Raw genomic sequence first — 101,919 nt, 5'->3', positions numbered from 1 at the left:
GGAGGGTTCGGCGGCGTTCGCGTGCGGCGTCTAGCTCCCGGTCGAGCACGTCGGGGTCGCGGGCGGTCTTGCGCGTCGTGAAGCCCTGAGTGTGTTCTTTCAGATGCTGTATCAGTCGGTCGCGCTGTTCAGAGTCCTCGACGGTGACAAGGTTCGGGCGGATCAGTGCGTCCAGGCCTGAATGGTCTTCCACAATCGCGAGCGTGCGAGCATGGGCGAACACGTCGCCCGGAGTCTGCGACCAGTCGATCACCCACCCGGCATCGCGGGCGAGTTGGGTGAAGAAGACATGCTGGCTGCGGGTGTTCACATCGCGGAACGGGTGAATCGCGGTTGTCTCGCCCCACACCCACGCCAGCCCATCAGCGAACGCATCTACGTCGAGGCTGCGCAGCCAGTCGCGCTCAGCAAGGATGCCGAAGACGCGCTCGGCCTCGGGCAAAAGAACTGCGGGCGACAGTGCGCGATGCCCGTGCCGCCGGGGTGCGTGTCGGTGTCGCGTATCTCACCGCCCCACGAGTACATGTCTTGCGTCAGGTAGGCGTGGATCGCTTGCAGGTGCGGAAGATCGTAGGCACCGACGATGGGATGCTCGCGCAATGCACCCATGCGGGCACCGATGAAGTCGGCCTCGGCGTCTTTCCAGTCGTCGTAGTCGGTGACGCCGAACTTGTTGATGAGAACGTCGCTGCCCGGATAGGTGTACGATCAGGCATCGCGACGCCGAACGGTTCAGGCGGTGCGAGCGGCCAGACGTGCGCGGGTGCGAGCGGCGATCACTTCGACGGCTTCGTCCACGGTGATTTCGCCGCGCACCTGGCGGGCCAGAAGTTCCAGGCCCTCGGGGGTCATTTCCTCGCCTGCGGTCTGCTGCCCGGCCTGCACTTCCGCGAGGACGCGCTGAACATGTGCCTCAGATACGCGAGTCTTCGTCGCCATGCGGGGTGCCTCCTTGTGGTCGGCGTTACGGGTTCAGGCTACGTCGTGCCGCCGACCTTCCTCCGGGAACTCGGCGCGGGGGTGCCGATTCGACGCAGGCGAGGGTGACGTCGCGCCGCCGCTTCGAAGGGTGCTGCGTCAGTAGCGCGGTGAGCGGCGGGTGCGGTCCCGGCGTGCTCCCAGGGGCGCTTGGGGGTACCCGTCGTCGGTCGGTGCGAGTCCGCCTTGGCAGGGGGCGCAGTAGAAGATGGTCCGCTCGCGGGTCGGCTGGCCGACGAGGGCGACGCGCAGGGTGTCGCCGCAGCGGCGGCAGGGTCGCCCGGAGCGGGCGTGGACGGCGCCGAGCGCGTCGCGGCGGTTGAGCCCGGTGACCGATTGGATGCCGGTGCGGGCCGACCAGGCCATGCGCACCTGGGTCCAGTCGAGGAGGGCGCCGAGCGCGTCGCCGTCGACCGTGCTGGCCGCAGCCCAGGGGGAGAGGCGCTTGGCGAAGCACGCCTCGCTGGCCCAGAACGTGCCGATTCCTGCGAGTACCCGCTGATCCAGCAGCGCCTCGGCCAGCGGTCGCGCGTCGGTTGCCAATCGTTCAAGGGCCACGTGCCGCCCAGCACGCCGAGCCCCTGCGTCGTCGCTCCAGGAGGGCGCGAGGATGTCGGGCCCGAGGTGTCCGACGAGGCGGTCTTCGTCGGTGGTGGCGACGAGGTCGAGCATCCCGAGGCTGCGGCCGAGAGCGGTGGCGTGGTCGGTGCCGAGCAGCGCTCGCAGCCGATGGTCTGGCCGCACCGTCTCGGCGGCGGGCCGCACCCGCCACGTCCCCTCCATCCGCAGATGCGAATGCAACGTGAGCCGCTCGCCTCCGAGATCAAGCCGGTGCAACAAGTGCTTCCCCCGAGCAACGACGACCACCGTGACAGCGCCGGTCAGATCCACCTCGGCCAGACTCGGCCACCGCAGCTCCGCCCGTACGAGCCGCTGCCCACCCAGCGCGGCCTGCAGTCGCGCCGCAGTCCACGCAACAGTGTCACCTTCGGGCATCTCCCGAGCGTAGGCCGCAGTTACCGACACGACCAACGAACAGACGCTAGGCGCCCAGAGCCGCCAGCGGACGTACAGTTATTGCGAAGGGCCTAACACTTGCAACCATCAGCGTTTTTGCAAGTCAGCGAGGCAGCCCGTGAGACGAGCAGCAGGATCAGTCACCGAGCTTCACTTCTAGCAGGAGCGCATGCTGCGCATTGCCTTCATGACGGGTTCAGGTACGCGGTCGGCGCCCAGCAATCTAACCTACAGATTCTCAGAAGTTGAGATCTTGGATTTGAGCCTGGTGACCAGTCAGATCCCAACGCTACTTCCAGTCGCTCCCCTGATGGTTGAGACTTTCCTCTACGATGAACGGTCTCGAGTGTGCGAGCTCGGTTTGGATGATGTCTATATCTACTTCACCGCGACCGCGCTCGATGTCACCATAGGGCCGATGGGTAGGTGATCGCCTAAATATGGGGATTTAGGGCAAAGTTGGTCGGCGATCGAGTGGTGCGTCTTACTCGGCAGCCGACACCAAGGCAGCGACGAGCTATGGACCGCAACCCGTCGGCTGTGCATGTGCTCGACTCTGACCCGCCGCTGACCGACCTCGACTTCCTGCTGCCATGGGCGGAGCGCATTGAGAGCCTCACGGTTACCGACTTCAGCATCCGCGACATTCGAGCCTTGGCAGAGTTCCATCGCTTAAGGAGCCTAAACTTGTGGCCCGCGCGAGTTCGCGGGCAGGTGGTTTCGCTCGATATGTGGCCTGTGCTCGAAGAGCTAGCGTGCCCCGGGTACGTCAGTGTGCGCCTGACTAAAGGCCACCCTATTGAGAGCCTACTCATCGAGGCCCCCCAGGAGAAGCAACTTCGTTCCCTGCGAGGGCTACCCAGATTGCGAAACCTCCGATTGTCTCGGATTTCCGGCCTTCCTCGTCGCTTGAGCGGTACTGCGCTCGAGAGTCTTGACCTCGCTGCGATGACGTGGCCAGGTGTTGGTGCTCGCCTGGAAGGGTTGTCGGAGTTGCAGTCGCTGGCTCTTACGGGTATCCGAGGTCTAACGGACCTGCGACCATTCGAAGGCGCATCGAGTGTGTCCAAATTGGTCATCGAAGACTGCCCCGAACTCACGTCACTGGACGGCCCGGGGATTGCCGAGAACGCCAAGGTGCACGTCATCGGGGTGGTCCCCCTGCGGGCGCGTGGACGCCAGAATCGCGCCTGAGGGCCGCTGTCGGCTGCAAGAGAACGGCGCTCCTCCTACGCCATCGCAGCGGTGCTTCGGGCTCGCGGCCACTAGGCTGGCCAACTCTCGTCGGAAACGGCGAAGCGGCCTTCGACTTCTTGTCGTAGCCGCTCGACGGCGGCCTCGCTTCGTCGTCGCCATTCAGCCCCGGCAGGCTGTTCGCGCCAGTCCTGGTCGGCCGAGGTGGCGGCGACAAGTTCGTCGAAGCGGTTGGCGTATTCCTCGGCGAGCCACTTCAACTCGCGAGCAAGGGAGTCGGAGAGGCCGTAGTCCGCTGGCTTCATCGTGTAGGTGTCTGTGCCGGTCTCCCACAGCGGGTAGGGATGGCCCAGGTCGAAGAAGTAGCGGATGGTGCGCATCGTTCGGTGTCCCCGTATCTGAAGTCGGAATCATGCGCTTCGCGCAGTGATGCCTGTTCATGGACCCGGATCGGCGGAGCCCCCGCCCTTCGACACGCCCCGCGCGGCGGCCTTCGCCTCCGGCGTGGCGGGGCGACCGCGGTGCACGGGGAGCGCCTGAGGGACGACACCGACGCCCGCCCAGCCGGCAGCCACCGCCTCCTGCTCGTGGCTGCCCTGGCCGTAGCGGGCCTGCGCGGCGGCCAGGGTCGCTGCGGCGAAGGCGCCGAAGTCCGCGTCTTTCGGGAGCCCGCCGGTGGTCATCGTGTCGTACCAAATCTGCCCCGGCGCCCCCCATGCCTGCCCGCCGAGGGCGGTCGCGGCCAGGTAGAACGCCCGGTTGGGGATGCCCGAGTTGATGTGCACACCCCCGTTGTCGTTCTTCTCGTCGTGCGGCAGCTGCTCGTAGTCGTCCATGTGCCCCGGCTGCGGGTCCTTGCCCAGCCGCGGGTCGTCGTAGGCGGTGCCCGGCTCCTTCATCGAGCGCAACGCCACTCCCTGCACCCCTGGCATGAACAGGCCCGCGCCGATCAGCCAATCCGACTCCTGCGCCGTGTGCCCCAGCACCCGCTGGCGCGTCAGCACCCCGAACACGTCGGAGACGTGCTCGTTCAGCGCCCCCGGCTGCCCCACGTAGACAAATCCCGCCGTGTACTGCGTGAACCCGTGCGCCAGCTCGTGACCGATGACATCGGGGCAGCACGTGAACCGGCCGAAGATCTCCCCGTCGCCGTCGCCGAACACCATCTGCTCGCCATTCCAGAACGCGTTGTCGTACTCCCGCGCGAAGTGCACCGTCGCCACCAGCGCCAGGCCCGCGTCATCCAGGGAGTTGCGGCCGTACTCCTCGTGGAACAGCGACCACGTGTCACCCAGACCGTCGTACGCCTCGTTGACCGCCGAATCCGCGGCCGCCTCAGCGCCCTCCCCGCGCACCAACACACCCGGCAGCGTCGTGCCGTTCTGCGCGTCATGCACCGAGCGATTCGGCGCAGCCGGCGTCGTCGGCGCCACCCGCGGACCCGTCTCCGGCACCGGGCCGTGGTCGCGCAACCGCGGATGACGCTGCAACCGCTCCGGCACGAACCCCGGCATCCCCTCGTGCCGACCCGGCGACGGGCGCGCCGAGCGAACCTCCCGCTGCAGGCGTAGGGTGCGCTCCACCTCCAACGTCGAGCGCGCGACACGCGCGGCGTATTCGTCATCGGAACGGGCCAGCCGGCGCAGCAGGAACGGCGGCACGACCCCGCACTGAGCGGCGAGGGGCCCTGAACCGGTGGGGAATTCGCGTGGGATGCCCATGCCCAGTGATTCAAGCACCGACCACCGACAAGGCACCAGGGCCAGCCCAGTACCAGTACCGGGGGACGCGCCGACCTGGGCGTAGCGTGGACGCGGGCCGGGTCGGCGGGCTACGGTTGCCGGGTGTTCATCGACTCGCGCACGAGCCTCCTGCTTCGTCGCCGCGGCGGGGCCTCGCTCAGAAGCTGACAGGCCGCCCTCGTCGCGGAGTGAGTGCTGTCCGGCCTGGAGCACCGACCAGTAGACGAGGTAGAGACCGATGAAGAATAATCAGCAGCCGTCCGGCATGCCGATCGCCAAGTACGCCCCCTTCCAAGACCAGATCAGCGTCGATCTGCCCGACCGCACCTGGCCCGGCAAGGTCATCACCGAGGCGCCGCGCTGGTGCGCGGTCGACCTGCGCGACGGCAACCAGGCCCTCATCGACCCGATGAACCGTGAACGCAAGCTGCGCATGTTCCAGCTGCTCGTGCAGATGGGCTACAAGGAGATCGAGGTCGGGTTTCCCTCCGCGAGCCAGACCGACTTCGACTTCGTGCGCGCCCTCATCGAGGAAGACCACATCCCCGACGATGTGACGATTCAGGTGTTGACCCAGGCCCGCGACCACCTCATCGAGCGCACCTACGACTCCATCGCCGGGGCCAAGCAGGCCATCGTCCACCTGTACAACTCCACCTCGGTGCTGCAGCGCCGCGTCGTCTTCGACAAGGACCAGGACGGCATCATCGACATCGCCCTGCAGGGCGCGCGGCTGTGCCGCAAGCTCGAAGAGACCATCCCGCAGACGGCCATCACCTACGAGTACTCCCCGGAGTCCTACACCGGCACCGAGCTGGAGTTCGCGGCCCGCATCTGCAACGAGGTCGCCGCGGTCTTCGAGGCCAGCCCCGACCGTCCGATGATCGTCAACCTGCCGGCCACCGTCGAGATGTCGACGCCGAACGTGTACGCCGACTCCATCGAGTGGATGTGTCGCAACCTCGAGCGCCGCGACTCAACGATCGTCAGCCTGCACCCGCACAACGACCGCGGCACCGGCGTCGCCGCCGCCGAACTCGGCTACCTCGCCGGCGCCGACCGCATCGAGGGCTGCCTGTTCGGTAACGGCGAGCGCACCGGCAACGTCTGCCTGGTCACCCTGGGCCTCAACCTGTTCAGCCAGGGCGTCGACCCGCAGATCGACTTCTCCGACATCGACCACATCCGCCGCACCGTCGAGCACTGCAACCAGCTGCCCGTCGCCGAGCGCCACCCCTACGGCGGCGACCTCGTCTTCACCGCCTTCTCCGGCTCGCACCAAGATGCGATCAAGAAGGGCTTCGACGACATGGAACGCCAGTCGAAGGCGACCGGCAAGGAGATCAACGAGCTCGTCTGGGGCGTGCCCTACCTGCCCGTCGACCCGCACGACCTGGGCCGCAGCTACGAGGCCGTCGTGCGCGTCAACTCCCAGTCCGGCAAGGGCGGCGTCGCCTACCTCATGCGCTCCGAATACGGCTTGGACCTGCCGCGACGCCTGCAGATCGAGCTCTCCGGCGTCGTGCAGGAGCGCACCGACGCCCAGGGCGGCGAGATGAGCGCCACCGCTCTCTGGGAGGCGTTCAGCGACGAGTACCTGCCCGGCAGCAACGGCGACGGCGCGGGCTGGGGCCGATTCGTACCCGGCACCCTGCGCAGCAGCGGCGACCCCGACGGCAGCGACCACATCTGGGCCACGATCTACGACCACGGCCGCGAGCTGACGATCGAGGGCACCGGCAACGGCCCCCTCTCCGCGTTCATCGACGCGCTGTCGACCATCGGCGTCGACGTGCGGATCCTGGACTACAGCGAGCACACGATGTCGCTCGGTGAAGACGCCCAGGCGGCCGCCTACATCGAGTGCGCCATCGGAGGTCGAGTGCTGTGGGGCGTCGGCATCCACAGCTCGACGATGCGCAGCTCGACGATGGCGATCCTCTCCGCGGTCAACCGCGCCGAACGTGACAACGTCACCACCGGCTCGATCCCCGTCTCCCGCCCCGGCGGCGGCCCGTAGGGCACCGGGAAATGAGACTCCCGCCCGCGCCGAATGGGGCGCGGGCGGGAGTTCTCTTTCAGCGGGCGTAGTTGTGGAAGCCGCGGCCCGTCTTGCGGCCCATGAATCCCGCCTGCACCAAGTACTCCAGCAGGGGAGCGGGAGCGAATCCGGGCTGGCGGAACTCGGCGAACAATTCGTGCAGGATCGCCGACGACACATCGAGTCCCACGACGTCCAACAACTCGAACGGGCCCATCGGGTAGCCGCAACCGACCTTCATCGCCATGTCGATCTCCTCGATGGTCGCGTACTGCGAGGCGAGCATCTTGATGGCGTTGTTGAGGTACGGGAACAGCAGCGCGTTGACGATGAACCCCGAGACGTCGCCGCAGAACACCGCGTGCTTGCGGAGCTTGATGCACAGGTCGGCGACCGTCGCGACGACATCATCCGCGGTGGCGAGGGTGGAGACGACCTCGACGAGGCGCATCACCTGCGCCGGGTTGAAGAAGTGCATGCCGATGACGTCCTGCGGGCGGCTGGTCGCCATGGCGCACTTGATGACCGGCAGCGAGGAGGTCGTCGTCGCCAGGATCGCGCCGGGCTTACAGACGGCGTCGAGCCGGGCGAACATGTCGGTCTTGACGTCGAGGTCCTCGGCGATCGCCTCCACGACGATGTCGACGTCGGCCAGGTCGTCGACCGAGGCGCTGGGAGTGGCCAGCCCGAGGGCCGCGTCGCGGGCCTCCTGCGTCATCTTGCCGCGGGCCACCCCCTTGTCGAGGGACTTGGCGAGCTTGGCCAGCGAACCGTCGGCCTTCTCCTGCGAGCGAGCCACGAACGTCACGGGGTAGCCGGCCTTGACGAACACCTCGACGATGCCCATGGCCATCGTGCCGTTGCCGACGACCCCCACCTTGTCGATGCTGCGCAGCCCCTCGCCGCCCGCCGCCGGGGGAGTCGGGGTCAACGTGTCGGCGACGACCTTGCCCGAGTCCGGCCCGTCATACGTGTAGAAGCCGCGACCCGACTTACGGCCGAGCATCCCCGCGGTGACCATCTGCTTGAGGATCGGGCGCGGCGCCTGCATCGGGTCGCCGCTCTGGCGGTGCATCGTGTCGAGCACCGAGTACGCGGTGTCGATGCCGATGAGGTCGAGCAACTCCAGCGGACCGCGCGGCAGCCCGCAGCCGAACTTCATCGCGGCGTCGATGTCTTCGCGGGAGGCGTAGTTGGCCTCGAACATCGAGACGGCGTGGTTGAGGTAGGCCAGCACGAGGGCGTCGGCGATATAGCCGGCGCGGTCCTCGACGACGATCGGGTCCTTGTCGAGGCTGGTGACGAGCTCGATCATCTCCTCGATGACCGGCGGATCCGTCATGACGGTCCGCACGACCTCGACGAGCCGCATCACCGGCACCGGGGGGAAGAAGTGCAGGCCGATGACCCGGCCGGGCAGCTGCATCGAGGCGGCGATATCGGTCACGGAGTGGGAGGAGGTGTTCGTCGCGAGCACCGCATCGTCGCCGATGATGCCCTCGAGTTGGCCGACGACGCGGCGCTTGGCCTCGATCGTCTCGCTGACGGCCTCGACGACCAGGTCGGCGTCGGCGACATCCTCGATGGCGGTCGTGATCGTCACTCGACCCAGCAGGGCCTGCCGAGCCTCCGCCTCCATCTTTCCGCCGTCGACCGCCGCCTGGGTCGAGCGCTCGATGAGGTCCCGCCCGCGGGCGGCCTTCTCGTCGTCGAGGGCCACCGCCACGACGTCACGGCCCGATCGGGCGAAGGTTTCGACGATGCCGGCCCCGACCGTGCCGACGCCGACCACAGCTACTTTGGTGAATTCGCGCGCCATGGCTGGAGTCTTGCAGTGTGACACCCGCCGCTGCTGGCGTTTGCCGGCACCCGCCGCGCGCTGGGCCGCGATTGTGCGGGCAGACGGCGGGGCCAAGGGTCGTTGGTCCCCCGACGGCCGCATCGCGGCGATCCGCGGATTGCTCCAGCGTCGGCTCAGCGCACTCCCCGGGGCCGGAACTGCACGCTGATCCGCGGCCCCGCGGAGGCGTCGACCTTGGGCACGCAGTGCTCCCAGGTGCGCTGGCAGGAGCCGCCCATGACGAATAGATCGCCGTGACCGACCATGAACCGCAACGACTTTCCCCCGCCGGTCGGGCGCAGCAGCAGCGGACGCGGGGTGCCGACCGAGACGATCGCGACCATCGTGTCTTCGGTGCGTGAGCGGCCGATGCGGTCGCCGTGCCAGGCCACCGAGTCGCGCCCGTCGCGGTAGTAGCACAGACCCGCGGTCGTGAACGGCTCACCGAGTGCGGGCGAGTAGTGCGCCGACAGTTCGGCCCGCGCCCGCGTCAGCAGCGGATGGGGCAGGGGTTCGCGGGCGCCGTAGAACCGCACGAGCCGAGGCACGTCGAGCACCCGCTCGTACATCTGCCTCCGCTCGGCCTGCCAGCCGACCCGGTCGCGCAGCAGCCCGAACAGCTCGTCGGCCCCGCCCACCCAGCCCGGGCGCACCTCTACCCAGGCGCCGTCGCTCAGCTCCGTGCGCCGCACCGCCCCGGCGAGCGACTTCAAGCCCAGCGCATCGTCGATGTCGAGCAGCGACCCCTGGAATCCGGACACATCAGCCATGCCGTCCACCTTACCGGGCGCTCGAACATACGTGCTAGCTGCCACGCCAGGTGGGCACGCGGAGGGGAGGGCTGCGTGAGAGAGGAAGAGGTGGGTCGTCGCGATGACCGCCTGGTCAGGTGGCTCCCTCGCTAGGGTTGGTGAAAGGGCCGCGGGCGATCGACGCCCGACGTGCGCTGCCGGATCGCCTTTGTGCGGGCGCCGCGCGCGATGGGGCCCTGGACTGGAGGGGTGCCGATGGGCCGGGTCATCGTGGTCGGCGCCGGAGTGGTGGGCCTCTCCTGCGCGGTGCGGCTGCTGGAGGCGGGACACCGCGTCGACGTCATGGCCCGCGAGCTGCCGCAGGAGACGACCTCCGCCGTGGCCGCGGCGATCTGGTACCCGTACCTGGCCTCGCCGCGGGAGCGGGTCGAGGAGTGGGGGCTGGCCTCGCTGGCGGTGTTCGAGGAGCTGGCCCGCGACCCGCTGACCGGCGTCGTGCCCCGCTGGGGTGTCGAGCTGCTGCACCAGCCGACGCCCCGACCGGACTGGGCCGCCTCGGTGCCCAGCTTCGGCGTGGCCGAGCGGGTGCCCGAACGTTACGCGGCCGGCTGGAGCGTGCAGGTGCCCGTCATCGAGATGCCGATCTACCTGGAGTGGCTGCTGCGCCGCGTCGAGGCGCTCGGCGGCACGGTGACGCGCCTGGCGTTGCCGCGGCTGCCGCGCCCCGACGACCCGGAGGTGACGGTCGTCAACTGCGCCGGCCTGGGTTCCCTCGGATTGGCGCAGGACCCGACGATGTACCCGATCCGCGGGCAGATCGTGCTCGTCGAGCAGGTCGGGCTCCAGGAGTGGTGGGCCGACGACGAGGAGGTCACCTACGCCATCCCGCGCTCGACCACCATCGTGCTCGGCGGCACCGCCCAGGACAGTGTGTGGACGAATGTGCCCGATCCGGCCACCGCGCGGGCCATCGTCTCCCGCTGTGCCGCGATGGTCCCGGAGGTCGGATGGCGGCTCGAGCGCGCGAAGATCCTGGCCCACCGGGTCGGCTTGCGACCCGGGCGCCCGACCGTGCGCCTGGAGGAGGAGCGCGTCGGTGACCGGCGCGTCGTGCACTGCTACGGTCACGGCGGCTCCGGCGTCACCCTCTCCTGGGGGTGTGCCGCCGACGTCACCCGCCTCGTCGGAGCCCCGGTCTCCGCTTAGCCGGCGCGTCCCTTCTCTGCCGGGCCGGAGTGGCGGCGCTGCGCTGGTGCAGCCGACGTAGGAGAATCGCCCGGTGCCCGTGTATCGCGACGCCGCCATCGTGCTGCGCACCCACAAGCTCGCGGAGGCCGACCGCATCATCACGCTGTTGGCCCGCGACCGGGGGCTCGTGCGCGCCGTGGCCAAGGGCGTGCGACGCACGAAGAGCCGGTTCGGGGCGCGGCTGGAGCCGGGCATGGTCATCGACGCTCAGCTGTATGAGGGGCGCAACCTCGACACCGTGACTCAAGTCGAGATCCTCGCCCCCTACGGCCACGACATCTCCCGCGACTACGGGGCGTGGACCGCGGGCGCGGCCATGTTGGAGACCGCCGAGCGGCTCTGCGACGCCGGTGAACCCGCCCGCCAACAGTTCGCCCTGCTGGCCGGCGGGCTGGCCGCGTTGGCCGGCCGGGAGCACGATGCGGAGCTGGTGCTGGATGCCTACCTGTTGCGGTCGCTGGCCGTGGCCGGCTGGGCGCCCTCGTTCCGCGACTGCGCCCTGTGCGGGGCGAGCGGACCGCACAAGGCCTTCAACATCCCCTCCGGCGGGTGCCTGTGCGCCTCGTGTCGCACCCCCGGCTCCGCCGCCCCGGCCCTCGACACTCTCGCCCTCCTGGGTGCCCTGCTCGAAGGCGACTGGCGCACCGCCGACGCCAGCGACCCCAGCCACCGCCGTGAGGGCAGCGGGCTGGTCGCCGCCTTCCTGCAATGGCACCTCGAGCGAGGCCTGCGGTCCCTGCGCCTCGTGGAGCGCACCTAATGTCCTGCGCCTGACAGGCCGCGCGACGCAGGGCCGGCCGGGACTGTGCACACCTGGTCGCAACGGGACACAGCCTGACCCGACGGGACACGCCTGGTCAGGTGTGTTCGGTCGGCTCTAGATGTGTCCCGTTGCGCTGGGCCGTGCCCTGTGGCGCTGGGCTGTGCCATGTTGCGCTGGGCTGTGTCCCGTGGCGCTGCGCCATGTCCGGGGGCGCTGGTGTCTGGCCATTCGCGGCGGCGGGGCCGCGCAGAGTGACCCTGCAGGCACGCGGGCATGCCAGGAGCCGACGCGACCGCGCGGTAAAGTCCGTTCGTGCCAGACCGCCGTTACGCCGACCCGTTCCCGCACCCCAGCGGCGCCCGACCTCCGGCCATCCCCGCGCAGTTGGTGCCGCGGCATGTGGCGATCGTCATGGACGGCAACGGGCGCTGGGCCAACGAGCGGGGGCTGCCGCGCGTCGAGGGGCACAAGGCGGGGGAGGCCTCGCTGCTGGACGTCGTCGCCGGGGCCGTCGAACTCGGCATCCAGAACGTCTCGGCGTACGCCTTCTCCACGGAGAACTGGAAGCGCTCGCCCGACGAGGTGCGCTTTCTCATGGGGTTCAACCGCGACGTCATCCGCCGGCGCCGCGACGAGCTCGACTCCTGGGGAGTACGGGTGCGCTGGGTCGGGCGCCGACCGCGGCTGTGGCGCTCGGTGATCTCCGAACTGGAGGACGCCCAAGAGCGCACCCGCGACAACGACCGCATCACCCTGTGGTTCTGCGTCAACTACGGCGGCCGCGCCGAGATCGCCGATGCTGCCCAGGCGATGGCCCGGCAGGTCGCCGCGGGTCGGCTCAAGCCCGGGTCGATCGACGAGAAGACCCTGGCCCGGTATCTGCCGAACCCCGACATGCCCGACGTCGACCTCTTCGTGCGCAGCTCCGGCGAGCAGCGCACGAGCAACTTTCTGCTATGGCAGAGCGCGTACGCCGAGATGGTCTTCCTCGACACCTTGTGGCCCGATTTCGACCGCCGTGACCTCTGGCACGCCTGCGAGCTGTTCGCTCGCCGCGACCGCCGCTACGGCGGGGCGATCGACACCCCTACGAAGGCGCCCTGACCAGCACGGCGACCGACACCCACAGAGTTGTGGGCGGACGGCGCCGGGGGCGTCCACATGCGGCCCAGATCAGGTCCAAAATGCGGACCGATTGCATAGTCATACGGGTGACTGCATAGTCTACGAATCATGTCCAAGGTCCTGACCAGTCTGCCCGTCGGTGAACGTGTCGGCATCGCCTTCTCGGGCGGCCTCGACACCTCTGTCGCGGTGGCGTGGATGCGCGAGAAGGGCGCCACGCCGTTCACCTACACCGCCGACATCGGCCAGTACGACGAGACCGACATCGGCTCCATCCCCGGTCGTGCCATGGAGTACGGCGCGGAGGCGGCGCGGCTCGTCGACTGCCGAGGCCCCCTCGTCGAAGAGGGCCTGGTCGCCCTCTCGTGCGGGGCGTTTCACATCCGCAGCGCCGGGCGCAGCTACTTCAACACCACTCCGCTGGGGCGCGCCGTCACCGGCACCATGCTGATCCGCGCGATGAAGGACGACGGCGTCGAGATCTGGGGCGACGGCTCCACCTACAAGGGCAACGACATCGAGCGGTTCTACCGCTACGGCCTGCTGGCCAACCCCAACCTGCGCATCTACAAGCCGTGGCTGGATGCCGACTTCGTCGCCGAACTCGGTGGCCGCAACGAGATGAGCGTCTGGCTGCGTGCGCGCGACCTGCCGTACCGGGACTCGCAGGAGAAGGCGTACTCCACCGACGCCAACATCTGGGGCGCCACCCACGAGGCCAAGACGCTCGAGCACCTCGACGTGGGTGTCGAGACGGTCGAGCCGATCATGGGCGTGCGGTTCTGGGACCCGGAGGTGCCGATCGCGCCGGAGCAGGTGACCGTCGCCTTCGAGCAGGGTCGGCCCGTGTCGATCAACGGCGAGCGGTTCGAGGACCCAGTCGAGCTGGTGCTCAAGGCCAACGAGATCGGCGGCCGGCACGGTCTGGGCATGTCCGATCAGATCGAGAACCGGATCATCGAGGCCAAGTCCCGCGGGATCTACGAGGCGCCGGGCATGGCCCTGCTGTTCGTCTGTTACGAGCGGCTCGTCAATGCGATTCACAACGAAGACACGATCGCCAACTACCACGACCAGGGCCGCCGCCTGGGCCGGCTCATGTACGAGGGGCGCTGGCTCGACCCCCAGTCGCTCATGCTGCGCGAGTCGCTGCAGCGGTGGGTCGGGTCGGCAGTCACGGGTTCGGTCACGCTGCTGCTGCGCCGGGGTGAGGACTACTCGATCCTCGACACCCAAGGCACCGGCTTCAGCTACCACCCCGACAAGCTGTCAATGGAGCGGGTCGAGGACGCCGCCTTCGGTCCCACCGACCGCATCGGGCAGCTGACCATGCGCAACCTCGACATCGCAGACTCGCGCTCGCGACTGGAGCAGTACGTGGGCATGGGGATGCTCGGTCAGGGCGCCGGCACCGAAGCCCTGGGCCTGGCCACGACCAGCCTCGTCGGCGATCTCACTCCGGGCGGCGCCAAGGCCATTGCGGCAGCCGCCGTCGACGGCGAAGACGCCGAACTGCTCGACCGCGCCGCGATGGAGTTCGGCACCGACTGACGTTCTAGCGCCCGCTGACCTGTCGCGCGCCGGCCCCGCCGCTCCCGCTGATGTCGGGGGTCAGGCGGGGTTGTCGCGCCCGGCTCGGCTGTCGCGTTCGGCCTGCACGAAGCTCGCGTGCATCGCGTGCCCGAGCATCCCGAAGGCCAACACCAGCAGGACCACCGACACCGTGTCGAGCGCGCCCCCGTCGGGAACCGCCAGCAGACTCAGCGCGAGGGAGAACGCCAGGAGACAGGCAGCCCGAAAGGTCCGTCGCACCGGCGGGAGGTACTGCCGCCCGCGGGTGTCGGGGAGGGGGACCCGGGCCCGCAGCTGTGCTTCGAATCGTCGGATCATCTGCTCATCGCGGGGATCGAGTGCCATGTCCGCCTCCTGGGGCTTGGTGAGTCCTTACCCAGTGAGGTGTGGCCTTAACCGTCGCGACGGGCCCGGAGCCTGTGGTGGGGCTACTCGCCTCGCCTGCAGGGTGGGTCAGTTCGGTACGGTGCGAACGATCGTCAGGCCGGTGAGCAGCACAAGCACGGCCAGGCGCATGGCTCGCTCGGAGCGGGTGATGCGGGGCCAGGAGAGGGCCAGGATGCCGGCCAGGCCGAGAATGCCGAGGCCGGCCAGAAGCCCGCCGAGCGGACCGCCGATGCCGATGCCGACCCCGACGAGCGCAACGATGACCAGCGGCACCACGAAGCGGGGCAGCCGGTCCAGGCTCAACGCGATGCGATCCCGGGTCGAGTCGGGCGTCGGGGAGGGGGTCGCGGAGCCGGGGTTGTTCGTCACCCTGCCGAGCCTATCCAGGCCACCGGTCGTCCCGACGCTCCGGTCGAGCGTGCGCGTCGCCCGCCGCCGGCTGGGCGTCACGCGCAGCAGCGAGGGCACTCTCGGGCGGCTGCGACAATGGATGGGCCATGACGATCAGCACTGCATCCCCGCCCACCACGGCCGCGACCGCACCGGCTCCGCCCTTGCGGATCGGCCCGCACACCATCGGCACGCCCGTCGTGCTCGCGCCGATGGCCGGAATCACGAACCGCGCATTCCGGCGGCTGTGCCGACAGTGGGGCCCGGACTGCCTGTATGTCTCCGAGATGATCACCTCACGCGCGCTCGTCGAGCGCAGCCCGGAGACGATGCGCCTCATCGAGCACGACGCGGGGGAGTCGCCGCGCTCCATCCAGCTGTACGGTGTCGACCCCGCGACGGTGCGCCTGGCGGCGCGGCTGCTGGTCACCGAGGATCGCGCCGACCACATCGACCTGAACTTCGGCTGCCCCGTGCCCAAGGTGACCCGCAAGGGTGGCGGCGCGGCGCTGCCGTGGAAGACGGAGCTGTTTCGGGGGATCGTCTCGGCCGCAGTAGGCGAGGCCAGCGCGCGGGGGATCCCGGTGACCGTGAAGATGCGCATCGGCATCGACGAGGACCATCACACGTATCTGGAGGCCGGTCGCATCGCCCAGCAGGAGGGGGTGGCGGCCGTCGCGCTGCACGCGCGCACCGCGTCGCAGGCGTACTCGGGCCAGGCCGACTGGAGCGCGATCGCGCGGCTGCGGGAAGTCGTCACGCAGGTGCCGGTGCTGGGTAACGGCGACATCTGGTCGGCTGCGGATGCGGTGGCCATGGTGCGCGCGACCGGGTGCGACGGGGTCGTTGTGGGGCGTGGCTGCCTGGGGCGGCCGTGGCTCTTCGCGGACCTCACCGCCGCCTTCGCCGGCTCGGCGCACACGACTGCCCCGACGCTGGGGGAGGTGGCCCGGACGCTGCGCGAACACACAGAGTTCTTGGCGGAGTTCTACGGTGACGAGGGGCGCGCGTGCCGCGACATCCGCAAGCACATCGCCTGGTACCTCAAGGGATTCCGTGCCGGCTCGCAGATCCGTCACCAGCTCGCGCTGGTCGACGACCTGGCCGCCCTCGACGGGCTACTGGCGAACCTCGACCCCGACGACCCGTGGCCGGGCGACGACGCCGAAGGCCCCCGCGGCCGCGCCGGCTCCCCCCGCCGCGTCGCACTCCCCGAGCATTGGCTCGACTCCCGCGACCTGCACCCCGACCAGGCCGCCGCCGTCGCCCACGCCGAACTCAGCGTCTCCGGCGGGTGAGCGGGGTGCCGGTCGATCTGACCGGGCCGCGACTGCTCAGCCCGCACCGCCGCCGGCGGCAGGGGTGCGGACGTCGACCTCCACCGGTCGGGCAGGGTCGGTGATCCAGTCGCTCCAGGAGCCGATGTAGACGGGCACCTGGCCACCGAGGTCGGCGGCGGCGATCGCCAGAGCCACGAGCGAGGCCTGAACTCCGCTGCCGCAGTAGGTGGCGACCGGGCGCTCGCCGTCGATACCCACCGCACCCAACGCCTGGCGCAACTCCCGCTCCGGCAGGAGGCGACCGTCGCCGGCGACCAGGGAGCGCGCCGGGAGGCTGACCGCGCGCGGGATGTGGCCCGCCACCGGATCGATCGTCTCGTTCTGGCCGTGGAAGCGGTCGGCGGGGCGGGCGTCGATCAGGAGACCCTCACGGGCGTAGAGGTCGGCCTGCTCCGCCTCCAAGACGTTGATGCGCGAGCGCCGCACGGAGAAGTCGCCCTCCTCGACCATGCGGAACCCCGACGCAATCGGCAGTCGCAGCGCCCGCCAGGCCGCGATCCCACCGTCGAGCACCAAGACGTCGTACTTGCCGAAGTGCCGCAACAGCCACCAAAGACGCGCCGCGGCCAGCGATCCGAAGTCGTCGTACACGACCACCAGGCGGTCGTTGTCGACCCCGCACTCGGCCATGTTCAGCTCGAAGTCGTCCACCGTCGGCATCGGATGCCGACCGCCCGAGCCGCCATCACCTCGCCGGCCCGACAGATCCCGCTCCAGATCGACGAACACCGCCCCGGGCAGGTGCCCCTGCAGGTAGGCGTCGTAGCCGTTGTCCGACCCCAGCTCCCACCGCACGTCGAGAATGAGCGGCGCGTCGCCGGGGCTGCCCGCGAGCAGGTCCGCCAGCTGCGAAGCAGTGATGAGGGGGTGGCGATGCATGGCGGGTGACCTTACCTGTCGGCCGGTGCGGGCTCCGGACGGGGAAGAGGGGACGGTTTGGGTATGCCGTGGCTCACTCTATGGTTTGGCTGTGCCCGAACGCAGCCTTGACCTCGACAAAGACCCCGGGCAGCCGGGCGCGGGTCACCGCAGCGCCGACAGCACGGCCGAGCGCACCACGTACGGCGCGGCCGACCGGGCCCGCTGGGTCGCCGAGGATCCAGCCCATAAGCGGGCCGACCGCGACGACTTCGCCCGCGACCGCGCCCGCGTGCTGCACTCGGCCGCGCTGCGCCGACTCGCGGCCAAAACCCAAGTCATGCAACCGGACTCCGACGACTTCGTGCGTAACCGCCTCACCCATTCCCTCGAAGTCGCCCAGATCGGCCGCGAGTTCGCCCAGCTGCTGGGCTGCGCCGCCGACGTCGTCGACACAGCCTGCCTGGCCCACGACCTGGGGCACCCGCCGTTCGGGCACAACGGCGAGGCCGCCCTCGACGCCATCGCCGCCGACATCGGGGGCTTCGAGGGCAACGCTCAGACCCTGCGGTTGCTCACCCGACTCGAGGCCAAACGCACCCATGCCGACGGGCGGCCCGCGGGCCTCAACCTCACCCGCGCCAGCCTCGACGCCGCCACCAAGTACCCCTGGCCGCGCGGGCAAGCGCCGACCGGAGGTCGCAAATTCGGTGTGTACGCCGACGACCGGCCGGTCTTCGACTGGCTGCGCGAGGGAGCCCCGGCGGGGCGTCGCTGCCTTGAGGCGCAGGCCATGGACTGGGCCGACGACGTCGCCTACTCGGTGCACGACGTCGAGGACGCCGTCGCGGGCGGCCTGCTCGACCTGCGGGTGCTGACCAGCCCGAGCGACCTGCGCGGGGTGTACCCCGTGGCCCGCGACTGGTACGCCCCAGGGCTCGACGACGAGGCGCTCGTCGAGGCGGCGGCTCGGCTCGCCGCCGACGACGCCGTGCCGAGCAGCTACGACGGCAGTCGCGCGGCCCAGGCGCGGCTCAAGGACATGACGAGTCGCCTCATCGGCCGGTTCGTCGTCGCCGCCGAGCGAGCCACTCGCGCAGCCCACGGACCCCAGCCACTCGTGCGGTACACCGCCGACCTCATCGTGCCGCAGTCGGCGGTCGCCGAGGTCGTGTTGCTCAAGTCCCTCGCGGCCCACTTCGTCATGCTCTCCCCGGCCCGCGTGGCCGTGCGCCGCGCCGAACAGGATGTCGTGGCCGACCTCGTGCAGGCGTTCGTCGAGCACCCGCAGCGGCTCGACGCCGCGCTGGCGATCGATTACCAGGAGGCCGCCGACGAGGCTGCGCGGCTGCGGGTGGTCGTCGACCAGGTGGCCTCGCTCTCCGACGTGCGGGCCTGGTCGCTGCACGGGCGCTGGTGTCGCTAGCCGCGGCGCCCGGCGCGAGCGTCGACCCGGTTGTCACCGGTGGCATCTAGACTCCGGGCAAGAGAGCGTCGGGGCTGGCAGGAGGTGTGAACGTGGCGGGCCGGATCCGCGAGGAGGATGTCGAGGCGGTCAAGGAGCGCGCGGCCATCGAAGACGTCGTGCGCGACCATGTGACGTTGACTCGCGCCGGCACCGGGCGGCTCAAGGGGCTCTGCCCGTTCCACGACGAGAAGACCGCTTCGTTCACCGTGCGCCCCGCCGCGGGCCGCTGGCACTGCTTCGGCTGCAACGAGGGCGGCGACGTCATCTCCTTTCTCATGAAGGTCGACCACGTGACGTTCGTCGAGGCCGTCGAGGCGTTGGCCGGGCGGTTCGGGGTGCACCTGCAGTACGAGGAGGGGGCGGCGCCCGAGCCGGGCGCGCACGGTCGTCGGCGGCGCCTCATGGAGGCCCATCGGGTGGCCGAGGAGTTCTACCACGACGGTCTGCTGAGACTGCCCGACGCCCGCGCCGGCCGCGACTTTCTGCGCGCCCGCGGCTTCGACTCCGCGGCTGCCGCCCACTTCGGCGTCGGGTACGCGCCCCGCACGGGTACGGCCCTTGTGGCACACCTTCGCGACAAGGGTTTCACCGAAGACGACCTGGTGCTGGCCGGCCTCATCGGTCGCAGCGAGCGCGGCCCCTACGACCGGTTTCGCGGGCGACTTGTGTGGCCCATCCGCGACATCACCGGCGCCACCGTCGGCTTCGGCGCGCGGCGCCTCTTCGACGACGACCGCGTCGGCGCCAAGTACCTCAACACGGCCGAGAGTCCCATCTACAAGAAGACCACCGTGCTCTACGGGCTCGACCTGGCCAAGAAGGCCATCGCGACGAGTCGGCGCGCGGTCGTCGTCGAGGGCTACACCGACGTCATGGCAGCGCACCTGGCGGGCGTGGAGTCGGCGGTCGCCACGTGCGGCACGGCGTTCGGGCCCGATCACGTGGGCACGTTGCGGCGCATCCTGCGCGACGACTCCGGCGCCAACCCGGCCCGCACCGTCTTCACGTTCGACGGCGACGCCGCGGGGCAGAAGGCGGCGATGCGCGCCTTCGAGTTCGACCAGAAGTGGGCCTCGCAGAGTTACGTCGCGGTCGCCGACGGCGGGCAAGACCCCTGCGACCTGCGACTTTCCTCCGGGGATGCGGCGGTGCGGCTGCTCATCGAGGGCGCCGCGCCGATGTTCGAGTTCGCTGTCCGCACGACCCTCGCCGCGTTCGACCTGGGCACCGCCGAAGGGCGCGTCGCGGGCATGCGGGCCGTCGCGCCGATCATCGCCGGGATCCGCGACCAGGCGCTACGGCCGGAGTACACCCGCACGGTCGCCGGCTGGATAGGAGTCGAGGTCGACCAGTTGCACCGCATCGTCGCCCAGGTCGGGCGCGGCCCGCAGGCCGTGGATCCCCGGTCGCGGCGGCGCGAGCGCGATCAGGCTCCGGAGGCCGAGGCCGCCTCGACGCTGCTGCCCCGCCCCGACCTCCGCGACCCCGATGTCGACCGGGAACACCAGTTGTTGCAGATGCTCGTGCAGTACCCGCAGTCGTTTTCCGACGACGATGCCGCGGTGCTGGCCGGCACGCCGTTCACGGACGCGGCGCACCGGCGCGTGCAGCACGCGGTGCTCGGCGCGTGGGACGACCGCGGATCGGTGTCCGCGCGCGGCTGGCTGGAGACGGTCGAAGCGGGCGCGGGGGAGGAGGTCGGCTCGTTGGTCTCGGAGTTGGCGATGGCCCCGCTGCAGGCGCTGCCCGACCCGCGCACCGGTGGCCCCGATCAGCGCTACGTCGCCGACCTGCTGACCCGAACCCGGGAGGTGGCGTTGAGTCGGCGGATCGCCGAGACGACCGGGGCGATGCAACGCGCCGAGGCCGACGATCCGGGGCGCGTGCACACCCTGGCGGTCGAACTGACCGGCCTGCAAAGCGAACTCGCGCGGTTGCGGATGGGGGTGGCGTGATGGGCCTGTTCGGGGGGCCAAAGCTGCCCGCCGACGTCGACGCCGCCTTGGGCCGCGCGCGCGGCGAGCGGCTGCTTGCCGTCGGCCGCGACGAGCGCACCGGCGGCTATGTCGCCGCCACGACCCACCGGGTGGCGGCCCTGCCTGCCGTGCAGTCAGGCGTTGCGGCGGGCGATCCGGCAGCGGGCGTCGAACCGGGCCCCCGCCTGGAGTCGGTGGCGCGCCCCTGGCACGAGGTGTCCGGCGGGGCCTGGGAGCCGATGACCCGCACGATTTCGGTCACGTGGGTCGACGGTGGGCGCGCCGCCCAGTGGAGCCTGCGCGAGGGCGGCGAGAGGTTCGCGGCGGTCTTCTACGAGCGGGTGGCCGCCAGCGTCGTCATCGACGCCCCGGTCGAACTCGACGGGCGCGCCGTTGGCCGCGTGGCCATCCGCCGGGACCTGGCCACGGGGCAGCCGATGCGTCAGATCGCCTGGACCCGCGGCGCGCGCCCCACCGACCCGCACGCCGTCGCCTACGCCGACCTCCTGTTAGAAGACCTCGCCGAACAGGCCGGCCTCACCTGAGCCCGCCCGGGCCGAGCGTCTGCTGCTCCGGGTTCGCTCCGGGTGCCGCGGGCGGCCGGTGCTCGACACCGCCCAGGGACCTCGGATTTCGTTGCAGGTGGGACCGTTTGCTACCCTCACTGAGGCGCCATTCCCCTGTAGCTCAACTGGCAGAGCATTCGGCTGTTAACCGAAGGGTTGTTGGTTCGAGTCCAACCGGGGGAGCCACCCGAACCCCGCACCACGGTCCGCTGACCAGGTGCGGGGTTCATTTCGTCGGGTGCCAACCTGGTTCTGGTCCCTATCGGTTGCGCGGTGACCGCCTGCTTTGTGACTCGGTGGCCCGCGGGTGCCCCATCGATGCGAGCGTCAGCCACACGATCCGAGCATCGGGGGTCGACGCCAGACCAGCGTCGCGCCGGACGCGACGAAACCGGGCCGACTCTGACAGCGACCCGGTTACCCGAGCACGTCAGCGACGTCGACGCTGACCTCGACCAGCTGCTCACCCACCGGCACGCTCACCACAGCTACGACGTGCTCGTCAAAGACCTGCGACTCGGGATACGTGCTCGTCTGCTCGTCGAGCGTGAACACGAGCAGGGCACGTCGCTCACGATCAAGCACCCAGTACATCGAGATGCCCATGGCCGCGTACGCGTGCCGCTTAGGGCCGAGGTCGGTGGCGCGGTTCGTCGACGTCACCTCGATGACGAGCGTGGGCGGTGTGTCGCTGCCGTCGTCGGGGACCAGCATCGCATCAGGGCACACGACCGACTCTGGACCGCGCAGCTCGCTACCCGGTTGCGCACGCCAGCCGTAGCTGCGGACCACCTGTTGCAGAGCGTCACTCAAACAGCCGACGGCACGCTGGTGATGACGGTTCGGCGACGGCGACACAGACAGGTCCCCTTGAATCAGTTCGTACCGGCGATGGTCACCGGCCTTCTCAGCAGCCTCGGACAGGGCGTCGAACGCCGGCACAGGGATCTGCATACGACCAGCAGTGCCCCCCGAGAGCTGTGCGTGCCGGTCCGTGGAGATGACAGCGCCGACGGGTCGCCCGTGGCGCTCGACGATGACATCGCCCTCGATGGAATCGCGCAGCAGTGCCGACAAGCCGCGCGAATTCGCCTCGGTCACGCTGACAGTCGTCACGTGTCAAGTCTACCTAGATTTCTATCTAGAAACTAGGGCCACGCAGTCCTCGCGGGTTGTCCATTTGTGCCGGTCAACCAATGTTCTTCGAGTAGGGCGTGTGGGGCTTGAACCCACGACCGACGGATTATGAGTCCGCTGCTCTGACCGGCTGAGCTAACGCCCCGAGGTGACCCCGCTGCTGCTGGCGCCGGCCTGGCACCCTGTCGCGCCGGGGTTCCCCGTCACGGTAGCTGACGACGCAGGTCGCGGACGGCGGCGGCCATTCGGCGGCAGATCTGTCTGGCGCGCGCACGCAAAGGGCCGCAACCGGAATCCCGGTCGCGGCCCAGAGGCGCGGACGTCAGTTGAGGTCGGCGGTCTCCCGGTTGACGGCGCTGCGCAGCAGGGCCAGGTTGGTCGACTGCCGGTCGGCGGCGAGGTACATGAACGTCGAGGGCGAGAGCATCTTGATGAGGTGCAGTTGGTCGCTGAGGGTCAGCAGCATGTCCTCCAGTTGGGAGTTGATGCCCAGGGCCTTGATGGTCTTGTTCTTCGCCTTGACCATCTCGCTGTTGTAGGCGCTGGCAACCTCGAGGTCGAAGTCGCCCCGGTTGCTCTTGGACGCCAGCGGCATGCCCGTCTCCATGTCGACGATGCAAGCGCCCAGGAAGCCGCTGATGTCGTTCGAGAGTCGATTGATAACGTCCGTCATCTGGTCCTGCGTGGCCATTGATCCCTACCTTCTCAAGGTGTCCAAGCGACCCGCGGGCCCCTCGTCGTCGTTCGCGTCGGTGTGCGTCGGTGTCCAAAGTACCGAGTGCTGGGCGACCGTCCCGGACGCTCGTTCACAAGTGTCGCTCATCAGTTCGCGCCACCGGGTCTGAGCGGCCCCGTGATATACATGACGGGCCTCCTGAACCCGGCCGTCGCACGTGCGGTCCACGACCAGGGCGGCGCGCGCACGCACCGCCCGCCCTTCGCGCGGGAGTGCTCCGCTGGCCGGAGAGGCCTTGGCCCGCAACGTCATTCGCAGGAAGGGGCTACCCGTGCACAGCGTGCTTGGCTCCACCACGCAACGTCAGGTCGCTTTCGTCGGCCCGCTGGGTGTGGGCAAGACAACAGCGGTGCGCGCGATCAGCGACGTGCCGGTGGTCAGCACGGAGGTGATCCGCTCGTCCGTGGCCGTCGGCCCCAAGCGGGCAGCGGAGAAACCGACGACGACGGTCGGCATCGACTACGGCGAGTGGGTCACGCCCGACGGCACCCGCGTCGGGGTGCTCGGCACGCCGGGCCAGCTCCGCTTCGCCTCCGCCCGCAGCTCGGTCGTCGCACGCCGCGCCTCCATCGTGTTGTGGGGTTTCGGTGACCGCCCGGAGACGGTCGAGGAGATGGCCGAGTGGCTCACCCGCATCGGCGACGAGACGGTATGGGCCCGCACGATCGTCGCCCTGACCCGCCGCGAGGCGCGCGAGGACGAGGCGATGCCCAACCTCGGCGACTTTCGCGCCCGCCTGGCACCGTTCCGGCCCGACATGCCTCTGCTGGAGGCCGACCCCCGCGACCGCGACCAGGTCGTGCGGGTCGTGTTGACGGCACTCGATCTGAACGACGACGCGAAGGAGTCGGCATGAGCGACGAGCGGGGGACGCTCCTCGGTTCGAGCATCGGAACCGACGAGCACGAGGTGGCGGCCCTGGTCATGCACGACGGCATCGCCCAGGAGTGGGAGCTGTGGTCGATGATCATCGGCCGCACCGCCCTGCCTCGGCTGGAGCGCATCCGCGACGCGTTGCCGACGATGACCTCGGCGATGCTCAGCACGGCCGACGGGCTCAACCTGTGCTGCCTCGGCGTGGCGCAGGAGGACGTGGGCCGGCTCGCCGCCCTTAACAGCTCGCTGTTCGCCGTCTCCTCCGCGCAGGCCGAGATCGTCAGCGAGGCCGGTGTTCACCCGGGCCAGGCCATGGTCAGCATCTCCACCGGTCACGGCCACCTGGTGCTGGTCAGCTTCGTCCAGCCGCCCCTGGGTCACCTGCTGCTGGCCGTCTCCGCGCAGGAGGCGCAGTTGGGCACGATGGTCGTCATCGTCCGGCGCTCCGCCGAAGAGATCCGCACCTGGCTCAGCGCCAACTGAGCCGGCACACGCCGACGGGCCCGGACCGCCCCTCTGGTGGTCCGGGCCCGTCGTTCGTGCGGGCGTGCCGGTCAGGCCTCGGCGAGCGTCAGGCCGATGGTCGACAGGAGCTCGTACGGCGGGATCTTGGTGCCGCCGGAGGCGATGGCAAGCAGGGCCGAGGCGAGGCTGGCCATCGCGGAGGTGAGGATGAGCGGGTCCTGGCCCTCCATCTCGTCGCGCAGCACGTCGACGTACTCGTTGACGGTGCAGCCGCCATCCATGCTCTGCATCCGTGCCGTCAAAATGGCCATGGCGCTCTGCATTCCCGGTGCCGGTGTGCCGTTGACGTTCATCATGTCCCTGATCCCCCCGTAGGTCGATGAGTGCAACCCCTGCGCCGCTTCCCCAAGCGGTGGCGACGATGTCGCCGGGTGCTGCCTTGATTCGAAGTGAATCGCATGTCTTGATCGGTTGTCCAGTTTCTGCCGGCCCACACGGGCCGCTGTTGTCGACAACCGGCCAGAGGTGATGTGAAGTGCGCTGCGGCACAAGACATCCCAGGTGGGGGCGGGTTTGCCCGCCAGTCGTTGCGCCGGCCCGGACGGCGGCGGCGACGCGCCGAAATGACACTCCAGGACACTTGGTCAAGAGCGTGTTCGTGATGCAGAATGGGCGCACGACGCAACAGTTCGGGCACTGGCCTTGGGAAGGGCGAGTGCGCGCATCGGTCGCGTCGACAATCGAATCGCTCATCGTTTCGAGCACGCACTACCGGAAATCCCGCCCGTGAGGTCGTTGGGGAAGACGTCCCTCACGCACCAGAGGAGGTCCGGATGTCTGTTGTTGCCTCGACCCTGATGACCCGTGGAGTGGTGTTCGTGCACTCCACACCCGCCGCGCTGTGCCCACACGTCTGCTGGGCGCTGGAGAGCGTGCTCGGGGAGCATGTGCGCCTTGGTTGGGCGCAGCAGCCCCTGGGCCGCTCGCTCGTGCGCGGGGAGTACTCCTGGGCCGGTGAACCCGGCACGGGAGCCCGCATCGCCAGCGCGCTGCGGGGTTTCGACGACCTCCGATACGAGGTCACCGAGGAGCCGAGCCCCGGCATCGACGGGTCTCGTTGGGTACACACCCCCAGCCTCGGCATCCACCACTCCTGGCTGGCCGCCAACGGCGACGCCGTCGTCAACGAGGATCGCCTGCGCGCCGCGATGCGCTCCGGCGACCACACCGCGCTGCGCCGCGAGATCGACTCGGCCCTGGGCACCGCCTGGGATCTCGAGCTCGACCCGTTCCGCCACGCCGGTGAGGGCCACCCGACCCGCTGGCTCTACCGCGTCAGCTGAGTAGACGACCGCCCCCTGCGATCCCGGACCGATCGGCCGGGGTGCGGTAACCACCGTCGTACCCTCGGGGGAGTGCGACGCAACGAGGGACCGACCCAGTGTGGGCCGGTCCCTCGTTCAGGTCTGGGGGATGGCCGCACGGCCGCGGCACGGCACTGGCAGGATCGCCTGCAAGACCAGAGACGCAGGGCTGAACCAGACGCAGGGCTGAAGAAGGGACGGACCGTGGACCAGCGGAGAGCGACCGTAGGGACCTACGTGATCGAGGGCGCGTGGGTCGTCGTGGGGCTGGTGCTGCTGGTGGCGGCGCTCCTGAGCACCGTCGCGATCGCGATCACCGTTGCCGCGGTCCTCGTCATCTCCCTCTTGATCGCCCGGCTGGTCTGGATGCGGGTGCTGCGCACGCAACGCGCCGGTGACCTGGGCGCGCCCACCGCGTACGCGCAGCGCGGCGGCACACCACGGACCGAGCTGATGCTGGCCGCGCTGGCGGCCGTGGCCTTCCTGGCCATCCTCTTCTTGCGTCAGGACGGCGCCATCACGACTCAGGGGCTCCTCATCGGGGCCATCCTGTTGATCGTCGTCGGGGCCGTGCGGGTCATGGCCTTCCGGCAGGCGGTGCAGATCATCTCCGGAATGCAGCCCGGGACCGGTCCCTGACGGACCGGCCCCGGGGCACACCAGATGTGGCGCTCAGTCGGCGTTGGCGAACGCGAGGGCCACGTTGCAGCCGCCGAAGCCGAAGGAGTTGTCCATCGCGACGATGTCGCCGTCGGGCAGCTTGCGCGGCTGCCCGTGCACGATGTCGAGGTCGATCGCCGGGTCGCGGTCGAAGAGGTTGATCTGGGCCGGGGCCAGGCGCTCCTGAATGGCCTTGATCGTGAAGATGGCCTCCAGCGAGCCCGCGGCGCCGAGCAGGTGCCCGGTCATCGACTTCGTCGCGCTGATCGCGAGCTGGTCGACGTTGTCGTCGAAGGCACGGTGGATCGCTTTGCACTCGGCGATGTCGCCGACCGGGGTGGACGTGGCGTGCGCGTTGAGGTGCACGACATCCTTGGGGTCGATATCGCCGAAGGCCAGCGCCTCCTTCATGGCCGCTGCCGCGCCGATGCCCTCGGGCTCCGGGGCGGCGGCGTGGTGCGCGTCGTTGCTGACACCGAAGCTCAACAGCTCGGCGTGGATCGTCGCGCCACGGGCCTTGGCGTGCTCGTAGGACTCCAGCACGAGCAGCGCCGCGCCCTCCCCGATGACGAAGCCGTCGCGGCCCGTGTCGTAGGGGCGTGAAGCGGTGGTCGGGTCGTCGTTGCGCTTGGACAACGCCTGCATGGCTGCGAAGCCGCCGATCGGGAGCGGGTGGATCGCGGCCTCGGTGCCGCCGGCGACGACCATGTCGGCACGCCCCTCGCGGATCATGCCCATGGCCGCGCCGATCGCCTCCGCGCCGGAGGCGCATGCGCTGACCGGAGTGTGCCCCCAGGCCTGCGCGCCCAGCTCGATCGCGACGGCGCCGGTCGGGCCGTTGACCAGCAGCATCGGCACCGCGAGCGGGAAGATGCGTCGAGGACCCTTGGTGCGCAGGTTCTCCCAGGAGTCGACGACGGTGGTGATGCCACCGACGCCCGAACCGATGGACACGGCCAGGCGCTCGGGCTCGATCTCCGGCGAGCCGGCGTCGGCCCAGGCCTCGCGCGCCGCCACGAGGGCGTACTGCGAACACGGGTCCTGGCGCCGGATCTCGACCCGGGAGAGTACCTGGTCGACCGGCTGCGCCAGCATGGAGGCGAAAGTCACGGGCAGGTCGTAGGTCTGCACCCACTCATACGGCATGGGACGGGCGCCGGAGGTGCCGGCCAGCAGGGCCTGCCAGGTGTCGGCGACGTTGCCGCCGAGCGGGCTCGTGGTGCCCATGCCGGTGACGACGATCCGCTTGGGGCTGGATGTGGACATGTCAGCAATCCTTCCGCCGCACGTACCGACGCTCGATGTCATCGGACCGGTACTCGCAGCCTTGCTCTGTGTGCTCTGGCGGCGTGGCCGGCGCGCTGACGCTGCACCGGCCACGCTCAACGGGGGAGGCTCAGGCCTGGGCCTTGGCGATGAAGTCGACGGCGTCCTGAACCGTGGTCAGGTTCTTGACCTCCTCGTCGGGGATGCGCACACCGAACTTTTCCTCGGCGTTGACGACGATCGTCATCATCGACAGCGAGTCGATGTCGAGGTCCTCGGTGAAGGACTTGTCGAGCTGGACGGCGTCCTGCTCGACACCCGTCTCCTCGTTGATGATGTCGGCGAGGCCCGCCAGAATCTCCTGGGTGTCAGCCATGGTGTCTCCTTGTGTCGTGGTTGTTCGTTGGTTGTGTCGTGTTCGATTGACCCGTCGAACCGGCGGGAGTCTCGTGGTGGTCGCCTAGGGCAGCACGACCACCTGGGCCGCCCAGGTGAGGCCGGCGCCGAAGCCGAACTGCAGGCACAGGTCGCCGCTGCGGGCGCGGCCTTCGCGCAGCAGCCGGGCCGTAGCCAGCGGCACGGAGGCGCCGGAGGTGTTGGCCATGTCGGCGATGTCCTCCCGCGCCACGACGACGCGGTCGGGCAGCTTGAGCTGCTTGACCATCGTGTCGATGATGCGGATGTTGGCCTGGTGCGGCACGAAGACGTCGATGTCGTCGATCGTCAGCCCGGCTGCCGCGACGGCCTCCTTGGCCACGGCGGCCATCTTGAAGGCCGCCCAGCGGAAGACCGACGGGCCGACCATGTCGATGAACGGCCAGGCGCGCTGCTCCGGCGTGGAGTCGGGGCTCTCGACGGCGGCCCGCCACTGCACCCAGTCGGTGGACTGGCGGATGAGCTCGTAGCCGGAGCCGTCTGCGCCCCAGACCGTGGGGCCCACACCGGGAAACTCGCTCGGGCCGACGAGGGCGGCGCCGGCGCCATCGCCGAAGATGAACGCCGTGCCGCGGTCGTGCCAGTCGCGGAAGTCCGACATCTTCTCCGAGCCGACGACGAGCACGAACTCGCTGCTGCCGCCGCGAATGAGATCGTCGGCCACGCCGATCCCGTAGCAGTAGCCGGAGCACGCCGCGCCGAGGTCGAACGCCGCGGCGTTGCTCGCCCCCAGGGCGTGGGCCACGAGGGTGGCGGCGGCCGGGGTCTGCAGCGGGTGGGAGAGGGTGGCCACGATGACGGCGCCGATCCGGGTCGGGTCGACGCCGGCGGCCTCGATGGCCGCGCGGCCGGCGGAGATCGCCATGTCGGCGACCGACTCGGTGGGCGCGGCCTGTCGGCGGGTTGCGATGCCGGAGCGCTCGCGGATCCACTCGTCGGTGGAGTCGATGTACTCGCAGATCTCGTCGTTGGTCACGATCCGCTCGGGGCGGTGGTCGCCCACGCCCCAGATGCGCGAGTACTGCGCGCCCGTGCGGGTCGACAGGGTGGGCCGCTGTGCCCGGTCGGCGGGTGCGGGCACCTCAGGCATGCTGCTCAATGAGGTCACGCGCGGCCTCCAGGTCGTCGGGGGTGCGCAAAGCGAGCGTCTGCACGCCCTTCATTCCGCGCTTGGCCAGGCCGACGAGCGTGCCGGACGGCGGCAGTTCGATCATCGCGGTGACACCGAGCTCGACGAGCCGGTCCATGCACAGGTCCCAGCGCACGGGGCGGCCGACCTGCGCGACGAGCCGGTCGAGCACCTCCTGGCCGCCGGTGACGACCTCGCCGTCGCGGTTGGAGATCAGCGGGATCGAGCTGTCGTGCGGCTCAAGGCCGACGGCGAAGGTCGTGAGCTCGGTGATCGCCGGCTCCATGTGGTGGGTGTGGAAGGCGCCCGCGACCGAGAGCGGGATGACCCGGGTCTTGGCGGGCGGGTCGTCGGTGAGGGCGGCGAGCTGCTCCATGGTGCCGGCGGCGACGACCTGCCCGGCCCCGTTCATGTTGGCCGGGGTGAGGCCGTGGCGCGCCAGCGTGTCGGCGACCTGCTGCGGATCGCCGCCCATCACCGCGCTCATGCCCGTCGGCGTGACCGCGCTGGCCTGCGCCATCCCAGCGCCGCGCACCCGCACGAAGCCCATGGCGTCGGGCGTGGAGAGCACTCCGGCGGCCGCGGCGGCAGCGATCTCACCGACCGAGTGTCCGGCGGCGACGCCGACACCGTCGAGCGCCGGCGTGAGCGTGGGGTGGGTCTGCGTGTCTGCGCCGAACAGTGCGGGCAGCACGAGCAGCGCCGCGCCGACGATGAGCGGCTGAGCCACGGCGGTGTCTTTGATCGTCGCCTCGTCGGAGACGGTGCCGTGGGTCAGCAGATCGACGTCGGCGGCCTGCGACAGCCACTCGAGGCGGTCGCGCAGGCCGGGCAATTCCAGCCAAGGGGAGAGGAAACCGGGCTTCTGCGAACCCTGGCCGGGACACACGATGGCAAGCACGTGTTCCACTGTCCAGCAGGTCGAGCGTCCATGGCGCTCTGCGAGTCGACAAAGAAGCGTGGCACTTTTGGAGGGTTCCTACAACGAGAACCGGGAATGTTCCGCCGTTGCGTGCGCTAATTGCCCGCGTCGCGACGGCGGGGCCGGGGCGCTGCCGAGTCGAGGATGCCCAGGGTGATGGCGGTCTGCACGACGTGCGCCTCGCGGGCGTCGGAAAGGTCGTAACCGATGGTCTCGATGATGCGGCCGAGCCGGTAGCGCACGGTGTTGGCGTGCACGTAGAGGCCCCGCGCGGTGGCCTCGATGCCCCGCCCGCACTGCAGGTACACCGACGCGGTCTCCAGCAGCGAACCACCGGCGCGACGCAGCGGCTGGTAGACGCGCTCGACCAGGTGGTGCCGGGCCGGCACGTCGCCGAGCAGCACCCGCTCGGGCAGCAGGTCGTCGGCCAGCACGGGGCGGGGCGCGTCCGGCCAGCCTGGTGCGGCACGCAGCCCGGAGAGAGCGGCGCGGGCCGAGCGACCGGCGGCGAACAGCCGCGGCACGCTGGGGCCGATGACGACCGGACCCGCGGCGAAGTGCGGCAAGAGTTGCGTGACGGCCTGCGTGAGGTCGGCCTGCGCCCAGGTCGTCCGGTCGCGGGCGCCGAGGATGACCACGAGCCGACGGCCCTGCACGGCGATGAGGGCCTCGAGCTGCTCGCGGGCGGCGACGCCGCGGATCTTCTCGAGCGCCGAGTCACGTTCTCCCGCGGGCCGGTCGCCGACGACGACGGTGACCGGTCCCAGCTCGCCCCAGCCGAGGGCGGTGGCGCGGGACGTCATCTCGTCGTCGGCCTCCCCGCGCAGCACGGCGTCGACGACGAGGGACTCCAGACGGGCGTCCCAGGCGCCGCGAGCCTCCGCCGCCGTCGCGTAGACCTGAGCGGTCGCGAAGGCGACCTCGCGGGAGTAGCGCAGCACGGCCACGCCCAACACGGCCTCGTCGCCGGGGGCGGCCAGCTCGACGACGTGGTCCTCGACGACCTCGACGATGCTGCGCACGAGGTCGACCGTCTGCGCCAGGGTGATCGAGCGGGTCAGTTCGCGCGGGGCCTCGCCGAAGATGTCGGCGGTCAGCCGGGCGGGTCGGGAGGCATCGCGGCACCATGCGACGAAGGTCGCGATGCCGCTCTGGGCGACCAACCCGACCCACGACCGCTCCTGCGCCGGCAGCGCCTTGTACCAGTCGAGCCGGGCGTCGAGGTGCCGCAGAGCCGCGGTCATGAGGTCGCCGGCGGCGCGCTCGATGTTGCGCACGGTCTCTTCGCGCAACGGTGCGGACGCAGTGGCCATCCCGGCAGCCTACGAGTGTGAACGAGGGTCGAGCTATCCGTCGCCACCTCGCCATGTGCTGGCTACTGTGCCCTCACGCCGAATTCGCCTGCAGTAGATGGGATCACGCGCATGACATCTCGTTCACGGATCACCCCGTTCGCGCTGGTCGGCACCGTCGCCCTGACGCTCTCTACGCTGGCCGCCGCGCCCGTGGTCAACGCGGCGCCCCCGCCGACCGGCTCGCCCTTGGCCGCGCAGGCGCCTGCCGACACGGCCGCCAAGCCCCCGCACCCGCACCAGAAGCGCCCGGGCGAGCCGCTCATCGTGGCGCACCGCGGCGCCTCCGGCTACCGCCCGGAGCACACCATCGCCGCCTACGAGCTGGCCGCCGCGATGGGAGCCGACTACATCGAACCCGACCTGGTGCTGACCAAGGACGGCATGCTCGTCGACCGCCACGAGCCCGAGATCGGCGGCACCACGAACGTCGCCGACCACCCGGAGTTCGCGGATCGCAAGACGACGAAGAACCTCGACGGCACCGACGTCACGGGCTGGTTCACCGAGGACTTCACGCTTGCCGAGCTCAAGAGCCTGCGGGCGGTCGAGCGGCTGCCGAAGCAGCGCCAACACAACACGATCTATGACGGGCTGTACGACGTGCCGACCTTCGAGGAGGTGCTGACACTGCGGGAGGAGCTCTCCAAGAAGCACGGCCGCACGATCGGCATCATCCCCGAGATCAAGCACTCCACGTACTTTCATGAGAAGGGGTTGAACCCCGAGCAGGCGTTCCTGGAGGCAGTCCGCAAGCACGGCCTGAACAGCAAGAAGGCGCCCCTGTGGCTGCAGTCGTTCGAGATCACGAACCTGCGGGCCGTGCGCGACATGGGCTACCGGGCGAACTCGACGTTCCTGGCGTGGACCGGCGACGGGCAGTGGGACGGGCCGTACGACCTGCTGAGCAAGGGCGACGCGCGCAAGTACTCCGACTGGATGAAACCCGCGGGCCTGAAGGAGATCGCCACCTTCGCCGACGGCATCGGCCCGGAGAAGTTCTTCGTCATCCCCAAGAAGGCCGACGGCACGCTGGATGCGCCGACGAGCCTCGTCGCCGACGCCCACGCGGCCGGCCTGAAGGTGGTGCCGTGGACCTTCCGCAACGAGAACTCCTTCATGGCCAAGGACTTCCAGACCAGCGACGACGCCACCCAGTACGGCCGCGCCATCGACGAGATGGTCACCTACCTGCGCACCGGCATCGACGGGCTCTTCACCGACAACCCCGACACCGGCGTCATTGCCCGCCAGCACTTCCTCGCCGAGAAGGGCAAGTAGGCGGACGTCGAGGCCTGGGCGTCGCAGTGTCGGTTGACGTAGCGACCTTTCGACGCACTCGGGGCACCTTCGGCAACTAGGCCAGGTCGCTGACCTGCGGCTTCGTGATCAGGCTCGTTCGCGAGTGCGTCGAGAAGTCGCTACGAGTGCTGTGCCGGCGGCCTGCTGATGCGGCGCAGGGTGTCGAGGACCACTGCGCTATCGGCGTCACCCTCGCCGTCGGTCACGAGGGTGTCGAAGAGGTCGCGGAGGACCTCGAGCTGAGGCAGGGAGGTTCCGCTCGCGGCGGCGGCGTCGCGGGCGAAGGTCAGGTCCTTGAGCAGGTAACGGGTGGGGCCCGACGGGGTGAAGTCGTCGGTGGCCAACGCGTCGGCCTTCTGCCGGAGGACTTCGGAGGCCGCCAGGCCGCCGCCGAGGATGTCGAGGACCGCGGCGCGGTCGAGACCACTGCGCTCGGCGAGCACCATCGCCTCGGCCAGCGCGGTGAGGGTGCCGGCCACGACCATCTGGTTGCACGCCTTGGCGAGCGAGCCGGCGCCGACGTCGCCGAGGCGGACAACCGTTGTACCGACGCAGTGGAACAACGGGTCGAGGTCGGTGACGGCGCCGGTGGGGCCGCCGATCATGATCGACAGCGTCCCCGCCTGCGCCCCAGCGACCCCGCCGCTCATCGGGGCGTCGACGACGGTGACGCCCCGGGCGGCGAGTTCGCGCGCGATCTCGGCGACCCGCACCGGCGACACGGTGCTCATGACGACAAGGGTGCGCACGCGGCTGCCCTCGCCGAGCAGCTCGGGCAGGAGCGCCTCGAGCGGCGGCAGGTCGGGGAGCAGGCTGAGGACGACGGGGCAGTCACGGCCCAGGTCGGCGAGGTCGTCGACGACGCGGATCGAGCCGCCGCCGACAGGGTGGGCCTCGGCGTCGGTCAACCCGACGTCGCGGCGGTTCCAGGCGCGGACGTCGTGGCCGGCCGCAGCGAGATTCGCCGCCACGGGCTGGCCCATGAGCCCGAGCCCGATGACGCCGACGGCCTCGCTCACGACGAGCTCCCGGCGCGCAGATCGAGGAGCACCTTGCTGCTGCTCGCGCGGTCGGCGGCCATCTCGAAGGCGCGGCTCGCCTCGTGCAGCGGCACGACACCGGTGATGACGGCGTCGACGTCGAGCCCGTCGGCGAGCAGCCGCACGGCGTCGTGGATCTCGTCGTGGAAGCGGAACGCGCCGACGACCTCGAGCTCGCGGGTGACGACGAGATTCCCGGGGAACGGCGTCTGCCCCGGCGGGAGGATGCCGAGCAGCACGAGCCGACCGCCACGCACGAGCCTGGCCGCACCGGCGGCGACGCCGTGCGGCGAGCCGGAGGCGTCGATCGCGATGTCGACCTCGTCGGGCCAGTTCGGGTCGGCCGGGTCGTCGGCCCGCACGGTCGCGGTCGCACCGACGGCCCGGCTGATCGCCAGCGCGCCGTCGACGAGGTCGCTCACGACGATCTGCGCGGCACCCTCATGGGCCAGGACGGCGACGACGAGCGCCCCGATCGGCCCCGCGCCGGTGACGAGCACCCGCTTGCCGCGCACGTCCCCGGCCCGCCGCACGGCGTGCAGCGCGACCGAGAGCGGCTCGGCGAGCGCCCCGCGGCGCAGGTCGAGTCCGTCGGGGAGGGCCACGACCTGGTCGGGCCGCACGACGATCCGCTGCGCGAAGCCGCCCTGCGTGTGCGGGAAGCGCATCGAGCTGCCGAGGTAGCGGGTGTCGCGGCAGACATTGGCCCGCCCGTCGAGGCACTCGGGGCAGACACCGCACGGGCTCGCCGGGTACACGGTGACCGGCGTGCCGACGGCCGGCGCCTGCGCCCCGTCGCCGAGCGCCGCGACCGTGCCGGAGACCTCGTGCCCGAGGACCATGGGCTCCTGCAGCGGGAAGTCGCCGATGCCGCCATGGTTGACGTAGTGCATGTCGGAGCCGCACACCCCGCCGTAGGCGACGTCGATGGCGACGAGGCCGGGCCCGGGCTCGGGGGCGGGGATGGTGTCGATCCGCAGGTCGTGCGCCCCGTGAACGACGCACGCCAGCATCCCGGAGGACGTGGGCGCAGAAGAGAGCACAGAAGAGTGTGACATCAGAGCACGCTCGTCATTCCGCCGTCGACGAAGACGACCTGCCCGTTGACGAAGTTCGACGCGGGGCTGGAGAGATAGACCAGGGTGCCGACGAGGTCCTTGACGTCGCCCCAGCGCCCGGCGGGGGTCCGCTTCTCGACCCAGGCGGTGAAGTCCTTGTCGGCCACGAGGGCCGAGGTCAGCTCGGTGGCGAAGTAGCCCGGCGCCAGCCCGTTGACCTGGATGCCGTGGACGGCGAGGTCGGCGCACAGGCCGCGGGTCAGCATCTTCAGCGCGCCCTTCGTGGCCGAGTAGGCGGCGATGCCGGGGCGGGCGAGCTCGGTCTGGACCGAGCAGATGTTGACGATCTTGCCGCGGCCCCGCTCGATCATCCCCGGTGCGACGGCGCGGGACATGACGAAGGCGCTCGTGATGTTCGTCTGCAGGAGCGCCTGCCACGCCTCGTCGGTGAACTCGGTGATCGGCGCGCGGTGCTGCATCCCGGCGTTGTTGACGAGGATGTCGACGGGCCCGGCGAGCTCGGCGACGCGCTCGAGCCCGGCGGCCGCGGCCGCGCCGTCGGTGACGTCGAAGGCGACGGCGTGCACGGTGCCGCCGGTCAGCTCGGCGAGCTCGTCGCGGGTGCGCTCGAGCGCCTCCTGCCCGCGGGCGTTGAGGACGACGACCGCGCCGGCCTCGAGCAGGCCCTGGGCATGGGCGCGGCCGATCCCTTTGGAGGAGCCCGTCACGAGCGCGACGCGCCCGGTGATGTCGAACAGGGGGTGGTTCACGAGATTCCTTTCCACACGACAGCGTGTGATGGGTGGATCGAGGTCAGTAGCCGGCGGCCGGGTCGACGACGTTGGCGAGCGGCCGACCGGCGAGGAAGGCGCGCAGGTTGTCGCAGAACTGGTCGCAGATCCGCTCCTCCTCGCGCACGTCGAGCGCGGCGGTGTGCGGGCTGATGAGCACGTGGGGTAGGTCCCACAGGGGGGAGTCGGCCGGGAGCGGTTCGACGGCGGTGACGTCGAGGGCCGCGAACCCGACCCGTCCGTCCTGCAGCGCCGCGATCAGGGCCGGCTCGTCGATGACCGTGCCGCGTCCGACGTTGACGACGGTGACTCCGGGCTTGACGCGGGCGAGCAGTTCGTCGCCGAGCAGGCCTTCGGTCTGTGCGGTGCCGGGCAGGGTGACGACGATGTGGTCGGCCTCCCCGATGATGTCGGGCAGGTCGGCGACCGTGTGCACCTGCACGCCCTCGACCGGGGTCGCCGAGCGGCTCGCGCCGAGCACCCCAGGGCGCGGGACAGGCGCGCGACCTGCTCACCGATGCCGCCGAGGCCGAGGACGAGCACGGTGCTGCCCTCGATCGGGCGGGAGACGACCCGCTCGGGCCAGTGGTGGGCCGCCTGGTCGGCGAGCAGTCGCGGGAGCTCCTTCGCGCCGGCCATGATGCCGAACAAAGCCCATTCAGCGAGCGGCACGCCGTGCACGCCGGCCGACGTCGTGAAGGTGACCCGCTCCAACTCCTCGGGGGTGAGCCCGGCGGCGGCGACCGCGGCCCCACCGCCGGCAGCCATCGTCGTGAGCCACTTCAGGCCCGGGTTGGCGCGCACGGTCGGGGCAATCTGAGCCGGGTCCACGCCAGGGATCCCGTAGATGACGTCGGCGGCGGCGAGCATCTTCTCGAAGCGCTGCTGCTGCTCCGGCGTGCGGCGAAAGCTCGGGTCGCCCGCGTGATCGGCGGGGCAGCGCATCGGTGGCAGCAGGTCGTGGTCGACGACGACCTCGACGCGCGGGTCGACGGCGACGATGCGCTGCACGAGTTCAGGGCGCAGCGGGGTGGCAATCACGACGCGCACCCGGGTCGCGGCGGACGGGGACGTGGTTGCCGAGGCGTGTCCGGCTTCGGTGCGGTTGGGCTGGGTCGTCATGAGGCGTCCTCGATGAGGTTGAGGTCACGCCCCGCGGTCTCGGGCGTGACGAAGGTGGTGGCAAAGGTGATGAGGCTCAGCACGAAAGAGTAGAGACCGATGACCCACCAGGCGTTGCCGGAGGCGACGAGGAAGACGGCGCCGAGCAGCGGGGCGATGCCGCCGGCGATGACGGCGGAGAACTCCCGAGCGGTGGCGACCCCGGTGTAGCGGTGGGTGTTGCCGAAGAGTTCGGGCAGCAGCGCGCACTGTGGGCCGAGCATCGCCTGGACGCCGATGCCGATGCCGATCGCCATGACGAGCAGCACGAGCCACAACTGGCCGAGGGTCAGCAGATAGAAGGCGGGGAAGGCGATGATCGCCTGGAACAGCGCGCCGTAGCGGTAGATCGCCACCCGTCCGTACCGGTCGGACAGGTGCCCGAAGAGGACGACCGTGAAGATCGACACGAAGGCGGCGACGACGGCGCCCTGTGTGCCGATCGTGGCCCGGTGGCCCGCGAAGACCTCCAGGGATCCGACGAACGCGAGCAGCAGGGCCGAGTAGATCGAGGAGTTGCCGTTCTCGGCCATGCGCAGGCCGATGCCGATGAGGATGTTCTTCTTCGACGAGGCGATGGCCTGACCCACGGACTGCTTGTGGGTCTCGGCTTGGTGCTCCGCGAACTCCTGGAAGGTCGGCGACTCCTTGAGCTTGAGCCGGATGAGCACCGCCACGATGATCAAGACGAAGCCGAGCAGGAAGGGCACGCGCCACCACCACGTCTGGGTCAGGTCGGGGTGCGCGACCTGCAGGAGAGCGAACGTGCCGGCGCCGAGCAGGGTGCCGACCTGGATGCCGACGAAGGGCAGCGCGGCGAAGAAGCCGCGGCGGCGCGGGGGCGCGAATTCGCTGATGAGGACGGTCGCGCCGGCTTGTTCGGCGCCGGCCCCGAGGCCCTGGAGAATGCGCAGGAGCACCAGGAGGATGGGGGCGATGATGCCCGCCGTGGCGTAGGTGGGGAGCAGGCCGATGAGCATGCTGGCTCCGCCCATGAGCGCGATCGTCGCGATGAGCACGAACTTGCGGCCGACCCGGTCGCCGAGGGCACCGAAGAAGATGCCGCCGATGGGGCGGGCGGCGAAGCCGACGGCGTAGGTGCCGAAAGCGGCGATGGTGCCGCCCGCCGGACCGAGCGGCTCGAAGAACAGCTTGCCGAAGATCAGCGCGCTGGCCAGACCGTAAATGTAGAAGTCGTAGTACTCCAGTGCCGATCCCACCGAGCCGGCCAGGGTGGCACGGCGCAACTGGACGGGGTCTACCTGGTGCTCGGTTGTCGTTCGGGTCGGGGCGCTCACGGCGTCTCCTCGGGGGCTCGGGCGCACCCCACTGTGCGCCTCATGAGTCCCAGTGTGTCCGATAGGGCGAACAGAGTTCAATAGGTCGGCCAGAAGAATCGTCGCGGAACGCCTTCCGGATTGGCTGACCGGCCACTTCCTGGAGCCGCGAGCTAGCCGGCCGCGCGACCGTGACGCCGTGATAGGACGAGTCGAGAGGGCCACGCACTCGGAGAGGACGCATCGATGACCGAACGCACGCTCGCCTCGGTCCACGCCGGCGACGGATTCCATTGGGTGGGTGACGGCTTCTACGTCACGCAGTTGCTGCCCGGCACGCCGCAGTTGCAGCAGGCTGCGGACCCGTTCCTGCTGATGGACTACAACCCGGTGCGCGAGTATCCGCCGACGACGCGGCAGCGCGGCGTCGGGCCGCACCCGCACCGGGGGTTCGAGACGGTCACCCTCGCGTTCGAAGGGGCCGTGGCCCATCACGACTCGACCGGTGGCGGCGGCGTCATCTACCCCGGCGACGCGCAGTGGATGACGGCCGCGCGGGGCATCCTGCACAAGGAGTTCCACGAGCAGGAGTGGGCGGCCAAGGGCGGCCGCTTCCACATGCTGCAGCTGTGGGTCAATCTGCCCGGCAAGGACAAGATGAGCGAGCCCGGCTACCAGGCGCTCACGGCCGAGTCGATGGGCACCGTTAAGCTGCCCGGCGGTGGCACCGTGATCCTCTATGCCGGTGAGCTCGACGGCGAACGCGGCCCGGCCCGCACGCACACCCCGATCGAGCTGTGGGACGTGCATCTCGGAGTCGACGAGACCGCCGAGCTGGCCGTGCCCGACGGGCACACGATCATGGTCTTCGTGCTCGACGGGCAGGTCAGCACCGACGGCGGCACCATCGGGCGCGAGCGGCTGGGTCTGTTCGAGCGCTCCGGCGACGTGCTGCGCCTGACGGCCCCGGAGGCCGGGGCCCGCGTCATCGTGCTCGGCGGCGAGCCGATCGGTGAGCCGGTCATCTTCTATGGCCCGTTCGCGATGAACACCCAAGCCGAGATCGTCCAGGCCATCGAGGACTTCAACGCCGGCACGTTCGGGCAGCTGGCATGAGCGCCGACGACACGCCCCGCACGCCCGTCATCGGCATCCTCGTCGGCAGCACGCGTCCGGTGCGCGCCGGGCGTCAGCTCGCCGACCAGATCGCCGAGCTCGCGCGGCTGCGCTCCGAGGCCGACATCACCGTCATCGACCTCGCAGAGGTCAACTTGCCGTGGCTCGACGAGCCGAAGATGCCCGCGCTGGGTGACTACCAGCACGAGCACACGCGTGCCTGGGCGCGGGTGATCGACGGGCTCGACGCCGTCATCGTCGTGTCGCCGCAGTACAACGGGGGTTACCCGGCGCCACTGAAGAACGCCATCGACACGGTGTACGCGGAGTGGCGCGACAAGCCCGTGCTGCTCGTCACCTACGGCTTCCACGGCGGCTCGATGGCGGCGCAGCAGCTCACCCAGGTCTTCGGCGTCGTCAAAGCGAACCTGCTGGAGCCGCCGATCGCCATCAGCGCGACGAACGACGATCGTGACGCCTCCGGGCACCTGGCCAACCCCTGCGAGCTCGTCGAACGGCATCGCGCTCAGCTGGAGGTCGGCTTCGCCGCGATCCACACCGCGCTGGGGTGCTGAGCGGCGCCCTGAACGACGGGTCGCTCAGGTGGCGACCTGCATCGGGTTACCCAAGGCTGCGGCGACCCGGCGCAGGGCGCTGACCAGCGGCGCGGCGTGCTCCGGGGTGTAGGTCACGGTGTGCTGGGTGACGCCGATCGCCATCGTCGCGGTGCGGGTCCCGCGGGACGGCACGACGACCGCCAGCTCGACGACCGACTCGAACGCCTCCTCGACGCTGACGCAGTAGCCGTCTTCGCGGGCCGTGTGCAGGTCGGCGACGAGGGCGTCGATCGAGCTGAGGGAGGCGGCCGTGAGCCGGGGGAGCGTCGTTCCGGCGTAGAGGTCGCGCACCTCGTGGTCGTCGAACTGGGCGAGCATCACCTTGCCTGCGGCCGTCACCGACGCGGGCAGGCGGTCGCCGATGTTGACCGTGAGTCGCACCGGGGGGTGCCCGTCGTAGCGGCCGAGGCAGATGCCGTCGCGACCCCCGAGGGCCCAGAGGCGCACGGTCTCGCCCACGAGGAGCGGCTCGGCGACGCAGGCCGCGTAGAACTCGCGGACCCGATCGCTGCGGGACAGGTAGGCGCCGCCGAGCTCGACGAGGCGGCGGCCCAGCGCGAACTCGCCGTTGTCGCGCACGAGGAGGCCGCCCAGCTCGAGGGCCGCGCAGATCGAGGCCGTCGAGGACTTCGGCACCCCGATCGCCCGGGCGATGTCGCTCAGGCTCATCGAGGCGGCGTCATCGGCGGCCAGCGCGTCGAGCACGGCGATAGCACGGACGACGGCGGGCGCGCTGCCTGGTGGGGTGGCCTCCCGGCCGGTGCGTGCGGGCATGGCGTCAGGGTACGTGCGCAGCGTTCCCAGCCCGCGGACCCCGGCGCCTCAGGCGTCGCCGCCCTCGTTGCCGGAGGCTCCGGCGGTCGGGTCGTCGATGCGGTACTGCTTGGCGGCGCGGGCGGCCAGGGCGCGGTCGACCTCGTCTCGCTCACCGAGGGCGATGAGCGTGGCGACGGCCATGGAGGGGCCGTCGATCCGGAAGAAGCGGCGGCCCGCGGGGCGGGTGTCGGAGAAGCCGAATCCGTCGGCGCCCAGGGCGTGGTAGTCACCGGGCACCCACGGGGCGATCTGGTCCTGCACCTGCTTCATGTAGTCGCTCGTCGCGATGACCGGCCCGGGCACATCCGCCAACATTTCTGTGACATAGGGGATGCGGCGCGGCTCGTCGGGATTGAGCAGGTGCTCGTCGTCGGCCCACATCGCGTCGCGACGCAGCTGGGTCCACGAGGTCACCGACCACACGTCGGCCACCACACCCCAGTCGTCGCGCAGCAACTGCTGGGCCTCCAAGGCCCACGGCACCCCCACGCCGGAGGCGAGCAGCTGCGCCCGCGGGCAGTCCGCGACCTCCGCACCCTCGGGCGCAGTGCCCGCCTTGAGCAGGTACATGCCCTTGGCGATGCCCGCCTCGTCGATGCCCTCGGGCTGAGCGGGCTGCACGAGCGGCTCGTTGTAGACCGTCAGGTAGTAGATCTCGTCGTGCGGGTCGTCGCCGTACATGCGCTCCAGGCCGTGCTTGACGATGTGCGCGATCTCGTAGCCGTAGGCGGGGTCGAAATGAATGACGGCCGGATTGGTGGCGGCCAGGATCGGGGAATGCCCGTCCATGTGTTGCAGGCCCTCACCGGCCAGCGTCGTCTTTCCGGCCGTCGCCCCGATGAGGAAGCCCCGGGTGAGCTGGTCGGCCGCCGCCCACAATCCATCTCCGGTGCGCTGGAAGCCGAACATCGAATAGAAGACGTACACCGGCAACATCGGCTCGCCGTGCGTCGAATAGCTCGACCCGGCCGCCGTGAACGCCGCGACCGAGCCGGCCTCGTTGATGCCCAGGTGCAGCATCTGCCCCTGCTCGGACTCCTTGTAGGCGAGCATGAGTTCGGCGTCGACCGCGGTGTAGTTCTGCCCGTGCGGGTTGTAGATCTTGGACGTCGGGAAGAAGCTGTCCATACCGAACGTGCGGGCCTCGTCCGGAATGATCGGCACGACACGCTTGCCGAACTCCTTGTCGCGCATGAGCTCACGAAGGAGCCGCACGAACGCCATCGTCGTCGCCACCTGCTGCTTGCCCGAGCCCTTCTTCAGGGTGTCGTAGGCGCTGGCGTCGGGCAGGTGGATCTTCTCCTTGGGCACCCGCCGCTCCGGCACGTGGCCGCCCAGCTTCTTGCGGCGCTCCATCATGTACTGAATGCGCTCGTCGTCCATGCCGGGGTTGTAGAACGGCGGCAGGTAGGGGTTCTCCTCCAACTGCTCGTCACTGATCGGAATGTGCAACGTGTCGCGCAACAGCTTGAGATCGTCGACCGCCAGCTTCTTCATCTGGTGCGTCGCATTGCGGCCGGCGAAGTGCTGGCCGAGCGTGTACCCCTTGATCGTCTTGGCCAGAATGACCGTCGGCTGACCGGTGTGACGCACCGCCCGGTCGTAGGCGGCATACACCTTGCCGTAATCGTGCCCGCCGCGCTTGAGCCGCCACCAAATGTCGCCATCCGACCACTGCGAGACCAGTTTGCGGGTGCGCGGGTCACGCCCGAAGAAGTGTTCGCGGATGTAGTTGCCGTCGTTGGCGCGGAACGTCTGGTAATCCCCGTCGGGCGTCGAGTTCATGAGGTGCACGAGCGCGCCCTGGCTGTCGGCCGCCAGCAGGTCGTCCCAACCCCGACCCCAGATGCACTTGATGACGTTCCAGCCGGCGCCGCGGAAGAACGCCTCCAACTCCTGAATGATCTTGCCGTTACCGCGCACCGGGCCGTCGAGCCGCTGCAGATTGCAGTTGACGACGAACGTCAGGTTGTCCAGCTCTTCGAAAGCCGCCAACTGCAGCGCCCCGCGCGACTCGACCTCATCCATCTCGCCGTCGCCCAGGAAGGCCCACACGTGCTGGTCGCTGGTGTCCTTGAGGCCGCGATTGTGCAGATAGCGGTTGAATTGCGCCTGATAGATGGCGTTGATCGGCCCCAAGCCCATGGAGACCGTCGGGAACTGCCAGAACGTCGGCATGAGCCGCGGGTGCGGATAACTGGGCAGCGCCTGCGGAAAGCCGTCGACGACGTGACTCTTCTCCTGGCGGAAGCCGTCGAGTTGCGTCTCGTCGAGACGCCCTTCGAGGTAGGCGCGGGCGTACATGCCCGGGGAGGCGTGCCCCTGGAAGAAGACCTGGTCGCCGCCACCGGGATGGTCTTGCCCCCGGAAGAAGTGGTTCATCCCGACCTCGTACAGAGTCGCCGCCGAGGCGTACGTCGAGATGTGCCCGCCGACGCCCACGCCGGGGCGCTGGGCCCGGTGCACGAGCACGGCGGCGTTCCAGCGCACCAGGCGACGGAAGGCCTTCTCCATGTCCTCGTCGCCGGGGAACCACGGTTCCTGCTCCAACGGGATGGTGTTGATGTAGTCGGTCGTCATCAGCGAGGGGACGCCGATCTGGCGGACGCGGGCGTGCTCGAGCATCCGCAACATGAGGTAGCGGGCGCGTTGCGCGCCGGACTCGTCGAGCACCGTGTCCATGGACTCCAGCCACTCGGCCGTCTCCTGCGGATCGATGTCCGGCAGCCTGCTCGGGAGGCCATTGATGATGGGAGCCGATCCTTCGCTGCGCACGATGCAGTCCTTTCTGCCGGCGTGTGCAGAGCGGCCCGCGGATGGTCCGGCCGCCCTGTCGTCGCTGGCCCAATCCTCGCACCGCCTGCCGGTATCGCGCAGGTCGGCATCCGGCGGGTCGCTCGTGCGCCCCCTGCGCGAGCGCCTAGTCGATGTCCCGATGTGGCGCCGTGACGCGGTCGGGGTCGCTGTAGAGGGTGAGCCGGTCGTCGCGCACGAACGAGGCGAGCGTCAATCCCGCCTCCCTCGCCAACTCGACGGCCAGGCTGCTCGTCGCGGAGACCGACACCATCGCGGGCGCGCCCGCCAACACGGTTTTCTGCACGAGTTCGTAACCGGCGCGTCCACTGACGACCATGACGTGACCGAACAACGGGAGGGCGTCCTGTCGCAGCGCCCAGCCGACGACCTTGTCGACCGCATTGTGCCGACCGACATCCTCTCGAACGGCCCGCACGATCGGCTCCGGGGCGCGCACGTCGATGATTGCCGCGGCGTGCATGCCGCCCGTGCGGTCGAAGCCGGTCTGGCGTTCGCGCAGCAGGTGCGGCAACTGCACGAGCACCGCCGGGTCGAGGGGAGTGCGATCGAGCGTGAGGTCGTAGCGCGAGCGGGCGCGGGTGTCGGCGATCGTGCGTGCCCCGCACATCCCGCACGCGCTGGTCGCAGTCGTCGCTCGTGGCGTGACCTGCAGGTTTACCCCGGGGGAGCCGGTGACGTCGACGGCGTTGAAGGTCGGCCGGCCGTCCTCGTCGAGGTCTTGGCAGTGCTGCAGGGTGCGCACGTCGCTCGCGGCGCGGATGTGCCCCTCGGCGTGCAACCACCCCAGGGTCAGATCGAAGTCGTCGCCCGGGGTACGCATGGTGACGACGACCGGTTCGCCGGACACTCGAATTTCCAAGGGCTCCTCGACCGCCAGGGTGTCGGGGCGTGTGTCGACGAGCACCCCATCAGGGCGGACCTGAAGGCGCCGCGCGGGGGTGCGGCGGGTGATTCGACCCATCGTCCCTCCCTCCGGTTCGACCCTCGTGGCAGTGTCCGGCGCGGCGTCATGCTTGCACAATGCGTGTCGAACCGCTGGACTAGGCCTAATGCATGGCGGCCCGGGTGGTCGCCGTTCCCGCACATCCCCCCAGGGATTTCACAGGAGGTACAGACGCGTGTCCGGATCCGCGCCCACCGCGGCCGTGACCAAACTGGGCTTCGGCCCAGGTCAGGTCATTCTCGAAGTCGGCTATGACGACGATGTCGACGACACCCTGCGTGAGCACATCGAGGACGCCGTCGAAGGTGATCTGGAGGACGAAACCTACGACGACGTCGTCGACGGGGTGCTGCTGTGGTGGCGCGAGGAGGACGGTGATCTCACCGACGCGCTGGTCGACGCCTTGACGACGATGGAAGATCAGGGCTTCATCGTGTTGCTCACGCCCAAGGTGGGCCGGCCCGGCGAGGTCGATCCCAGCGACGTCGCCGAGGCGGCCGAGACCGCGGGGCTGCAGGCCAGCGCAAGCGTCAATCTCACGCCGGAGTGGTCGGGCACCCGCTTGGTGACCCCGAAATCCGGCGCGCGGCGCTGAGACCAACCGTCGGTAGGTCGCGTGGCCAGGCACACTGGGGCCATGGCACCGCAGATCAACGTCGGCGACAAGGCACCGGACTTCACGCTCAGTGACCAGTACGGCACGAAGATCTCGACGGCCGAGTTGCGCCAGGGGCGCGGGGTGCTCGTCGTGTTCTTTCCGTTCGCGTTCTCCGGCATCTGCACGGGCGAGTTGACCGAGATCCGCGACGACCTCGGCGCCTTCCAGAACGAGCACGTGGTCGTCGTCGCCGTCTCCTGCGATCCGGTGTTCTCGCTGCGCGCCTGGGACGACCGGGAGGGCTACTTCTTTCCGCTGCTCTCGGACTTCTGGCCGCACGGCGGGGTGGCCCGGCAGTACGGCGTGTTCGACGAAGCGGGCGGTTTCGCGCACCGCGGCACGTTCTTTCTCGACCCCGACGGCATCGTTCGCTGGTGCCTGACCAATGCCCCCGGCGAGCGGCGTGACTTCAGCGGCTTTCACGAGACGCTGAACAAGATCATCGGCGCCTGAGACACCCGCGGATCCGTTCCGCGGCAGCCCGCCTGACACAATGGCGGTGTTGGGGCCTGTAGCTCAGTTGGTAGAGCACCGCGTTTACACCGCGGGTGTCGTCGGTTCGAGCCCGGCCGGGCCCACCCACCCTTGAACCCAGTACGACTGGGGCGTGTCCGGCGTCCGGCTGGTCGAGTGCACCTGGGACGACGGACTGGAGGCGTGTGATGGGTGATCGGGCAGCGGCCGACGGCGGCGAGGCAGTGCTGCTGCGCGATGTCGTGGCGGCGTTGGAGCAACTCTTCCCGCCCGAGCTGGCGCAGTCCTGGGATCAGGTGGGCCTCGTCTCCGGTGATCCCGAGCAGCCGGTGCGGCGCGTGCATTTCGCCGTCGACCCGACCCTGGCCGTCGTGCAGGAGGCCGTCGCGGCCGGGGCCGACCTGCTCGTCACCCACCACCCGCTGCTGCTGCGCGGCATCCACTCCGTGGCCACCACCAGCGCCAAAGGGGCCACCGTCACCGCCCTGGTCGTCGCCGACCTGGCGCTCTACGTGGCCCACACCAACGCCGACAGCGCCGCCGTCGGGGTCAACTCCGCACTCGCCCGGGCGTGCGGGCTCAGTGACACGACGCCGCTGAGCGAGCCCGAAGGGACTCCCATGGGGCTCGTCGGCGACCTGTCCGAATCCGTCTCGCTGCAGGACTTCGCGCTCGGACTGGCCTCCCGGCTGCCGGCCGCCCCTGGTGGGCTGCGTGTCGCCGGGCCGCCACAGGCGCCCGTCACCCGCGTCGCGCTGCTCGGCGGCGCCGGCGACTCCCTGTTCCAGGAGGTACGCGCCAGCGGCGCCGACGTCTACGTCACCGCCGACCTGCGCCATCACCCCGCGCTCGAGGCCCGCGAAGAGGCCCGCGGCGGGCCGCCCTATCTGGTCGACGCCGGGCACTGGGCCAGCGAGTCCCTGTGGCTTCGGCACGCCGCGGACGACCTCGCGGCCGCCCTGTCGGCACGCGGCGCTAGCGTGGACACCCACGTCAGCGACCTGTGCACCGACCCGTGGACCTTCACGATCGGCGCGCGGGACGTCCGCGACCTAGAAGGAGACGATGCGTGAACGCCGACCCCAGCAGGCAATGGCGGTTGCTCGACCTCGCCGGACTCGACACCCGCACCGGACAGCTGGCCCACCGGCGCAAGAACCTTCCGCAGGCGCAGCGGCACGCCGAACTCGACCAGCGGCTTTCCGCGCTCGACGACGACGTCGTCCGCGCCCAGACCGCGGTGCAGGACGTGCAGCGCGAAGTCGACCGGGCCGAATCCGCCGTGCAACTCGTGCGCGACCGATCCGCCCGCAACCAGGCCCGCCTCGACGCCGGCCAAGGCACACCCAAGGACCTGCAGGCCCTGCAACACGAGCTGGCCTCCCTCGACCGGCGCCAAGCCGAGCTGGAGGACGAGCAGCTCGAGGTCATGGAACGCGCCGAAGGGCTCGACGCCGACGTGACCCGACTCGAGGCACAGCGGGAGCAGCTGGCGCACGAGACCGCCGAGGCCGCGCAGGACAAGGACGACGCGCTGGCGCAGATCACCGCCGAGGAGGAGGCGATCGCCCGGGACCGGGCCGACGTCGCCGCCGGTGTCGGGCAAGACCTGCTCGACCTCTACGAGAAGATCCGCGCCCAGACCGGCATCGGCGCCGCCGCCCTCGTGCAACGCCGCTGCGGCGGCTGCCAACTCGAACTCATGGGCGCCGACCTGCGCCGCATCGCCGCCGCCCCCGACGACGAGGTCGTGCGGTGTGAGGAGTGCCGCCGGATCCTCGTGCGGACCGCCGAGTCCGGCCTGTGACGGCCCGCCGACTCATCGTCGAAGCCGACGGCGGCTCCCGCGGCAACCCCGGAGTCGCCGGCTTCGGCGCCCTCGTGCGCGACGCCGCCAACGGCGCGGTGCTCGCCGAACGCGCCGAACCGCTCGGCAAAGCCAGCAACAACGTCGCCGAATACACCGGCCTGGTCGCCGGGCTCGAGGAGGTCGAGCTCATCGACCCGTCCGCCGCGGTCGAGGTGCGCATGGACTCCAAGCTCGTCGTCGAGCAGATGAGCGGGCGCTGGAAGATCAAACACGAGGACATGAAGCGGCTCGCCGCGGACGCCCGCGCCATCACCACTCGCCTGCGGCAGTCCGGGGGAGTGGTCGTCTACACGTGGATCCCCCGCGAACGCAACAAGGCCGCCGACGCCCTGAGCAACGACGGCATGGACGGCAAGAGCATCACCCGGCGCCCGTGGCAGGAGGGCGCCACCGCGCCTGCCACCTCAGCCGGCGACGATGCGGACGGTGCCGACGATGCGGCCGGAGCCGACGATGCAGGCGACCCGGTTGATGCCGGCGATCCGGGCGAGCTGCCCGACGACTCCGCCGCTGCGCCCGCCGCGGAGGCCGTTGCCTCCGTCGCGGGCCCGGTCGTAGGCCCGGTCGTGGGCCCGGTCGTGGGCCCGGTCGTGGGCCCGGTCGTGGGCCCGGTCGGTGGCGCGGCGCGGGTGGTGCTGGTGCGGCACGGGGTGACGGCGGCCAACCGCGAGGGGCGTCTGTGCGGCCGCGGCGGCCCCGACCTTGAACTCGAGGGCGAGGGGCAGGCCCAGGCGCGTCGGGTCGCCGGCGCGCTGCGCGGCTTTCTCGGCGACGGGTGCGCGGGCGACGGGCCGACTCCGCTGCGCGTCGTCTCCTCGACTCTGACCCGCGCCCACCGCACGGGCCAGCTGGTGGCCGCCCGCTTCGAGGTGCCGTGCAGCACCGATCCGGCGTGGGACGAGCAGGACTACGGCGACTTCGAGGGCCGCACGATCGTCGACCTGAGCGTCGCCGATCCGCAGGCGCTGCAGCGGCTGCGGACCGACCCGGGGGCCGCGGTGCCCGGCGGCGAAAGTCACCGCGAGCTGACGAACCGCGTCGTCCAGGCCTACGACCACCTCGTCATCGACGGCGGAACGGTGGTCGTCGCGACCCACCGAATGGCGATCCTCGCGGTGCTGGGACACGTGCTGGGCGCCGACCTGGAGCACGTGTGGCGCATCGCCATCGCGCCCGCCTCCATGACCTCCATCCGCACGTGGCCCGACGGCGCCGTCGCGGTCGAGTTCGTCAACGACACCTCGCACCTGCGCTGATCGACACCTGCACTCATCGAAGGCGGCGCCCTCACCACACCTTGTGCGTCACCCGCAGTTGCCACGGCGCCCCGGCCCGCGCGGGCTCGTCGAGGTCGACCCCCAGGCGCCCCTGCGTGACCTGCGCGAGATCGCGGGCCAGCGCCACCGGGGTGCGGGCGTCCAGCCCGTGTTCGCAGATCGCCCGCGCCACCAGCCCCCGGGTGTGCTTGGCACCGTGCGTCGCGCCCGGCACCGCGATGTGCACCCAGCGCGTCGCCTGCTCACCCGCGGGCTTCCAGGCGGCGACGTAGTCGGAGGAGCGTCCGTCGACGATGAGCCCCCGTCCGGCTGCCGCGCCGAGGGCCTGCGCCAGCGCGGGGCGCCACAGCCGCGCCAGCGGTGGCAGACCGGGCACGGTGGTGCTCATCGACAGCCGGTACGGCCCCACCGCGTCGCGCATCCGCAGCCCCCCGTACAGCGCGGAGACGACGACCAGCCAACGCGTGGCCCGCGCCTTGGCGGGCCCGGTCAGCGAGGCGACCTCCAGCGCGTCGTAGAGCACCCCGGTGTACAGCGCGGACACGGGGACGGCCGGGGAACGCTGCAGCCGGGTGTTGAGATCGACCTGGTCGGCCAATGTGTGCGGCAGCCCGAGCAGCCGGGCGCCCTCGACTCCTCCGCCGACCTGGCCGAGGGCGTGGGCCACGCGGTCGCGGGTGGCCGCGAGCTGGGGGAAGGACAATCGGTCGGGGCGCATCGGCGCGCCGCGGCGACGCACGGACTTGGACTGCGAGGGCGGAAGAAGGACCAGCACCGTCCCTAAGGTAGTCACCATGACCCACCCGCTGGTCCGGCTCCGCACCGATGCCGCTGCCGACGCCGCTCACGAACTCGTCGACGCCTTCGCGGCGATCCGCAGCGAGTTCGACATCCCCGCCGATTTCGGCGAGTCGGTGTCGGCGGCCGCCCGCGCAGCCGCGGACCGGCGCCCGACCGCCGAGCACGAGGCGCACGACGAGCGCGACGTGGAGTTCGTAACGATCGACCCTCCGGGCAGCCGCGACCTTGACCAGGCGCTGGCCCTGGAGCGGGCCGGCTCCGGCTACCGGCTGCGGTACGCCATCGCCGACGTGCCCGCGTTCGTCGACCTCGACGGTCCCATCGACCTCGAGGCGCGGGCGCGCACGCAGACGCTGTACCTCCCCGACGGGCGTTGCCCGCTGCACCCCCCGGTGCTCAGCGAGGCGGCGGCGAGCCTGCTACCGAACGTCGACCGGCCCGCGTTCGTCTGGGACATCCACCTGGACTCCGACGCCCAACCCACGCAGGTCGCCGTCCGCCGTGGTTTGGTGCGCAGCCGGGCTCAACTGGACTACGCGGGCGTGCAGGCCGACCTCGACGCCGGCCGGGCCGCGCCCGTGCTGGCCCTCTTGGCCGAGGTCGGGGCCAAGCGGATCGCCGCGGAGATCGAGCGGGGCGGCGCCAGCCTGCCGATGCCCGAGCAGGAGATTCACGAGCAGAACGGGCACTACCGCCTCCGGTTCCGGCCGCCCCTGCCCGCCGAGGACTGCAACGCGCAAATCTCCCTGCTGACGGGGATGTGTGCCGCCGACCTCATGCTCGCCGGCGGCGTCGGGATCCTGCGCACCATGCCCGCCCCCGACGACAAGACGCTGGCCGCCTTCCGCCGGGTGGCCCGGGCGCGCGGCGCCGACTGGCCCGAAGATCGCAGCTACGGCGCGTTCCTGCGCAGCCTGGACCGCGACGATCCGGGGCACCTCGCGCTGATCCACGAGGCGACGAGCCTCTTTCGCGGAGCCGGGTACACGGCCTTCGACGGGCAGCGCCCGGAGCAGGTCGAGCACGCCGCCGTCGCCGCGCCCTACGCCCACGTCACGGCGCCGCTGCGGCGGCTCGTCGACCGGTTCGGGCTGCTCGTGTGCGCGGCGCTCAGTGCCGGCGCACAGGTGCCCGACGAGGTGCGCGCGGTGCTACCGCAGCTTCCCGATCTCATGCGGGGCGGTGACCAGCGAGCTTCCGCCGTCAACCGCGCCGCCACCGACGCGGTGGAGGCCGCTCAGCTGCACGACCGCATCGGCGAGGAGTTCGACGCGGTCGTCGTCGACGACCGCGGGGAGCGGGGGTTGATCGTCGCGATCCGCGACGAGGCGATCATCGGTCCCTGTGACCACCGCGACCACCGCGACCACGGCGGCAACGGCGGCAACGGCGGCAACGGCAGCGGGCCCTCCGTGGGAGCCGGCGACGAGGTGCGAGTGCGGGTGACGCAGGCCGACATCGCGCGCCGAAAAGTGCGCTTCGAGGTGGTCTAGCGCGCCGCTGTGGGCTCGTTCGTGGGCTTGTTCGTGGGCTTGCTCGTGGGCTCGTGAGCCGGCTCGGGGGGCGGATCGAGCCCCGGTGTCAGGGAGCCGGAGGACAGGGGGCGGGTGAGTGCGCCGAGCACCACGGGCAGGGCGCGGCGGGCCAGGGCGTCGGCGTCGGGATCGCCGTCGATGAGGGCGCGGGCGTTGCTGCGCTCGAACAGTCCGTAGAGCACCTCGATGAGGTCGGCCGGGTTCAGGATCGGCTCCAATCCGGCCCGGCGCAGCGACTCCGTGATCGCCTCCGTCGTCTTCTCGGTGGCTCGGGCCGAGGCCTGCCGGAAGGGTTGCTGGCCCTCGGGGTCGCGCGCGGCCGCGAGGGTGAGTTCGGTGTGCAGCAGGTAGTGCGAGCGGCCGATGAGTCGGGCCGTCAGGAAGCGATGAACGAGGTGGGTCAGATCGACCTGACCGCTGCCATCGGGACTCAGGTGCGGCAACTCCGACTCCGTCAACGCAGCCAAGGACGTCAACACGTCGGCGTGTTCGCGGGCGAGCAGCTCCTCGATCAGTTCGTCCTTGTCGGCGAAGTTCGAGTAGAACGCGCCCCGGGTGAAACCGGCCGCTTCGCAGATCTCCTCGACGGTGGCGGCCACCACACCGCGCTCGACGAAGACGATCGTCGCCGCCGTGAGAAGCCGCTCGCGGGTCGCCCGGCGGCGCGCGGAAAGCTGCTGTGCCATGCCTCCACTGTATTCGATACATCCTTGTATTCGATACATCGGTGTATGCGCTACGATCGCACCAGGCTCAGCAGTCCCGCGGGCCTCCGCACGCCTGGCCTCCCTTTGGGAGGTGCCGGACCGCTTCGTCTCATGGGGAGAGACCCGGTGTCACCTGCACTCTTCGCCCTAGGCCGCGCCTGCTACCACCGGCGCGGCCGGGTCGCGCTCGTCTGGGTGTTGCTCATCGTGATCCTGGGCGCACTTGCCGGGCTGCTGGCCAAGGGGCCTTCGGAGGTCTACTCCGTGCCCGGCAGCGAATCCCAGCAGACCCTCGACGATCTCTCCGCCCGTTTTCCCGAACTCGCCGGCACCAGCGCGCAGATCGTGCTCGTCAGCGAGCCCGGCAGCCGCATCGACACTCCCGGCACCAAGGCGGCGGTGGCCGCCGCCGTGCAGCGGATCGACGCCGTCGGTGGGGTGACCACCGCGGTCGATCCGTTCGTGCCCATCGAGGGTGCTGAGAACTCCGAGCCCCCGATCAGCAGCGACGGCCGGGCCGCGATCATCACCGTGCAACTCGAGGGCGATACGCACGAGGTCACCGCCGCCACCCGCGACGCGCTGCGAGCCCAGGCCCAGGCACTGGACCGAGATCTGCCGACCGCCACCGTCGACCTCGGCGGCGCCGCGTTCGGCAACGCTCCACCCGAGCTGAGCATTGTCGAGGGGCTCGGCCTGATCCTGGCGCTCATCGTGCTGCTCGCGTTCTTCCGCAGCGTGCGCGGGGCCGCCGCGCCCCTGATCACCGCCGTGGCCGCCGCCGTCGTCAGCATCCTGCTGCTCCTGCTGGCGACCGCCTTCGTGGCCCTCACCGGCACCGCCCCCATGCTGGCCCTCATGCTCGGCATCGCCGTCGGCATCGACTACTCCCTTTTTCTGCTGTCGCGCTTCCGAGAGAACCTGCGCGACGGCATCGCCGGCGACGAGGCGGCGGCGCGGGCCACCGCCACCGCCGGCTCCGCGGTCGTCTTCGCGGGAGTCACGGTCGTCACCGCTCTCGTGGGGCTCGTCATCGTCGGCCTGCCGTTCCTGTCGGCCATGGGCGTCTCGGCCGCCGTCGCGGTCGCCATCGCGGTGGCCGCCGCCATCACCATCGGCCCGGCCCTCATGCGCTGGGTCGAGCCCGTCCTGCGGCCTCGCCCGACGCGGGGCAGCGACGACGATGACGACGAGGACGACGACGACGAGGACAACGACGAGGACGCCGAAGCGAGCGACGCCGCGCCGTCGCGACGTCGGACCGGCGCCCGCCTGCTCGGCCTGCGCCGCCGCACCGACAGTGGCCGCGCGACCGGAGATCTGCCCGGCGGTCCTCGTTGGGCGGACCGGTGGATCCGCGTCGTCACGTGGCAGCCGCTAGCCACGGTCGTGCTGCTCACGGGCGCCTTGGTGCTCGTCGCGCTCCCGGCCAAAGACCTGAGCCTCGCGCTGCCCGACAACGGCACCGCACCCATCAGCCACAGCGAACGACGCGCCTACGACGCGGTCACCGAGCATTTCGGCCCGGGCGAGAACGGCCCGCTGCTCATCGTCGCCGACATCATCGGCAGCAACGACCCGCTGGGGTACATGGAGCAGCTGCGCCACGACGTGGCGGCCGTACCCGGCATCGCCAAGGTCACCCTCGCCACCCCGAACCGCACCGCCGACACCGGGGTGGTCGTGGCGATCCCCACCACCGGGCCCAGCGACCCGGCCACCGCCGACCTCGTGCAACGCCTGCGCGATCAGGCGCCCGAACTGGGCGGCACCGACCACCTGCGGGTCCGCGTCGCCGGCCAGACGGCCGCGCAGATCGACGTCTCCGCTCGGCTGGCCGATGCCCTCGTGCCGTTCGGGCTGGTGGTCATCGGCCTGAGCCTGGTGCTGCTGCTCGTCGTCTTCCGCTCGTTCGCGGTGCCGATCACGGCCGCCCTCGGCTTCCTACTCTCGACCGGGGCCGCGTTCGGGGTGGTGACGGCCGTCTTCGAGTGGGGCTGGCTGGCCGACCTGCTGAACGTGGCCCGCACCGGCCCCGTCATCAGCTTCATGCCGATCATCCTCATGGGCGTGCTCTTCGGGCTGGCCATGGACTACCAGATGTTCATCGTCTCCCGCATGCACGAGCACTACGCGATGCGCGGCGACCCCAAAGCCGCTGTTCGGGAGGGGTTCGTCGCCTCCGCGCCGGTCGTCGCCGCAGCGGCGGTCATCATGGTCGGCGTCTTCGCCGCGTTCGTCCCCGAGGGCGACGCCTCCCTCAAACCCATCGCGCTCGGGCTGGCGGTGGGCGTGGCCGTCGACGCCTTCATCGTGCGGATGATGCTCGTGCCCGCCGCCCTCATGCTGCTCGGACACTCCGCCTGGGCCATGCCCGCCGGGCTGGCTCGGCGGCTGCCGCACCTGGACGTCGAGGGCCACGGAGTGGCCCACCAGATCGCCGCCGAGGGCACCATCGCCGCCCACCCCGAACGGGTCGTGCACGCCCGCGGCGTCGCCGTCGACGGGCCGCGCGGGCGGGTTTTCGAGGGCTTGGATCTGGATGCCCGCCGCGGCGACGTGTGCGTCCTCAGCGCCCCGGAGGGGGGTGGCAAGACCGCGGCGCTGCTCGCTCTCGCCGGGCGGCTGCCGATCGCCGGGGGAGACCTCGACGTGGCCGGGGCGGTCGTGCCGGAGCAGTCCGCCCTCGTGCAGCGGCGCGCGGCGCTCGCCGAGTTCGGCGGCGTCAACGAGCTGGACGGCGACCTGTCGGTGCGCGACCACATCGCCGAGCGGCTGGCCCCGCACACGATGCTGCCGTGGGTGCGCTCCCGCGACGTCGCCACCATCGCGGCGCGTCTCGACGAGGCGTGCGCTGTCGCCGGGCTCGAGACGATCACGCCGACGATGCTGGTGCGCGACCTCGGGCGGCTGCCACGCCTCATCCTGTCCATCGTGTTGGCCGGCATCGGTGACCCCGACGTCATCGTCGTCGACGACCTCGACGCCCTGCCCACCCCCGCCGAGCGGGCCGGGCTGTGGGCCGTGCTCGGCGTCACCGCCGACCCGGCGGTCGACGGGGCTGTCGACCCGGCTGTCGACCCGGCTGTCGACCCGGCTGTCGACCCGGCTGTCGACCCGGCTGATCCCGCCTCCGACTCTGCCGCCGGCCCAGCGGTTCTCGTCGCCTGCCACGACCGACCCGACGAGCACGAGGTGGCCGCCTGGACCGGGCTGCCCATCGACCGGGTGCGCGTCGTCCTCCTCGACTCCTGCTACCCCGCCCTCGCGCCGGGAAGGTGACCCTCATGCCCCTCCTGCCCACCCTCTCGAGCTCGGAGCTGACCCGGCTTTCCCGCGGCCTCTTCGGCAAGCTCGTCGTGCTCGCGCTCATCGCCGTGCCCTCGATCTACGGGGGGCTGCTGATCTGGTCCAACCTCGACGTCACCTCGAACCTCGACAAGGTGCCCGCGGCCGTCGTCAACCTCGACGAGCCGGCCACCGTCACCGACGCGAACGGCAAGAAGCAGACGGTGCCGCTGGGCCGGGTCGTGGCCGGCAACCTCGTCGACTCCGAGGCCGCCAACAATCTCGACTGGCAACTCACCGACGCCGCCACGGCCTCGGCCGGGCTCGAGGACGGCACCTACTACGCCGTCTTGACGATCCCCAAGACCTTCTCCAGTGCTGCCACGTCGACGGCCACGCCCGACGAGGCCCGCCAGGCCACGATGCGCCTGGAGACCAACGACGCCACGAGCTACCTGGCCGGCAATATCGCCCAGGCGATCAGTACGACGATGACGACCGCCACGGCCTCCGAGCTGACCCAGCAGTACCTGGACCGCATCTACCTGGGCTTCAACTCGCTGCACACCAACATGGTCAAAGCGGCCGACGGGAGCCAGAAGCTCGCCGACGGCACGAAGTCGCTGCGGTCCGGCGCCGGCCAGCTCGACGAGGGCGCCCACCAACTGACGGTCGGTCTGCGCCAGCTCGCCTCCGGCTCCGCGCAACTGGCCTCCGGCACGGCGCAGCTCGCAACCGGTGCCCAGCAACTGTCCACGGGCGCCGGGAAGGTCGCCGACGGCAACCAGCAGCTCGCCACGGGTCTGGGGACGCTCGCCGAGCGCACCGCCCAGTTCCCTGCGCAGACCAAGCAACTCGCCGACGGCGCGGCGAAGCTGCAGACCGGCGCGACGGCCCTCTCCGACGGGGCCGGGCAGCTGGCGGCGGGCCTGGACGAGGCGCGCCGCCTGACCGCTGCGCTGCCGGACCAGGCCGGGGCGCTCGCGACCGGCTCCGACGGCCTGCTGAGCGCCGTCGAACAACTCGGCAGCTCGGCCTCCGGGCTTGCCGATGGGGCTCAAGGGGTGGCCGACGGCGGCACGGCCCTGGCCACCGGCGCCACCCAGCTCGCCGACGGCGCGCAGCAGCTGACCGACGGCACCGCGCGGCAGTCCCAGGCCGCGCAGGCGCTGTCGACCGGCGCTTCGCGGGCCTCGGCCGGGGTGACTGAGTACACCCAAGGCATCTCGGCGCTTGCGGGGCAGTGCTCGGCCTCCGGAGCCGCCGAGCAGTTCTGCTCTCAGCTCGACGCGCTGGCCCAGCAGGGCTCGTCGGTACGTTCGGGGACGGCCGAGGTCGCCTCCGGGGCCGAGCAGCTCGCCTCGGGTTCGCAGCAGTTGGCCACCGGCGCCGCGGGATTGGCGCAGGGGGCGGCGCCGCTGCGCTCGGGCGCCCAAGAGTTGGCGACGGGTGCGCAGCGCCTCGGCTCCGGCGCCGCGCAATTCTCGACCGGCGCCACCGGGCTGACCTCCGGCGGCAGCCAGCTCGGCGACGGTCTACGCCAACTCGCGCAGGGCGCACCGCAACTCGTCGCCGGAGTGGGCCAGGCGGCGGACGCCGCCGATCAGGTCGCCGCCGGTGCCACCGCGCTCTCCACTGGGGCGCAGCAGCTCTCCGGGGGGCTGGCGCAGCTCGCCGACGGGGCCCCGCAGCTGACCTCCGGGATCGGTTCGGCCGCCACCGCGGCCGGCCAGTTGGCCACCGGCGCGACCCAACTGCAGACCGGTGCCTCTCGACTGGCCACCGGCGCCGGGCAGGCCGCCAGCGGCGCGGCCCAGCTCAACACCGGCCTCCAGTCGGCCACCACCGGCGCCGCCAAGCTCGAGGAGGGCACCGGCTCCCTGCGTTCCGGGGCCGCCGAACTCGACAACGGCGCTCAAGAGCTGGCCAAGGGGCTCGCCGACGGCGCCAAGCAGATCCCCACCTACGACGACTCCCAGCGCAACCGCCTGGCCACCGTCGTCGCCGAGCCCGTCGGCACCGACGGCGTGCGCCTGCACCGGGTCGCCGCCTACGGGTACGGCCTGGCGCCCTACTTCATCGCCCTCGGCTTGTGGGTCGGCGGCATGGGGCTGTTCTTCATGCTGCGCCCGCTGCCGCAGCGGGCCATCGCCTCCACGGCCCCGTCGTGGCGGGTGGCGCTCGCCGGGTTCGCCCCGGCCGCGCTCTTCGGGCTGCTGCAGGCGAGCGTGCTCACCGCGCTGCTGCTGTGGGGCCTCGACCTGGAGATCGCCAGCCCCGTGCGCTTCTGGCTGTTCGCGATCCTGGCGTCCATGACGTTCGTGGCGATCAACCACGCGCTGGTGGCGGCGCTCGGGGCGCCCGGGCGCTTCCTCGGGCTGATCCTCATCGTGCTGCAGCTCTCCGCCGCCGGCGCCACCTATCCGATCGAGACGTCGCCCGGCTTCTTCCAGTGGTTGCATCCGCTGCTGCCACTGACGTACGCCGTGCGCGCGTTCCGTTCCCTCATCGCCGGAGGCGACCTGCACCTGGCTCCGGCGGCCGCGGTCCTGGTCTGTTGGCTCGTGGCGGCGCTCGTCGTCACGATCATCACCGCCCGGCGTCAGCGGACGTGGAGCATCGCGCGGCTGCGGCCGGCGCGGGCGGCCTGAGAGTCCCCCGAGTGTCCCCAGCCGCCTGAGTGCCGCCGGCGGGCGCGGCGTGAGGGCGCTGCCGGCTACGCGAGCTTGGCGCTGATGAGCGCGGCCAGCTCGCGGCAGCCCTGCGGGGAGGGGTGGGCGCCGTCGGGCATGAGCCGCTTCTGGCCGGCGGCGGGCAACGCGAGCACGTGCTCGGCCCAGTCGACGACGTGCAGGTTGGGGTGCTTGGCGGCGGCGGCGAGCAGGTCGTCGCGTAGCCGCCGGGTGTTGTGCTCGTCGGCGTCGGCGTGCCGCGGGCGCTTGACGTACGGGGTCACCCACACCACGGTGCGGTCGGGGCCGGCGATCGTCATGAGCCGCTCGATCTGCGGGGCCAGCCCGGCGGGAAAGAAGACGTCGTTGGAGCCCGACAGCAGCACGAGCGTGTTCGGCAGACGTTTGGCGCCGTCGAGGGCGGCGACGACGTCCACCGTGCCGTGCGTGGGGCGACCGTTCCAGTGGTCGTAGGCCACGGGTCGGCCGTCGAGCGCCTTGACGAGGTCGGGGCGGGCGCGGGTCAGCGATGAGTCGCCGAGCAGGCTCACCCCGCGCGCCGAGGTGCCGGCGCGCTGCTCGGCCTGCTCCGGCGAATGCTCGTGCCCCATCCGTTGCCAGTGCCCGATGCGACCGGAGTCGTACAACGGCGGGGATACCCAGGGATCCACCGCACCGTTGTTGCTGCCGTTGTTGCTGCCGTCGCTGTCGCCGGTCGCGGAGGTGGGTGCGGCCTGCCCCGGAGAAGGTGCGGCCACGGCCGCCGGCGGGTTGCCGGGGTTTTGCTCCGGGGCCTCGACCGGGCGCATCGCGGCGAGGGCGGTGCCGCCGATGGTCACCGCCAGCAGCGCGGCGAGCGCCCCCAGGCCGACAGCCGGCCGCCGCCAGAGGCTGATCACCGTAGCGGCGTCAGTGCCGTCGGTGCCGTCCGTGCCGGGCGCCTCCTGGGCCTGCGTCGCATTGGTCGGCCGGCGCGCGGGGCTGTCCACGGCGGGCTCCAGGCGCGCCGCAGTGACGACCGGGGTCGATGGCGAGGCCGGCGTGGGCGTCGTGGCCGGCGTGCGGGCAGGGGAGTCCATGACGATCTCCCATCGGCCGACCGCCCCGCGTGACTTAGCCGAACCCCCTGCACTGCCTCACCAATTTCCCTGATCCGTGCGGCACTTGGCGGGCGCGAGGCTGCAGGCGCACGCTCGCGCGGGCGGCGGCCGTAGACTGGGAGCGGATGAGTCGGCCAGGCGGTCGCGTCGACCGCGCTCGATCCGGGGGTCACCCCGATCGGGCGGGTCGCCGAGGAACGTCCGGGCTCCACAGGGCAGGGTGGTGGCTAACGGCCACCCGGGGCGACCCGCGGGACAGTGCCACAGAAAAGAAACCGCCCGTGTACCACCGGCCCAGGCCGGCAGGCGCGGGTAAGGGTGAAACGGTGCGTGTAAGAGACCACCAGCGCCCCAGGTGACTGGGGCGGCTCGGTAAACCCCACCCGGAGCAAGACCAGACAGTGCGCGTTCGAGGGCTGCCCGCCCGAGCGCACGGGTAGGTCGCTAGAGATGTACGGCAACGTGCATCCGAGATGGATGATCGCCCACGACAGAACCCGGCGTACCGGCCGACTCATCCGCCTCCCGCCAGAAAGCTCACCTCCCCGGCCCACTGCCGATGAGAAGAGGGACGCCAGCGGTGCCGCGACCTCGACCACCGAGATCGACCTGGCGAGACGCGAAAGGGATGGGCCCACATGGACCAGGAACTCAAGACGCTGCTGGGGCAGATCCTGGCGAGGCTCGACCGCATCGACGGCGCGATCATGCTCATGCACACCGACCTGCTGCCCTGTGACCAGCAGCCGAGCCTGCCCAAGGGGGCGCTGGAGCCCGACGAGGCGCAGACCAGCGTCTGACGACGCGCCCCGGACCGCACCTGCGTCACGTTGCCCGGTGCGCGCCTGGGTGACCTTGCCGGCGAATGCATGGCTGGCCGGTCCGCTGCATCACGGCACCACATCTGGCACTTTTTCGTTGACCGAGGATTCGCGTCAGATCTGCGCCGAGGACGCCGCCGCGAGCCCGTTCCATTGCTGCTGCGCGGGCTTTGGCTGGGTCGGGCGCCGAATCGGTCCATCCGTGTGCCATAGCTGCCGCGAGTTCGTCCTGGGAGAGCACTTCGGCGGTTTCTTGGTCGAGAACGCCGGCAGCGACCGCCGCGCGCACCATGCCGAGTGGCGCAGGGTTGGGCTTGAAGTCCCAGCCGTCCATGCCGACTTCTTCACTGACGACCTCAAGGAAGGCCAGCGCCTCCCAGATCTCCTGCATCTCCTCGGCGCTGAAGCGTCCGCTTCTGCGCAGGGCCTCGGCGGTGTCGTAGACGGCGTCATTTCGACGGGGACCGCAGACCAGAACCCGAATGTGACCGACCTCCTGCCCGCCGACGTGTTCGACGACGCTGACGAAGACGACCCGATACGCCTTGCCGAGTACATCGACCGTGTTGAAGCCCGCGAGTCGCTGGGCTCCACGATTACTGAGCGTGTGGCTGCCGGCCGGGCCATCGCACAGCGCGACTATCTCCGCGAGGACCTCGACCTTCTGCCTTTGGGTGAGATCGATGATCGATTCGATGAAGGCATCAGTGAACTCGATATAAGCCTGGTCGTGAGGAAATACCTCACCTGGGCGCACCATTGCCTCCGCGAGACAGTTCGTCGGCTCGGGCCAGCACCTTGTCCAAGGAGACGCCGAGGCGCTCGCACGCGGCGGCAAGGTCGAGGCGCTCGCTGCGACGGTCCAATTGAGCCAACGCGGAGTCGAGGACGGCGGCGGCGGCCTCGCGCATTTTGCGAGCGTCCTCGTCCAGCCTCTCGGCCGAATCGACGACCGCGACCGGGCGGCCGTGGCTGGTGAGGATGATGCGCGACCTATCGGCCTCGGCGGCGAGTCGAGACACCCCTTGGCGGGAGGCAAGGGTGATGGGCACACGCTTCGTCATGCCTGCAAGAGTATCTAGATATATGTAGTGTTGCAACGGATTGCTTCCCGGGTCGCCCACTGTTGCATCGCATCGCTCGCCACGCTAACCTCTGACCTCAGATGAATGTGCCAGGTCCGAAGGAGGTCCGCATGAGTGCGACTCGAGTCGACGAAGCCGTCGAGCGGCTCGTGGTGCGCGTCGTGGCGGGGGAGTTCGCGGACCGTCCGCTGCCGCGGGAGCAGGACCTGGCCGACGAGTTGGAGGTCAGTCGGCTCACGCTGCGCGAAGCCGTCAAGGTGCTCAAGACGCAGGGTGTGTTGCGCGTCGAACAGGGGCGGGGGACCTTCGTCAATCCGGTGCGCGACTGGGAGTCCGTCGACCTCGTGGCCCGCGCGTCGCGCGACGAGCGCCGCACCCACGAGCAGCTGATTGAGGTGCGCCGCTTCATGGAGACAGGCGCCACGGCACTGTTCGCGCAGTGCGCCACGCCCGAGTTGCTGGCCCGGATGGGCGAGCGCCTGGAGGCGATGCGCCGCGCCGACGCGACCGGGGACGTCGACGGCTTCGTCGAGGCCGACCTCGCCTTTCATGACGTCATTCTGGAGAACTGCGGCAACCCGTTCGTCGCCATGCTCTACCGGCCGATCAGCGACCTGCTGCGGGCCAACCGCTATGTCACCGGCTCGCGCGCCCACGTGCGCAGCCGGGCCATCGAGAAGCACGCGGCGATCCTCGCGGCTCTGCGCGAGGGCACCGCCGCCCAGGCCGAACGGGCCATGCTCGACCACATCGAACAGACGCGGGAGGACCTGTGAGTCCAGCCCGACGGCGACCGCCAGGTCGCTGAGTACCTCGAATCCCCCCGCTCTCGGGCACCGTCCACCGGCATCGCAAACAGAACATCTGACCTCTGACCTCAGAGAATCAGGCCATCACCAAAGGAGCTGACATGGCCACCCTGGAAGAGCTCACCCGTCACATCCCCTCCGGTCCCCGGGTCGACCCGGCGGCGGTCGCGCGCTCGGTCGCCGACTCCGGCCGTGTGCTCGTGGTGCTCGACGACGATCCCACCGGCACCCAGTCCGTCGCCGACCTCCCGGTGCTCACCGGCTGGTCCGTCGAGGACCTCACGTGGGCCCTGCATCAGGGCGAGCCCGCCGTCTACGTCATGACGAACAGCCGGTCGCTGGACCCTGCCGACGCGCGGCGCGTCAACGAAGAGGTCGCCGTAGCCGCCCTCGAAGCCTCCGAGGCGACCGGGGTGCCGGTCGCCTTCGTCTCCCGCGGCGACTCCACCCTGCGGGGCCACTTTCCGCTGGAGCCCAACACGCTCGCGCACGTGGCGGAGCAGGCCGGGAGCCCGATCGACGGCATCGTCCTCGTGCCCGCCTTCGCCGACGCGGGCCGCATCACCGTGGGCGGCGTGCACTACGCCGGCTCGGCCGCCGACGGCTTCACCCCCGTCGGAGAGAGCGAGTTCGCCAAGGACGCGACCTTCGGCTACGAGTCCTCCCACCTGCGGGACTGGGTCGTGGAGAAGTCCGGCGGGGCTATCGCGGGCGAGGACGTGGTGCTCATCGACCTCGCCACCCTGCGCTCCGGCGAGCCCGGCCAGGAGGCGGCCCGCATCCTGACCGAGGTGACCGGCGGCCAGGTCGTGGCCCCCGACATCGTCGACGAGAACGACCTGCTGCTCCTCGCCCTCGCGCTGGAGCAGGCCGAGCGCGCGGGCAAGCGGTTCGTCTACCGTGTCGGGCCGCCGTTCGGTCGGGCGCGTATCGGCCAGTCTCCGCGGACGCCGCTGAGCGCTGAGGATGTTGAGCGCATCAGCGGCGCGGGCGAGCGCGCCCCCGGCGGCCTCATCATGGTCGGCTCGCACGTCGGCCTCACCACCCGCCAGCTCGACGCGCTCCGTGAGCGCCGCGCCCCCACCGAGATCGAGATCGACGTCGCCGCAGTGCTCGATGACCGCCGCCAGCAGCATCTGGCCGACATCGTCGACGAGGTGGTCGCAGGGCTTGGCCAGGGCAATGTCGTCGTGCGCACCAGTCGCGTGCTCGTGCGCGGCGACGACGCCGACGCGTCGCTGGACATCGCCCGTCAGGTCTCCGCGGCCGTCGTGCAGGTCGTGCGGGAGGCGCTCGCCCGGCGGGCGCCGCGGTTCGTCGTCGCCAAGGGCGGCATCACGTCGTCCGACGTCGCCACCCTCGGCCTGCAGATCCGCCGCGCGTTCGTCCGCGGCCCGATGCTGCCCGGCATCGTCTCGCTGTGGGAGCCCGTCGACGGCCCGGCGCTCGGCATCCCCTACATCGTCTTCGCCGGCAATGTCGGCGGAGATCAGTCCCTCGCCGACGTCGTCGACACCCTCTCCGCCTGACCATCCCTGATCCCACACAAGTCTGTAGAGAAAGTAGAGCGAACCATGTCAACACTGAGTGACGTCACCGTCGCCGTCCTCGGCCTCGGCGCCATGGGGCTGCCCATGGCGACCAACCTGGTCACCCACGGAGCCGCCGTCCGCGGCTTCGACATCGCCCAACCCCGGCTCGACCTGGCCGCCGCAGCCGGAGTCACCGGCTGCGGCAGCGCCCGCGAGGCCGCGACCGGCGCCGACGTCGTGCTGCTCGCCGTCCGCAACGCCGCCCAACTCGAAGACGCGCTCTACGGACCGGACGGCGTCGTGGCGACGCTGCCCGCCGGCGCCACCGTGCTGCTCACCTCGACGGTCGGCGTCGAGGCGGTCCGTGAGGTCGCCGACCGGCTCGCCGCCAGCGGGCACCGCATCGTCGACGCCCCGATCTCCGGCGGCCCGGTGCGCGCCGGCGAGGGCGACCTGCTTGTCACCGTCGGCGCCGACGACGACGCCTGGACCGCCACCCAGCCCGTGCTGGACGCCATGGCCGGCACCCTCGTGCGCGTCGGCGACAAGGCCGGCGACGGCCAGGCCATGAAGACCGTCAACCAACTGTTGTGTGGGGTGCACATCGCCGCCGCCGGTGAGGCGCTGGCCCTCGCGCGGGCGCTCGGGCTCGACCCGGCGCTGGCGCTGCAGGCCCTCATGGCCGGCGCCGCCGCCTCTTTCATGCTCGGCGACCGCGGCCAGCGGATGCTGCAGGCCTACGACGAGGGTGGCGCGGAGGTGAAGAGCCGCCTCGACATCTTCGTCAAGGACATGGGCATCGTGACCACCGCGGCCAAGTCGGTGCACCTGGCTACGCCCGTCGCCGCCGCCGCCGAGCAGCTCTACCTGCTCGGCGAGGCGCAGGGCAAAGAGGCCGTGGACGACTCCGCGGTCATCACCGTGCTCGCCCCCAGCATCGCCGTGACCGGCAAGGAGAACTGACATGGGAGTCGGTGCGCTGCTCGCGATCGCGCTCGTCGCGATCCTCGTTCTGCTCGTCTTCGTCATCAAGTTCGAGTTCTCCGCCTACGTCTCCCTGCTGCTCGTGGCGATGGGGACGGCGATCGTCGCCGGCGTGCCCATCGGCGAGGTCGTGCCGACGATGGTCGAGGGCATGGGCAAGGTGCTCGGCTCGGTCGCGATCATCGTCGGACTCGGCTCGATGCTGGGTCGGCTCGTCGAGGTCTCCGGCGGCGCGCAAACGCTGGCGACAACCTTCACCGAGAAGCTCGGCCAGAAGCGCGTCGTCGCGGCCGTGACGATCGCCGCGTTCATCCTCGGCATCCCGGTGTTCTTCGACGTCGGCTTCATCATCCTGGCGCCGCTGGTCTTCGCGTTTGCCAAGACCGCGGGCCTGCACCCGGTGCGCCTCGGCCTGCCGGTGGCCGGTGTCCTCATCGTCGTGCACGTCGCTTTGCCGCCGCACCCGGGCCCGGTCGCCGCGGCCGCCACGATCGGCGCCGACGTCGGCCTCATGACCCTCATCGGCCTGGTCATCTGCGCGCTAGTCGGCGTCGCGGGCTTCTACGCCGCCAAGCTGTTCAAGGTCGAGCAGATCGAACTTCAGGAGTCGCCCGCCACCGCGGCGATGTCCGACGACACCGACGGTGCCGGCTCGGCTGGTTCGGCTGGTGGCACCGACCTGGCCGTGCGGACCCGCCCCGGAGCGGGTCTGGTCACCTTCCTCATCGTGCTGCCCATCGCGATGATCATGATCGGCTCGGTCACCGCGACGCTGCTGCCCGAGGGCGAGCTGGTCCGCGACATCGCGGCCTACATCGGGGCGCCGACCACCGCGCTCTTGGTGGCCGTCATCGTCGCCTACTTCGCCATCGGCTCGAAGGCCGGCTGGAACAAGACGCAGCGCACCAGCGTGCTCGACTCGGCGCTGCCGATGGTCGCGATCATCATCTTCGTCACCGGCGCCGGCGGCGTCTTCGGCAACGTGCTCGTCAAGACCGGCATCGGCGCTGCGCTCTCGGAGTGGCTGGCCGACCTGGGCCTACCGATCATCGTCGCGGGCTACCTCATCGCCCTGGCCCTGCGGGCCGCGCAGGGTTCGGCGACCGTCGCGATCCTCACCGCGGCGGGCCTCATCCAGCCCGGCATCGCGGCCGGCGGGTTCACCAGCGTGCAGGTCGTCGTCATCACGCTCGCCATGTGTTTCGGCGCGGTCGGCCTGAGCCACATCAACGACTCCGGCTTCTGGATCGTCACCAAATACCAGGGCCTGTCCGTCGCCGACGGCCTGAAGACCTGGACCGTGCTCTCGACGTTCCTGTCCGTCGTCGGCTTCGCCGTCACGATGGGCGTCTGGGCCCTGGTCTAGGGCCGCGGTCGGGGCCCCGAGCCCCGGGACGCCTCTCCGAGCGACAGGGCACAGCTCCTCGCGACGGGGCACAGCTCCTCGCGACGGGGCACAGCCCCTCGCGACGGGGCACAGCCCCTCGCGACGGGACACAGTAGAACCCGACGAGACACACCTGAGCAGGCATGTCCCGTCGGGCTTTGCTGTGTCCCGTCCCGGTGAGCTGTGTCCCGTCGGCGTCAATACGCCGCTGACGTCAGACTTCCGGGCGTTGACGAGGAGGGATGACGGTCAGGCGTAGATGTCCCGACCTGTCAGGCGTGCGAGTTGGCTGAAGGCGGCGGGGGAGTCGGCAGAGCGTTGCGCGACGTAAGTCATGAACTCGTCAGTGAAGATGCCGCTGCCGTTCATCCGCTGGTACACACTCTGGAGGCGGCTCATCGCAGACATCAGGTCACCGCTGCCCAAGCGGGCTCCGTCTTGCAATTGGCCCTTGCGGATCAAGGCAATGCCGACGGCATCGCCAGGAAACGCCCCGCCAGAAACTGGCGGCCAATCGAACTCCATGCCCGAGAATTCTTCGAGCATTCGCTTGTCGCTCTCCAAGAGCGGTCCGTACGAAGCAGATTCGTAGATTGCCTTGCGTACACCGCTGGGTGGCGTCAGAGCCATCGGTTCAGTCTGGCGGATTCTGGCCACGGAGAAGTCTGAGGTCATCGTTCTTCCTTACTCGCTCAGTCCCACCAGGCGGCGGCAGAGGCAGTGACGAAGGGCTTTGCGCCGGCCCCGACCCAGGGGTCATAGATGCGGCCGTTGTCAGGTCGTGAGGCGTTGTACCAGCGGTATCGGAAGAGGAACTTTGTGGTGGCGGCATCCAGGTCGTTGTAGGCGGTAAACCACGCCTCAGGGTGGTTGCTGACGTCGTAGCAGCGACGTGGCACGTCCGAGCAGAGCTGAATTTCCAAGCGTCCTGGGTAGCTGGTGTTGTAGGTGTAGGTCTTGTGCTCCCACGCGACGCCGGCCAGCGGCGCGGAGGCAGTCCCGGCGGGGGCGCCGAACTTGGGCGATTCGTTCCAGAAGTTGTAGATGTGCATGTTCGTCGACACGACGTTCATGTGCTCGTAGTAGCCAGCTGTGCTGGCCGTGGCGTTCTTGGCACCTTCGAGCTCGGCCAGCGGGGCGGGAGTGGGGCGCGCCGGGGCGGGTGCGGTCGACACCTCAGGCGCTGGGGGCGCTGGCTCGGCGTGGGCCGCGGGAGCTAGGAGACCCCCCCGGCGAGGACGGCGGTAGCGACGACGGCGGACAGTCTGGAACGAGCGACCACGATGGTCCTTTCTGCGACGGGATCGGACACCTGAAGTGATCGGCGACACTTCCGCTGACCTGAGCGCGGTGGCGTAATCGGGCCATTCGTCCCCCTGGATGCCTCGCGCGGGCCCGCTCTACCGTTACCAGGAGGTGTGGCGGGGGCGGCCTTCGTCGTAGCCGGCGCTGGACTGGAGGCCGACGACGGCGCGGGAGCCGAACTCGCCGATGGTCTTGGCGCCGGCATAGGTGAAGGCGCTGCGGACCCCGGAGACGATCTGGTCGAGCAGGTCCTCGACACCGGGGCGCTCGGGGTCCAGGTACATGCGGGCGCTGGAGATGCCCTCCTCGAACAGGGCTGAGCGGGCCCGGTCGAAGGCTCCGGCGTCGCGGGTGCGGTTGCGCACGGCCCGGGCTGAGGCCATCCCAAAGGACTCTTTGAATAGCCGGCCGTCGCTGCCGCGTTGCAGGTCGCCGGGGGACTCGTAGCTGCCCGCGAACCACGAGCCGATCATGACGCTCGCCGCCCCCGCGGCCAGGGCCAACGCAACGTCGCGGGGGTACTTCACGCCACCGTCGGCCCACGCGCTGGCGCCCGACTCCTTGGCCGCAGCAGCGCACTCCAGTACCGCAGAGAACTGCGGGCGACCCACGCCGGTCATCATCCGGGTCGTGCACATCGCGCCTGGGCCGACCCCGACCTTGACGATGTCCGCGCCGGCCTCGGCCAGATCGCGCGCCCCGTCGGCGGCGACCACGTTGCCCGCCGCGATGGGCACCCGCCGGCCGTGCTGGGCCGCGAACTCGTCGCGCGCCGCGCGCACGACCCCCAGCGCGTCGATCATCTTCTCTTGATGCCCGTGCGCCGTGTCGACGACCAGCACGTCCGCGCCCGCCTCCAACAGTGCCGCGGCCTTAGCGCGCACGTCGCCGTTGATGCCCACCGCGGCACCGACCATGAGCTTGCCGTCGGCGTCCAGCGACGGCCGGTAGATCGTCGAGCGCAGGATGCCGCGCCGCGTCAACAGGCCGGCCAGTGCGCCATCCTCGACGACCGGCACCGTGTCGAGGTGGTGCGAGGCCATCCGGTCGAACACCGCCCGCAGGTCGGCGTCCCGGTTGACGGTCAGCACCTCGCTGACCATCACCTCGCCCACGGTCGCGTACCGGTCTACCTCCTGGCAGTCCTTCTCGGAGATGACACCGACCGGTCGGCCGTCCTCGACCACCACGGCCACCCCGTGGGAGCGCTTGCCGACGAGGGACAGAAACTCGGCGACCGGTGCCGTCGGCGCGATGACGATCGGCGTCTCGAACACCGGATCGGCCGCTTTGACCTCCCGGATCGACGTGGCGATCGCGGGCAGCGGAATGTCCTGCGGGAGGATCGCCAGCGCTCCCCGCCGGGCCATCGTCTCGGCCATCCGGCGCCCCGAGACCGCCGTCATGTTGGCGGCGATGAGCGGCACGCTCGTGCCCACCTTGTCCGGCGTGGTCAGGTCGACATCCAGGCGCGAGCCCACGTCGCTGCGCGAGGGCACCATGAAGACGTCGTTGTAGGTGAGGTCGTGCGTCGGGGCCAGGCCGTTGAGAAACTCCACGGTGGGCCATGCTAGGCGCGATCACCCGGTTCGCCCGAATCGCGAGGGGAGGGGATGCGGGCGCGGGTCAATGCGCTACTGCTTCTTCCACGAATCCTCTTCGCACGGTTTCATGTCGGCGGGGCACAGGACGACCGTGACCGGCTCGGCCGCGCTGACGCCCCTGGCAGTCCTTGCCCGCAACCCCATGGCGTGGCCCACTTTCGTCGGGTCCGCCAGACGCAGTTCGAGCACGAGCTGACTCAATACCTTCGAAGGAGCGCCGTTGTTCTGTGCGGAGTCAGCGTCAGAAGGGTCGTCGTCGCAACGGCCGCGAACCGTACGGTCGTTGTAAGTGTCGGGATACTCCTTCTCCAGGGTCGCCGTTATCCGTCCCATCCTGTTCTCGAAAGGAGCGAAGCTCTGCACGGAGAAGGCCACAATGTCAATCTCGTCGTTCTCCTGCCAAATGACGTCTTCGATATCGACCCCCCTGGCCGTGTTACTGCACCATATTCCGGCTCCCCAAAGGACAGGGCCGTCGACCGTGGTGGCCATACCCCTAGGGTTGCTCCCCATGGGCTGAACTCTTGCGGCTCCCATGGTTCCGCACGCCGCGACGCTGAGGGCTAGCATCCCGGCAACGGCAAGCAGTCCCGGCCGTCGAGCGAGCCTGTGCATCGAGATCGCGTTCATCGGCTCCTCGCTGAAGCGGGGGAGTTTGTCCTCGTCGAAGAATCGTAAGGCTGCGGAGGGGCGTTCGGGTCGCGACTCGATGTCGGTTGAGCCTGCAGGAGGTCAAGTTTGCGCCTGGGGTTGGTAATGCTGCGGTTCCTTCCGCCAGGGGCCGGGTGTTCAAGGCCCCGCGACGTCTTCACGAAGACTCATACGCCGCACCTGGCTAGGGTGAGGCACATGCGCCTGACTCACTTCGGACACTCCTGCGTGCTGGTCGAGATCGCGGATCGGCGGGTGTTGCTCGATCCCGGCGCGTTCTCGCACGGCTTCGAAGACCTGCGTGACCTCGACGCGATCCTGGTGACCCATCAGCATCCGGACCACTGCGATCCCAAACGGTTCGGGCCGCTGGTCGCCGCCAACCCCGGCGCCCGCGTGCTGCTGGAGGCCCAGACGGCGGGGCAGTTGCGCGACCAAGGCGACCTGCCCCGCGACATCGAGACCCTCGTCCGCGGCCAGGCAGTGACCCTCGACGGGGGAGTGACCCTCGACCCGGTCGGACAGCAGCACGCGGTCATCCACGTCGACATCCCCCGCATCGACAACACCGGCGTCGTGCTGCGCGCCGACGGCGAGCCGAGCTTCTTTCACCCCGGCGACGCCCTCGACGCCGACCCCGGGCAGGTCGACGTGCTCGGCGTACCGGTCAACGCGCCCTGGTGCGCCATGAAGGAGACCGTCGACTTCGTCCGCCGCATCGGCGCGCCCCGCTTCGTGCCGATCCACGACGGGCTGCTCAGCCCCACCGGCCGCGAGCTCTACCTGCGCCAGATCGGCAACCTCGGCGGCCAAGTCGTCGAAGGGCTGGAGGTCGTCGACATCGCCGGCGGCGCGGCGATCACCCTCTGAACAGGGCTACTGGGCGTTTTGCTCCGCTTGGTAGGCGGCGCCGATGATGCCGGCGTCGTTGAGCAGTTGCGCCGGGATGATCGGGGCGCGTAGGTCCAGCAGCGGCAAGAACTTGTCGGCCTTCTTGCTGACGCCGCCGCCGACGATGATGAGGTCGGGCCACAGCAGCCACTCGATGTGCGAGAAGTAGCGCTGCAGCCGCTTGGCCCACGCCTTCCACGACAGGTCCTCGCGCTCCCGGGCGCTGTTCGCGGCCTTGGACTCGGCGTCGTGGCCGTCGATTTCCAGGTGCCCGAACTCGGTGTTGGGTACGAGGATGCCGTCGACGAACAGGGCCGTGCCGATGCCGGTGCCCAGCGTCGCGATGAGCACGGTGCCCCGCGCGTCCTTGCCGGCGCCGAAGCGCATCTCGGCGACCCCGGCGGCGTCGGCGTCGTTGAGCACCGTCACCGGGCGGCCGAGCTTCTCGCGCAGCAGGGCACCCGCGTCCGTGTCGATCCAGCTGTCGTCGATGTTCGCGGCCGAGCGCACGACGCCGTGCGTCACGACCGCCGGCACGGTCACGCCGATCGCGCGTCCCGCGGTGGCGTCGGCGAACTGCTCGGCGACCTGCGCGATGACGTCCACGACGTTGCGCGGAGTGGAGTCGTGCGGGGTCTCGATGCGGAGGCGCTCCGCGGCGAACGCTCCGGCGCCCAGGTCGACGGGCGCACCCTTGATGCCGCTGCCGCCGACGTCGATCCCCAGGGGGTAGGTCTGCTCGGTCATCGCTGCACTCCTCGCCGCCGATCGCGGGTCGCGCCCGCTGCTTCACTTCAAGTTGGGCTGCAGTCTAGGCCCACCCGTCCCCGCATGTGCCCGCGCACGGCCTCGCCGAGCACGCACCGGGGGTACGGTGAAGCCCAGCGCGGCCCGCCCCGGCCCGCGGTCGCCTCGATGCAGGAAGGTTGTCATGACGTTCTGGTACAACGTGCGCACCGGTCAGGTGGAGCCCGACGAGACCAAGTCCGCGGGGGAGAACCTCATGGGTCCGTACGAGACCCGCGAGGAGGCCCAGCGCGCCCTGGAGACCGCCAAGGAGAAGACCGAGGCGTGGGACGAGGAAGACCGCGAGTACAACGAGTGGGGCGAGGGCGAAAAGTCCTGACCGCGACCCGCTAGCCCAGTAGCCACGAGGGCCCCGGAGCATCACGCTCCGGGGCCCTCGACGTGCAGCTGCCGACTCAGACCTGCGTGAGGCGGTGCATCGCGGCGTCCCAGCGCCGCTCCAGGGCCTCGCGGTCCATGTCCTGCGTCAGATTCTCGTGCCGCAGCGTGAGCAGGGTCCCCTCGCCCTCCTGGCTCATCTGCAGGTCGACCAGCGTCGGCGGCGCGTCGGCGTCGGCGTGCCAGGACACTCGCACCTGCTGCTCCGGATGGTAGCTACGCGTCACTCCGTACGTCCCGTCGCCGGCGTGCCACGCATCCCCCTTGTCACCCAGCGTCGCGCCTTCGCCGAGGAAGGCCTCGATGCCTTCCTTCTGCGTCAGGCGCCCCCACACCTCGCCGATGGGGCGCTGCACGTGCTGGACGACTTCGATGACGTCCGCCGGCTTGGAGTCTGTATCGGTTTCGACATTCTCCACGGTCATGCCAACCTCCTCGCTGCGTGCCCGTCGGCGTCCCGACGGGCCAAGTCCTCCAACCACATCACCCAAAAGGCCCGCGCGCAATGGGTTCGGTGCAGGTCACGCACGTCAAGGGACGAAACGCCCGGGTCAGCCGCCAATGCCTGGGGGTGGTGCGGCAAGATCATCGTATGGACCGTCAACAAGAGTTCGTCCTGCGCACGATCGAGGAGCGCGACATCCGGTTCGTGCGCCTGTGGTTCACCGACGTGCTCGGCACGTTGAAGTCGGTGGCCGTCGCCCCGGCCGAACTCGAGGGCGCCTTCGACGAGGGCTTGGGTTTCGATGGCAGCGCCATCGAGGGCTTCAGCCGCATCACCGAATCCGACATGCTCGTGCGCCCCGACCCCAGCACCTTCCAGGTGTTGCCCTGGCGCGGCAGCCCGCCCGGTACGGCCCGCATGTTCGGCGACATCCTCATGCCCGACGGCACCCCCAGCTACGCTGACCCGCGGTTCGTGCTGCGTCGCGCGCTGGCCAAGGCGGCCGACATGGGGTTCAGCTTCTACACCCACCCCGAGATCGAGTTCTTCCTCTTCAAGACGCCGATCAAGCCCGGGCAGCCGCCGGAGCCGGTCGACCAGGCCGGCTACTTCGACCACGTGCCTCAAGGGCTGGGTCAGGACTTCCGTCGCCGGGCCATCACGATGCTGGAGTCGATGGGCATCTCGGTGGAGTTCTCCCACCACGAGACCGGCCCCGGCCAGCAGGAGATCGACCTGCGCTACGCCGACGCGCTGTCGACCGCGGACAACATCATGACGTTCCGGACGGTCATCAAGGAGGTCGCGCTGCAGCAGGACTGCTTCGCCTCCTTCATGCCCAAGCCGCTGTCGACCGCGCAGGGTTCGGGCATGCACACGCACCTGTCGCTCTTCGAGGGTGACCGCAACGTCTTCTTCGAGGCCGGCGGCCGCTACCAGCTGAGCAAGGTCGCCCGCCAGTTCATCGCGGGCCTGCTGGCGCACGGCTCGGAGATCACCGCCGTCACCAACCAGTGGGTCAACTCCTACAAGCGGCTCTGGGGCGGCGGCGAGGCCCCCGCGTACGTGTGCTGGGGGCACAACAACGGCAGTGCGATGGTGCGGGTGCCGATGTACAAACCGCACAAGGAGAACAGTTCGCGCATCGAGGTGCGTACCCTGGACCCCGCCTGCAACCCCTATCTCGCGTTCGCCGTGCTGCTCATGGCGGGCCTGGACGGGGTGGAGCGCGAGCTGGAGTTGCCCGAGGAGGCTGAGGACGACGTCTGGGCCCTCACGGAGGCGGAGCGGCAGGCCCTCGGGATCGACCCGCTGCCCACCTCGCTGCACGAGGCGATCCAGACCATGGAGCGCTCGGACTTCGTCGCGCAGGTGCTCGGCGAGCACGTCTTCGACGTCTTCCTGCGCAACAAGCGGCGGGAGTGGACGGACTACCGGGCGCAGGTCACGCCGCTGGAACTCGAGCGGCTGCTGCCCGTTCTGTGACGACGGCGCGCTGAGAGCGAAGCACTGATGGCGGTCGTCGAGAGAGGGTCCAGCAGCCCGATTGCGTGGCTGGCCAAGCTGGGTTTCGAGAACTCCAAACGGGCGTTGGCGTTGGCGCAGTCGCCGGTGTTGGCCGGGCTGGTAGACCTGGAGCGCGACGAGACGGGGCTGCTGCGGGCCCTGGCCTACACGGCCGAGCCGGTGCTCGCGTTGCTGGCGCTGGTGCGGATGCTGGAGACGGCGGACGGCTCCAGCCCCACCTCCTCCAACGGGCCGCCGCCCGACGTGCGGCTGCCGGAGCTGCGCGAGCTGCTCACCCGGCACGGCGTCGACCGCGACCGGCTGCTGGCCGTGCTCGGCGCCTCCGCGGCCCTGGGTGACCACCTGGCCCGGCATCCGCAGCACTGGCCGGCCGCCGCCCACGCCCAGCGGCTCGATGCCGCTGCCCGGTCGGCACGCCTGGTGCAAGCCGTCGGCGCACCGGCCCGCGGCGAGCGCAGCGCCGAGGACGCGCTGCGGCTGGGCTACCGCGAGCAACTGCTGGGCATCGCCGCCACCGATCTGACCTGCAGCGACCCCGCCCAGGTCATGCCCGACATCGCGGCCGACCTGGCCGACCTGGCCGCCGCCGCGCTGGAGGCCGCGCACGCCATCGCGCGTGAGCAGCATCCGGACGCCGCCGCGGCGGCCCGGCTGGCGGTCATCGGCATGGGTAAGTGCGGTGGCCGTGAGTTGAACTACGTCTCCGACGTCGACGTCATCTTCGTCGCCGAACCCCCGGCGCCCCCGTCGCAGGAGGGGGAGTCGCCCGGTGAATCGACCGGTGAGTCGACCGGCGAGCCGGTGAGCGAGGCCGACTGCATCGCGGCCGCCACGACCCTGGCCACGACGCTCATGCGCGCCTGCTCGGCCGCGACCGCCGAGGGCACGCTGTGGCCCGTCGACGCGGCCCTGCGTCCCGAGGGTAAGCAGGGCCCGCTGGTGCGCACCGTCGCCAGCCACGCCGGCTACTACAAGCGGTGGGCCAAGACGTGGGAGTTCCAGGCCCTGCTCAAGGCCCGGCTGGTCGCCGGCGATCAGGAGGTGGGTCGCGCCTACCTGGAGACGATCGGGCCGATGGTCTGGGAGGCCGCGAGCCGCCCGAACTTCGTCGAAGACGTGCAGTCCATGCGCCGACGCGTCGAAGACCACGTGCCCACCCGGGAGGCCGAGCGGCAGCTCAAGCTCGGCGTCGGCGGCCTGCGCGATGTGGAGTTCTCCGTGCAACTGCTGCAGCTCGTGCACGGCCGGCACGACGACCAACTGCGCTCGCCGACCACCCTGGCGGCACTCGCCGCCCTGGCCGACCGCGGCTACGTCGGTCGGGACGACGCAGCGCGGCTCGAGGGTGCCTACCGTTTTCTGCGCAGCCTCGAACACCGCATCCAGGTCTCGCGGATGCGCCGCACCCACCTGCTGCCGACCTCGCCGGAGGATCTGCGGCGGCTGGGTCGCAGTCTGGGCCTGCGCGCCGACCCGATCAGGGACCTCGACGAGCGGTGGCGGGCCATCAAACGCGATGTGCGCCGCATCCACGAGCAGTTGTTCTACCGTCCGCTGCTGTCGGCGACGGCGCGCCTGTCGCCGGACGACGCGCGCCTGAGCCCGCAGGCGGCCAAGGAACGCCTGTCCGCGCTCGGCTTCCGCGACCCCGCCGGCGCGCTGCGCCACCTGGAGGCACTGACGGTCGGCACGAGCCGCACCAGCGCCATCCAGCGGCAATTGCTGCCGGTCATGCTCGGCTGGTTCGCCGACGAGGCCGACCCCGACGCGGGCCTGCTGGCGTTCCGGCGCCTCTCCGAATCGCTCGGCGGCACCCACTGGTACATGAAGATGCTGCGCGACGAGGGCAAGGCCGCCGAGCGGCTGGCGCACGTGCTGGCCCGCAGCCGATACGCAGCCGACCTGCTGATGCGCGCCCCGGAGTCGGTGCGCATCTTGGCCGAGGACGCCGGTCTGCAGCCGCGCAGCCGCGAGCAGGTGCTGCGCACCATGCGCAGCGCAGTGGCCCGCAAGGACGACGCGGAGTCGGCCATCGAGGCCGTGCGCGTCATCCGCCGCCAGGAGCTGTTCCGCATCGCCCTGGCCGACCTCGTGCGAGTCGTCTCGACCCAGGTCGTGCAGGAGGCCCTCACCGACCTGACCGAGGCGCTGCTGGAGGCCGCCCTCTACATCGCCACGAAGAAAGTCGGGATCGAGCGGCGCTCGCCGGTGCCCGCCGACATCGTCCTCATCGGCATGGGGCGCCTCGGTGGCCGGGAGTGCGGCTACGCCTCCGACGCCGACGTGCTCGTCGCGCACCGACCGCACGACGGCGCCGACGAGCGGGAGGCTCAGGCCGCGGTCGGTGCCGCCGTGCTGGAGATGCGCCGGATCGTCGGTCTGCCCGGCCCCGATCCCGCCCTGGAGGTCGACCTCGACCTGCGGCCCGAGGGCAAGTCGGGGCCGGTGTCGCGCACCATCGGCGGCTACGCCGCCTACTACGACCGCTGGTCCCAACCGTGGGAGGCGCAGGCGTTGCTGCGGGCTCGGCCCGTGGCCGGCGACGCCGAGTTGGGTGCCGAGTTCATCACGCTCATCGACCCGCTGCGCTGGCCGGCCGACGGCCTGGATGCCGCAGCGGTGCGCGAGATGCGCCGGCTCAAGGCCCGGATGGAGTCCGAGCGGCTGCCCCGCGGCGCCGATCCGCGGCGGCACCTCAAGCTCGGTCGCGGCGGGCTCAGCGACATCGAGTGGACCGTGCAGTTGCTGCAGATGCAGCACGCCCACGCCTATCCCGACCTGCGCACCAGCGCTACCCTGGGGGCTTTGCACGCGGAGGTTGCCGCCGGACTGTTGGATGCCGACGACGGAGAGCGACTCGAACAGGCCTGGCAGTACGCCTCCGACGTGCGCGATGCGATGATGCTCTGGCGCGGTCGGTCCAGCGATGCCGTCCCGGCCGACGTGCGTGACGCCGAGGGCGCCAACCGGATCCTCGGTGGCGGCCCCGGTGAGGGGTATCTACTCGGCGAGACCTACAGCCGCCGAGCTCGCCACGCGCGCGAGGTCACCGAACGGGTGTTCTACGGTCGGCAGGAGTCGACCGAGCGCGTGGGTAACGGAGCCCCGGCGGCCAGGAAGGGAACGAGAGCATGAGCGGATCGAGCACTCCGGACGCCGCCAGCCAACGCGGCGGCGGTCCGACCGGCCAGGTGGTGCGCGTCTATCTCGTCGACGATCACGAGATCGTGCGTCGCGGGCTGCGAGAGCTGCTCGAGTTGGAGAGCGATGTCGAGGTCGTCGGTGAGTCCGGGACCGCGACCGAGGCGGCTCGCCGGATCCCGGCCATGCGACCGCACGTTGCGGTACTCGACGCCCGGCTGCCCGACGGCTCCGGCATCGAGGTGTGCCGGCAGATCCGCGCCGTCGACCCCTCCATCCGCGGATTGATCCTCACCAGCTTCGACGACCAGCAGGCCCTCACCGCGGCGGTGCTCGCCGGCGCCTCCGGCTACCTGCTCAAGGACATCCGCGGCGGCGACCTCGTCGAGACCATCCGGCGGGTCGCCCGGGGTGAATCGCTGCTGGACCCCAAGGCCGTCGCACTCGCCCAGAAGAACCTCACGTCCCCGACCGCTACCGACCCACGCCTGCGCAGTCTGACCCCGCAGGAGCGGCGCATTCTCGTACTGGTCGCCGACGGTCTGACAAATCGGCAGATCGGGTCCGAGTTGTTTCTCGCGGAGAAGACCGTGAAGAACTACATCACCGCGATCCTGGCCAAGCTGGGCATGGAGCGGCGCACCCAGGCCGCCGTCTTCGCCGCCACCCACGCCGACCAGTTGGGCGACCACCGCCCCTGAGTCTGGGCCGCGAGGCGGTCGTATCGATTCGGCGCCGCGCCGCATTTGGCCTGCTCAACAGGACTATTCGCCGTTTTCGCCGCGGGCCACTGTGGCCTTTCTCCCAGACCGCCCCGGCGGGACCTATGGCCCTGGGGACTGCCCCCTTGCGGAGTCACGCTGGGGGCCATGACAAGGAGCAATTGGGCGCTCACCCCGCCCCTCACCGGCATCGTCGCCCGCGATGTGGTGGCCGGCCTCCTTGACAGCGGCAGCGCACAGCAGGTCGCGCGCGCTGCCGTGCAGGAGGCGGCGGCGCGGGGGGCGCGGGTGCGCTTCCTGCACGTCGTGCCCGAGGGCACCGCGCTGGAGGAGCGCGAGGCCTCCGACTCCAAGAACTTCACCGCGGCGCTGCGCGCCCTACGGGAGTTTCCCCGGGTGCCCGTGACCTTCGAGGTCGCCGAGGGCGAGCCCGGGCCGGTCTTCGTCGACCGCAGCGCCGAGGCCGGCATCCTGGTCATCGCCGCAGACGACCCCATCGAGGCCGAGACCGGCGGGCGGGCATCGGCAGCCGCCGGTCGGCGTGCCTGCGCCGCGGGCACCTCGGGCCGGGGTCGGGGCGGTGAGCGCCGCTCCATGAGCCGGGCCGCGCAGCTGGCGGCGTACTGCCAGCGCTACGCGGCCTGCGACGTGTTGGCGGTGCGGTACGTGCCCGGCGCTGCCGGCGACCTAGCATCGACGGTGTGAGCGCACCACTGGAGCCCGACCACAGCCAGCTCGGGGTGGGCCTGGACATCGAGGATCTGCTGGACGAGATCCGACGCCGGGCAGCGGGGGCGACGCAGGCGCAGGAGCGGCTGGGGCAACTGCTCTCGGCGGTCGTGGCGATCAGCTCCGACCTGGAGTTGCCCGCGGTGCTCGCCAAGGTGCTGCACTCGGCCTGCGAACTGCTGGGTGCCCGCTACGGCGCGCTCGGCGTGCTGGACGCCACGGGCCGTCAGCTGGCCGACTTCATCACCCACGGCCTCACCGCTGAGCAGCGCGAACGCATCGGCGACCTGCCCCACGGCGGCGGCGTGCTCGGCCTCCTCATCCGGGATCCGCAGACAATGCGCCTCGACGACATCCGCGACCACCCCGAGTCGGTGGGCTTTCCGCCGCATCACCCGCCGATGCGCACCTTCATCGGGGCGTCCGTGCGGGTGCGCGACACAGTGTTCGGCAACCTCTACCTGTGCGACCGGAACGACGGGCAGCCCTTCGACGAGGCCGACGGCACCGTGTTGGAGGGCCTGGCCGCCGCGGCCGGGATCGCGATCGAGAACGCGCAACTGTTCGACCGGGCGCGGGGACGCCAGCAGTGGGCCGAAGTGATGGCCGAACTCACGCAGACGCTGCTGGAGGGGCGCAACGAGGCCGCGGCCCTGGGTCGCATGGTCAAGCATGCTCGCGAGCTCGGCGGCGCCCACCTCGGGCTGTTGGCGGTGCGCGACGAGACCGGCCGGCTGGTGGTGCGGGCTCAGACCGGAGCGGAGCACGGTCGGGAGGTGCTGGGCGCGCGGCTGATGAGCCCGCGCTGGACGATCCTGCTCAAGGAGCGGGTGCCGCTGTTGCTCATGACGATGCCCGGCGATCGGCACGTGGGGGAGTTGGCGGCCGAACTGGCCCGCCTCGGCGGGGCGCAGGAGTTCGGGGCCTGCGCGATCGTCCCGATCACCGTCGGGGAGGTCGAGGTCGGGCTCATCGCGTTGGCGTGGACCACCGACGGGCGCGGCGAGGCGACCCAGACCATGGACCTGCTGACCCCCTTCGCCGAACAGATGGGCCTGGCCATCGAGGCCGCGCGGGCGCAACGACAGCGGTCCCGCGCCCAACTGTTGGAGGACCGCGACCGCATCGCCCGGGACATGCACGACCACGTCATCCAGCGGCTGTTCGCCGCGGGGCTGAGTCTGCAGGCCGCCGGGCGGCACGTCGAGCCGGTCGTGCGCGAACGACTCGAAGGGGTCGTCGACGAGCTGGACACCGCGGTGAAGACGCTGCGGGAGGCGATCTTCGAGCTGCACCAGCACCTGCCCGAGGGCGGCCTGGGTCCCGAGATCGAGTCGCTCGTGGAGCAGTTCGCCGAGCACGCGGGCTACGTGCCCGACCTGGCGTTCGAGGGCATGCTCTCGGAGGTGCCGCCGCACCTGGAACACGATGTCGTCGCCGTCGTGCGCGAGGGCCTGTCCAATGTCGCCCGGCACTCCCGCGCCAGCGACGCGCAGGTGCGGGTCAGCACGAGCGACGGCCTCGTGGTCACCATCCAGGACAACGGCGTGGGACTGGGTGAGCCGGTGCGCCGCAGCGGCCTGGGCAACCTCGACGGGCGGGCGGCCGCACACGGCGGCTCGTTCGCGCTCGTCGCGCGCGAGCCCACCGGCACGCTGCTGCGCTGGCGGGTACCGCTGCCGTGACCCCCGACCCGCTCGAGCGTCGACCTGACCGGAGTGAGTAATCACAGGTCAACGACCAACGTGCACTACCATTCCGGACATGTCAGCCAGAGGCAGTAGCCGCCCAGCGCCGGAGGCTGATGAGCCGCCCTGGCTCGATCCGCTGGAGCGGCGGGCCTGGCTGACAGGCAACGCGCTCCTGCTCAAACTCCCGGCTCTGCTGGAACAGCAACTGCAGCGCGACGCCGACCTCAGCTACTTCGAGTACCTGGTGCTGGCGGTGCTGGCCGAGCAGAAACCGCCCCGACTGCGGATGAGCCGCCTGGCGATGTTGACCGGGGGCTCGCTGTCGCGGCTGTCGCATGTCGCCAAGCGGCTGGAACTCAAGGAGTACATCGTCCGCGAGACCGATGCGCAGGACCGCCGCTCGACCAACGCGGTGCTGACTCCCTCGGGGCAGCGCAAAGTGCTGGACACGGCTCCGGGGCACGTCGCCTGGGTGCGGGAGATCTTCTTCGACCACCTCGACTCCGAGCACCTGCAGCAGTTCGTCGCGGTGGGGCGCCGAGTCATGCCCCAGATCGATCCCGGCGCTGAGATTGCCGGGGCACCGGACCGCTGAACGCGGTCGTCACCGGGGCCCGCGCGGGTTGCCCTGAGAGGGAAGCGAACCCGTTTTGCCACCGCCGTCTGATCGCTCCAAGAGGGCATCGTCGCAGGTCACGATGCATACGAGGGGGCACGATTAGATACATGGAAGGGAACAGGACGGACGTCGTGGACGTCGTTGCCGACACGCGTGGGTCCTGAAACCGCGCGAACTCGGGGTGCACAACGACCGCCCGGGTCCCGGCGCCGGAACCCGGGCGGTCTACCCACCAGCGTCTACCCACCAGCGCGGTGGCTCGTCGACGTCTGCCCGTAGCCGGCGATCAGCCCGGCGACCTTGTCGATCTCCTCCTGCGTCAGCACCCGCTGCGGCGCCGGATACGCCGCGGCGAGCAACTGCACCTGGCAGATGTACTCCAGGTAGGCGGTGCGCTCCAGGACGGTCGGCAGGTCCGCGCCGACGAGCACCGCGCCGTGGTTGCTCATGAGCGCTGCGGTCCGCCCGCGGAGGGCGGCGGCGACGTGCTCCGCCAGCTCGTCCGAACCGAAGGTCGCGTACGGCGCCACCCGCACCGGGCCGCCGAACATCGCGGTGTAGTAGTGCCCGGCGGGCAGCACCTCGACGACGGTCGACAACGCGGTCGAGGCCGGCGCGTGTGTGTGCACGATCGCACAGTGATCTGTGGAGAGGTAGACCGCGAGATGCAGGGGCAACTCGCTGGAAGGCTTCAGCGGCGCCTCGACGGCAGCCCCGGCCAGGTCGTGCACCCCGACGTCATCGGCCGTCAACTCCTCGTAGTCCACGCCGCTGGGGGAGACGGCCACCAGGTCGCCCGCGCGCACCGACACGTTCCCGGCCGTCCCCACGACCAGGCCCTCGCGGCGCAGCCGCCGGCATGCCTGGGCCACCGCCTCCCGCTGCGCCCGCAGCAGCATCGCGCGCCTACTCGCCCGGCCGGACGACGACCTTCAGCTCCTGCGGAGCCCCCGCACGATCGAGCGCCGTCGGCGCCTCGTCGAGTCCGTAGGAGCTCGTCACGAGGGCGTCGAGGTCGACGGCCCCGCTCGCGACCAGATGGATGCCCAGCGGCCACGTGTCGGTGTAGCGGAAGATGCCGGTGACGTTGAGCTCGTAGTTCTGGATGAGCGGGATCGGCAGGGCGATCTCGTCCGCGCCCATGCCCACGAGGACGACGGACCCGCCCGGCTTGACCGTGTACATGCCGGAGACGACGGCCGGAGCCACGCCGGCGGCATCGATGAACGCATCGACGTTGTAGCCGGCGGTCGTGATGTCCGTCGTCATCGGGTCGACGACCTGCGTCGCGCCGAACCTCAACGCCAACTCGCGGCGCGGCGCCGCCGGGTCGGAGACGATGATGCGGGCCGCGCCGAACGCCCGGGCGACCTGCGCCTGGATGATGCCGATCGGCCCGGCGCCGGCGATGAACACGCTCTGCCCCGGCTGCAGGTTCGCCTTGCGGGCCGCGGCGATACCCACCGACAGCGGCTCCAGCATCGCGGCGGCCGCGTCGCTGACCTCGTCGGGGATCGGGTGCGCGAAGTCGGCCTGGATCGTGACGTACTCGCAGAACGCGCCGTCGATCGGCGGGGTCGCGTAGAACTCCATGCTCGGGCACAGGTTGTATCGGCCCGACTTGCAGTACTCGCACACCCGGCACGAGCGCTGCGGCTCGACGGCCACTCGCTGACCGATCCGGCTCTCGTCGACGTCGGTGCCGACCGCGGCGATGCGCCCGCCCAGCTCGTGGCCGAGAATGAGGTCGGTCTCGACGACGAAGTCGCCGATCCGCCCGTGCTTCCAGTAGTGCACGTCGGAGCCGCACACCCCGACTGCACCGACCTGCACGAGCACCTCGTCCGCCGCCAGTTCCGGCACCGGCAGCGCCTCGAGCGTGATCGACAGATCCGGATGCAGCACGCTGGCCCGCATCGTGGTGGTTGACGCCGTCATTGGGCACTCCTTAGCGACGAGGGGGTGAGTTGCCCCCATCGAACCACCAGCCGCCCCGCCGCGGCACGCCAAGGGCCCCCAACCTGCGGCAAGCAGGTCAGGGGCCCTGGTGCGGCCCGCACAGATCACGGTCGTGTCTGTTTGACGACTCTTCGTCAGAGGTCGTAGCTGTTTGACGACTCTTCCTCGACTCCGCTTCGGGCGAGAGCTACGCAAGCTCCGCTCTCACCCTCCGCTGCATCTTCGTCAGAGGTCGTAGTACATCTCGAACTCGTGGGGGTGCGGGCGGAAGCGGATCGGGTCGACCTCGTTCTTGCGCTTCCAGTCGATCCACGTCTCGATGAGGTCCAAGGTGAAGACGTCGCCCTCGAGCAGGTACTCGTGGTCGGCCTCGAGCGCGTCGAGCACCTCCGAGAGCGTGCCGGGCACCTGCTCGATCTCGGCGTGCTCCTCCGGGGGCAGCTCGTAGAGGTCCTTGTCGATCGGCTCCGGCGGCTCGATCCGGTTGCGGATGCCGTCCAGGCCCGCCATGAGCTGGGCCGCGAAGGACAGGTAGGGGTTCGCCGACGGGTCCGGGATGCGGAACTCGATGCGCTTGGCCTTCGGTGAAGTGCCGGCCAGCGGGATGCGCACGCACGCCGACCGGTTACGCGCCGAGTACACCAGGTTGACCGGAGCCTCGTAGCCCGGCACGAGCCGGTGGTAGGAGTTGACGGTCGGGTTGGTGAACGCCAGCAGCGACGGGGCGTGCTTGAGCAGCCCACCGATGTACCAGCGCGCCAGATCGGACAGGCCGCCGTAGCCCTGCTCGTCGTAGAAGAGCGGCTCGCCGTCCTTCCACAGCGACTGGTGCGTGTGCATCCCCGAACCGTTGTCGCCGAAGAGCGGCTTCGGCATGAACGTCGCCGACTTGTCCGCCGCCCAGGCGACGTTCTTGACGACGTACTTGAACTTCATCATGTCGTCGCCGGACTGCAGCAGCGTGTTGAAGCGGTAGTTGATCTCCTGCTGCCCCGCGGTGCCCACCTCGTGGTGGCTGCGCTCCACGACGAGACCGACCTCGTCCATCATCAGGCAGATGCGGTCGCGCAGGTCGGCGAAGTGGTCGACCGGCGGGACCGGGAAGTAGCCGCCCTTGTAGCGGGTCTTGTACCCCTTGTTGCCGCCCTCCTCGACGCGCCCGGTGTTCCAGGCCGCCTCGATGGAGTCGATGTAGTAGAAGCTGCTGTGCGAGTTGGTCTCGAAGCGGATGTCGTCGAAGACGTAGAACTCCGCCTCCGCGCCGAAGAACGCCGTGTCGGCGATGCCCGTCGACTTCAGGTACGCCTCGGCCTTGGCCGCGATATTGCGCGGGTCGCGGCTGTAGGGCTCGTCGGTGAACGGGTCGACGATCGAGAAGTTGACGATGAGGGTCTTCTCGGCGCGGAACGGGTCGAGGTAGGCCGTCGTGACGTCGGGGATGAGCTTCATGTCCGACTCGTGGATGGCCTGGAAGCCGCGGATCGAGGAGCCGTCGAAGGCCTGTCCCTCGGTGAAGAAGTCGAGGTCCACGGACTTGGCCGGCACGTTGAAGTGCTGCATCACACCGGGCAGGTCACAGAAGCGGATGTCGACGAACTGGACGTCCTCGTTCTTGATGAACTCGAGAACTTCCTCTGGCTTACTGAACAACTCAGTGCCTCCTGTCTGGGCCGGCGCGCAGGGCGCAGCCGGGGGATTACGTCGTGGTCGACGCTAGATCGACGCAGTTTCTCCACCGTGACCCTAGTGTTTCCCGCGTGTTACGCGGCGGCTGCCCCCTGCCTGGCTGCCGCGTGTCGGTACGCGACCGGCAGGATGTCGTGGCCACGGCGGTCCTTGCGTAGGCTGTCGCGGGTGATCGATCGCGAGGCCATCGGGTCGTGGCTGCAAGGCCCACCCCGCTCCAGGGAGGACGCCTACCCGGGGCGACGGCTCGGGCTGCCGCAGGAGGGGCCGGGCTCGTTAGCGCCCTTCGGTCGCCGCGTGGTGGCGCTGTTCATCGACGGCATCCTCGCTCAACTCATCGCGATGGCGCTGCTGGGCTACGTGCAGGGAGAGGGCGGCCTCGGCACGTTCAAGCCGCTGCTCGTCGTCTTCATCATGAACGTCTTCATGGTCGGGACCGGCGGTTACACCATCGGGCACCGGCTCATGGGGCTGCGCGTCGATCGGTGCCCGCGCGGCTACGCGGGCTTCGGGCGCGGCCTCATCCGCTCGGCCCTGCTGTGCCTGGGCATCCCGCCGCTCATCGTGGGCGGCGACGGCCGCGGCCTACACGACCGCCTCGCCGGCACCGTCATCGTGCGCAGCCGCTAGCGGCGTTGGCCCCGGCCCATCGAACGCATCCGCTGCGGGTCGATGCCCTGCGGCACCGGCGGGCGACGCTGGCGGCTCATCGAACGCAACCGCTTGTCGACCTGCGCGACCTCCTGTTTGGTCAGCACCTTCTTCATCTTGCGCATGCGCTTGATGAGCTCCTGGCTGCGCACCACCGTCTCGCCGCTGCCGCTGGCCCCCGTACCCAGCCGAAACTTGGTGACCGGCACATTGGGCGTCAGCTGGTTGGTGCGGCGCTCCTCGGTGGCCAGCAGCTTGTTCGCGCGGCCGGTGGGCCCCTCCGCGATGAGCACGACGCCGGGGCGGCCCACCGCCCGATACACCATCGCGGCGCCCGAGAAGTTGGTCATGCTCGCCGGCTTGCCGTCCATCGCGACCGGCTCCTGCTGGTAACTCCACCCCCGCTTCAAGGCCGACAGCGCCGCGCCGCCCGCGCCCGGCTGCCCGTCGAGGGAGCCGTAGGCCGCGCGCTCGGCGCGCCGCGAGAGCAGGATCATCGCGGGCAGAAGCGCCAGCGGCAGCGCCACGAACAGCGCGTAGTAGGGGTGCCCCAGCGCGAGCCCGATGAGGAAGGCCACCACGAGCACCGCGAGCACGATGAGCGCCAGCCACAGCCCGATGCGCGGGTCGTCGCGCTTGGCCAGACCGTAGATCTGCTTGACCTGGCGGAAGAATTTGAAGCGCTGCTTCTTCTCCTTGGGTGCGCTCGCGGCACCACCCGATCCGCGTCGACCGAATCCGAACCTAGCCATGACCTGGGGACTTCTCTCTCTGCGCCGGCACCGCCTGCGCTGCGGGCGAAACGGGCTGGGGTTGGAACTACCTGCTGGAGTAACTAACTCGACGCTGTGATGGTGCCGTGCCGGGCCCGCCGCCGTCTAGGAGGCAGCCGGACGTTCGCGTTCGACAAGGGTGGCGGCCTCCTGCCGCGCCGGGAGGTCGGCATTGGCCGCCAGGTGCGCCAGGTGTTCGGGAATCGTACGTCCCGCGCGCTTCATCGCCTGTGCCCACAGCCGCCCCGCGCGGTAGGAGGAGCGCACCAGCGGGCCGGCCATGACGCCGAGGAACCCGGTTTCGTAGGCGAACTCCGACCAGTGCACGAACTCCTCCGGCTTGACCCACCGGTCGATGGGGTGGTGCAGCTTGGAGGGCCGCAGGTACTGCGTGATCGTCAGGATGTCGCAGCCGGCCTCGTGCAGGTCGACGATCGCGGCGGCGATCTCCTCCTCCTGCTCGCCCATGCCGAGGATGAGGTTGGACTTGGTGACCAGGCCCTCGGCCTTGGCCATCGAGAGCACCTTCAGCGACTTCTCGTAGGTGAACGCGGGGCGGATGCGGCGGAAGATGCGCGGCACCGTCTCGAGGTTGTGCGCGAAGACCTCTGGGCGGGCGTCGAAGACCTGACCGACGAGTTCGGGCTGGGCCCCGAAGTCCGGCGGCAGAATCTCGACGCCGGTGTTGGGGTTGAGCGCGTGGATCGCCCGGATGGTCTCGGCGTACAGGCCGGCGGCGCCGTCGGGCTGGTCGTCGCGGGCCACACCGGTCACCGTCGCGTACCGCAGCTCCATCTTCGCGATGGACTCGGCGACGCGCCGCGGCTCGTCGAGGTCGAGCTCCGTGGGCCGACCGGTGGCGATATCGCAGAAGTCGCAACGGCGGGTGCACACGTCACCACCGATGAGGAAGGTCGCCTCCCGGTCTTCCCAACACTCGAAGATGTTCGGGCAGCCTGCCTCCTGACAGACCGTGTGCAGCCCCTCGGAGCGCACCATGCCGTGCAGTTGGGAATACTCCGGGCCCATCTTGGCCGTCGTGCGGATCCACGCGGGCTTGCGCTCGATCGGCGTCTGCGCATTGCGCGCCTCGACGCGCAGCAGGCGGCGTCCCTCGGGTGCGACGGTCACGGGGCTACTCCCTGAGTGGTTCGGTGGCGATCCCCCAGCCTACGCGCCATGGGGTCGAGGGTGCGCTCCAGGTGGGCTTGGGCCAGGGGCAGGATCTGCTCGACCGTCACCGGGCGACCCAGCTCCAGCGACAGGCTCGTCACCCCCGCGTCGCTGATGCCGCAGGGAACGATGACCTGCCCCCACGACAGGTCGCAGTCGGCGTTCAACGCGAAGCCGTGCATCGTCACGTCCTGGCTGACCCGGATGCCGATCGCGCCCACCTTGCGCGCCGGTCCGCGCTCGTCCGCGGCGATCCACACCCCCGAACGCCCCTCGACGCGGTCGGCGGTGACACCCAGGTCGGCGCACACCCCGATCATCATGTCCTCGAGCCGACGTACGTGGGCGACGACGTCGACGGGTGAGGGCAGGTGCACGATCGGGTAGCCGACCAGCTGACCCGGGCCGTGCCAGGTGATTTTGCCGCCGCGGTCGACGTCGATCACCGGGGTGCCGTCGAAGGGCCGCTCGTGCGGCTCGGTGCGTTTACCGGCGGTGTAGACGGCGGCGTGTTCGAGCAACAGCACCGTGTCGGGCAGGTCGCCGGAGACGACCGCGGCGTGCACGGCCCGCTGGTGCTCCCAGGCGGCCAGGTAGTCGACATAGTCCGGGGCGAAGCCGAGGTGCTCGAAGCGCATGGAGCACACCTTACGCAACAACGCGGCGAGGCCCGCGCGGGTTACGCGCGGGCCTCGCCCCACTGCTGTTCGTGCCGGCCGCCGGGCGGCTCAGAGCTCGAAGGCGCCCTCCTCGAGGCGGCTCTTGAGCGCCGACAGGAAGCGACCGGCGTCCGCACCGTCGACGATGCGGTGGTCGTAGGTCAGGCACAGGTTCATCATCGAGCGGATGCCGATCGCCTCGTTGCCGTCGGCGTCGGTGACGACGACGGGCCGCTTGACGATCGTGCCAGTGCCCAGAATGCCGACCTGCGGCTGGTTGATGATCGGGGTGTCGGAGACCGTTCCCGCCGACCCGATGTTGCTGATGGTGAACGTGCCACCGGACAGCTCGTCGGGACCGATCTTGTTGCTGCGCGTGCGCGCCGCGACGTCGGCGATCTTGCGGGCCAGCCCGGCGATGTTGAGGTCACCGGCGTCCTTGATGACCGGCACGACAAGGCCGCGCGGCGTGTCGACGGCGATCGCCAGGTGCTCGGCGCCGTGGTAGACCACCGACTCCCCGTCGATGCTGGAGTTCAAGGCCGGGAAGGCCTTGAGCGCCTCGACCGTGGCCAGGCAGATGAACGGCAGGAACGAGAGGTTGGCGCCCTCGCGCGCCTTGAACTCGTTCTTGTTGCGCGCCCGCAGGGCCGCCACCCGAGACATGTCGACCTCGACGACCGCGGTGAGCTGCGCCGACGTCTGCAGCGACTCGACCATGCGCTGGGCGACGATCTTGCGCAGTCGCGACAGCTTCTCGGTGGTGCCGCGCTTGGTGGTGTCCGGCTCGGGCACCTTCGTGGCCTTGGCCGGGCCACCGCTGGGGGCCGGGGCGGCCGCCACCGGAGCGGGGGCCGAGTCGGACGGCGCGGGCGCGGCCTGCTGCTCCGGCTCCGGCTCCTCCTTGGCCTTGGCGGCGTCGAGCACATCCTGCTTGCGGATGCGCCCGCCGACGCCGGTGCCCTTGAGGCTGCCCAGGTCGACGCCGTGGTCCGCCGCGAGCTTGCGCACCAGCGGGGTGACGTAGGCCGACGCGTCGTCCTTGCCCGAGTCGTCCTTGGCGGAGTCGTCCTTGGCCGGCTGCTCCTTGGCCGCTGGCTTCGGCTCTTCCTTCTTCGGCTCCGGCGTCGACTCTGCCTCCGGCTCGTCGTCGTCGCCGTCGTCGGATGCTTCGCCGCCGATGATGCACAGGTCGGCGCCGACCTCCGCGGTTTCGTCTTCGGCCACGAGGATCTTGGTCAGCTTGCCCGCCACCGGGGAGGGGACCTCGGTGTCGACCTTGTCGGTGGAGACCTCCAGGAGGGGCTCGTCGACCTCGACGTCGTCGCCCTCCTCCTTGAGCCAGCGGGTCACCGTGCCTTCGGTGACCGACTCGCCCAGCGCCGGCATCTGCACCTTCTCGCCACCGGAGACGCCACCGCCGCCGGAAGACTTCTTCGGCTTCTCCTGCGGCTCGTCGCTGGAATCGTCGGCCGATGCCTCTTCCTGCGGCTCCTCGTCCTTGGCCGAGTCGTCGCCGGAGTCATCGTCGTCGTCGGCGGGGCCGTCACCGATGATGCACAGGTCGGCGCCGACCTCCGCCGTCTCGTCCTCGTCGACGAGGATCTTCTGCAGCGTGCCAGCCACCGGGGAGGGCACCTCGGTGTCGACCTTGTCGGTCGAGACTTCCAGCAGCGGCTCGTCGGCAGCGACCTCCTCGCCGACGCTCTTCAGCCAGCGGGTGACTGTTCCTTCGGTCACCGACTCTCCAAGAGCCGGCATGGTCACGCGTTCTGACATGTGGGAGGTCTCCTCATCTGTCGTGGGTTGCGCTCGAGTCTAGGACCAGCGTCGGGATTGTTCAGGGGTGGGAGTGCAGGGGTTTCCCAGCGAGCGCGAGGTGGGCCTCGCCGAGGGACTCGTTCTGGGTGGGGTGGGCGTGCAGCAGGGCCGCGACCTCGTCGGGCAGGGCATCCCAGGAGACGATCAGCTGAGCCTCGCCCACCTGCTCACCCATCCGGGCCCCGATCATGTGGACGCCGACGACCGGGCCACGCTCGTCCGCACCGCCTCGGCGCACGAGCTTGACGAAGCCGGCCGTGCGCAGGATCTGACTCTTGCCGTTGCCACCGAGGTTGTACTCGAACGTTGTCACATCGCCGTAGCGTTCGCGGGCGGCCGCCTCGGTGAGCCCGACGGAGGCGATCTCGGGATCGCAGTAGGTGACCTTGGGGATGAGGGTGTCGTCGACCGGCACCGGCTCCAGGCCGGCGATGTCCTCGGCGACGAAGATGCCGTGCGCGAAGCCGCGGTGCGCCAGCTGCAGGCCGGGGACGATGTCGCCGACGGCGCGCACACCCGGCACGGAGGTGTTGAGGCGCTCGTCGGTGATGACGAAGTCGCGTTCGAGGGTCACGCCCGCCTCCGCGTACCCCAGGTCTTGGGTGACCGGGCCGCGGCCGACCGCGACCAGCAGCAGGTCGGCCTCCAGTTCTTGACCGTCCTCCAGGCTCACGACGACGCCGTCGTCGCTCTCGCGGACCCCGGCGAAGCGCTGCCCGAGCAGGGCCTTGATGCCGCGCTTGCGGAAGGCCCGCTGCAGGGTGGCGCTGACCGCCTCGTCTTCGGCGGGCACCAGCCGGTCCAGCGCCTCGACGATGCTCACCTGCGCCCCGAAGGAGGCGAACACGGAGGCGAACTCGACGCCGATGACGCCGCCGCCCAGCACGATGACCCGCTCCGGCACCGTCTCCATCACGAGCGCCTCGTCGCTGGTCATGACGCGGGGTCCGAGGGTGATGCCGGGCAACAGTCGACTGCGCGAGCCGGTGGCCAGCACGATGTCCTTGCCGGTCAGCGTGCGGGTGCCCGACTCGGTCGCCACCTCCACGGTCTTGGGCGAGGCCAGCCGGCCGCGACCGGTGACATAGGTGACTCGGGCGGCCTTGACCAGCCCCTGCAGACCCTTGTGGAGCCGGCTGACCACACCGTCCTTGTAGGAGTGCACGCCCGGCATGTCGATACCGTCGAAGGTGCTGCGCACCCCGAAGACCCCGCCCTCGCGCGCGTTGTCGGCGACCTCGGCCGCGTGCAGTAGCGCCTTGGTGGGGATGCAGCCGCGGTGCAGGCAGGTGCCACCGAGCTTGTCCTGCTCGACGAGGGCGACGCTCATGCCCAGTTGCGCCGCTCGGAGCGCGCACGCGTAGCCGCCGCTGCCGCCGCCGAGGATGACGAGGTCGAAGGAGTCCTGAGTCGGTCCGCCTGAGGCGCTCGAGGATTCGGACGAAGTGGGGGCAGGCGCAGCGGTCATCGGCAACGCTCCTTTGCGTGTCGGTGTGCGGTCGCCGATGGCCTTGTGGGCCGGACCGCGCGGTCGGCACCCATCCTGTCATCGCCGATGGCCTGCGTGTAGGGGCAGCCGCGACTACCCCGGGATCAGGATCCGGCGGCAGTGCGTCCGCGGGAGTGTGCGGTCGCGGCCGCGGCGCGGTCCAGCAGGGCGGCGGCCACAGCGGGCATGGCGGCGGGGGAGAAGTGCGAGCCGTCCGGGCGGGCGACGCCGCCGTCCGCGGTGGCGGGTGCGCCGACGGGCAGCCGGTCGTCGCACGGGCTGGCGTCGTCGCGGCAGTACACGTCGTCCATCGTGATGACCGAGACCCGCGGGTCGGTGGCCGCCAGCGCGTGCATCCGGTCGTTCCAGGCCTGGCGCAGTGCGGCGTCGTCGCGCAGCCGCCGCAATAACGGATCGCACTCCTGCGGGGTGCAGCGCGAGTCCATTCCGGTGCCGACGCGGTCGACGAGCACCACGACGAGGTGCGCCCCGCCGGCAGTCAGGCGGTCGACGGTGCGGGCCAGGTCGGCGTCCTGAGCGGCCCAGAACGCGGGGGTGTTGGCCACCAGCCGGTTGCCGCCCGCATCGAGTCGGTCCGCCAGTTCGTAGCGGGACCACCAGATGACGGTGCTGGGGCGGGCGTTGGTGATCGCGTCGGTCTGCACGGTGCCGATGTCGCGCGCGCACGCCTCGTTGGCCACGTCGCGGCCGGAGAGCACGACCACCGACAGCGCCGAGCAGCCGCCGCGGGCAGCATTGACGACGGTCATGCCCCGCTGCAGTCCGACGGTGGCGATCTCGGGGGAGAGACGGCTCATGACGCTGTCGCCGACTAGTACGACCGAGCCGGCCGTGGGGGTGGGCTCGAGGTTGGCGGCGACCGCCGGCACGAACCGGTTCAGCGGGGAACCGCCGAGCTGACTGGTGAGTGCGACGGCCAGACCTACGGCGACGCCGGCCTGCAGAAAGACCCGGCGCGGCGTGAGCCGCACGTGACCGGTGCGGATGGGGCGCTCGACGAGGTGGTAGGAGGCGGCGGCGACGGCGATTGTCAGGCCCGCGACGGCCACGGCCCGGACGGGTTCGAATCCGCGGTCGCCGATGAACCAGACGATGAGCGGCCAGTGCCACAGGTAGACGCCGTAGGAGATGCGGCCCAGGTAGGCCACCGGGGTCGAGCCGAGCAGGAGGGTCAGGCCGTGGCGCCGGTCGGCCAGGCTCGTCGCGGCCACGAGCACCGCGCAGGAGAGCGCGAAGAGCGCCGCGCCGCCGTGGTAGTAGGCGGCGACCGGTCCGTGCGCCGCGCCGAGCAGCGGCACGGCCAGCGCGATGCCGACGAGCCCGAGCACCATGAGCTGCTGGGAGCGTGCGGCGACCCAGGCACGCAGTCGGGGCCGCAGCATGAGGGCCGCGGCCGCGCCGCCGATGAGTGGCTCGAAGGCTCGGCTGTCGGTGCCCATGTAGGCCCGCTCGGCCGCCTCCGGGTCGAATCGCCAGGCCAGCAGCGCGACCGAGCCGAGGACGAGCGCGCCGGCCAGCGCGAACGTCAGCATCGACATCGCCTTGCGCCGTGCGGCCGTGCGTTCGGCGCGATCCGCGGAGTCTTGCAACTCGGTCTCCGGGGCGCGGAAGCGGGCGACCGCCAGGGTGCCGATGCCGACGAGCAGCAGCGGCCACAGCACGTAGAACTGCTCCTCGACGGCGAGCGTCCACAGGTGTTGCAGCGGAGAGAGAGTGCCGTCCGAGCCGAAGTAGCTGGAGGTGGCGATGAACCGCCAGTTGGCCACGTAGAGCAGGGACCACAGGGCGTCCAGGCCGATGGAGCCGCGCTGGGTGGGCGGCGCGAGGAACAGGGCCCAGAGCAGCACCGTGAGGATCACCAGTAGGGCCGCCGGCAGCAGCCGCAGCACCCGGCGCATCCAGAAGTTCGCCAGGTCGGCACGGCCGCGGGCGCTGATCTCCTTGAGCAGCAGCGAGGTGATGAGAAAGCCCGAGAGCACGAAGAAGACGTCGACGCCGAGGAAGCCGCCGGCGAAGCCGGGCACCTGCAGGTGGTAGAGCAGCACGAGAACGACGGCGATCGTGCGCAGCCCGTCGAGGGCGTGCAGCCGACGAGCACGCTGACCGCGTCCGCGCGCCGCACCGGTCGGCGGTGCGGCGTCCAGCGTCTGGCTCACGGGCGGGCTCTCCACTCGTCTCGGCGCGCGCCGCGCAGGCGGCGAAGGGGGCACGGCTGCCCGCACCCCAGGCTCGGGAGCCGACCTCCCTATCGGCGCCGCTGCACCGCAACTGAACTCAACGGCGCCGCCGTCCCGGACCCGCCCGCCGACTCGCACCCGCACGCCGACGGTCCCCTTCCCTGCCGACGGTTGCGGTCGCGACCACAACCGTCGGCAGGGAGCGCAACAGTGGGGGGAGCACTCACCGGCTCAGAGGCCGAGGATGGCGCGGGCGACGAGGAAGTAGATGATCAGGCCGGAGGCGTCGACAAGGGTCGTGATGAACGGGGCACTGACAACGGCCGGGTCGACGCCGGCGCGCTTGGCGAGCATGGGGATCAGGGCACCGGCGCCGGTCGCCAGCACACACACGGCGACGAGCGAGACACCCAGGACGAGCCCGACGCGGGCGTCGACGATGACGCCGGCGAGCGTGCCGGCCAGCAGTGCCAGACCCGCTCCGACCAGCAGGCCGGTGCTCAGCTCCTTGCCGAGCACCCGCGGGAGGTCGCGCAGCCCGATGTCGTCGACACTCATGGCCCGCACGACCGTCGTGACGGTCTGCGCGCCGGTGTTGCCGCCGGTGCCGATGAGCATGGGGATGAACAAGGCCAGCGCCACCACCTGCTCGAGCGTCTCCTCGAAATAGTCGAGCACGTTGACGGTCAGGGTGGCCGCGGCGATGAGCACGAGCAGCCAGATGATCCGCGAGCGCACGATCCGCCACACGGGGGTCGCCAGGTAGGGGCGGCCCAGCGGCTCGGTACCGCCGGCGCGGGCGGCGTCCTCGCTCTCCTCCTCGGCCAGAATCCGCATCGCGTCGTCGACGGTGATGACGCCGACCAACCGCTTCTCGTGGTCGACGACCGGCAGGCCGATCATGCCGTGGTCGCGCACCCGGCGGGCCACGACCTCCTGGTCCTCGTGGGTGTCGGCGGAGATCGGATCGGCGACCAGGTCGATCAGCGGGGTGTCTCGCTTGGCGGTCAACAGGCCGCGCAACGAGACGACTCCCTCGAGGCGGCGGCCTTGTCCGAGCACCGGGACCATGTAGATGGTCTCGACCTTGTTGCCGAGCCTGCGCAGCCGCTTGATGGCCTGCCCGACGGTGGCGTCCGAGGGGACCCACGCGACCTCCGGGGTCATCCGGCGCCCGGCGGACTCGGGGGGATAACCCAGCAGGTCCTGGGTCATCTGGGCCTCGTGCGGGTCGAGCCCGGAGAGCAGCCGCCGCACGACGGAGGCGGGCAACTCGTCGAACAGCCGAGCCCGGTCGTCGGGGTCCAGGTCGTGCACCAGGGAGGAGCCGACGTCGGAGCGTAGCTGGCTCAGCAGGGCCGCGGCGACGCTGGGGTCGAGGTCCTCGAAGACGGCCAGCGCCCGGTCCTTGGGCAGCAGCCGGAAGGCGACCGCCCGCTTGGCCGCCGGCAGCCGGGTGATCTCGCGGACGAGCCCGGGACCGTCGAGGTCGGCGAGCTGCGTACGCAACTCGTCGAGTTTGCCCGGTGACAGTTCGGAGGTGGGCGGGTCGGTGACGGGCAGCCCCGTGGTGTGGGCGTCGTCGTCCGACTCGGCCCGATCCTCGGTCTCGGGCTGGTCGTCGGTCTCGGGCTGGTCGTCGGGTTCGCCCCGGTCGTCGGGATCTGTCGGGTCGTCGGGATCTGGCTCGTCGTGCTCGTTGGACCCGGCGTCGTCAACGGCGTCGGGACGCATGATGGGGCTCAGTCCTCGCTGCGGGCGCGGGCGAACTCCACGAGCGTGCGGGTTGCGAAACCGGTGCCGCCCTTGACCGTGTAGCCGTGGGGCGAGGAGTCGTTGTAAGCCGGACCCGCGATGTCGAGGTGGCCCCACGGGATCGGCCGCCCGTCGGCGTCGGTGCCGGCGAAGTTGCGCAGGAACGCGGCGGCGGTCATCGCGCCGCCCATGTCGGCACCCATGTGGGAGATGTCGGCGACCAGGGAGTCCATGCCCGCGCGGATCTCGGAGGTGATCGGCAGCGGCCACACCGCCTCACCGGAGGCGGTCGCGGCGCTGGTCAGCTCGCCCTGCAGGGCGTCGTCGTTGGCGAAGACTCCGGCCGTGCGGGTGCCGAGGGCGACCATGCACGCGCCGGTGAGGGTGGCGACGTCGATGATGGCGTCCGGCCCCGTCTCGGCGGCCAGCGCGATGCCGTCGGCCATCACCAGGCGGCCCTCGGCGTCGGTGTTGATGATCTCGACGGTCTGCCCGTCGCGCATCGTCACCACGTCGCCGGGACGCTGCGCGTTGTCGCCGGGCATGTTCTCGGCCAGGCACAGGTAGCCGGTGACCTCGATCGGCAGCCCCAGGTCGGCGATGGCGAAGACCGCGGCCGCGACCGCCGCCGCGCCACCCATGTCGCACTTCATCGTGATCATGCTCTTGCCGGGCTTGATGCACAGGCCGCCGGAGTCGAACGTGATGCCCTTGCCGACGAACGCGAGCTTGCCGGTCTCCTCCGAGGCATCGGCGGGGGAGTAGCTGATCGTCACCAGCCGCGGCGGGCGAGCCGAGCCCTGCCCGACGCCGACGATCCCGCCGAAGCCGCCCTCGGCCAACTCCTCCTCGTCGAGCTCCTCGACCGTCACCGAGTCCGGCGCAGCCTCGCGGACCGTCAGCGCGAACGACTCGGGGTAGAGCACGTTGGGCGCCATGTTGACGAGGTCGCGCGCCCACCGCTGGCGCGCCACGACGGTCGCGGCGGCCGCCACCTCGGCCTCCGCCTCCTCCCGCTCGTCGGCGGCCGGATCGGCGAGCACGTCGATGGCCGGCACGGGGGCCTCCTTGGCCAGACCCTCAGCGGCCTTGATGCCGCGGTGGTCGGTGAACTTGTAGGCGCCGAGCGCCGCGCCCTGGGCGATCGCCGCGAACGCCGCTGGGCGCTCGTCGGGGGCGACCAGGCCAAGCCGTTTGCGGCCGCCGCATGCCCGGGCCGCCGCGCCGGCCGCCCGGCGCAGCGCCTCCAACGGCACCTGCGCCGCCTCCGCAGCGTCGTCCTGACCGTTCGTCTGCTGGCCCGATTCGTCCTTGGGCAGCGGCCCGACACCGGCGGAGAGCACCAGCGTCGCCGCGAGTCCCGGCACCCCCGTGAACCGGGCGACCTCGTCGGCCTTGCCGGAAACGCGCAGCTGGCTCAGGGCATCGCTCAGGTGCTCGCGGGCCTCCTGCGGCAGTCGGTCGGCATCGAGCAGCACGGGACCGTCGCCGCCCTTGGCGACGAACACGGCGAGCGTGTCGGGGGCCTGCGAGACGGGCTGGGGGGACAGGGCGATGTCGGGCACGGCGAATCCTCTTTCGTCATGGGTGTGATCGTCCGGATGCTGCGCGGTGGTCGGGCCGAGGCGTGGTCGGCGCGGATGTTCGGCCGCACAGCCAACATAGCCGCCGACCCCCGGTCGCGACCCGCGCATGGCGCGAGCAGCCGGGCCGGGGGTCGCGAGCAGCTGGGACAGGGGTCGAGGAAGTCCGCCGTCGAGGGCCCGCGACCGGCCCGCTGCCGTCATGGGGCGTCAGGCGTTACGGTCCTGTCATGAGCTCCGGAAGCAACGACGCACTGACCTCGCCCCTGCACGACCGACACGTCGCGCTCGGCGCCAAGATGGCCGACTTCGGCGGGTGGCAGATGCCCATCGAGTACGCCGGCGGAGGGGTGTTGCGCGAGCACGCGGCGGTGCGCGAGCGGGTCGGGATCTTCGACGTCAGCCACCTGGGCAACGCGCGCGTCACCGGCCCCGGGGCCGCCGACTTCGTCAACTCTTGCTTCACCAACGACCTGCGCAAGATCAGCACCGGGCAGGCGCAATACACGATGTGCTGCGACGAGGCGACCGGCGGCGTCGTCGACGACCTCATCCAGTACCTCGTCTCCGACGACGACGTCTTCCTCATCCCCAACGCCGCCAACACCGGGGAGGTCGTGCGGCGCATGCAGGCCGTCGCCCCCGAGGGCGTCACGGTCACCAACGAGCACCGGGACTGGGGCATCATCGCCGTGCAGGGCCCCAAGTCGGTCGAGGTCGTGCAGGCCCTCGGGCTGCCGACGGACCTGGAGTACATGTCGTTCGCGCAGGTGGACCGCGACGGGGTGCCCGTCATCGTCTGCCGCACCGGCTACACGGGGGAGAAGGGGTACGAGTTGGTCGTGCCCGCGGACGCCACGGCGGGCGTGTGGGACGAACTGGTCGCCGCGATGGAGCCCTTCGAGGGCCTGGCCTGCGGCCTGGGCGCTCGCGACACCCTGCGCACCGAGATGGGCTACGCGCTGCACGGCAACGAGCTGAGCATGGACATCACGCCGAACATGGCCAAGGCCGGCTGGGCCGTCGGCTGGGACAAGGAGGCCTTCTGGGGCAAGGACGTGCTCGCCGCTCAGCGGGCCGAGAAGTCGAGCCGCTTGTCCCAGGGCCTGCTGGTCACCGGCCGCGGTATCCCCCGCGCCGGCAACACGGTGCTGGATGCCGACGGGCAGGAAATCGGCGTGGTCACCTCCGGCACGATGTCGCCGACGCTGCGCAAGGGCATCGCCCTCGCCCTGCTCGACCGCGGTAACCCGCCCGGTACGACGGTGACCATCGAGGTCCGCGGCCGTCAGCTGGAGGCCGAAGTAACCCGCCCCCCCTTCGTGCAAACCGACGTATCCGCCTGAGCCGCCTCAGCCGCTTGCCCCGCTGCGCCGGGTCAAGCGACGAGGGCGGCCGTGGCGAGGCCGGCGGCGAAGGTGATCTCGATGGTCGCGCCGAGCACGTCGCCGTTGATCCCGCCGAGGCGGCGGACGGCGTGGCGCAGGGTCACGGCCGCGGCCACCCAGCCGACCAGCACCACCGCGAGGCCGGCCCACCACGGCTGCCCGAGCAAGGCCGGTAGGAGAGCGACCGCCAGCATGAGCACGCCCGACGCCACTGCCAGGGGACTGCTCACGGTGCCGGCGACGGCCTGGCCGAGGCCCGAGCCGCTGATCGGCGGCACGCTCCTGTGGCACGCGATCGCTAGCACCTGACGCGACAGCAGGAGCGCGACCGCCGCCAGGGCGAGTGCGCCGGTGGTCGGGAGTGTGGAGAGGGCCGCAATCTGCAGCGCGAGGGCCAAAACGACGGCGGCCACCCCGCTGGGCCCGACGTCGGGTGACTTCATCACCGTCAGCGCCCGCTGCGGGTCATAGGAGGCGGAGAGTCCGTCGGCCGTATCGGCCAGGCCGTCGATGTGCATGCCGCGGGTCGACAGCACGGTCGCGCCGACGAGGAGCACCGCGAGCACCAAGAGTGGGCCGCCGGCCGCGAGCCATCCCGCCGCCCCGACTCCCAGGAGCACGAGCAGCGGCAGCTGCGTCAAGGGTGCGAGGAGCATGGCGGTGCCCGCCGTGCGGTGGTCCACCGTGTGGGGCGGCGGCACGCGCCACGCCGTCAAGGTGCCGAACGCCAGGCACAGGGCGTCCCTCACGAGGGGGCCTTGTCGTCGTCGAGGTCGAAGCCCGTGAGCCCGGCGTCCTCCCACAGGTCGATGTGGCCGGCCGGTGTGCTCTCGGCGATATCTCGATCGGTGTACTCGGCTGGATCACTGCTCATGCTGCCTCTGGAGATCATGCTGTCGCTGGAGATCGCGCCGATTTCCGGATTCGCCGGGCGACCACCGAATGCCGAGCTGCCCGAAACCGCCGACCGTGCGGACCGCCCGGGCGGATCGCGGCGAAGCCCGAAGGTGGGGGCGGTCGCCAGATCCGGCGCCCCGCTGAGGTCCAAGACCCGGCCGGCGACGACGAGAGCGACGTGCTCGCAGGCGTCGGCGACGACGCGGTTGGTGTGGCCGAGCAGGTCGCGGAAGAGTCGTCCCGAGGCCGCGGCCGGTACCACTCCCAGCCCGACCTCATTGCTGACGACGACGACATCCCCGAGGCAGTCCGCCAGCGCATCGGCCAGCCGGGCGGCCTCCGCGTCGATCAAGCGCCGCGCGACGTCACTGGGCCCCGACCAGGCGTCGGCGTCGTCGACGAGCCGCGCCACCCACGTGCCGAGGCAGTCGAGCAGCATCGCCTCCCCGGGTTGCAGGGTGGCGACGGCAGCGGGCACGTCGCCACCCTCGACGGTGACCCAGCTCGCCGGGCGGCGTTCGCGGTGGGCGTCGACACGTGCTTGCCAGTCGGGGTCGTCGGCGCTCGGCGCGTGGCCGGGCGCCAGGTAGGTGACGCGCTCCCGTTCGGCCAGCAGTGACTCGGCGTACGCGCTCTTGCCGCTGCGCACGCCCCCGAGCACGAGCACCCCTGTCACGCCAGAACCCCCTGCCCCTGCGGTCGCCTGTGCGCCGACGTCTCTTGCCTCGGCAGCCTACGAGGGGCGGCACCGACCGGGCAGCGCGCCCCCCGCCCCTCCGCCTGACCCACCCCCGAGTCCCCGCGACCTCGCCGCACGGCCGGCCGACGCACCCAAACCCATGCACCGCGCCGCGCCGCTGCGCCGTCAGCAGGAGGCCGCAGTGGCGGGGCCCAGTGCCGCAGGGCCGGAGCCGTTGGAGGAGGCGGCTGCGCGAGGTCCGGCGCTCCTGAGGAGCGCGGGGTGGGCAGGCCAGACCCATGAGGAACAGCCGAGCGCGCCGAGGCGGGCGGCTCACGAGCAAGAAGACCCGCGGTGCGTTAGGGGCGGCGGATGAACTCGACGTTTCGGGCGTACATGCGTTCTCCTGTGGGTCCGACGTAGGGCGTGCCGGCGGGCAGAGGTGCGGCCGGGCTGGTGGGCTGGGGGTGCCGGTAGGCGATGGGCGTGCGGTCGGCAGTGCGGTGGAAACGGACCGCGTCGGGGTGGTCTTCGGGCAGGTCGGCGTTGCCGGTGATGGTGAACTCGCCGCGGTGGTGCGCGTCGTGGTGGCCCGGGCACAGGCTGAGGAGGTTGCAGGTGTCGGTCGGGCCACCGTGGAGCCAGTGAATGATGTGGTGTTTGTCCGTGTGCCCGATGGCGGGGCAACCGGGATATCGGCAGCCGCGGTCTCGGTCGTCCAGGAGGCGCCGCAGGCGTGCGGGGACGGTGCGCTGCGAGCGGCCGACGTTGACCGGGGCGCCGTCGGTCTCCCAGACCGGTTGCAGGACAACGTCGCACGTCATGGACTCGACGACGTGGCGAGGGAGGCGCGGTTGGCCGGTGAGCCAGCCCCCGTCGGTGTCGAGGTGGATGTAGATGCGGTAGTGCTCGCGCCGGGCGGGCGAAGCGATGGAGCCGAGGGCTCGCTGGGTGAGCTCGGCCAAACCTTCGGCCAGGCTCACTCGAGGTTTGCCTGCCTTCTCATCCCAGGTATCGGTGACATTGGCCCCGACTCGCCGGGACTCCAAATTCGGATACTTGCGCAGCCACGGGCTCACGGGCGGACTCACGAGCGGGCTCCCCGCCGGACGCCCGGACGGGTGCGCGGACGGAGGTGGTGGCGGCGCCGGAGGTGGTGGCGGCGCATGGGCGGCCGCCCCCGACGACTCTCCCGGGGGTCCCGAATTGTCGACCCCGCCGTCCGCCTCGACCCCGCCGGGCGCCTCGACCCCGCCGGGCGCCTCGACCCCGCCGGGCGCCTCGACCCCGCCGGGCGCCTCGACCCCGCCGTCCGCCTCGCTCGCAGTGGTCGAGTTCGCCGGGTCGACGGCTTGCGGTGTCGAGGTGCCTGTCCGAGCCGCGGGGTCCGTGCCTCCAGCGCTTTCGACGCCTGCCATACCACCGGCACCACCGGCACCACCGGCACCACCGGCTTGGTGGCCAGGAAGGTGCGGGCTGGCGGGGTGTTCCAGCGGCGCGTCGTCGTCGGTGGGCGCCGGGTCTGCGGGTTGGCCGGTGTGGCGTCGCCAGATGGCGTCGGTGGCCTCGCGGACGGCGGTTTCGATGAGGGCGCCGACGTCGCTGGGGGCGTTGTAGTGCAGGTAGAAGCGGCCGAGTCGGTGGTGCATGGTGAGGCGCGGCGGCGCGACGGGCTCGGGCTGCGGGGGCTGCAGCGGTATCGGCTGGGGGTCGTCGGATTCGTCGTCAGAGTGATCCGTTGGCGGCGTCAAGGGATCAGTGAACTTGGTGCGCGAGGCGGCGCGGGTGACTTGGGGGACGGTGGCGTGGCACGCCAGCGCCGCGACGGACTCTTCGAATTCCCGCGGCACGTAGCGCGCGATGGGAGTGGCTTGTTCGAGGGAGATTTCGCCGGTGGCCAGCGTCGCCATCGTGGCGGGCAGCTCGTGGGCGCGTTTGGCCAGTTCGACGATCTGGAGTGCCCGGACGCGGGACAGCCCGGCGCGCAGCATGAGCCAATGCGTGGGCGACAGGATCCCGCCGCCGGCCCAGGCGCCCGTTTCGATGAGTTCGGCGGTGATTTCGACAAGCTGCGCATGAGCCCGGTTCAGCACGCCGACGACGTGCGCAGTGCGCTGAGTTAGGCGCTCTGTCGTCCTTGGAAGAGTGCTGATAGTCATGGGTCAACACTCCTGATCGATTTCGGTAAGCAACGGTCCGAGAGTGTCCGATGGCCCAGAACATCGCTGATGAACAACGCGCGCACGGGCTCGACCAACCCTCCGAAGAGGACTTGATGCGACCCTAGGCGTGACCACCGACAAGGTTCGCCCGCTGCCTCGCGCGGGCGCAGCCGCCGCGCCCCGAAACCGCTCGTAACCGCCGCGATCCAGCCCAATCCCGACAGGGCTGAAACGGCTGCGAGGCACCCCTCTGGCCGCGACGCGGACTCGGGCAGACTGGGGCAGTGCCTGCTCCTTCCGTCGCCCTCGGCCTGCTGCTCGGTTACCTCGCTGACGAGGCGTGGGGCGATCCACAACGGGGCCATCCGGTGGCGCTCTACGGTCGGGCGGCCGACGCGCTGGCCCAGCGGATGTGGCAGGACGAGAAGGCGGCCGGGGCGCGGTTCGTCGCGGTGGCCGTCGGCGGGCCGACGCTCGCCACGCTCGTGCTGGAGCGGCGCGCGCGCGGCAGTTTCGGGCCGCTGGGCCGGGTCGCCGTGACCGCCGCCGCAACTTGGGTGGCCCTCGGCGGGCGCAGCCTGGCGAACGAAGCCCAAGTCATGCACGACCTGCTGGACGCGGATACCGACGATCTGAGCGCGGCCCGCGTCCGCCTGGGCCACCTGTGCAGCCGAGACGCCAGCGACCTGGATCGCGACGACCTCGCCCGCGCGGCCGTCGAATCCGTCGCCGAGAACACCAGTGACGCGGTCACCGGACCGCTGCTGTGGGGCGCCGTGGCCGGTCCCGCCGGGATCGTCGCCTACCGCTGCGCCAACACCCTCGATGCGATGGTCGGCTATCGCACCGGCCGTTATGCCCAGTTCGGCTGGGCCGCGGCGCGGCTCGACGACCTGCTGAACGTGCCACCGGCCCGGTTGACCGCCGCGCTGACCGTCGTGGCCGCGCCGCTGGTCGGCGGGCACCCGCACGCCGCGTGGCGGGCCTGGTGGCGCGACG

The 101,919-nt window shown here is 70.7% G+C and carries 89 protein-coding genes, 3 tRNA genes, 1 other RNA gene and 2 pseudogenes; 43 read left to right on the top strand and 52 right to left on the bottom strand.

From position 1 onward, the window contains the following. The 5 genes and pseudogenes from KILIM_RS05685 to KILIM_RS05660 form a co-directional block, all read right to left on the bottom strand. A pseudogene (locus KILIM_RS05685) lies at positions 1-442 on the bottom strand (hypothetical protein); the annotation flags it as partial. Positions 443-732: 290 nt separating this feature from the next. Next, positions 733-939: a hypothetical protein gene (locus tag KILIM_RS05680; protein ID WP_006591686.1), complete on the bottom strand. Its 207-nt coding sequence runs from the start codon at positions 937-939 to the stop codon at positions 733-735. A gap of 138 nt (positions 940-1,077) precedes the next feature. Continuing rightward, a complete protein-coding gene (locus tag KILIM_RS05675; RefSeq protein WP_040562331.1) occupies positions 1,078-1,974 on the bottom strand; it encodes a DNA-formamidopyrimidine glycosylase family protein in 897 nt (298 codons plus the stop codon). Positions 1,975-3,260: 1,286 nt separating this feature from the next. Beyond that, positions 3,261-3,569 (bottom strand): immunity protein CdiI family protein, encoded by a 309-nt coding sequence (locus KILIM_RS05665; RefSeq protein ID WP_006591682.1) that lies wholly within the window; start codon positions 3,567-3,569, stop codon positions 3,261-3,263. A 57-nt stretch (positions 3,570-3,626) separates the two neighbouring features. After that, a complete protein-coding gene (locus KILIM_RS05660) occupies positions 3,627-4,910 on the bottom strand; it encodes a M4 family metallopeptidase (protein WP_040562330.1) in 1,284 nt (427 codons plus the stop codon). Between the two features lie 259 nt (positions 4,911-5,169). On the opposite strand from KILIM_RS05660, the gene leuA reads away from it, so the two are divergent. Next, complete coding sequence (gene leuA / locus KILIM_RS05655) at positions 5,170-6,951, top strand: 2-isopropylmalate synthase (protein ID WP_006591680.1); 1,782 nt, start codon at positions 5,170-5,172, stop codon at positions 6,949-6,951. A 58-nt stretch (positions 6,952-7,009) separates the two neighbouring features. Here leuA and KILIM_RS05650 read toward each other — a convergent pair whose 3' ends face one another. Beyond that, positions 7,010-8,791: a 3-hydroxyacyl-CoA dehydrogenase family protein gene (locus tag KILIM_RS05650; protein ID WP_006591679.1), complete on the bottom strand. Its 1,782-nt coding sequence runs from the start codon at positions 8,789-8,791 to the stop codon at positions 7,010-7,012. Positions 8,792-8,946: 155 nt separating this feature from the next. Next, a complete protein-coding gene (locus tag KILIM_RS05645) occupies positions 8,947-9,582 on the bottom strand; it encodes an alpha-ketoglutarate-dependent dioxygenase AlkB (RefSeq protein WP_006591678.1) in 636 nt (211 codons plus the stop codon). A 237-nt stretch (positions 9,583-9,819) separates the two neighbouring features. Between KILIM_RS05645 and KILIM_RS05640 the strand changes: the two genes are divergently transcribed. From KILIM_RS05640 to argG, 4 genes are all read left to right on the top strand, one after another. Continuing rightward, complete coding sequence (locus tag KILIM_RS05640) at positions 9,820-10,770, top strand: FAD-dependent oxidoreductase (protein ID WP_006591677.1); 951 nt, start codon at positions 9,820-9,822, stop codon at positions 10,768-10,770. A gap of 73 nt (positions 10,771-10,843) precedes the next feature. Further along, complete coding sequence (recO, locus tag KILIM_RS05635) at positions 10,844-11,572, top strand: DNA repair protein RecO (RefSeq protein WP_006591676.1); 729 nt, start codon at positions 10,844-10,846, stop codon at positions 11,570-11,572. Between the two features lie 315 nt (positions 11,573-11,887). Continuing rightward, on the top strand, positions 11,888-12,679 hold the full coding sequence (locus KILIM_RS05630) for an isoprenyl transferase (protein WP_006591675.1): 792 nt from the start codon (positions 11,888-11,890) through the stop codon (positions 12,677-12,679). A 129-nt stretch (positions 12,680-12,808) separates the two neighbouring features. Then, positions 12,809-14,251 (top strand): argininosuccinate synthase, encoded by a 1,443-nt coding sequence (argG, locus tag KILIM_RS05625; protein WP_006591674.1) that lies wholly within the window; start codon positions 12,809-12,811, stop codon positions 14,249-14,251. A 60-nt stretch (positions 14,252-14,311) separates the two neighbouring features. Here argG and KILIM_RS05620 read toward each other — a convergent pair whose 3' ends face one another. Continuing rightward, complete coding sequence (locus KILIM_RS05620) at positions 14,312-14,617, bottom strand: hypothetical protein (protein WP_006591673.1); 306 nt, start codon at positions 14,615-14,617, stop codon at positions 14,312-14,314. A gap of 108 nt (positions 14,618-14,725) precedes the next feature. Continuing rightward, entirely contained in the window at positions 14,726-15,028 is a 303-nt protein-coding gene (locus KILIM_RS05615; protein ID WP_006591672.1) for a DUF6703 family protein, read from the bottom strand. 128 nt (positions 15,029-15,156) lie between these two features. On the opposite strand from KILIM_RS05615, the gene dusB reads away from it, so the two are divergent. Then, positions 15,157-16,347: a tRNA dihydrouridine synthase DusB gene (gene dusB, locus KILIM_RS05610; RefSeq protein WP_006591671.1), complete on the top strand. Its 1,191-nt coding sequence runs from the start codon at positions 15,157-15,159 to the stop codon at positions 16,345-16,347. Between the two features lie 36 nt (positions 16,348-16,383). Here the strand turns inward: dusB and KILIM_RS05605 are convergent, their stop codons facing one another. Next, positions 16,384-17,268: a sulfurtransferase gene (locus KILIM_RS05605; RefSeq protein ID WP_006591670.1), complete on the bottom strand. Its 885-nt coding sequence runs from the start codon at positions 17,266-17,268 to the stop codon at positions 16,384-16,386. On the opposite strand from KILIM_RS05605, the gene KILIM_RS05600 reads away from it, so the two are divergent. From KILIM_RS05600 to KILIM_RS05585, 4 genes are all read left to right on the top strand, one after another. Next, on the top strand, positions 17,267-18,673 hold the full coding sequence (locus KILIM_RS05600) for a deoxyguanosinetriphosphate triphosphohydrolase (protein ID WP_006591669.1): 1,407 nt from the start codon (positions 17,267-17,269) through the stop codon (positions 18,671-18,673). The two genes, KILIM_RS05605 and KILIM_RS05600, sit on opposite strands and share 2 nt — an antisense overlap. A 92-nt stretch (positions 18,674-18,765) precedes the next feature. Then, complete coding sequence (dnaG, locus tag KILIM_RS05595) at positions 18,766-20,670, top strand: DNA primase (RefSeq protein WP_006591668.1); 1,905 nt, start codon at positions 18,766-18,768, stop codon at positions 20,668-20,670. After that, positions 20,670-21,236 (top strand): hypothetical protein, encoded by a 567-nt coding sequence (locus KILIM_RS22110; RefSeq protein ID WP_006591667.1) that lies wholly within the window; start codon positions 20,670-20,672, stop codon positions 21,234-21,236. Before dnaG ends, KILIM_RS22110 begins: the two co-directional genes overlap by 1 nt. Positions 21,237-21,367: 131 nt before the next feature. Further along, positions 21,368-21,443: transfer RNA gene (locus KILIM_RS05585), tRNA-Asn, on the top strand. Positions 21,444-21,674: 231 nt separating this feature from the next. On the opposite strand, the gene KILIM_RS22105 is transcribed toward KILIM_RS05585, so the two are convergent. The 3 genes from KILIM_RS22105 to KILIM_RS05570 form a co-directional block, all read right to left on the bottom strand. After that, complete coding sequence (locus tag KILIM_RS22105) at positions 21,675-22,373, bottom strand: Uma2 family endonuclease (protein ID WP_006591666.1); 699 nt, start codon at positions 22,371-22,373, stop codon at positions 21,675-21,677. Between the two features lie 92 nt (positions 22,374-22,465). Beyond that, a tRNA-Ile gene (locus KILIM_RS05575) sits at positions 22,466-22,539 on the bottom strand. A gap of 177 nt (positions 22,540-22,716) precedes the next feature. Further along, positions 22,717-23,085, bottom strand: coding sequence for a roadblock/LC7 domain-containing protein (locus tag KILIM_RS05570; protein WP_006591665.1), 369 nt, complete (start codon positions 23,083-23,085; stop codon positions 22,717-22,719). Between the two features lie 316 nt (positions 23,086-23,401). Between KILIM_RS05570 and KILIM_RS05565 the strand changes: the two genes are divergently transcribed. Both KILIM_RS05565 and KILIM_RS05560 read left to right on the top strand, forming a co-directional pair. After that, positions 23,402-23,986 carry a GTP-binding protein gene (locus KILIM_RS05565; RefSeq protein ID WP_006591663.1) on the top strand — a complete coding sequence of 195 codons (585 nt, stop codon included), beginning with the start codon at positions 23,402-23,404 and terminating at the stop codon, positions 23,984-23,986. Next, entirely contained in the window at positions 23,983-24,489 is a 507-nt protein-coding gene (locus KILIM_RS05560; protein ID WP_006591662.1) for a roadblock/LC7 domain-containing protein, read from the top strand. Before KILIM_RS05565 ends, KILIM_RS05560 begins: the two co-directional genes overlap by 4 nt. Before the next feature lie 71 nt (positions 24,490-24,560). Here KILIM_RS05560 and KILIM_RS05555 read toward each other — a convergent pair whose 3' ends face one another. Next, complete coding sequence (locus tag KILIM_RS05555) at positions 24,561-24,827, bottom strand: hypothetical protein (protein WP_246308508.1); 267 nt, start codon at positions 24,825-24,827, stop codon at positions 24,561-24,563. A gap of 477 nt (positions 24,828-25,304) precedes the next feature. Here KILIM_RS05555 and KILIM_RS05550 point away from each other — a divergent pair, with 477 nt between their 5' ends. Then, the gene (locus KILIM_RS05550) at positions 25,305-25,814 is read left to right on the top strand and encodes a DUF3145 domain-containing protein (protein ID WP_006591660.1); all 510 of its coding nucleotides are present in this window, start codon (positions 25,305-25,307) and stop codon (positions 25,812-25,814) included. A 225-nt stretch (positions 25,815-26,039) separates the two neighbouring features. Next, the gene (locus KILIM_RS05545) at positions 26,040-26,474 is read left to right on the top strand and encodes a hypothetical protein (RefSeq protein ID WP_006591659.1); all 435 of its coding nucleotides are present in this window, start codon (positions 26,040-26,042) and stop codon (positions 26,472-26,474) included. Positions 26,475-26,507: 33 nt separating this feature from the next. On the opposite strand, the gene fabF is transcribed toward KILIM_RS05545, so the two are convergent. From fabF to KILIM_RS05520, 5 genes are all read right to left on the bottom strand, one after another. Then, positions 26,508-27,761: a beta-ketoacyl-ACP synthase II gene (fabF, locus tag KILIM_RS05540; RefSeq protein ID WP_006591658.1), complete on the bottom strand. Its 1,254-nt coding sequence runs from the start codon at positions 27,759-27,761 to the stop codon at positions 26,508-26,510. 130 nt (positions 27,762-27,891) lie between these two features. Continuing rightward, positions 27,892-28,137, bottom strand: a complete 246-nt coding sequence (locus tag KILIM_RS05535; RefSeq protein ID WP_006591657.1) for an acyl carrier protein — start codon at positions 28,135-28,137, stop codon at positions 27,892-27,894. Between the two features lie 84 nt (positions 28,138-28,221). Beyond that, positions 28,222-29,286, bottom strand: coding sequence for a beta-ketoacyl-ACP synthase III (locus tag KILIM_RS05530; protein WP_006591656.1), 1,065 nt, complete (start codon positions 29,284-29,286; stop codon positions 28,222-28,224). Continuing rightward, positions 29,279-30,226: an ACP S-malonyltransferase gene (locus KILIM_RS05525; RefSeq protein WP_040562348.1), complete on the bottom strand. Its 948-nt coding sequence runs from the start codon at positions 30,224-30,226 to the stop codon at positions 29,279-29,281. Before KILIM_RS05525 ends, KILIM_RS05530 begins: the two co-directional genes overlap by 8 nt. Before the next feature lie 116 nt (positions 30,227-30,342). After that, positions 30,343-31,560, bottom strand: a complete 1,218-nt coding sequence (locus tag KILIM_RS05520) for a PucR family transcriptional regulator (RefSeq protein WP_006591654.1) — start codon at positions 31,558-31,560, stop codon at positions 30,343-30,345. A gap of 111 nt (positions 31,561-31,671) precedes the next feature. Here KILIM_RS05520 and KILIM_RS05515 point away from each other — a divergent pair, with 111 nt between their 5' ends. Continuing rightward, positions 31,672-32,880 carry a glycerophosphodiester phosphodiesterase gene (locus tag KILIM_RS05515; protein ID WP_006591653.1) on the top strand — a complete coding sequence of 403 codons (1,209 nt, stop codon included), beginning with the start codon at positions 31,672-31,674 and terminating at the stop codon, positions 32,878-32,880. Between the two features lie 140 nt (positions 32,881-33,020). Here the strand turns inward: KILIM_RS05515 and KILIM_RS05510 are convergent, their stop codons facing one another. The 5 genes and pseudogenes from KILIM_RS05510 to KILIM_RS05490 all read right to left on the bottom strand — a co-directional run bounded on the left by KILIM_RS05510 (position 33,021) and on the right by KILIM_RS05490 (position 38,249). Further along, on the bottom strand, positions 33,021-33,920 hold the full coding sequence (locus KILIM_RS05510) for an NAD(P)-dependent oxidoreductase (RefSeq protein WP_006591652.1): 900 nt from the start codon (positions 33,918-33,920) through the stop codon (positions 33,021-33,023). Continuing rightward, on the bottom strand, positions 33,917-34,999 hold the full coding sequence (locus tag KILIM_RS05505; protein WP_217997057.1) for an L-idonate 5-dehydrogenase: 1,083 nt from the start codon (positions 34,997-34,999) through the stop codon (positions 33,917-33,919). Before KILIM_RS05505 ends, KILIM_RS05510 begins: the two co-directional genes overlap by 4 nt. After that, positions 34,999-35,769, bottom strand: coding sequence for an SDR family NAD(P)-dependent oxidoreductase (locus KILIM_RS05500; protein WP_006591650.1), 771 nt, complete (start codon positions 35,767-35,769; stop codon positions 34,999-35,001). Before KILIM_RS05500 ends, KILIM_RS05505 begins: the two co-directional genes overlap by 1 nt. A 43-nt stretch (positions 35,770-35,812) precedes the next feature. Further along, positions 35,813-36,429, bottom strand: a pseudogene (locus KILIM_RS25330) (D-2-hydroxyacid dehydrogenase). Positions 36,430-36,908: 479 nt separating this feature from the next. Then, entirely contained in the window at positions 36,909-38,249 is a 1,341-nt protein-coding gene (locus KILIM_RS05490) for an MFS transporter (protein WP_006591647.1), read from the bottom strand. Positions 38,250-38,474: 225 nt separating this feature from the next. Between KILIM_RS05490 and KILIM_RS05485 the strand changes: the two genes are divergently transcribed. Next, positions 38,475-39,344: a pirin family protein gene (locus tag KILIM_RS05485; protein ID WP_006591646.1), complete on the top strand. Its 870-nt coding sequence runs from the start codon at positions 38,475-38,477 to the stop codon at positions 39,342-39,344. Next, positions 39,341-39,919, top strand: a complete 579-nt coding sequence (locus KILIM_RS05480) for an NADPH-dependent FMN reductase (protein ID WP_006591645.1) — start codon at positions 39,341-39,343, stop codon at positions 39,917-39,919. The genes KILIM_RS05485 and KILIM_RS05480 overlap by 4 nt, the downstream gene beginning before the upstream one ends. A gap of 24 nt (positions 39,920-39,943) precedes the next feature. Here KILIM_RS05480 and KILIM_RS05475 read toward each other — a convergent pair whose 3' ends face one another. The 3 genes from KILIM_RS05475 to fdhD form a co-directional block, all read right to left on the bottom strand. Beyond that, on the bottom strand, positions 39,944-40,735 hold the full coding sequence (locus tag KILIM_RS05475) for an IclR family transcriptional regulator (RefSeq protein ID WP_006591644.1): 792 nt from the start codon (positions 40,733-40,735) through the stop codon (positions 39,944-39,946). 48 nt (positions 40,736-40,783) lie between these two features. Next, the gene (gene aceE, locus KILIM_RS05470; protein WP_006591643.1) at positions 40,784-43,552 is read right to left on the bottom strand and encodes a pyruvate dehydrogenase (acetyl-transferring), homodimeric type; all 2,769 of its coding nucleotides are present in this window, start codon (positions 43,550-43,552) and stop codon (positions 40,784-40,786) included. 145 nt (positions 43,553-43,697) lie between these two features. Beyond that, positions 43,698-44,555, bottom strand: coding sequence for a formate dehydrogenase accessory sulfurtransferase FdhD (gene fdhD, locus KILIM_RS05465; RefSeq protein WP_006591642.1), 858 nt, complete (start codon positions 44,553-44,555; stop codon positions 43,698-43,700). Positions 44,556-44,712: 157 nt separating this feature from the next. Here fdhD and KILIM_RS05460 point away from each other — a divergent pair, with 157 nt between their 5' ends. From KILIM_RS05460 to KILIM_RS05435, 6 genes are all read left to right on the top strand, one after another. Continuing rightward, positions 44,713-45,132 (top strand): DUF3052 domain-containing protein, encoded by a 420-nt coding sequence (locus KILIM_RS05460; protein WP_006591641.1) that lies wholly within the window; start codon positions 44,713-44,715, stop codon positions 45,130-45,132. Between the two features lie 42 nt (positions 45,133-45,174). Beyond that, a complete protein-coding gene (locus KILIM_RS05455) occupies positions 45,175-45,648 on the top strand; it encodes a peroxiredoxin (RefSeq protein WP_040562327.1) in 474 nt (157 codons plus the stop codon). A gap of 52 nt (positions 45,649-45,700) precedes the next feature. Continuing rightward, positions 45,701-45,773, top strand: a tRNA-Val gene (locus tag KILIM_RS05450). 84 nt (positions 45,774-45,857) lie between these two features. Further along, a complete protein-coding gene (locus KILIM_RS05445) occupies positions 45,858-46,742 on the top strand; it encodes a Nif3-like dinuclear metal center hexameric protein (protein ID WP_006591639.1) in 885 nt (294 codons plus the stop codon). Continuing rightward, a complete protein-coding gene (locus KILIM_RS05440; RefSeq protein ID WP_006591638.1) occupies positions 46,739-47,476 on the top strand; it encodes a zinc ribbon domain-containing protein in 738 nt (245 codons plus the stop codon). The genes KILIM_RS05445 and KILIM_RS05440 overlap by 4 nt, the downstream gene beginning before the upstream one ends. Continuing rightward, positions 47,473-48,795 carry a bifunctional RNase H/acid phosphatase gene (locus tag KILIM_RS05435; RefSeq protein WP_006591637.1) on the top strand — a complete coding sequence of 441 codons (1,323 nt, stop codon included), beginning with the start codon at positions 47,473-47,475 and terminating at the stop codon, positions 48,793-48,795. Before KILIM_RS05440 ends, KILIM_RS05435 begins: the two co-directional genes overlap by 4 nt. Positions 48,796-48,826: 31 nt before the next feature. On the opposite strand, the gene KILIM_RS05430 is transcribed toward KILIM_RS05435, so the two are convergent. Beyond that, positions 48,827-49,591 carry a YaaA family protein gene (locus tag KILIM_RS05430; protein WP_157551485.1) on the bottom strand — a complete coding sequence of 255 codons (765 nt, stop codon included), beginning with the start codon at positions 49,589-49,591 and terminating at the stop codon, positions 48,827-48,829. 19 nt (positions 49,592-49,610) lie between these two features. On the opposite strand from KILIM_RS05430, the gene KILIM_RS05425 reads away from it, so the two are divergent. After that, positions 49,611-51,110, top strand: a complete 1,500-nt coding sequence (locus tag KILIM_RS05425) for an RNB domain-containing ribonuclease (RefSeq protein ID WP_006591635.1) — start codon at positions 49,611-49,613, stop codon at positions 51,108-51,110. Here KILIM_RS05425 and KILIM_RS24900 read toward each other — a convergent pair. After that, positions 51,107-51,838, bottom strand: a complete 732-nt coding sequence (locus tag KILIM_RS24900) for a TetR family transcriptional regulator (RefSeq protein WP_006591634.1) — start codon at positions 51,836-51,838, stop codon at positions 51,107-51,109. The two genes, KILIM_RS05425 and KILIM_RS24900, sit on opposite strands and share 4 nt — an antisense overlap. A gap of 147 nt (positions 51,839-51,985) precedes the next feature. Between KILIM_RS24900 and KILIM_RS05415 the strand changes: the two genes are divergently transcribed. Together KILIM_RS05415 and KILIM_RS05410 are read left to right on the top strand one after the other, a co-directional pair. Continuing rightward, positions 51,986-55,141 carry an MMPL family transporter gene (locus KILIM_RS05415; RefSeq protein ID WP_006591633.1) on the top strand — a complete coding sequence of 1,052 codons (3,156 nt, stop codon included), beginning with the start codon at positions 51,986-51,988 and terminating at the stop codon, positions 55,139-55,141. Between the two features lie 5 nt (positions 55,142-55,146). Beyond that, complete coding sequence (locus tag KILIM_RS05410) at positions 55,147-57,798, top strand: YhgE/Pip domain-containing protein (protein WP_006591632.1); 2,652 nt, start codon at positions 55,147-55,149, stop codon at positions 57,796-57,798. Between the two features lie 65 nt (positions 57,799-57,863). Here KILIM_RS05410 and KILIM_RS22095 read toward each other — a convergent pair whose 3' ends face one another. Next, positions 57,864-58,898 (bottom strand): GDSL-type esterase/lipase family protein, encoded by a 1,035-nt coding sequence (locus tag KILIM_RS22095; RefSeq protein ID WP_006591631.1) that lies wholly within the window; start codon positions 58,896-58,898, stop codon positions 57,864-57,866. Positions 58,899-59,045: 147 nt separating this feature from the next. Between KILIM_RS22095 and rnpB the strand changes: the two genes are divergently transcribed. Together rnpB and KILIM_RS23895 are read left to right on the top strand one after the other, a co-directional pair. After that, positions 59,046-59,440: RNase P RNA component class A (gene rnpB, locus KILIM_RS22115), an RNA gene on the top strand. Between the two features lie 117 nt (positions 59,441-59,557). Then, positions 59,558-59,719 carry a hypothetical protein gene (locus KILIM_RS23895; protein WP_006591630.1) on the top strand — a complete coding sequence of 54 codons (162 nt, stop codon included), beginning with the start codon at positions 59,558-59,560 and terminating at the stop codon, positions 59,717-59,719. Positions 59,720-59,744: 25 nt separating this feature from the next. On the opposite strand, the gene KILIM_RS05400 is transcribed toward KILIM_RS23895, so the two are convergent. Both KILIM_RS05400 and KILIM_RS05395 read right to left on the bottom strand, forming a co-directional pair. Then, positions 59,745-60,500, bottom strand: coding sequence for a hypothetical protein (locus KILIM_RS05400; RefSeq protein ID WP_040562326.1), 756 nt, complete (start codon positions 60,498-60,500; stop codon positions 59,745-59,747). Beyond that, on the bottom strand, positions 60,484-60,804 hold the full coding sequence (locus tag KILIM_RS05395; RefSeq protein ID WP_040562325.1) for a type II toxin-antitoxin system prevent-host-death family antitoxin: 321 nt from the start codon (positions 60,802-60,804) through the stop codon (positions 60,484-60,486). Before KILIM_RS05395 ends, KILIM_RS05400 begins: the two co-directional genes overlap by 17 nt. A gap of 131 nt (positions 60,805-60,935) precedes the next feature. Between KILIM_RS05395 and KILIM_RS05390 the strand changes: the two genes are divergently transcribed. From KILIM_RS05390 to KILIM_RS05375, 4 genes are all read left to right on the top strand, one after another. Next, positions 60,936-61,601: a FadR/GntR family transcriptional regulator gene (locus KILIM_RS05390; RefSeq protein ID WP_006591627.1), complete on the top strand. Its 666-nt coding sequence runs from the start codon at positions 60,936-60,938 to the stop codon at positions 61,599-61,601. A gap of 134 nt (positions 61,602-61,735) precedes the next feature. Further along, on the top strand, positions 61,736-63,163 hold the full coding sequence (locus KILIM_RS05385) for a four-carbon acid sugar kinase family protein (RefSeq protein WP_006591626.1): 1,428 nt from the start codon (positions 61,736-61,738) through the stop codon (positions 63,161-63,163). A gap of 45 nt (positions 63,164-63,208) precedes the next feature. Continuing rightward, positions 63,209-64,129, top strand: a complete 921-nt coding sequence (locus KILIM_RS05380) for an NAD(P)-dependent oxidoreductase (protein WP_006591625.1) — start codon at positions 63,209-63,211, stop codon at positions 64,127-64,129. Between the two features lies 1 nt (position 64,130). Next, the gene (locus KILIM_RS05375) at positions 64,131-65,516 is read left to right on the top strand and encodes a GntP family transporter (RefSeq protein ID WP_006591624.1); all 1,386 of its coding nucleotides are present in this window, start codon (positions 64,131-64,133) and stop codon (positions 65,514-65,516) included. 270 nt (positions 65,517-65,786) lie between these two features. Here KILIM_RS05375 and KILIM_RS05370 read toward each other — a convergent pair whose 3' ends face one another. From KILIM_RS05370 to KILIM_RS05355, 4 genes are all read right to left on the bottom strand, one after another. After that, positions 65,787-66,212 (bottom strand): hypothetical protein, encoded by a 426-nt coding sequence (locus KILIM_RS05370; protein ID WP_006591623.1) that lies wholly within the window; start codon positions 66,210-66,212, stop codon positions 65,787-65,789. 17 nt (positions 66,213-66,229) lie between these two features. Next, positions 66,230-66,712: a hypothetical protein gene (locus KILIM_RS05365; RefSeq protein ID WP_040562323.1), complete on the bottom strand. Its 483-nt coding sequence runs from the start codon at positions 66,710-66,712 to the stop codon at positions 66,230-66,232. 231 nt (positions 66,713-66,943) lie between these two features. Further along, entirely contained in the window at positions 66,944-68,401 is a 1,458-nt protein-coding gene (locus KILIM_RS05360; RefSeq protein ID WP_006591621.1) for a GuaB1 family IMP dehydrogenase-related protein, read from the bottom strand. A 75-nt stretch (positions 68,402-68,476) separates the two neighbouring features. Continuing rightward, on the bottom strand, positions 68,477-69,076 hold the full coding sequence (locus tag KILIM_RS05355; RefSeq protein ID WP_006591620.1) for a hypothetical protein: 600 nt from the start codon (positions 69,074-69,076) through the stop codon (positions 68,477-68,479). Between the two features lie 219 nt (positions 69,077-69,295). Here KILIM_RS05355 and KILIM_RS05350 point away from each other — a divergent pair, with 219 nt between their 5' ends. After that, complete coding sequence (locus tag KILIM_RS05350; RefSeq protein WP_006591619.1) at positions 69,296-69,967, top strand: MBL fold metallo-hydrolase; 672 nt, start codon at positions 69,296-69,298, stop codon at positions 69,965-69,967. A gap of 6 nt (positions 69,968-69,973) precedes the next feature. Here KILIM_RS05350 and ppgK read toward each other — a convergent pair whose 3' ends face one another. After that, positions 69,974-70,735, bottom strand: a complete 762-nt coding sequence (ppgK, locus tag KILIM_RS05345) for a polyphosphate--glucose phosphotransferase (RefSeq protein ID WP_006591618.1) — start codon at positions 70,733-70,735, stop codon at positions 69,974-69,976. Positions 70,736-70,919: 184 nt separating this feature from the next. Here ppgK and KILIM_RS05340 point away from each other — a divergent pair, with 184 nt between their 5' ends. Next, the gene (locus KILIM_RS05340; RefSeq protein ID WP_006591617.1) at positions 70,920-71,114 is read left to right on the top strand and encodes a hypothetical protein; all 195 of its coding nucleotides are present in this window, start codon (positions 70,920-70,922) and stop codon (positions 71,112-71,114) included. Between the two features lie 76 nt (positions 71,115-71,190). Here the strand turns inward: KILIM_RS05340 and KILIM_RS05335 are convergent, their stop codons facing one another. Continuing rightward, positions 71,191-71,598 (bottom strand): SRPBCC domain-containing protein, encoded by a 408-nt coding sequence (locus KILIM_RS05335; RefSeq protein ID WP_006591616.1) that lies wholly within the window; start codon positions 71,596-71,598, stop codon positions 71,191-71,193. Between the two features lie 167 nt (positions 71,599-71,765). On the opposite strand from KILIM_RS05335, the gene KILIM_RS05330 reads away from it, so the two are divergent. The 6 genes from KILIM_RS05330 (at position 71,766) to KILIM_RS05305 (ending at position 80,023) form a co-directional block, all read left to right on the top strand. Beyond that, positions 71,766-73,103, top strand: coding sequence for a glutamine synthetase family protein (locus tag KILIM_RS05330; protein ID WP_040562322.1), 1,338 nt, complete (start codon positions 71,766-71,768; stop codon positions 73,101-73,103). Between the two features lie 27 nt (positions 73,104-73,130). Further along, positions 73,131-76,280: a bifunctional [glutamine synthetase] adenylyltransferase/[glutamine synthetase]-adenylyl-L-tyrosine phosphorylase gene (locus KILIM_RS05325; RefSeq protein WP_006591614.1), complete on the top strand. Its 3,150-nt coding sequence runs from the start codon at positions 73,131-73,133 to the stop codon at positions 76,278-76,280. Beyond that, positions 76,277-76,987, top strand: coding sequence for a response regulator (locus tag KILIM_RS05320; protein ID WP_006591613.1), 711 nt, complete (start codon positions 76,277-76,279; stop codon positions 76,985-76,987). The genes KILIM_RS05325 and KILIM_RS05320 overlap by 4 nt, the downstream gene beginning before the upstream one ends. 168 nt (positions 76,988-77,155) lie before the next feature. After that, positions 77,156-77,713 (top strand): universal stress protein, encoded by a 558-nt coding sequence (locus tag KILIM_RS05315; RefSeq protein WP_006591612.1) that lies wholly within the window; start codon positions 77,156-77,158, stop codon positions 77,711-77,713. Next, positions 77,710-79,422 carry a GAF domain-containing sensor histidine kinase gene (locus KILIM_RS05310; RefSeq protein WP_006591611.1) on the top strand — a complete coding sequence of 571 codons (1,713 nt, stop codon included), beginning with the start codon at positions 77,710-77,712 and terminating at the stop codon, positions 79,420-79,422. Before KILIM_RS05315 ends, KILIM_RS05310 begins: the two co-directional genes overlap by 4 nt. A gap of 79 nt (positions 79,423-79,501) precedes the next feature. Further along, entirely contained in the window at positions 79,502-80,023 is a 522-nt protein-coding gene (locus KILIM_RS05305) for a MarR family winged helix-turn-helix transcriptional regulator (protein WP_006591610.1), read from the top strand. 263 nt (positions 80,024-80,286) lie between these two features. Here KILIM_RS05305 and KILIM_RS05300 read toward each other — a convergent pair whose 3' ends face one another. The 3 genes from KILIM_RS05300 to glnA all read right to left on the bottom strand — a co-directional run bounded on the left by KILIM_RS05300 (position 80,287) and on the right by glnA (position 83,656). Continuing rightward, entirely contained in the window at positions 80,287-80,946 is a 660-nt protein-coding gene (locus KILIM_RS05300) for a class II aldolase/adducin family protein (protein ID WP_006591609.1), read from the bottom strand. A gap of 7 nt (positions 80,947-80,953) precedes the next feature. After that, entirely contained in the window at positions 80,954-81,985 is a 1,032-nt protein-coding gene (locus tag KILIM_RS05295; protein WP_006591608.1) for an NAD(P)-dependent alcohol dehydrogenase, read from the bottom strand. 246 nt (positions 81,986-82,231) lie between these two features. Beyond that, complete coding sequence (gene glnA / locus KILIM_RS05290) at positions 82,232-83,656, bottom strand: type I glutamate--ammonia ligase (RefSeq protein ID WP_006591607.1); 1,425 nt, start codon at positions 83,654-83,656, stop codon at positions 82,232-82,234. 204 nt (positions 83,657-83,860) lie between these two features. Between glnA and KILIM_RS05285 the strand changes: the two genes are divergently transcribed. After that, complete coding sequence (locus tag KILIM_RS05285; protein ID WP_006591606.1) at positions 83,861-84,322, top strand: RDD family protein; 462 nt, start codon at positions 83,861-83,863, stop codon at positions 84,320-84,322. On the opposite strand, the gene KILIM_RS05280 is transcribed toward KILIM_RS05285, so the two are convergent. The 8 genes from KILIM_RS05280 to KILIM_RS05245 all read right to left on the bottom strand — a co-directional run bounded on the left by KILIM_RS05280 (position 84,319) and on the right by KILIM_RS05245 (position 95,776). Further along, the gene (locus tag KILIM_RS05280; RefSeq protein WP_006591605.1) at positions 84,319-85,095 is read right to left on the bottom strand and encodes a DUF4191 domain-containing protein; all 777 of its coding nucleotides are present in this window, start codon (positions 85,093-85,095) and stop codon (positions 84,319-84,321) included. The genes KILIM_RS05285 and KILIM_RS05280 overlap by 4 nt on opposite strands. A gap of 126 nt (positions 85,096-85,221) precedes the next feature. Further along, entirely contained in the window at positions 85,222-86,247 is a 1,026-nt protein-coding gene (gene lipA / locus KILIM_RS05275) for a lipoyl synthase (protein ID WP_006591604.1), read from the bottom strand. Further along, positions 86,244-86,927 carry a lipoyl(octanoyl) transferase LipB gene (gene lipB, locus KILIM_RS05270; protein WP_006591603.1) on the bottom strand — a complete coding sequence of 228 codons (684 nt, stop codon included), beginning with the start codon at positions 86,925-86,927 and terminating at the stop codon, positions 86,244-86,246. Before lipB ends, lipA begins: the two co-directional genes overlap by 4 nt. Positions 86,928-87,017: 90 nt before the next feature. Next, on the bottom strand, positions 87,018-88,727 hold the full coding sequence (gene sucB / locus KILIM_RS05265; protein WP_040562321.1) for a 2-oxoglutarate dehydrogenase, E2 component, dihydrolipoamide succinyltransferase: 1,710 nt from the start codon (positions 88,725-88,727) through the stop codon (positions 87,018-87,020). 61 nt (positions 88,728-88,788) lie between these two features. After that, positions 88,789-90,237 carry a dihydrolipoyl dehydrogenase gene (gene lpdA / locus KILIM_RS05260; protein ID WP_006591601.1) on the bottom strand — a complete coding sequence of 483 codons (1,449 nt, stop codon included), beginning with the start codon at positions 90,235-90,237 and terminating at the stop codon, positions 88,789-88,791. 125 nt (positions 90,238-90,362) lie between these two features. Continuing rightward, positions 90,363-92,435: an acyltransferase family protein gene (locus KILIM_RS05255; protein WP_006591600.1), complete on the bottom strand. Its 2,073-nt coding sequence runs from the start codon at positions 92,433-92,435 to the stop codon at positions 90,363-90,365. Positions 92,436-92,687: 252 nt separating this feature from the next. Continuing rightward, the gene (mgtE, locus tag KILIM_RS05250; protein ID WP_006591599.1) at positions 92,688-94,190 is read right to left on the bottom strand and encodes a magnesium transporter; all 1,503 of its coding nucleotides are present in this window, start codon (positions 94,188-94,190) and stop codon (positions 92,688-92,690) included. Between the two features lie 8 nt (positions 94,191-94,198). After that, a complete protein-coding gene (locus KILIM_RS05245) occupies positions 94,199-95,776 on the bottom strand; it encodes a leucyl aminopeptidase (RefSeq protein ID WP_006591598.1) in 1,578 nt (525 codons plus the stop codon). A 248-nt stretch (positions 95,777-96,024) separates the two neighbouring features. Here KILIM_RS05245 and gcvT point away from each other — a divergent pair, with 248 nt between their 5' ends. Beyond that, positions 96,025-97,140, top strand: coding sequence for a glycine cleavage system aminomethyltransferase GcvT (gene gcvT / locus KILIM_RS05240; protein WP_006591597.1), 1,116 nt, complete (start codon positions 96,025-96,027; stop codon positions 97,138-97,140). Positions 97,141-97,172: 32 nt separating this feature from the next. Here gcvT and KILIM_RS05235 read toward each other — a convergent pair whose 3' ends face one another. The 3 genes from KILIM_RS05235 to KILIM_RS22090 form a co-directional block, all read right to left on the bottom strand. Beyond that, positions 97,173-97,931 (bottom strand): adenosylcobinamide-GDP ribazoletransferase, encoded by a 759-nt coding sequence (locus KILIM_RS05235; protein ID WP_006591596.1) that lies wholly within the window; start codon positions 97,929-97,931, stop codon positions 97,173-97,175. Next, positions 97,928-98,755, bottom strand: coding sequence for a bifunctional adenosylcobinamide kinase/adenosylcobinamide-phosphate guanylyltransferase (locus KILIM_RS23120; RefSeq protein WP_006591595.1), 828 nt, complete (start codon positions 98,753-98,755; stop codon positions 97,928-97,930). The genes KILIM_RS05235 and KILIM_RS23120 overlap by 4 nt, the downstream gene beginning before the upstream one ends. 362 nt (positions 98,756-99,117) lie before the next feature. Then, complete coding sequence (locus KILIM_RS22090; RefSeq protein WP_006591594.1) at positions 99,118-100,917, bottom strand: HNH endonuclease signature motif containing protein; 1,800 nt, start codon at positions 100,915-100,917, stop codon at positions 99,118-99,120. Between the two features lie 287 nt (positions 100,918-101,204). On the opposite strand from KILIM_RS22090, the gene KILIM_RS05220 reads away from it, so the two are divergent. After that, the coding region (locus KILIM_RS05220; protein ID WP_006591593.1) for a cobalamin biosynthesis protein at positions 101,205-101,919 on the top strand (715 nt) is incomplete at its 3' end.

This window comes from Kineosphaera limosa NBRC 100340, from assembly GCF_000298215.1.
Taxonomy (GTDB): domain Bacteria; phylum Actinomycetota; class Actinomycetes; order Actinomycetales; family Dermatophilaceae; genus Kineosphaera; species Kineosphaera limosa.
The sequence above is the reverse complement of the archived record's forward strand: the minus strand, read 5'-3'. Positions and strand labels throughout refer to the sequence as shown.

Coding starts and splice junctions, on each gene's coding strand:
- KILIM_RS05370 (WP_006591623.1), bottom strand. CDS start 66,212: ATGACCTCAGACTTCTCCGTGGCCAGAATCCGCCAGACTGAACCGATG.
- KILIM_RS05660 (WP_040562330.1), bottom strand. CDS start 4,910: ATGGGCATCCCACGCGAATTCCCCACCGGTTCAGGGCCCCTCGCCGCT.
- leuA (WP_006591680.1), top strand. CDS start 5,170: ATGAAGAATAATCAGCAGCCGTCCGGCATGCCGATCGCCAAGTACGCC.
- KILIM_RS05390 (WP_006591627.1), top strand. CDS start 60,936: ATGAGTGCGACTCGAGTCGACGAAGCCGTCGAGCGGCTCGTGGTGCGC.
- KILIM_RS05550 (WP_006591660.1), top strand. CDS start 25,305: ATGTCTGTTGTTGCCTCGACCCTGATGACCCGTGGAGTGGTGTTCGTG.
- KILIM_RS05380 (WP_006591625.1), top strand. CDS start 63,209: ATGTCAACACTGAGTGACGTCACCGTCGCCGTCCTCGGCCTCGGCGCC.
- fdhD (WP_006591642.1), bottom strand. CDS start 44,555: ATGGGTCGAATCACCCGCCGCACCCCCGCGCGGCGCCTTCAGGTCCGC.
- lpdA (WP_006591601.1), bottom strand. CDS start 90,237: ATGACCGCTGCGCCTGCCCCCACTTCGTCCGAATCCTCGAGCGCCTCA.
- KILIM_RS05385 (WP_006591626.1), top strand. CDS start 61,736: ATGGCCACCCTGGAAGAGCTCACCCGTCACATCCCCTCCGGTCCCCGG.
- KILIM_RS05350 (WP_006591619.1), top strand. CDS start 69,296: ATGCGCCTGACTCACTTCGGACACTCCTGCGTGCTGGTCGAGATCGCG.
- sucB (WP_040562321.1), bottom strand. CDS start 88,727: ATGTCAGAACGCGTGACCATGCCGGCTCTTGGAGAGTCGGTGACCGAA.
- KILIM_RS05445 (WP_006591639.1), top strand. CDS start 45,858: ATGGGTGATCGGGCAGCGGCCGACGGCGGCGAGGCAGTGCTGCTGCGC.
- KILIM_RS05295 (WP_006591608.1), bottom strand. CDS start 81,985: ATGACGGCGTCAACCACCACGATGCGGGCCAGCGTGCTGCATCCGGAT.
- KILIM_RS05480 (WP_006591645.1), top strand. CDS start 39,341: ATGAGCGCCGACGACACGCCCCGCACGCCCGTCATCGGCATCCTCGTC.
- KILIM_RS05425 (WP_006591635.1), top strand. CDS start 49,611: ATGACCCACCCGCTGGTCCGGCTCCGCACCGATGCCGCTGCCGACGCC.
- KILIM_RS23895 (WP_006591630.1), top strand. CDS start 59,558: ATGGACCAGGAACTCAAGACGCTGCTGGGGCAGATCCTGGCGAGGCTC.
- KILIM_RS05620 (WP_006591673.1), bottom strand. CDS start 14,617: ATGGCACTCGATCCCCGCGATGAGCAGATGATCCGACGATTCGAAGCA.
- lipB (WP_006591603.1), bottom strand. CDS start 86,927: ATGCGCTTCGAGCACCTCGGCTTCGCCCCGGACTATGTCGACTACCTG.
- fabF (WP_006591658.1), bottom strand. CDS start 27,761: ATGTCCACATCCAGCCCCAAGCGGATCGTCGTCACCGGCATGGGCACC.
- KILIM_RS05570 (WP_006591665.1), bottom strand. CDS start 23,085: ATGGCCACGCAGGACCAGATGACGGACGTTATCAATCGACTCTCGAAC.
- KILIM_RS05555 (WP_246308508.1), bottom strand. CDS start 24,827: ATGATGAACGTCAACGGCACACCGGCACCGGGAATGCAGAGCGCCATG.
- KILIM_RS05280 (WP_006591605.1), bottom strand. CDS start 85,095: ATGGCTAGGTTCGGATTCGGTCGACGCGGATCGGGTGGTGCCGCGAGC.
- ppgK (WP_006591618.1), bottom strand. CDS start 70,735: ATGACCGAGCAGACCTACCCCCTGGGGATCGACGTCGGCGGCAGCGGC.
- KILIM_RS05455 (WP_040562327.1), top strand. CDS start 45,175: ATGGCACCGCAGATCAACGTCGGCGACAAGGCACCGGACTTCACGCTC.
- KILIM_RS05675 (WP_040562331.1), bottom strand. CDS start 1,974: ATGCCCGAAGGTGACACTGTTGCGTGGACTGCGGCGCGACTGCAGGCC.
- KILIM_RS05410 (WP_006591632.1), top strand. CDS start 55,147: ATGCCCCTCCTGCCCACCCTCTCGAGCTCGGAGCTGACCCGGCTTTCC.
- KILIM_RS05325 (WP_006591614.1), top strand. CDS start 73,131: ATGGCGGTCGTCGAGAGAGGGTCCAGCAGCCCGATTGCGTGGCTGGCC.
- dusB (WP_006591671.1), top strand. CDS start 15,157: ATGACGATCAGCACTGCATCCCCGCCCACCACGGCCGCGACCGCACCG.
- KILIM_RS05335 (WP_006591616.1), bottom strand. CDS start 71,598: ATGACCGTGGAGAATGTCGAAACCGATACAGACTCCAAGCCGGCGGAC.
- KILIM_RS05375 (WP_006591624.1), top strand. CDS start 64,131: ATGGGAGTCGGTGCGCTGCTCGCGATCGCGCTCGTCGCGATCCTCGTT.
- mgtE (WP_006591599.1), bottom strand. CDS start 94,190: ATGCGTCCCGACGCCGTTGACGACGCCGGGTCCAACGAGCACGACGAG.
- argG (WP_006591674.1), top strand. CDS start 12,809: ATGTCCAAGGTCCTGACCAGTCTGCCCGTCGGTGAACGTGTCGGCATC.
- KILIM_RS05530 (WP_006591656.1), bottom strand. CDS start 29,286: ATGCCTGAGGTGCCCGCACCCGCCGACCGGGCACAGCGGCCCACCCTG.
- KILIM_RS05400 (WP_040562326.1), bottom strand. CDS start 60,500: ATGGTGCGCCCAGGTGAGGTATTTCCTCACGACCAGGCTTATATCGAG.
- KILIM_RS05395 (WP_040562325.1), bottom strand. CDS start 60,804: ATGACGAAGCGTGTGCCCATCACCCTTGCCTCCCGCCAAGGGGTGTCT.
- KILIM_RS05520 (WP_006591654.1), bottom strand. CDS start 31,560: ATGGCCACTGCGTCCGCACCGTTGCGCGAAGAGACCGTGCGCAACATC.
- KILIM_RS05475 (WP_006591644.1), bottom strand. CDS start 40,735: ATGCCCGCACGCACCGGCCGGGAGGCCACCCCACCAGGCAGCGCGCCC.
- KILIM_RS05330 (WP_040562322.1), top strand. CDS start 71,766: ATGGACCGTCAACAAGAGTTCGTCCTGCGCACGATCGAGGAGCGCGAC.
- KILIM_RS05605 (WP_006591670.1), bottom strand. CDS start 17,268: ATGCATCGCCACCCCCTCATCACTGCTTCGCAGCTGGCGGACCTGCTC.
- KILIM_RS05560 (WP_006591662.1), top strand. CDS start 23,983: ATGAGCGACGAGCGGGGGACGCTCCTCGGTTCGAGCATCGGAACCGAC.
- KILIM_RS05315 (WP_006591612.1), top strand. CDS start 77,156: ATGACAAGGAGCAATTGGGCGCTCACCCCGCCCCTCACCGGCATCGTC.
- KILIM_RS05645 (WP_006591678.1), bottom strand. CDS start 9,582: ATGGCTGATGTGTCCGGATTCCAGGGGTCGCTGCTCGACATCGACGAT.
- KILIM_RS05600 (WP_006591669.1), top strand. CDS start 17,267: ATGGCGGGTGACCTTACCTGTCGGCCGGTGCGGGCTCCGGACGGGGAA.
- KILIM_RS05680 (WP_006591686.1), bottom strand. CDS start 939: ATGGCGACGAAGACTCGCGTATCTGAGGCACATGTTCAGCGCGTCCTC.
- KILIM_RS22090 (WP_006591594.1), bottom strand. CDS start 100,917: ATGACTATCAGCACTCTTCCAAGGACGACAGAGCGCCTAACTCAGCGC.
- KILIM_RS22110 (WP_006591667.1), top strand. CDS start 20,670: ATGGGCCTGTTCGGGGGGCCAAAGCTGCCCGCCGACGTCGACGCCGCC.
- KILIM_RS05640 (WP_006591677.1), top strand. CDS start 9,820: ATGGGCCGGGTCATCGTGGTCGGCGCCGGAGTGGTGGGCCTCTCCTGC.
- KILIM_RS05485 (WP_006591646.1), top strand. CDS start 38,475: ATGACCGAACGCACGCTCGCCTCGGTCCACGCCGGCGACGGATTCCAT.
- KILIM_RS05515 (WP_006591653.1), top strand. CDS start 31,672: ATGACATCTCGTTCACGGATCACCCCGTTCGCGCTGGTCGGCACCGTC.
- KILIM_RS24900 (WP_006591634.1), bottom strand. CDS start 51,838: ATGGCACAGCAGCTTTCCGCGCGCCGCCGGGCGACCCGCGAGCGGCTT.
- KILIM_RS05340 (WP_006591617.1), top strand. CDS start 70,920: ATGACGTTCTGGTACAACGTGCGCACCGGTCAGGTGGAGCCCGACGAG.
- KILIM_RS05535 (WP_006591657.1), bottom strand. CDS start 28,137: ATGGCTGACACCCAGGAGATTCTGGCGGGCCTCGCCGACATCATCAAC.
- gcvT (WP_006591597.1), top strand. CDS start 96,025: ATGAGCTCCGGAAGCAACGACGCACTGACCTCGCCCCTGCACGACCGA.
- KILIM_RS05650 (WP_006591679.1), bottom strand. CDS start 8,791: ATGGCGCGCGAATTCACCAAAGTAGCTGTGGTCGGCGTCGGCACGGTC.
- KILIM_RS05300 (WP_006591609.1), bottom strand. CDS start 80,946: ATGCTGCTGCGGGCGCAGCGGGAGGCGGTGGCCCAGGCATGCCGGCGG.
- KILIM_RS05505 (WP_217997057.1), bottom strand. CDS start 34,999: ATGTCACACTCTTCTGTGCTCTCTTCTGCGCCCACGTCCTCCGGGATG.
- KILIM_RS05665 (WP_006591682.1), bottom strand. CDS start 3,569: ATGCGCACCATCCGCTACTTCTTCGACCTGGGCCATCCCTACCCGCTG.
- KILIM_RS22095 (WP_006591631.1), bottom strand. CDS start 58,898: ATGGACTCCCCTGCCCGCACGCCGGCCACGACGCCCACGCCGGCCTCG.
- KILIM_RS05305 (WP_006591610.1), top strand. CDS start 79,502: ATGTCAGCCAGAGGCAGTAGCCGCCCAGCGCCGGAGGCTGATGAGCCG.
- KILIM_RS05320 (WP_006591613.1), top strand. CDS start 76,277: ATGAGCGGATCGAGCACTCCGGACGCCGCCAGCCAACGCGGCGGCGGT.
- KILIM_RS05355 (WP_006591620.1), bottom strand. CDS start 69,076: ATGAACGCGATCTCGATGCACAGGCTCGCTCGACGGCCGGGACTGCTT.